Here is a 115343-nt window from a genome sequence, read left to right as displayed (position 1 = left end):
TGCGCGCTGCTGGGCGCAATCGGATTGACCACCGCGGCTGATGCCGCCGAGCAGATCACCTTTGTCTCGCAAGGCGGCGCCTATCAGCAGGCGCAGACGGTGGCGATCCTCGATCCCTCCGCCAAGAAGCTCGGCATCACCATCAACCAGGATTCGATCCCCGACGCCTGGCCCGCGATCAAGACGCAAGTCGGCAGCGGCAAGCCGATCTGGGACGTCGTCGATACCCCCACCGGCTATTGCCTGCGCGGCGGCGAGCAGGGGCTGATCGAAAAACTCGACTTCTCGAAGATTCCGAACGCGGCGGCAATGCCGGAGGCCTATCGCAGTCCCTATTCGGTGTCCTACGAATTCTATTCCAGCGTGCTGGCCTTTAGCCAAAAAACCTTCCCGAAGGATGCGCCGAACAGCTGGGCCGATTTCTGGGACGTAAAGAAATTCCCCGGCCGGCGCGCGCTGCGCAACCATCCGATCGCGACGCTGGAGGCCGCGCTGATGGCCGACGGTGTCGCGCCGGATAAGCTCTACCCGCTCGACGTCGATCGCGCCTTCAAGAAGCTGGAGGAGATCAAGCCGAACATTACGGTGTGGTGGACCTCCGGCGCGCAGTCGGCGCAGCTTCTCAATGACGGCGAGGTCGACATGGAGATGGCCTGGAACGGCCGCGTCAGCGCGGTCGCCAAGGAAGGCGCCAAGGTCACCTTCACCTACAACCAGGGCATCCTGCAGAGCACCTCGCTCTGCATTCTCAAGGGCGCGCCGAACCTCGACACCGCCGTGAAATTCCTCAACGAGGCCGTCGATCCCGTGCACCAGGCCAACCTGCCGCTCAACATCGATTACGGCCCGGGCAATCCCAAGGCGTTCGAGACCAGCGTGATCAAGCCGGAGCGCGCGGCGCAATTGCCGAGCGAGCCGGCCAATGCGGCCAAGCAGGCGCTGATGTCCTATGCCTGGTGGTCCTCGCCCGCGGGCGAAGCCGCCGAGAAGCGCTGGGCTTCGTTCATGCAGAAGTGAGGCAGCCTTGGTGACATCCGTGCCAGATCCATCGCAAAAGCATCAGCGCCGCGAGCACGGCCTGATGCTGGCACTGGTGTCGCCGGCGCTGCTCGTGATTCTGCTGCTGATCGTGCTGCCGGTCGGCTGGCTGGCCTGGCAGTCGATCTACCATGACGGCTTTACGCTGGAGAACTATCGCCGCGTCTTCACCGAGGACATCTACTGGCGCAGCTTTGCGCTGACCTTCGAGATCAGCCTCGCGGTCACCCTTATTGCGCTGCTGCTCGGCTATCCCGTGGCCTATCTCGCCAATTCCGTGCCGAAGGGATGGAGCATCCTGATCCTGTCGCTGGTGGTGCTGCCGTTCTGGACCAGCGTGCTAGTGCGTGCCTATGCTTGGCTGGCACTGCTCCAGCGCACCGGCGTGATCAATCAGTTTTTGCGTTATCTCGATGTGATCTCCGAGCCGCTCGCGCTGGTGCACAACACCTTCGGCACGGTGGTCGCCACCGTGCACATCCTGCTCCCCTTCATGGTGTTGCCGCTCTACGCCACCATGCAAAAAATCCCCGGCGATCTCATGCAGGCCGGCGCCAGCCTCGGTGCGAGCCCGTCGCTGACGTTTGCCCGCGTGTTCCTGCCGCTGTCGCTACCGGGCGTTCTCGCCGGCTGCACCATGGTGTTCGTGCTCTGCCTCGGCTTCTACATCACGCCGGAGCTGCTCGGCGGCGGGCGCACGGTGATGGTGTCGATGCTGGTGAGCCGCAATGTCGAGCTCTACAACCAGTTCGGCGCGGCCAGCGCAGTCGCGGTGGTGCTGCTGCTGGGCGTGCTCCTGATCTTCGCAATCGTCAGCCGCTTCATTTCGCTCGATCGCATATTGGGGCAGAAATGACGCGCATTTCGCCCGCACGGATCGCCCTCTACGTCATCAGCACGCTGGTGCTGGTCTATCTGATCCTGCCGGTGCTGATCATCGCGCCGATCTCGTTCTCCAGCGCGCGCTTCCTGACCTTCCCGCCGCCCTCGTTCTCGCTGCGCTGGTATCAGCAATATTTCGCCAATCCGGCCTGGATGCAGGCGACGCGGGTGACGCTGACGGTCGCGCTGTTCACGGTGGTGATCGCAACACCGTGTGGCGTCGCCGCCGCCTATGCCATCAGCCAGTCCAAGCTGCGCATCATGCGGCTGATCCATATGATGCTGCTGCTGCCGCTGGTGGTGCCGATCATCATCACCGCGGTCGGCATCTTCTTCGTCTATGCAAAAGTCGGCCTGGTTGCGACCCTGCCGGGCCTCGTGCTGGCGAATGTGATGCTGGGCTTGCCTTACGTCGTCATCTCGGTGCTCGCCGGTATGCAAAGCTTCGACCCCGCGCAGGAGATGGTGGCCCGCAGCCTCGGCATGAACCGCCTGCGCAGCTTCTTTGAAGTGACGCTGCCGCAGATCAAATCCAGCGTGGTCGCGGGCGGTATCTTCGCCTTCATCTCGGCGATGGACGAGACCATCGTCGCGCTGTTCATCTCCGGCGGCCAGTATCAGCCGCTGACCAAGCGTATGTTCACCGCGCTCCGCGACGAGATCGACCCGACCATTGCGGCGATCTCGACGCTGATGACCGCGGCGTCGTTCATGCTGGTGCTAGCAGCGAGCGCGCGGCAGAAGAAGGCGGGGTGAGGGCGGTCGCTAGGCCCTCGCCCCAAGCCACGCCAAAATCATCTCCACAATCTGGCTCCTGCTCCTCGCCAGCACCCTGGGCTCGCTGAGGTCGAGGTCGAACAGCGCCCCAAAAGTGTGGCGATTGGCGACGCGGAAGAAGCAATAGGAGGAGATGGCCAGATGCAGGTCGATGGCGTCGACGTCGTCGCGGAAGGCGCCCTCAGCGCGGCCGCGCTTCAAAATGCCGTCGAGCGTTGCGATCACGCTGGCGTTGAGCTGGCGCAGTTGCAGATTCTGCTTCAGGTGCTTGCCGTGGTGGATGTTCTCGATTGAGACGAGGCGGATGAAGTTCGGATTGCGCTCGTCGTGGTCGAAGGTCGCCTCGATCAGCCGGCGCAGGCCCTCGCGCGCATCGCAGCTGGCGATGTCGAGCTGGTCCTCCAGCGCGCGGATGCTGCGATAGGCCTCCTCCAGCACCGCGAGGTAGAGCTGCTCCTTGCCGCCGAAATAATAATAGATCATCCGCTTCGAGGTGCGGGTCCGCGCTGCGATCGCATCGACGCGGGCGCCGGAATAGCCCTCCGAGGCGAATTCGGCCATCGCCACTTCGAGGATGTCGCGCTTTGTGCGCTCGGGGTCGTTGGTGCGCTTCGATGGGGCTGGCATGCGCTCGAGCATCACTGTTTCTCCCGCCCGTTTCTATGGATCACCTTGAAGGTGAAGGCAAATTTCGCCCAATCCGACGTCTTTCGCTGCCGACTTGCATAAACGTACTAGTTCGTACATTATGGATTGAAACCAAGGTTGCGGCAACCAAAAGCAAAAAACTCGCGCACGGCCGGACGGGCATGACGCGAGCTGCGACCGCCATCGCACACGGGGAGGAATTTTGATGAGCTCGACCTCAATCGCATCGCTGCACGCGCAATCCAGCGCGGAAGTTTCGCAAGGCAGGCTGCCGAAGCGCGCCGCGCTCGTCAGCTTCGTCGGCAGCATGCTCGAATACTACGATTTCTTCATCTACGGCACCGCGGCGGCGCTGATCTTTCCAAAAGTGTTCTTCGCCAATGTCGATCCCGCGACCGGCACATTGCTCGCGCTGTTGTCGTTCGGCATCGGCTATATCGCGCGTCCCGTCGGCGCCGTCATTCTCGGCCATTTCGGTGACCGCATCGGCCGCAAGACGGTGCTGCTGTTCACCCTGGTGGTGATGGGCGCCTCGACGCTCGCGATCGGCCTGTTGCCGGATGCCAAAACGATCGGCAGCGCCGCGCCCATCATCCTGACGCTGCTGCGCCTGTTGCAGGGCCTCTCGGCCGCCGGCGAGCAGAGCGGGGCGAATTCGTTGACGCTGGAGCATTCCGCCAATTCCAACCGCGCCTTCTTCACGAGCTGGACCCTGAGCGGCACCCAGGCCGGCGCGATCCTGGCGACGCTGGTGTTCATTCCGGTGTCCAGCATGCCGGAAGATCAGCTGTTGAGCTGGGGCTGGCGCATTCCGTTCCTGCTCTCCGCGCTGGTGCTGCTGGTCGCTTATCTGGTGCGGCGGACCATGCCGGAAACGCCCGTGTTCGAAGACATCAAGGACAAGGCGCAGGTGGCGCGTTTCCCCGTCGTTGCGCTGCTGCGCGACTACTGGCCGGACGTGCTGCGCGTCATCGTCTGCGCGCTGATCGCAACCGTCAGCACCATGACCGCGGTGTTTGCGCTCGGCTATGCCACCAGCAAGTTCGGCGTCGCGCGTCCGACCATGCTGTGGGCCGGCGTGCTCGGCAATGTCGTGGCGCTGTTCGTCCAACCGTTGTGGGCCCTGCTCGCCGACAGGATCGGCCGCAAGCCGGTGTTCATCGGCGGGGTGCTCGGCTGTGCCGTGCTGCTGTTCCCCTATTTCATGCTGGTGACCTCGGGCAGCACGCCCGCGATCTTTGCCGCCTCGGCACTCCTGTACATCATCTACTCCGCACCGAACGCGATCTGGCCGTCGTTCTATGCGGAGATGTTCGAGGCGCGCGTGCGCTATTCCGGCACCGCGATCGGCACCCAGCTCGGCTTCCTTGCCGCCGGCTTCACGCCGCTGGTGAGCGCGAGCCTGGTCGGCGAGGGACCGAACGGCTGGATCCCGGTCGCGATCTTCGTCGCCGGTTGCTGCGTCGCCTCGGCCGCGGCCGCCTCGACCGCGCGCGAAACCCACAAGGTCGATATCGCCGATCTCGGCAAGCGGCGCGCGTGAGCGACGGACAGGGACACGATCGCATGTTGACCAACGCAGTTCCGACCACGCTCGGCCCGATCATCGGGGCCGAGCAGGACGCCGTCCGCGCCTTCAAGGGCGTGCCGTTCGCGACCGCGCGCCGCTTCACGAAGGCGACGCCGCCGTTAGCGTGGACGGAGCCGCGCCAATGCACGGACTACGGCGCCTACGCGCCTCAGCCGGGGCATCTCGATCAGGCAGAAGAATCCTGTCTCAGCCTGAACATCTGGACGCCGATAGGGGTCGATCGCCCGCTGCCGGCGCTGTTCTTCATCCATGGCGGCGCCTTCGTCACCGGCGGCGGCGCCGATTACGACGGCGCATTCCTCGCTGCGCACGGCCCGGCCGTCGTCGTCGCCATCAACTATCGGCTCGGCCCGCTCGGCTTCCTGCAGCTGCATCGCCACGGATTGGGCGAGGCCAACAATCTGGCCATCTCGGATTCACTCGCCGCGCTCGACTGGGTTCATGCCAATATCGCCAATTTCGGCGGCGATCCGGACCAGGTGACGCTGTCGGGTCAATCGGCCGGCGCGTCGATGGTGATCGCGCTCGCAACGCTGCCGCAGGCGAAGGGCAAGTTCACGCGCGCGCTCGCGCTGAGCGCGCCGGGGCGCAACATCATGAGCGCCGACCATGCCGACACTGTTGCGCGTCGCGTCATCGAAGAGCTCGAACTTGCGAGCGACCCTGCTGCGATCGCATCCGTGCCCCTGCCAAAGCTCTTCGCCGCGGTCGAACGCGTCGGCCGCAGGATTGCTGATGAAACCGCTTCAGGTACCGTGTTCGGCCCGGTGCTCGACGGCAGCGTGATCCCGCGCGAGCCGCGCGATGTCTTTGCCGAGGGAAGCTTGCGCGATATTCCGCTCTGGCTCGGCTCCTGCCGCGACGAGATGGTGATGTTTTTGAAGAGCACGCCGCCGGCCGCGATGATCCGCACCACCGAGCGCAATGTGCGGGCCGCTTTCGGTGATGCCGGCTGGGAGCGCCTGCTGGCCTGCTATCGAGGCTCGGCGCGTATCGACGAGGATCCCTACGAAGCGCTGCTGTCCGATGCGTTTTGGCATCGCCCGATGGCCGATCTCGCGCGAAGTCACGCAGCCGCGGGTGGTGCGGTGTGGCTGAGCCGGTTCGACCATCGCCCGGCGCTGCAACCGTTCCTGTCGCAAGGGCCGACCCACGGTGCCGACAATGCCTGCCTCTGGGCGCATCTGCCCGACTTCATCGATCGCCCGATCCTCAAGCGCAAGGGCGGCCCGATGACCCCGGCCGATATCGACGTCGCGGCGCGGTTTCAGACGAGCCTGCTGTGCTTCGTGACAGCAGGCGCGCCCGATGTCGCGGAAGCCTGGCCGCGGTTTGAGCTGGCTGAGGAGCCGCTCGCAATCTTCGCTCAGCCGTTCCATATTGTGCCTCTCAACGAGGGTGTGCGGTTCCGCTTGTGGGCAGAGCTGAGTGCGAACCTCAACGACAAGAAAAAATGAGGGAGGCCGGATGAGCCAATCGATCACGAATGCCGGGCGCGCCCGGCCACGGTCCGCCGTTTCGGTTGCGGCGCTCCTCGGTACGATCGCGATGCTGGCTGCGTCGCCAGCGCTGGCCCAGATCGTCGCGGCGCCTGTTCCCGGAGATCCCGTCAGCATCGACACCGGCGCCGTCTCCGGCAAGGTTTTGCCGTCGGGTGTGAAGGCCTATTTCGGCATCCCCTTTGCCGCGCCGCCGCTTGGCGATCTCCGCTGGCGCGAACCGCAGAAAGCCGAGGCTTGGAATGGCGTTTATCACGCCGACCGGCTTGCACCGGAATGCATCCAGGTGCTGCGCCGGCACAATCTCAATCATTATTTCGGCGAGGAGGCGACCAGCGAGAACTGCCTTTATCTGAACATCTGGGCAAGCGCTGATGCCAAATCGGGTGCGAAGCTGCCGGTCGTGGTCTGGATCTATGGCGGCGGTTTCACGCTCGGCTCCAGCGGCATGGCGATGTATGACGGCGAGAATGTCGCGAAGAAAGGCACGCTCTTCGTCAGCTTCAACTATCGCGTCGGCATTTTGGGCAATCTCGCCCATCCCGAGTTGACCGCGGAATCGCCGCACCATGCCTCCGGCAGTTACGGCCTGATGGACCAGGTCGCGGCCTTGCAATGGATCAAGCGCAACATCGCGCAATTCGGTGGCGATCCTGATAACGTCACCATCACCGGGCAGTCGGCCGGCGCCATGTCGGTGTCCGCGATCGAAGCGAGTCCGTTGGCGAAAGGCCTGTTCAATCGCGGTTTCGCGATGAGCCTGAGCATGTTCGACAACCGCTTCAAATTCCCGGCGCTGCCGGCCGCCGAGAAGACCGGCCTCGAGGTGCAGTCCGCGCTCGGTGCAGCATCGCTCGCCGAGATGCGGCTGATCCAGGCCGACAAGATTTTGGCGATCCAGAAGGACTGCCAGCTCGGCTGTGCCGGCACGATCTCCGTCACGCCTGATATCGACGGCTACGTGCTGCCCGACACCGTGCCGAACATCTTTGCCGCCGGTAAGCAGAACGATGTCGCGACCGTGGCCGGATTCACGAGCGACGAGAGCTCGAATGATCTGCGCACCGCCGGAACGCTAGAGGCCTATGTCGCCGCCGCGCGAAAACTCTATGGCGACCAGGCCGATCGCTTCCTCGCGCTCTATCCCGCGAAGACCGACGGTGAGGCGAAAGCCATGGGCCTGCTCGCCGCGCGCGAGGGCTTGGTCGAGATCGGCACGCGCAACTGGGCCGTTGCGCAAGCGAAGACCGGCAACGCGCCGTTCTACATGTACATGTTCTCGCGCGTGCATCCGTTCGCACCCGGGGTCGAGTTCTTCGACAGCCCGCAGAAGATCGGCGCCTATCACACCTCCGACGTGCCTTACTGGTTCGGAACCCAGGACACCTTCAACAAGTTCCGCACCACGCGCGTCTGGACCGAGTTCGACCGCGCGCTGTCCGAACGCATGATGGACACGCTCATAGCCTTCGCGCGAACCGGCGATCCCGGCACGCCGGCAACGCCGTGGCCGCAATGGAAGCAGGACGCGCAGACATATGTCGAGTTCGGCGACGATAGCGGCGTGCGCGAGGAGAGCCGGGCGCGGCTCGATTTCCACACGCCTGCGAACGTGACGCCCTCGACTCCGCGTGTGTCGCGGGACTAGCGCAGGGCTGACTTAAGAAGGCGCTTTGCAGGATCACCTGTAATCTGCCTCACACGCAAATGCGCCAAACAACGCTAGATGAAGTCAGGTCGCGCGACCGCGCGGTCAGACTCGGAGCTGGCGATGATGGTTGCATTGGTAAAGGCAATATCCCGCGCGACGAGAATCAACGTTGACGTCGAAACTTTGAAAGTGCTGTTGATTTTCTCGGGAGCGGGCCTGCTGCTCTCACTTGTGGTCGCAATGATCTACGGACAGGCCTTTAACGCCGCCTTGTTCTGAAATCGTGCGGGTTTCACCGTACTTCGAATGAAGTCCATGATGCACTGCCTGAGCTTGGGCTATTTTCGAAACAGCGAGATGTTGTCACCCAGCCAATCGGTTACCGGGCGCGGAGCGTGGCCCGTCAACTCGCGAACGGTTGTTGTTGTTTCAGCGAGCGTCGATTCGTAGAAAGCACGATCGAGACCGAGCAGCAGGTCGGCGACAAATTCGGTGAGTCCCGAAGCGAGCAACTTCTCGCGCTGCTCCGCGGGACTTCGGTGCTGATATGTGACAGTGCGGCCAAGCAATCTTGATAGTTCATCTGCTATCCCAGGCATGCTCACCGCGGTTGGCCCGGTCAGGTGATAGGCGCGCTGGGATGTCACGTGCGCATCGTCGAGAAGAGCAGCGAAAGCCGAATCCGCGACATCGCGTGTGTCGATCAAGTTGACTAATCCATCGCCGGCCGCTCCGCCCCATGTGTCATTGGCAATTGGAGCGCCAGCCCGCGCCAGGATGTCGACGAAACTCGAAGGTCGCAAAACCGTAAAGCCTATGTCGCAGGTCGCAAGATGCGCTTCAATTTGCATGTGCCAGTCGAACGGATGCAGCCGAGATGGCGGTCCCAACACTGACAATTTGACGATGTGGCTGACGCCGACGGCAACGGCTGCGTCGATGAGCGCGATTTCATTGGCGACCTGCCGGGGAGACGTTCCGTGGGCGAGGAACAGACGGTTTGCGCCGCGCAGCGCGTTCTCCAGAGTTGACCGCGCATCGAAGTCCACGGTCGCAAGCGCGACCCCGGACGGCAGGCGTTCAGCGTCGGATCTGCGGGTCAACGCCACAAGCTCAATCGGTTCGGCGGCCAGTTTCGAGATCAAGGCGGAGCCCACGCGTCCGGTGGCTCCTGCGACCGCAATGCGCGCACGGGCAGCGCTGGGTTCGGAGGGATTGAACATCTGGACAACCTTTCGTATCTTGGAACGATCAGTTCATGATACTTGGAACGATCGTTCCAGGATGTCAAGCGGGAATAGGATGAGCGGAAAACCCCAATTCGATGACGATGCCGTGATCAATTCCGCGATGGATGTGTTCTGGCGTCACGGCTATGCGGCCTCGTCGATCGATCAATTGACGACGGCGATGGGTTTGTCGCGGTCCAGCATGTACAAGCGATTTCAAGACAAGGACGGGCTATTCCAGGAAGTTCTCTCGACTTACGTAGAGCGCGTCGTGCGGCGGATGAGCGCCGTTCGCGGCGACACGAAGCGCCAACAGCTCGAAGCGCTGATGCACGAATTCTTGCCGAGAGGAGGCAAGACGGTGCGACCCGCCGGGTGCATGCTGGCCCGATCTTGCGCCGAGATGGTCGATCTCCCCCCGGCAGGCCAGTCGGTCGCGCGGCAGGGACTTGCGCGGCAGCGCGCGATCATCGGCGAGATTTTGCGCGAGGCGGTCGAAAGCGGAGAATTGGTGGCGGCAACCGACATCGAGGGATTGGCGTGGCACTATCTCGGTGTGTTGCAGGCCATAATGAATTTGCCGCAAGCTGGCGCGACCGTTGGCGAGCTTCGCCGCGTTGTAGAACTTGCAATGACGGCGTGGCCGTTGCTCCCAGCGGCCGCCGCCCCCCGACGTGCAGTCTGATGTGGACGTTGGCCTATCCCCGCTGTGGCGCGCCGGGCCGCACCTGTAATCTGCTTCACAGGCAGTCGCGCCGATCTGCGCTAGATGAAGTCAGGCCCCGCTTCCGCGTGGCCGGTTTCGGAGCTGGCGATAATTGCTGCACTGGCAAGAGCAATATCCCGCGCGACGGGAACCAATGTCGACGTCGAAACTCTGAAGATCCTGGTGATCTTCTCGGGCGCGGGCCTGCTGGTCTCGCTGGTGGCCGCGATGATCTACGGACAGGCTTTCAACGCCGCTCTGTTCTGAGCGCGTTGCAATCCGTCAGGCCACCGGATCCTCCGAACGGCTCCGCTCACGTGGCGCCAGCGGCGGTGAGCGCTTGAGGGGAGCGTCCTCTCGGGGTGCTGTGTCACTGCCTGAGACTTGTTCGACCGGCGCGGCGCCGGTGTCGCGATAGGCGACGATCCAGATCAGAAAGCCCAGAACCGCCAGCCCAGCGCCGACGGGACCGGTGGAGGTCCAGCCGAGTCCCTGACGAATGGCGAGGCCGCCGAGGAACGGGCCGAGCGCATTGGCGGTGTTGAACGCCGAATGGTTGAGCGCGGCCGCGAGCGCCTGTGCGTCTCCCGCGACGTCCATCAGCCGCGTCTGCAGCACGGCCCCGAGAGCGACGCTGGCGCCGATCGCGAAAATGTCGATCGCAAGCAGCCAGGGATTGCCGGCGGCAAGCGGAAACGCCAGCAGCGCCACGGCGGCGAACACCAGGATGACGCCCGCGGTGGGCATCAGCGCGCGATCGGCGAAGCGCGGCACGAACAGATTGCCGAGCGTGGCGCCGATGCCGAAGATCGCCAGGAAGAACGGAATGACCTCGGTGCTGACCTTGGTGACCTCGATCAAGGTCGTCGCCAGGTAAGTGTAGACGGCAAACATGCCACCGAAGCCGATGGCGCCGATCGCGAGCGTCATCCAGACACGGCGACTCCTGAGCGCGCCGAGCTCGCGCAGCGGATCCGACCGGCCGGCCCGGTCGCGCGGTGCGAACAGGGCGCACAGCAGCATCGTGAGCAGCGCCAGCACCGAGACGAGGCCAAAACTCGCGCGCCAGCCGACCGCCTGGCCGATCAGATTGGCCAGAGGAACGCCGATGATGGTGGCGACGGTCAGGCCGAGCATCACCTGGCCGATCGCCTGCGAGCGGCGATGTTGGGGAACGAGCGAGGCCGCAACCAGCGCCGCGATGCCGAAATAGGCGCCGTGGGGCAGGCCTGAGAGAAAGCGGGCGGCGATCATCGCGCCAAAGCCCGGAGCAAGCGCGGTGAGGGCGTTGCCGAGCGCGAACACGGCCATCAGCACCAGAAGCTGCGTGCGCCGGGCGAACCGGGCGCCGAGCACGGCAATCAGCGGCGCGCCCAGCACCACGCCGAGGGCGTAGGCACTGATAGCGTGCCCGGCCGTCGGCTCGTCGATATGAAGGTCGGCCGCGAAGAACGGCAGCAGGCTCATTGACGCGAATTCGGTGGTCCCGATCGCAAAGCCGCCCATCGCGAGCGAGAACAGGACGATGGCGAGATGCGGGGGCGTTGAAGCCGAATTCGATTTTGGGCTTGGCGAGGTCGCGTGAAGCGAGGGCGTCATGTGTCCTGCATTGGTGGCGGCAACGGGAACCAGCCCAGCAAACGTCGCCATCCCTGCAGCTTTTGTCTGCTCTACTTAAACCAGCTTGAGTCCGCGTCAACACCGGAAGCACCACGTAAGGCAGAGCGCATATCAGCGTCCCGGTTTGCTCGGGGCATCCGCGTCAATGTGTCTCGTGAAACCGGCTCAAGAACGCCTTCAGCCGCTCGCTGCGCGGCTGGCGACGTCCCTGACATACATGATCGATCAGAACTGCACTTCGCCCGGAATGTCGTCGGCGCTGAGGCCGACGGTCTCATAGGCCTTCAGCAGCCATTCGCGCGTCTGACCCAGCGAACGGTTGTAGTCGGCCCAGGCGCTGAGGAAATCCTTGTAGCGGCGATCGGTTTCGGAGCGGATGCCGAGATTGGTCGGCAGTGTCAGGATCGGCCGCGGGATCGCGAGCTCGCCGAGCGTCGGATTCTTCTTCAGCGTGAAGATCGACAGCACCGCCAGCGAGACGTTGCAATCGGCGCGGCCGGTCGACACCGCAAGGATCGCCTCGTCGCGCGTCTTGAAGCCGAGGATGGTCGCCTTCGGGCAGTAACGGCGCGCGATCGTCTCGTGGGTCGAGCCGATGTCGACGGCGATCTTGACCTCGGGCTTGTTCAGCTCGGACCAGGTCTGGGGCTTGGCAAAGCCCTTCTTGGTGATGACGGTGAAGGAGTGCACCAGGATCGGGCTCGAGAAATCGATGACGAGCGAACGCTCGGGCGTCGGGTTCACGGCGAAAGCGAGGTCGACCTTGTCGGCCTGGAGATCGAGGATCTGGTTGCCCCAGGTTGATTCCAGTGTCTCGACCTTGGCGCCGAGCTTGCTCGCGATGTCGTTCGCCATGTCGATGCAGGCGCCCGACCACTGATTGGTCGCGAGGTCCTTGTGGAAATAGGGGTCCTGGCCGGCGATGACCGCGATGCGCAGCACGCCGCTCTTCTTGATGCGATCGAGCGTGGACGTCGGCGCGGTGTCGGCCTTGGCCGAGGCGGTCGCGGCCATTGCGGCGCCCGCCAGCGCGACGGTGGTGAGTGCGTCCCTGCGGTTCATGGACAGTGCTCCTGGGGAATGGGGATCATCAACTCCGGCCCGTAGACTATTTCTGTATTCAGGGCATAATGCAATATGGTATTGCAGCTCTGCCGACGATTTGAGCGATGAGGCAGATTTGAGCCTAGTCCGTTGGCAAAGCGAGAGAAAACTCCGTGGTGCCGGGCTGGATGAGCGCCGGTCCGCGGGTGCCGGGATTGAGAGGAGAAAGTCTGTGCGTGCTGTTTTCGTCGATGCGAACGACACCCTGGCGGCGGTGACCGACAAGCTGCTGGCCTCGCAGAAGCTGCCGGTCAGCATCAACCGCAATCCCTCGATCAAGCCGGACGATTTGCCTGGTCTGCTCGGCGATGCCGAGATCATGATCGTCGATCACACCGCGGTGCCGAGTGCGATCGCCGAGACGTGCAAGGCGCTGAAGCATGTCGTCTTCCTTGGCACCGGCGCGCGCAGCTACATGAATCCGGAGGAGCTCGCTGAGCGCGACATCTCCGTGCACACGATCAAGGGTTATGGCGACACCGCCGTGGCCGAATGCGCGATCGCGCTGATGTGGGCATCTGCCAAGAGCTTTGGCGAGATGGATCGCGGCATGCGCGAAGGCAACTGGCTGCGTCGCGACGCGGTGCAGCTCACCGGCAAGACGCTCGGCCTGATCGGCTTCGGCGGCATCGCGGCGGAAGCCGCGCGCATGGCGGCGGGCTGCGGCATGAAGGTGATCGCCTGGAACAGGACGCCGAAGACGCATCCCGGTGTCGAGTTCGTGTCGCTGGAGAAGCTGCTGGCCGAGAGCCACGTGATCTCGCTGCATCTGTTGCTGAACGATGAGACCAAGGGTTTCCTGTCGCGCGAGCGCATCGCGCAGATGCGGCCCGGCAGCATTCTGATCAACACCGCGCGCGGCGCTGTCGTCGACGAGGACGCGATGTTTGAGGCGCTGCGCTCGGGCCACATTGCGCATGCCGGCCTCGACGTCTTCACTGTCGAGCCGCTACCGGCCGGTCATGCCCTGACAAAACTGCCGAACGTGACGCTGTCGGCGCATTCGGCGTTCCGTACGCCCGAGGCGAGCGACAATCTCATCGGCGCGGCGCTCGATCACTGCCGCCGCATCATCGCCACCGGCAAGTAAAGACAGAAAGACATCCCATGTCGGATATCACCCGCATCGACCAGAACGCCCGCCGCAGCCGCGCCTCCGTGTTCGGCGATCTCGTTTTCCTCGCTGGGCAAGTGGCTGATACCAAGACCGCCGACATCACCCAGCAGACCAAAGAGGCGCTGGCCAAGGTTGACGACATGCTGGCGCGCGCAGGCACCGACAAGTCGCGGCTCCTCAGCGTGCAGGTCTGGCTCAAGACCATGGACGATTTCGACGCGATGAACGCGGTCTATGATGCCTGGGTCGTGCCGGGCAATACGCCGAGCCGCGCCTGCGGCAAGGTCGAGCTCGCTGATCCTGCCTTCCGCATCGAAGTGATCGCGATCGCCGCGCGCGGCTGACATGCACATCGATGCCCCTTGCACGGGCTGTTTCGGCCTTGCACCTTATTTCCGCCTGTCCTACGCCACCTCGGAACAAAATCTGCGAGAAGCCTTAAAGCGCATCGCCAAAGCCTGCAGGGAGCTGTCATGACCATTCGCAACACCCGCACCGGGGGCCAGATCCTGATCGATCAGCTGGTCGCCCAGGGCGTCGATCGCGTCACCTGCGTGCCGGGCGAGAGCTACCTCGCGGCACTCGACGCGCTGCATGACAGCCCGATCGACGTCGTGATCTGCCGCGCCGAAGGTGGTGCTGCGATGATGGCGGAAGCCTATGGCAAGCTCACGGGACGCCCGGGCATCTGCTTCGTCACCCGCGGCCCCGGCGCGACCAATGCCAGCCACGGCGTCCACATCGCGATGCAGGATTCGACGCCGATGATCCTGTTCGTCGGCCAGGTCGACACAGGCATGCGCGAGCGCGAGGCGTTCCAGGAGCTCGATTACAAGGCGGTGTTCGGCACCATGGCGAAATGGGCGGTCGAGATCGACCGCCCCGATCGTATTCCGGAACTGGTCGCGCGTGCCTTCCGCATCGCGATGCAGGGCCGTCCGGGTCCCGTCGTGATCGCGCTGCCGGAGAACATGCTGACCGAGACCGCAGCCGTTGCGGACGCCATGCGCATTGAGCCTGCGGTGAGCTGGCCCGCGCCCGCTGACATCGAGCAGGTCAGTGCGATGCTCGCGAGCGCCAAGGCGCCGCTCGTCATCCTCGGCGGCTCGCGCTGGAGCGATGAAGCCACCAAGAGCATCGCGCGCTTTGCCGAGCGGTTCGACCTGCCGGTCGCGACCTCGTTCCGCCGCGCATCGCTGATCGATGCCGATCATTCGCATTATGCCGGCGATCTCGGCATCGGGCCGAGCCCGCGCCTGAAGGCGCGCATCGACAACGCCGATGTCATTCTGCTGATCGGCGGCCGCATGTCGGAGATGCCGTCCTCGTCCTACACGCTGTTCGACATTCCAACGCCGAAGCAGAAGCTGATCCACGTGCATCCGGGCTCCGAAGAGCTCGGCCGCATCTATCAGCCGGAGCTTGCGATCCAGGCGACACCCGCCGCGTTCGCCGCTGCCGTCGAGACGTTGAAGCCCGCAGGCCCAGTTGCCTGGAAGGGCGAAGCCGCCAAGGCGCATGCCGATTACCTCGCCTGGACCGACAAGGCGCGCGAGCTGCCGGGCACGTTCCAGTACGGCCAGGTCATGACCTGGCTGCGCGACCGCCTGCCGAAGGACGCGATCGTCTGCAACGGCGCCGGAAATTATGCCGGCTGGATCCATCGCCATCACCGCTTCCACAGCTTCGCCTCGCAGCTCGCGCCGACCTCGGGCTCGATGGGCTATGGTGTGCCGGCGGCGGTTCTCGCCAAACGCCAATTTCCGGATCGCGTCGTCGTCGCCTTCGCCGGCGACGGCTGCTTCCTGATGAACGGGCAGGAATTCGCGACCGCCGTGCAATACGACGCGCCGCTGGTCGTCATCGTCGTCGACAATTCGCAATACGGCACCATCCGCATGCACCAGGAGCGCGACTATCCCGGTCGCGTCGTCGGCACCCAGCTCAAGAACCCGGATTTCGCGATGTACGCGAAGGCCTTCGGCGGCCATGGCGAACGCGTCGAGCGCACCGAAGAATTCGCGCCGGCGTTCGAGCGTGCGCTCGCCTCGGGCAAGCCGTCGATCCTCCACTGCATCATCGATCCCCGCGCGATCTCGGTCGGCAAGGATTTTGCGCCCGCGGTGAAGGCGTAAGCGATGTCGGAAGGCCGCCACGTCGCCATCATCGGAGCCGGCGCGGTCGGCGTGATCAGCGCGATCGAGGCGCTGCGCGAGGGGCATCGCGTCACGCTGATCGATCCGGGCGAGCCCGGTGGCGAACAGGCGGCGAGCTACGGCAATGCCGGCTGGCTCTCATCGCATTCGGTGATCCCACCGGCGGAGCCGGGCGTGTGGAAGAAGGTGCCGGGCTATTTGATGGACCCGCTCGGCCCGCTCGCGATCCGCTGGTCTTACTTGCCGAAGGCGCTGCCCTGGCTGATCAAGTACCTGCTGTCGGGCTGGACCGAGGCGCGCGTCGAGAAGACCGCGTTTGCGTTGCGCGACCTCCTGAAGGACGCGCCGCTGCTGCACAGGGCGCTCGCGGAAGAAGCTGGCGTGCCCGAACTGGTCGAGCGCAACGGCGTGATGCACGTCTTCCCGTCGCGCGGCAATTTTGACAACGATCTCGGCTGGCGCCTGCGCAAAAAGGTCGGCGTCGAATGGCTGGAGCTGAACGCCGACGAGATGCGTCAGCGCGAGCCGGACCTGCATCCGCGCTACACTTTTGGCGTGGTGGTGGAAGAGGCCGGCCGCTGCCGCGATCCCGGCGCGTACGTTGCAGCCCTTGCTCAGCATGCACTGGCGAGCGGTGCAAAACTCGTGCGCGCCAGGGCGACGGGTCTCAAGCTGAATGGCAACAAGCTTGTCGCCGTCCTCACAGAGACCGGCGAGGTCGCTTGCGATGCCGCAGTGGTCGCTGCGGGCGCGCATTCGAAACGGCTGACCGCTTCCGTTGGCGATCCCTTGCCGCTCGAGACCGAGCGCGGCTATCACGTCATGATCGAGCATCCGGAATCAGGTCCGCGCAGCTCGATGATGGCGTCCGACGCAAAAATGGTGGTGAACTGGATCGACAAGGGCCTGCGCGCCGCCGGCACTGTCGAGATCGCAGGTCTTGAAGCCGCGCCGAACTGGAAGCGCGCCGAGATTTTGCGCAACCACCTTCTCAGCATGTTCCCGAAACTGCCGCGGGATATTCCGTCGTCGCGCATCAAAACCTGGTTTGGGCATCGGCCGAGCATGCCGGACGGGATTCCCTGCATCGGCTATTCACGCGCCTCGCGCGACATCGTCTATGCCTTCGGCCACGGCCATATCGGTCTGGTCAGCTCGGCCCGCACCGGCCGCCTCGTCGCGCAGCTTCTGAGCGGCAAGCAGCCGGAAATTCCGCTCGCACCGTTTTCGCCCATTCGCTTCCTCTGAGATCGCACCATGACCATCGCAGCCAGCTCGTCTTCCCGTGTTGCCCGCGGCGGCAAGGCCATCTACGGCGCGCCGCTCGGCATCCTGATGCTGGAGGCGCGCTTCCCCCGCATTCCCGGCGACATGGGCAACGGCACGACCTGGCCATTCCCCGTGCTGTATCGCGTGGTGAGCGGCGCCTCGCCGGAGAAGGTGGTGCTGAAGGGTGCGGCGGGGCTGCTGCCTGACTTCATCGATGCGGCCAAGGATCTGGTGCGGCTCGGAGCCGAGGCCATCACCACCAATTGCGGCTTTCTCTCGCTGTTCCAGAAGGAGATCGCGGCCGCCGTCGGCGTTCCCGTCGCGACCTCGTCGCTGATGCAGGTGCCGTGGGTGCAGGCGACCTTGCCGCCGGGCAGGCGCGTCGGCCTCGTCACGGTGTCGGGCTCGACCCTGACGCCGGCCCATCTCGAAGGCGCCGGCGTGCCGCTCGATACGCCGCTGGTCGGCACCGAGCACGGCAAGGAATTCTTCCGTGTTCTGATCAAGGCCGAGAAGGACGACATGGACGTCGGTTTGGCCGAGCGCGACGTGGTCGAGGCGGGCAAGGAGCTTGTCGCCAAGAATCCGGACGTCGGCGCCATCGTGCTCGAATGCACCAACATGCCACCTTATGCCGCCGCGCTGCAGGCCGAGGTCGGGTTGCCGGTCTATGACATCTATTCCATGATCACCTGGTTTCATGCTGGACTGCGCCCGCGCGCGTTCGCCTGATTCCGTCTGTCACAACCTCTGCTGTTGTTTACATTGCAATCGCCTCCGCAGCCCCGGTATATTGGGCTGTGTGCGGGCATGAATGCAGCTGATGATGAGCAACGTGGAACTGGCTTCCGATAGTATCGTCGATCGCGTCTATGAACAGCTCAAGGCGATGGCCGTGAGCTATGAGTTCAAGCCGGGCGAACGTCTCAACGAAGGCGAGCTGGCCAAGCGGCTTGGCGTCAGCCGTACGCCGCTGCGCGAAGCGCTCAACCGTCTCAACACCGAGGGCTTCCTGCGTTTCACGCCGGGCAAAGGCTTCTTCTGCCGCGAGCTCGATGCGCACGAAATCTTCGATCTCTACGAGTTGCGCAAGTCGATCGAGGTCGCCTCGGTCCGCCTCGCCATCAAGCGCGCCAAGGACGATGACATCGACGCGCTGCTGAGATTCCTCGAAGCCACCGGCCCCGATCCCGGCGAGCGTACATCGGTCGAGCTCGTCGAATTGGACGAGACCTTTCACGAACGGCTCATGGCGATGTCGAACAACGCCGAGATGCTGCGCGTTCTGCGCAACGTCAACGCCCGCATCCGCTTCGTGCGCTGGATCGACATGGACAGCATCAACCGCTCCAACACCCAGGCCGAGCACCGCTCGGTCGTCGAAGGGTTGAAGGCGCGTAACGAAGAAGCCTGCGTCTCGGTGCTGGAGAAGCACATCGATCGCCGCCTCGATCGCATCACTTCCGCGATCAAAGAAGGCTACGCGCAGATCTATATGCCGGCGGCGGCGAGGTCCGCGGGGAATTGAGGTCTTTGACTGCTCGGCAGGACCTGAGCGAGCGCCTCGTCCTTCGAGATGACCGCTTCGCGGTCTCCTCAGGATGAGGCTCAGCTGCATCGGTGCCCGTTGAAGCTGCTACCGCGTACTCCGCCCTCATCCTGAGGGCCCGCCAAAGGCGGGCGTCTCGAAGGTTGGGCCGCGCGGAAAACGCTTCCGGCCATGCGATCGGCCTGTCTCAGGCGGCAGAGAAAGACCCAGCTATACAATCCTTCAATACCAGCTCATGCCAGACGGTCAGAGCCTTCGCACGCAAACATCGCTAGCGTGCCGCCCGAAATTCACGGAGACACGCGGTGCATAGCCCAAAGCCCAATCCCGAAACGCGGAGCAGTGACGACTGGCCGTCCGAGCTCTATCGCATCCTCAAGGCCGCCGACGTCCAGCAGATGTCCTATGTGCCGGATGCCGGCCACAGCCAGCTGATCCGCATGTTCTCGGCCGACCGCGACGTCGCCACCAATGTGCTGACCACGGAAGAGGAGGGCATCGCCATTGCCGCGGGCGCCTGGCTCGGCGGCCAGCGCAGCGTGCTGCTGATGCAGTCGAGCGGCGTCGGCAATTGCATCAACATGCTGTCGCTGTCGGCGATCGGCCGCTTTCCGCTGCTGATCCTGGTGACGATGCGCGGCGAATGGGCCGAGTTCAACCCCTGGCAGGTGCCGATGAGCCGGGCGACGCAGCCTTCGCTGGAAGCGATCGGGCTGAAGGTGATGCGGGCGGAGACGGCGGAGGATCTGGTCGAGACGGTCGAGTCGGCCGCTTCGCTCGCCTATGAGTCCGACCAGCAGATCGCCGTCCTGATCGGGCAACGCCTGATCGGCAAGAAGAAGTGGTGATGTCGATGTCCGTTCCCTCTCAGCTCGATCGCCGTGCTGCCGTCGCGGCACTCCTGAAGAACCGCAAGGACACGCTGGTCGTTTCCGGCCTCGGCTCTCCCACCTACGACCTTCATTCCGTCGGCGACCACGACGGCAATTTCTATCTCTGGGGCGCCATGGGCGGCGCCGCGCTCATCGGGCTTGGATTGGCGCAGGCCCAGCCGGGCAAGCGCGTCCTCGCCTTGACCGGCGACGGTGAGCAATTGATGGGGATCGGCGGTCTCGCCACCATCGGCGTCGCGTGCCCGCGCAATCTCGACATCGTCGTGATCGACAACCAGCATTTTGGCGAGACCGGGATGCAGGCGAGCCATACCGGTCGCGGTGTCGATCTCACCGCGATCGCCGCAGCCTGCGGCTTTGCCGCAACCGCCACGTTGCGGACGCTCGAGGAGGTGCAAAGCCTCGCCGCGCAAATCGCCGAGCCGGCCGATGGTCCGCGGCTTTTTGTCATCAAGGTTGTGGCCGAAAATCCGCCGCGCTCGCTGCCCTCGCGCGATGCCGTCTTTATCAAGAACCGGTTCCGTGCTCATCTCGGCTTCGCGGCGGCTTGAACGGGTGCCCTCTCCGGGATAGCTCGCTGCAAAAGCAGCTATCCTGGAGTGAGACCCATGAAACTATCCGGCAAGGTTGCCGTCATCACCGGCGCAGCGCGCGGCATCGGCAAGGCCTGCGCAAAGCGGTTCCTCGATGACGGCGTCAAGGTGGTCATCTCTGACGTCGACACCGATGAGCTCAAGAAGACCGTCAACGAGCTAGGCAAGCCCAAGGAGCTCTACGCCGTGCCCTGCCACGTCGCGCGGCGCGCGGACGTCGATCGTGCGGTCGCGACTGCGGTCCGTGAGTTCGGCCGGCTCGACATCATGGTCAACAATGCCGGCGTCGCCCGCAACCGGGACATCCTGGAGATTACCGAGGAAGAATTCGACGAAATCATCGGCATCAATCTGAAGGGCGCGTTCTTCGGCGTGCAGGCCGCGGCGAAGCAGATGATCGCGCAAGGCAGCGGCGGCGTCATCATCAACATGTCCTCGGTGAACGCGCTGCTGGCGATCCCCGCGCTTGCGACCTACGCCATGTCCAAGGGTGGCATGAAGCAGCTGACCTCGGTCGCCGCTGTTGCGCTTGCCCCGCACAATATCCGCGTCGTCGCGGTCGGGCCGGGCACGATTTTGACCGACATGGTCGCGTCCTCCATCTACACCTCCGAGGATGCCCGCAAGACCGTGATGTCACGCACGCCGGCCGGCCGGGGCGGCGAGCCGAGCGAGGTCGCCTCGGTCGTCGCGTTCCTCGCCAGCGACGATGCGTCCTACATCACAGGACAGACCATCTATCCGGATGGCGGCCGGCTGATCCTGAACTACACGGTGCCGGTGAAGGACAAGTAGCGCTTACGACTTCACCGCGCCCGAGGTCATGCCGTCGATGAACTGGCGCTGCAGCAGCACGAAGATCGCGACGACCGGCAGCACGATCGTCACGGCAGCGGCGAGCATCTCGCCCCAGTCGGTCGAATACTGGCCGGTGAGGTTGTAGAAGCGCACGATCGCCGTGACATTGCTGTCGTTCTGCAGGAACGTCACGGCGATGACGAACTCGTTCCAGGCGTTCAGCCCGACGATGATGGCGACCGTGAGCAGCCCCGGCCGCATCATCGGCAGGATCACGTACCAGAAGGTCTGCCACGGCCTGGCGCCGTCGACCTGGGCCGCTTCTTCGAGCGCGACGGGGATCGCGAGCGCATAGGTGCGCAACAGGAAGATCGCGAACGGCGAGAACATCGCGGTGTAGATCAGCGCGACGGCCGGGATCGAATTCACAAGCCCAAGCTTCGCGAAGATGAAATAGAGCGGATAGAGGTAGAGCTGCACGGGCACGGTGATCGTGGCCATGAAGTAGAAGGTGATGAAGCGCCAGAATTTGCCCTTCTGCCGCGCCAGCACATAGGCGCAGGGCGTCGCGGTGATGCAGACCATCAGGATGGTGAGCGCCGCCACCTCGGCGCTGTGCAGCAGGCTGGGGCCGAGCTGGGCGTTGCGCCAGGCGGACGAGAAATTCTCCCAGTGCAACTGGGTCGGCAGCGCGAGCGGATTGCTGCCGATCTCGACCGTCGTCTTCAGCGCGTTCATCACGGCGAGCACGATCGGCAGCAGCGAGCTGAACGATGCGACGCCGATCAGCCCGAGGCTGAATGTCCTGCTCCAGCGATCTCCGATCATGTCGATTGCGCGTCGTCGGTGATCTGGAGCCAGAGATAGACCGCCGTGGCGCACAGACCGAACAGGCTCATGACGCAAGCCGCAGCCGCAGCCTGCCCGACATCGCCCTCGAAGAAGGCGTGGCGATAGGCAAACGTCGCCAGCACTTCGCTGCCATAGGCAGGCCCGCCGCGGGTGACGATGAAGATGAACTCGAACACCTGGAACGACCAGATCACAGTGAGGATCAGCATGAGCGTCAGCGTCGGGCGGATGCCCGGGATCAGCACGTAGCGGAACAGCTGGAGGAAGCCGGCACCATCGAGCCGTGCTGCCTCGATCTGCTCGACGCTGATCTGCCGCATCGCCGACAGGAAGACGACTGCAAGAAAGCCCCACCAGTGCCAGATGTCGACGGCCGCGACCGCATAGAGCGAGCGGTCGGGATCGGCGAGGGGATCGGAGATCGAAAAGCCGTGCTCGTTCAGCCAGGCTACGATGCCGGTCGCCGGGCTGAAGATCATGCCCTGGAAGATGCGCCCGGTGACCGCGACCGCGATGATGCGCGGCAGGAAGATGATGGACTGCACCACGATGCGCGCCTTCGGCGCCATCAGCAGCGCTGCAGCCATCACCAGCGCAAGGCAGACCGGCACGGTGAGGAAGATCGCGGTCCAGATGAAATTGTTGGTCAGCGCCGACCAGAACACGGGGTCGGCGACCATATTCTGGAAATTGGCGAGGCCCGCCCATACCGGCGTGCCGACACCGTCCCACATGAAGAACGCCGCCGTGAATGTCAGCACGGCGGGCACCAGGATGATGCAGATATTGATCAGCAGCGCCGGTAGCGCGAACAGCCACATCTTGAGATCAGGCCGTCCGCGGCGGCAGCGGCGGTACCTTGCCTTCCTTCGCTTCCTGGCTGAACAGCGTCTGCATCCGCGTCAGGTAAGCATCCGCTGTGATCTTGTTGAGCCAGACCTGCTCGATGCCCTCGATCAGATAGGAATTGGTGGCACCCGGCCAGAATGTCCAGGTGGTGAAGCCGTACTGGCCCTTGCTGAAGGCCTCGTGCAGATTCGCGACGGTCTTCTCGAACAGGGGATAGCCGATGCCGCTCAGCATGTCCGGCGGCAGGTCCTTGACCGGCAGCGCCCATTTTCCGGGCCAGTCGCGGTTCATGGTCTCGTAGAATTTGCGTGTCAGCATGAACTCGAACACGGCGGCCGCGCCCTCGGCGTTCTGCGAGGTCTTGGCGATCGACAGCGTTGCGCCGCAGGCAAGATGCACCAGCGGTCCCGTGAAGGCCGAGCCGAGGCTCGGCGTCGGCATCACGTCCATCACGGTGTCGGGCTTCGACATGCCGTAGGACTTGGTGCCGAACGACCAGGTGCCGCCCAGCGCCATCGCGGACTTGCCGTTCACGACCTGCAAGAAACTCTGCTCAATCGTGAGCGAGAAGTAGTTCTTGCCGAAATAACCCTTGTTGTACCAGGCCTTTGATAGCTCGACGGCCTCGACAAAGGGCGGCGCGGTCCAGGGCAGCTCACCCGCGAGTGCCTTGCGGACGATGTCGGGGCCGGCGACGTTGTTGAAGAACACCGTCATCAGCCACTCGTTGACGCCCTTCCAGTCGGCATTGCCGGCGCCGAAGGGGATGATGCCCTTGGCGAGCGCGGCGTCGGCGACTTCTTCCATCTCCTGCCGGTTGGTCGGCAGTTTCCAACCGTTCTGCTTGAACAGCTCCTTGTTGTAGAACAGGTGCATCGATTCATAGTCGCGCGGCAGCGCGTAGAGTTTTCCGCCATAAACGCTGGTGTTGAGCAGCGGCGCAAGGAAGCGGTCCTTCCACTTGTACCTCTCGGCGAAATCGTCGAGCGGCAGCACCTGGCCGGCATTGGCGATCGCGGTGAGATAGGCGGGTCCTGCGGTCTGCACGATGTCAGGGCCATTGCCGGCGACGAGGGCGACCTTCAGCAGGTTGTTGACCGCCGCGCCCTTCACTTCCATCTGCAGCAGATATTTGTCCTGCGAGGCATTGAAGGCCTCGACCAGATCGTTGCGCAGCGCGGCTTGGCCGTCTGAGTTCGCCTGACCGAACCAGAAGGTCACGACCTTGCGCGCGTCCTCGGCGCGGGCGCTACGCGGCAGATTGGCTGCAAGCGCGGCGGCAGGAATGGCGGCGACAAGCTGGCGTCGGGTCATGGTCATGGCGATGAACCTCGGTTTCCTCGGGCGCAAATAGCGATTGTTGATTTTGCTTTAGTAATACGTATAACTAAGCGGAATGACGACGTCAACAACGAGGACGACGCGGGGGAAGGGGCGCGACAAAGCGGCGCCGGCCCGCCCCACGCAGAAGGATATTGCACTCGCGGCCGGCGTTTCGCAGGCCGCGGTGTCGCTCGTCCTGAACAAGGCGGAGACGCCGTCCGTTCCGCCGGCGACGCGGACGCGCATCCTCGAAGTCGCCGAAGGGCTCGGCTATCGGCCGAACCATCTGGCGCGGATGCTGCGCAGCGCGCGCACCATGACGTTTGCCTGCGTCATCCCTGACATCACCAACCCGTTCTATCCGGGTCTCGTTCGCGGCTTGCAGACGGTCGCGGCGCCTGCCGGTTACGACGTGCTGATCTTCGACACCGACGGACGGCCGGAGCGCGAGGCCCGCGCGATCGACTGGCTGCTGCAGGGGCGCGCCGACGGCGTGGTCGCCACGTTCTTTCATCTGCGCGTGCCGCAACTCGCGGTGCTCGCGCGAAAAGGCATTCCGCTGGTGCGGCTGGAAAGCCAGCACAAGCCGGACGGCCCGCTCGCGATCGACAGCGTCTATATCGACAATGCGGAAGCCGCCGCCGCGATGACGCGGCTGCTGATCGCGCGCGGGCATCGCCGCATCGCCATGATCCAGGCCGAGTTCGGTCCGAGCCAGCGTCGGGCGCAGGGTTACAGCGCGGTGATGCGGGAGGCGGGGCTCGCGCCCGACTTCGTCACGGACAGCGCCTATTCGGAGGAATCCGGCGCGCGCGCGATGACGCGGCTGCTCCAACGCAAGGGCGAGCGGCCGACCGCGGTGTTCGGCGCCAGCGACGTGCTGGCGCTCGGCGCGATGGAGGCGGCGCGCAATGCCGGGCTCTCGATTCCCGGCGATATCGCGATCGCAGGCTTCGACGACATTCCGGTCGCCAAGCTGCTCGGCCTCACAACGGTGCGGCAGCCGGAGTTCGACCTTGGCGCGCTTGCGGCGGAGACGCTGGTGAGACGATTGCAGCCGGGCGGGTTCGGATCGCCCGGCAAGAGCCATGAGCTGAAATTCGAGATCATGAAACGCTCGTCGGTCTGACCGGGCTAGACGATTGAACGTGGGAGTGAACAAGTGACGGCAATTCCTCATGACTACGCGGAGCGCGTCTATGCCGGCGTGCTCGGCAAGCTCATCGGCGTCTATCTCGGCCGGCCCTTCGAGGGATGGACCTATGAGCGCATCATGAAGGAGCTCGGGCCGATCAATTATTACGTTAACGAGCGCCGCGACGTCGCGCTGCGCTCGCATCATCTCGTCGTCACCGACGACGACGTTTCCGGCACCTTTGCGTTTCCGCGTGCGCTCGCGGACAACGGCTATCCAAAACGCCTGACCGCGAAGCAGGTCGGCCAGGCCTGGCTCAACTACATCGTCGAGGAACGCGCCGTGCTGTGGTGGGGCGGCATCGGCAATTCCACCGAGCACACCGCCTATCTCCGCCTGAAGTCCGGCATCCCGGCGCCGCAGAGCGGTTCGATCGAGCTGAACGGCGCGACCGTGGCCGAACAGATCGGCGCGCAGATCTTCATCGACGGCTGGGCGATGGTGAGCCCCGGCAATCCCGAGCAGGCCGCCTATCTCGCCGACCAGGCCGGACGCGTCAGTCATGACGGTGAATCCGTGCACGCTGCAAAGCTGCTCGCCGCCATGGAGGCGCAGGCCTTCGTCGAGCGCGACGTGCAGAAGCTGATCGACACAGGCCTTGCCTTCGTGCCGAAGGACGCGCTGATCCGTCGCGTGGTCAACGACGTGCGTGAGTGGCACGCCGGCGACAACAGCAACGATTGGGAGCGCACCCGCGCGCTGATCGCCGGGCGTTACGGCTACGACAAATTCTACGGCAATTGCCACGTCGTGCCCAACCACGCGCTGATCATCCTGGCGACGCTTTACGGCGAGAACAGTTTTCAGGACGCGATGCGCATCGCCAACACGGCCGGCTGGGACACCGACTGCAATTCCGGCAATGTCGGCTGCCTGTTCGGCATCCGCACTGGATTGGCCGGCCTCGACGCCGGGCCGGACTTCCGCACGCCGATCGCCGACCGCATGTATATCTCGACCGCCGACGGCGGCGCCGCGATCACCGATGCTGTGATCGAAACGCAATCGCTGGTCGCGGCGGGGCTTGCGCTGGCGGGGGCGCCGGCACTTGCGGTGGCCAAGGATGGCGCGCGCTTCAACTTCAATTTTCCGGGCAGCTTGCAAGGCTTCCACAACAAGGGCGGCTCGCCGGCGCGGCTGCACGGGGTCGAGCTCAGCAACGTCGCAGGCCATAGCCGCAATGGCGAGCGCAGCCTCGCGATCGACTTCCGCCGCCTCGCGCCCGGGCGTGTGGCGCGCATCGCCAGCCCCACCTTCTTCGACAAGGAGGTGTTTACGATGCCGACCTATCAGCTGGTGTCGTGTCCGACGCTGTATTCGGGCCAGCGCGTCGAGTGCCGGCTGGAGTCGGAAACAGACAGCGGCACGGTCGCGGTGCGCTTGTTCGCCAGCGTCTACGACGAGCACGACGAGTTGGTGCAGATCCATGGCGATGCGCAGGAGCTCACCGGTGGCTGCGAGGCCCTGCTGAGCTGGCAGGTGCCGGAGACGCACGCCTATCCGATCTTCGAGATCGGTGTCGAGATCGAGACGCGCGACTCGCTCGGTGTCGACGGCACGCTTTATCTGGACTACCTGACCTGGGGCGGCGCGGCCAATACCGTGCTGAAGCGGCCGGACAACAATGTCAGCACGATGTGGAAGCACGCCTGGGTCAACAATGTCACCCAGTTCCAGACCCGCTGGGAAGGCCTGCGCGTCACCAATGGCGATGGCGTCGGCTTCATCGCGCAGGGCTCGCGCGACTGGAAGGACTATCGCGTGACCTCGGAGATCACGCCGCTGTTGGCAAATGCCTGGGGGCTTGCCGCGCGCGTGCAGGGACGCGAGCGCTATTATGCGCTGATGTTCGATCGCACTGAGGGTGGCCGTGTGCGCCTGGTCAAGCGCGTGCATGACGAGGTCGTGCTGGCGAGCGAACGTTTCGCCTGGGAGCTCGATCGCAAATACAAGGTCGAGCTGCGCGTGGTCGGCGGCGAGATCGAAGCCCATGTCGACGGCAGGACGCTGTTCAGCGTGCAGGACACCGGCGACCTGCCGTTGACCGGCGGCGCGGTCGCGTTGGTGGTCGACAGCGGATCGATCTCGGCAGAAGAGGTGAGCGTGGCGGCGCTCTAGCGGCGGTGGGTTTTCTTACCTCTCCCGCTTGCGGGAGAGGTCGCGCCGAAGGCGCGGGTGAGGGTTTTCTCCTCTAGGGGATTGCCCCGTTGCGGATATACCCTCTCTCCAACCCTCTCCCGCAAGCGGGAGAGGGGGCGCACCGCGGAGTTGGCTCTAGCGGTGGTCACCCCGCGGCGATCGTCATGCCGTAGCCGAGCCGCTTCGAGATGTGGCCGGCGCAGTCGCGCAAGGCATGGGCGATGGGGCTGTCCCAGCGCGCATCAAAAGTGCCTTCCGGTCCCATCGCGGTGATCACCAGCGCGACATGGCCGGCATGGTCGAACACCGGCGCGGAGAACGCGTTGACGCCGGGGAGGGGATCGCCAAGCGCGCGGGCGAGGCCGTGCTTGCGGACTTCAGCGAGCATCTCGGCGACCTTGGCGCCTTTCACTGCGCGCTTCGGATTGTAGCCGACGCCGTGACGATCAAGCCCGCTTTCGAGCGCAGCGTTGATCGTCTTCTCCGGCAGGAAGGCTGCGAAGGCGCGGCCGGTCGCGGTTTCCAGCAGCGCCATCACCGAGCCGGCGCGCATCACGATGTGCACGGGCTGGCCGGGCTCCTCCAGCTGCACCACGGTCGGGCCATGTGTGCCCCAGACCGCGAGCGAGACCGCGTGCCCGATCTGGCTTGCGAGGCCTGCGATTTTCGGCTGCGCGATCCTCACACCGGACAGACGTCGCAGGCTGATGAGGCCGAGCTCGAGCGCCAGCGCGCCGATCTCGTAGCGGCCGGTGGTCTCGTCCTGCTCGATCAAGCCAATGCGCGAGAAGCTGGCGAGATAAGGATGCGCCTTGGCAGGCGTCATGCCGGCCTCGCGCGCGAGATCGCGCAGCATCATCGGCTCACCGCTTTTGGCGAGCGCACGGAGCAATTCTCCGCCGACCTCGATCGACTGGATGCCGCGGCTTTCTCTCTTCATGCGCCTCCTGGCGTATGGTTACGCCGCGTCGCGCTTGGCGGCGCTGTCGGCGAGATGACGGCCGGCAATGTAGCCGAAGGTCAGCGCCGGCCCAAGCGTGATGCCGGCGCCGGGATAATTGCCGCCCATGATGCTCGCCATGTCGTTGCCGGCGGCATAGAGCCCGGGAATCACCCGACCCTCGGCGTCGAGCGCGCGTGCGTTCTCGTCGGTGACGATGCCGGCATAGGTGCCGAGATCGCCGATCACCATCTTGATGGCGTAGAACGGGCCGTTCTCGATCGGTGCGATGCAGGGATTGGGGCCGTGCATGGCGTCGCCCTGGTAGCGGTTATAGGCTTTTGAACCCTTGCCGAAGGCGGCATCGTGCCCTTGCGGCGCGGTCACATTGAACTGCTTGACGGTGTCGGTGAACGTCTTCGCGTCGATCCCGGCCTTCGCTGCGAGCGCTTCGAGCGTCTCGCCGCGCATGAGATAGCCGGTGTTGAGATGATGACCGAGCGGCATCGGGAACGGCGGCACGCAGCCGAGTCCGTATTTGCGTAGCGTCGGGTGATCGCAGACGAGATAGGCCGCAATCTCCTCCCCGGGCTTGGCCGCCTTGATCATGGCCTGGACGAAGTCGTGATAGGAATTGCCTTCATTGGCAAAACGCCTTCCGTCGCGCATCACCGCGATCACGCCGGGCTTGGCGCGGTCGATGAAATGCGGCATCACGCCCTTCGAGCCGTCCTTGCGTGTGGTCAGCGATACCGGCACCCAGGCTGCCGCATTCGGCAGGCGATCCTCGACATGCCCGCCGGCGCTTTCCGCGAGACGCAGGCCGTCGCCGGTGTTGCCGGTGGGGCCGGGCGAATAATGCTCGTTGCCGGTCGGCGCGTGCGGAAACATCTTCTTGCGCCGTTCGACATCGTGCGGAAAGCCGCCGCAGGCGAGCACGACGCCCTGGCGCGCGCGAACGCGCACGTCGCGTCCCTCGCGCGAAACGATCGCGCCGGTGACGGTGCCGTTCTCGACCGTCAGCTCGCGCACCGGCGATGACAGCCACATCGGAATCTTCAAATCCTGCGCGGATTTTGCCAGGCGCCCGGCCAGCGCATTGCCGTTGGTCAAGGTCATGCCGCGGCCGTAGCGCAGCACGTCCATCAAATGCCGCGACAGGCGTTTTGCGACGTAGACCGCCGACGTCAGCGACTGCGTCACCCGCATGAAATGGATGATCTCCTTGCCGGATCCGAGCATCATGCCGAACACCGTGAGCTCAGGCAGCGGCATGCCGAGCGTCTCGATCTGCTCGCCAAGCTCGCGGCCGTCGAATGGCCGCGTCACCATCGAGCGGCCGCCCTGCGTGCCGCCGGGCGCTTCGGCATGATAGTCCGGAAACACCAGCGGCATGTCGAAGCGCAAGGACGTCTTGGTGGTGAAGAAATCGACTGCTTCAGGGCCGGCGCTGAGGAATGCATCAACCCGCGCGGCGTCAAAATTGTTGCCGGCCTCGTACCGCAGATAGGTGCGTGCCTGCTCCGGCGTCTCCTCGATGCCGTAGGCCTTCGCCAGCGACGTGCCGGGAATCCAGAGCCAGCCGCCGGAGCGGGCGGTGGTGCCGCCGAAGCGCGGCTCCTTCTCCACGATCAGCACGTCGAGACCGCGATAGCGCGCGGTGATCGCGGCCGACATGCCGGAGCAGCCCGATCCGGCCACGAGCACATCGCACTCGTAAGTCTCAATTGCGTTGCGCTCGTTGCCAGTCATCTGGGCCTCACTTCTTCAACAGCGGACATTTGGATTCGGAGACCGGGCGATAGGCGTCCTCGCCCTTCACGGTCTTCACGATCTCCAGATAGTCCCAGGGCTCCTTGGACTGCTCGGGCGTCTTCACCCGGGCCAGATACATGTCGCGGATGACGCGGCCGTCCTCGCGCAACTTGCCGCCGTGAACGAACGTGTCCTCGATCGGCAGCTCGCGCATCTTGGCCATCACCTTGGCCGGATCGTCGGTACCGGCGGCCTTGATGCCTTTGAGATAATGCAGCACCGAGCCGTAGACGCCGGTCTGGATCATGGTCGGCATCACATTGGTGCGGGCGAAGAACTTCTTCGACCAGGCGCGGGTCGCCTCGTCCATGTTCCAGTACGACGCCGTCGTCATGTAGGTGCCCTGCGCGGATTTAAGCCCGATCGCGTGCACGTCGGTGTCGAACATCAACAGGCCAACCAGTTTCTGACCGCCCTGGACCAGGCCGAACTCGCCGGACTGCTTGATGGCGTTATCGGTGTCCTGGCCGGCATTGGCGAAGGCGACCACATCAGCCTTGGAGCTTTGCGCCTGCAGCGCGAACGAGGAGAAGTCTGCCGTGTTGGTCGGATGCTTGACGCCGCCCAGCACCTTGCCGCCCATCTCGTTGATGAAACGAGTGGCGTCCTTCTCGAGCTGCTGGCCGAAGGCATAGTCCGCGGTGATGAAGTACCAGGACTTGCCGCCTTCCTTGATCACGGCCGAGGCCGTCACCTTGGACAGCGCGTAGGTGTCGTAGGTGAAGTGTACGGTGTTCGGGCTGCACAGCTCGTCGGTGAGCGAGCTCGCGCCGGGGCCGGAGAGCAGCGCGATCTTGTTGCGCTCGCGCACCATGTTGTGCACGGCGATCGCGATGCCGGAATTGGGGATGTCGACGACGGCGTCGACCTTGCCGTTGTCGAACCAGCCGCGCACGATCTGCACGCCGACGTCGGTCTTCATCTGGTGGTCGGCGCTGATGATCTCGATCGGCTTGCCGAGCACGGTCGGCCCGAACTCTTCCACCGCCATCTTGGCGGCCTCGACCGAGCCCGGCCCGCTGTTGTCGCGGCCCCAGCTCGACAGATCCGTCAGCACGCCGATCCGCACCACGTCGTCGGAGACTTGCGCGCTCGCAGCAGACGTCATGATCGTCGAAGTCATGGCCGCGAGCATGGCGCAGGCCAAAAGCCCTCTCATCGTCGTTCCCTCTCTTTTATGGGCCACTTGGCGCGGCCGGTTGTTCTGGCGGCAAATTAGATATTAGCGAATAAGTTTGTCAATGGCGAATAAGAGCGCGGACGTGTTGAGGCCGCCGCGTGAAAATCCCGCATTGTGATCTTGGGCAGAGACCGCACGCGGGTAAGTTGCAACGGTCTTTCCGATTGGCCATGATGCCGTCTGGAATTCTTGGGGCGCATGGCAATGACGGCAGCAACGGGGGTCTCCGCTGCGGCGGAGCGATCGACGACGGCGCATGTGGTGTGGGCAAGTGCGCTCGGCACCGCGATCGAGTGGTACGACTTTCTCATCTACGGCACGGCCGCAGCCCTCGTGCTCAACAAGCTGTTCTTCCCGAGTTTTGACCCGTTCGTCGGCACGCTGGCGGCGTTCTCGACCTATGCGGTCGGCTTCGTGGCGCGGCCGATTGGCGGCGCCATCATCGGGCATTACGGCGATCGGCTCGGTCGCAAGACAATGCTGGTCGCGACCATGATCGCGATGGGGCTCGGCACCTTCCTGATCGGCTGCCTGCCGACCTATAGCCAGATCGGCCTCTGGGCGCCGGTCCTGCTCGTCATCCTCCGTTTCATCCAGGGCATCGGCCTCGGCGGCGAATGGAGCGGCGCGGTAGTCATGGTGGCCGAGCACGCGGGCAATCGGCGCGGCTTCTATGGCAGCCTGGTGCAGATCGGTTTTCCCGTCGGTGTCGCCGCCTCCACCGGCATCTTCGGGCTGATGACGCAATTGCCCGAAGCGGACTTTTTGAGCTGGGGCTGGCGCGTGCCGTTCCTGATCAGCATTCTGCTGGTCGGCATCGGCTTCGTCGTGCGGCTCAAGCTCGCGGAGACGCCGCACTTCAAGGAGGTGGTCGAGCGCAAGGAGGTGCTGGCGCAGCCGGTGTGGGAGGTGATCCGCCGTGACTGGCGCAGCTTCCTGCTGGCGATCGGCATCACGGTGTCGGAAGTCGGGCTCGCTTATCTCCTCACCGTCTTCACCGTGGTCTATGCCACGACCAAGCTCGGCCTGCCGCGTCAGGTGATCCTGAATGCGGTGGTCTATGCCGCGATCGTCGAATTCGCGACGCTGCCGCTGGCGGGCTGGCTGTCCGATATCTTCGGCCGCAAGGCGCTCTATCTCGCCGGCGGCGTGTTCTCGGTGGCGCTGGCGTTTCCGCTGTTCTGGTTCCTCGACACCAGAGAGCCGGTGCTGATCACGCTCGCGCTCGTGGTCACGATGACGCTGACGCATGCGCTGCTGTTCGGACCCAAGGCGGCGTTCATGCCGGAGCTGTTCCGCACCCAGGTGCGCTACAGCGGCGCCTCGCTCGGCGCAAATGTCGCAGCCGCGTTGAGCGGCGGCTTCTCGCCGCTGATCGCGACCGCGCTGCTCGCCTGGGCCGGCTCGTACTGGCCGGTGTCGCTCTACATCATCGCGCTGTCGATCATCACGATTGTTGCGACGCTGATGGCGCCGGAGACCGCGCGCGACACGCTAAAATCCTGAGAGCGGCTAACGGCAGGCAGGATTCGCGGCTGCTGGAAATACCAGAAAGGTGATGCTCGCCGGCGCCAGCCGGATCGGGCCCGCGGCTGCGGCGCTTGGCACAAGCGGGGGCAGCTCGTCATCGGCACTCTGAGCGAGCGTCCTGCCGTTCAGCTGCAAGGTCGCGCTCCGCAGCCGCGTCGCATGCAACGTGTAACGCTCGCCGGGGTATGACAGCGTCAGGGTAGATGATGCGTGCCGTGACGCGTTGATTGCGAGCACGGTCACGACGCCCCGCATGCCCGGATGGCAATGCGCGTAGATATGGAGATCCGGCGTGGCGACCGAGTTCGCATCGAGCACGGTCTTTCCCATCAGCCGATGCCAGAGCAGCGCGCCCCAATAGCTGGGACGCGGATGGAAAGTTGTCTCTTCGAGCAAGCCGTAATCGCTGGCGGCCAGCGTGTTATGCATCACCACCTGAACGCCGGCTCGCGCCAGCCGACCGTGCTGGTCGAGATAGCGGAAGGTGTCGAGAAACGTCTTGTCCCAGCGGTTGCCGCCGCAGGCCGCGTCCGCTGTCTCCGTCAGCCAGATCGGTTTGCCCGGCTCGAATGCGTCGCGCAGGGCCCGGTAGATCGCGAGAGTCGCCTCGGTGCGCGCCAGCCATTGCCCGGAAAGCGCCTGCGCCGGATCGTCGCGACCGCCGCAGCGCGGCGAGAGCGTGTTGTAGTGATGATAGGAGAAACGGTCGATACCGTGGCCGGATGCGGCGAGCAGATCGCGCGTGGTGATGCCCGACTCGGATGGCGAGGGCGCGTCGCCGATTGAACCCGGCCCGACGATCAACGTGTCAGGTGCCGCGCGTTGCATCCATTCGCGAAAAATCCTGAAGTCGCGGCCATAGGCCTTCGCATCATATCCAGGCGGTGCACCGTTCGCCGCGGCGAGTGTCGGCTCGTTCATGAATTCCACCGCCGCGATGTGGCCATCCAGCGAACGCGTCGCGTCGATTAGGCGCTGCGCCTGATCGGTCTTCCAAATGCCATCGGCATCGCGGCTGCCCGGACTGATCGCGAAGGAGGTGACGATCTCCGCGTCGACCGCGCGCGCGAAATCGATCACGCCACGCCACTGTTGGTGGCTCAGCACGGAGTCGAATCCCGATGGCGGCTTGCCCGGCGCATCGTCCGTGTCGGCAAAGAATGTCGCATTGGCCCAGGTGCCGCTCACGCGCAGATAGGCGGGCGCCAGCGCGGCGGCGAGCTTGCGCAGCCGTGCATTGGCAAGATCGATTGGTGATCTCGCGCTGTAACGATCTCGCTCATCGAACGCGCGCATCGTTCGCGGATAGGGCTTCCAGAACCGCCCGCCGGTCACCTCCACCATCTCGATATTGTAGGATTGAAAGCGCGCATCGATCGTGCCGATCGCCTTGAGCTTTTCCGGCGCAATAGACACATCGTCGGCGTGTGCCGCGCACAACCTTGCGGCAGCGAGCAGCGCAATTGTTGTCGCACCTGCTGCGCGAACGAGCCAGTGCGATCGAAGTCCGCGCCTTGCATACACGCCCTGATGCCTTCTTATGCGCCACTGCCGAAACCAAATGCAACGGCCTGATCCATTAGCCGCGTTTATACGGCGAATTTTTACTTCCAATTTTACTTCGCGAAATCCCGCCCCTAGCCTCAGGCGCAATGATCACATAAGCAGCCGATCAATGGCGATCGGTGCGAGCGTTCATCGTAACCAATGAGGGTTGCCATGTCTGATGAGACCAAGGGGACGTTCACTTCCGATCCGGCGGGAACGGAGGCCAAAACAGGCGTCAAGTCGACGAAAAAGCTGAGCCGGCGCACGCTGTTGAAGGGTGCGGCCGCCGTTGCGGGCGCAGCCGTTGGATCGGATGCAATCCGCGGATTCCCGACCATCTGGGCGCAGGAGATCAAGGACATCGAGCTGCGCCATGTCGGCGTGTCCTATTCGGTGGTGAAGGCGATCGGCGACCAGGCCGCCAAGGATCTCGGCTTCAAGGTGACGATGCAGAACCTCGACACCTCCGCCGCCATCAACCGCTTCATAAGCCAGCCTAATACGGTCGATATCGCCGATCTCGAGGGCTGGCAGGCCAAGCTCGCCGCCAAGCGCAGCGTGATTCAGGGCATCGAGGTCAAGAAGATCAAGGAGTTCGACAACATCCTGCCGATCTTCACCAAGGGTGAGATCGACGGCCACAAGATCCCGCGCCAGGGCATCTCGCCCTATGAAGCCATGTACATCTCCAAGCCGGACTCGACCGACCTCCACGACGGCGTCACCGAATGGGCGACCTTCCTGCCGCAGGTCTACAACGCCGACTCCATCGGCTATCGCCCCGACCTCGTCGGCCACGAGGTGACCGAGTGGAAGGACCTGATCGATCCGAAGTTCAAGGGCAAGGCCGCGATCCTCGATGTGCCCGCGATCGGCATCATGGATGCCGCGCTCTGCTTCGAAAGTGCCGGGCTGATCAAGTACGGCAACAAGGGCAACATGACCAAGGAGGAGATCGACTTCACCTGCAACAAGCTGATCGAGCTGAAGAAGCAGGGCCAGTTCCGCGCGACCTGGACCACTTTCGACCAGTCGGTGCAGCTGATGGCCGCAGGCGAAGTGGTGATCCAGTCGATGTGGTCGCCGGCGGTTGCCGCGGTGCGCGTGAAGGAAATCCCCTGCGTCTACGCGCCCGTGAACGTCAAGAACGGCAAGGAAGGCTATCGCGGCTGGTGCAACGGCATGGGCCTGATGAAGCATCTCTCCGGCAAGAAGCTCGACGCCGCCTACGAATATCTCAACTGGTATCTCTCGGGCTGGCAGGGCGGCTTCGTCGGCCGCTACGGCTACTACAGTCCTGTGCCGTCGACGGCGAAGAAGTTCCTGACCGCTGCCGAATGGGATTTTTGGTACGACGGCAAGCCGGCGCCGGAAGTCATCAACGATCCCTACGGCGTTGCGATGGAGAAAGCCGGCACCAAGCGCGACGGCGGCTCGTTCCTCGACCGCGTCAAGAACATCTCGTGCTGGAACACGCTGATGGATGAAGCGGCCTACATGAACAAGCGCTGGAACGACTTCAAAGTGGCCTGAAACCTGCTTTCCCTGACCCAAGCGATGCACCGGCGCCGTCACGCGCCGGTGCGGCAAGATCGACTTCGAGGCATTTGCTGATATGCAGCCAAGTTCGAGCTCAGCTCAAGCTCCATCGCGTTCCAATCTCGCCGGCTGGCTTTATGTGTCGCCGCTGGTTCTGGTGCTCGTGCCGTTCTTCGTGGCGCCGATCCTGGTCGTGCTCGCAGCGAGCTTCTTCGCCACCGACGGCTTTGGCGGGCTGACGCCGGGCTTCACGCTGGCAAGCTATGTCGAGGTGCTGCATTCGGCGCTGACGCTGAAACTGTATCTGGCGACCATCAAGTTCACCGTGTTGACCTGGGTCTTCACGCTGATCATCGGCTTCTTCGTCGCCTATTTCCTGGTGTTCCACGTGCGCAACCAGTTGCTGGCGATCGGCCTGTTCCTGCTGTGCACGGTGCCGTTCTGGACCTCGAACATCATCCGGATGATTTCCTGGATCCCGCTGCTCGGCAAGGAAGGCCTGATTAATCAGGCGCTGCTGGCGATGGGCGTCATCCATCAACCGCTGGAAGTATTGCTGTTTTCCGACCTCGCCGTCGTCATTGCCTATGTCCACCAGCTCACGATCTTCATGATCGTGCCGATCTTCAATTCCATGGCGCGGATCGACAAGAAGCTGATCGAGGCCGCGATCGACGCCGGCGCCAGCCGCTTCGACATCATGCGCCTGATCGTGGTGCCGATGTCCAAGAGCGGCATCGCGCTCGGCACCATCTTTGTCGTCTCGATCGTGATGGGCGATTTCTTCGTGGTCAAGGTGATGTCCGGCGGCGGCTCGGCCTCCGTGGTCAGCGCCTTCTACGAAGACGTCGGCGTGCTGCAATATCCGACCGCGGCGGCAAGCGCCGTGCTGCTGACGCTGGTGCTGGTCGCGATCGTCTCGCTGATCCTGCGCACGGTCGATATCCGGCAGGAGATCACGCGATGAGCGCGGTTCTCGCCGACATGCCCGAAACGGTTGCGCCCGCGACGTCCAAGGCGATCGCGCCGAGCAAAGGCGGGCGTCCCTGGACGTTCTACGTGCTGGCCACACTCTTTGGCCTCTACGTGATCGCGCTCTACGGCCCGATGTTCTGCATCTACATCCTGTCGTTCCAGGATATCCGCGGCGGCCTGGTGTTTCCGATGAAGGGCCACTCGCTGCACTGGTTCGTCGATCTCTTCACCCAGGTACGGACCGGCGACGTCAAAGGTTCGTTCGACCGCTCGATCAAGCTTGCGGTCATCGTCACTGTCATCACGGTGGTGGTGTCGTTCCTCGCCGGCCTCGGATTCCGCAAGCGGTTTCGCGGCGACACTTTTGTTTTCTACATGATGATCGGCAGCCTGGTCGCGCCCGGCCTCGTGCTCGGCCTCGGCACGGGTCTCCTGTTCCAGGCGCTCGGCCTGAATGCGAGCTGGTACAGCTCGGCGCTTGGCGCGCAGCTGTCCTGGACGCTGCCGTTCGGCGTGCTCGTGATGTTCGCGGTGATGTCGCGCTTCGACCATGTCTGGGAGGAGGCGGCCTACGACCTCGGCGCCAGCCGCTGGCAGTCGATCCGGCTGGTGATGATCCCGGTGCTCGCACCCGGCCTCGTCGCGGTCGCGCTGTTCGGGTTCACGCTGTCCTACGACGAGTTCGCCCGCAGCCTCCAGACGGCCGGCTCGCTGAATACACTGCCGCTGGAGATCTGGAGCATGACGCTGAACGTCACCTCGCCCTCGCTTTATGCGCTCGGCACGGTCACCACCATCGTTTCCTTCATCGTCATCGGCGCGAGTCTCGGCAGCATCGTGCTGATCCAGAAGAAGCGCGGCAGCCAGGCCAAGGGTTGAGCAAGGGTTGATTTGGGAATGAAGAACGATCGCGGCGATATCGAACTGGCAGGCGTCTGCAAGAGCTTTGACGGCGCGACCTATGTGGTCGACGGCGTCAATCTCAGGATCGCAGACGGTGCCTATTGCTGCTTCATCGGTCCCTCCGGCTGCGGCAAGACCACGATTTTGCGCATGATCGCGGGCCATGAAGACCCGACCGCGGGTGAGATCGTGATCGGCGGCCAGAACGTCGTTGGCCTCGCCCCGGTGCAGCGGCGCACCGCGATGATGTTCCAGTCCTACGCGCTGTTCCCGCATCTGACGGTCCGTGAGAACATCGCCTTTGCGCTGCGCGTGCGCGGCATGTCCAAGACCGACCGCCTGCGCGCTGCGGATGCCATGATCGAGAAGGTGCGGCTGACGCAATTCGCCGACCGCCTGCCGGCGCAGCTCTCCGGCGGCCAGCAGCAGCGGGTCGCGCTGGCGCGCGCCGCGATCACCGAGCCGCGCGTGTTGCTGCTCGACGAGCCGCTGTCCGCGCTCGACGAGCAGCTCCGGGTGCAGATGCGCCAGGAGCTGCGACGGATGCAGCAGGAGCTCGGCATCACCTTCATTCACGTCACCCACACCCAGCTCGAGGCGATCGCGCTGGCGGATCTCGTGGTGGTGATGGAGCAGGGCAAGATCAAGCAGGCGGGCGCGGCGCGCGATGTCTACGCCCATCCACACGATCGCTATGTCGCCGAGTTCATGGGCGGCCAGAACGTGCTCTCCGGTCGGGTCGAGAAGGTCAACGGCGCCAGCTTCACGCTCGCGCAGGTCGCGCCGGATGGCATAGAAGTGCCGCTTCAGGCGCGCCCGACCGTCAGCGTGGGCGACAAGGTCGATATCGCCGTGCGCCGCGACGACGTTGCGCTGGTCAGGCCGGGCCGGGACTTGCCGCCCGGCTATACCACGTCGCTGCCGAGCCGCGTGCTGGCGATCGAATACCAGGGCTATTTCGTCAAGGTCATGCTCGACACCGTGCCGGACGACGAGTTCGTGGCCTACGTGCCGGAAAAGACCTTCTTCGCAGATCCCTTCACCGTCGGCGATGTCGTCATGGCCACATGGGCCACCGGCAGCGCGCTTCCACTCGCCTAAAGCCCCGTCGCGCAGGAGTATGACCTTGCAGATATCCTTCACACTCAACGGCCGGCCCACCACCGTGGATGTCGAACCCGCGACGCTCGTCACCGAGCTGCTGCGCGAGCAGCTCAATCTCACGGGCACCCATATCGGCTGCGACACCAGCCAGTGCGGCGCCTGCGTGGTGCATCTCAACGGTCTGCCGGTGAAGAGCTGCACGCTGCTGGCGCCCGCGCTCGATGGCGCGACCTTGCTCACCATCGAAGGTCTGCAAGGAGCGCCCGGCTCGAACCAGATGCATCCGATGCAGGAGGCGTTTCGCGAGCATCACGGCCTGCAATGCGGCTTCTGCACGCCCGGCATGCTGATGACCGCGGTCGCGCTCGCCACGGGGAAACCAGATCTGACCGAGGCCGAGGTTCGTCATGGCCTCGAAGGCAATATCTGCCGCTGCACCGGCTACCAGAACATCGTGGTTTCCGTGATGGCCGGCGCCGCCGCCATGAACGCCGCCAAGGGAGAGTGACCATGGGCAATGTGATCGGCATCGGCGCCTCACCGAAGCGGAAGGAAGACCAGCGCTTCCTCACCGGCCGCGGCAACTACGTCTCCGACATCAAGCGCCCGGGCATGACCGCGGGCGTGTTCGTGCGCTCGCCGCACGGACATGCGATCCTGCGCGGCATCGACAAGGCTGCGGCGCTGGCATCGCCCGGAATCATCGCGGTCCTGACCGGCGAGGATGTCGCGGCCGACAAGCTGGGCTCGTTGCCCTGTGGCTGGGGCATCTCGGACGCCAAGGGCGTGCCGATGAAGGAGCCGCCATTCCCGATGCTGGCGCAGGGTAAAGTGCGCTTCGTCGGCGACATGGTCGCCTTCGTCATCGCCGAGACGCCGGAGCAGGCCGATGCTGCGGCCGAGCTGTTGACCATCGACTACGAGGTGCTGCCCTCCGTGGTCGGCGTGCTGGAAGCCGTCAGGCCCGGCGCGCCGCAACTCTTCGACGACGTCCCGAACAACATCTGCTGCGACTGGGAGCTCGGTGACAAGGCCGCGGTGGAGACCGCGTTCCGCAAGGCCGCGCATGTCGCAAAGCTCAGCCTGGTCAACAACCGCCTGATCGGCAATCCGATGGAGCCGCGCGCGGCGATCGCCGAATACGAGCCGGGCACGGACCGCTTCACGCTGTGGACCACCAGCCAGTTCCCGCATGTCGTGCGCTTCCTGATGGGCGCGCTGGTGCTGAACATCCCGCAGCACAAGCTCCGCGTGGTTGCGCCCGACGTCGGCGGCGGCTTCGGCGTCAAGCAGTTTCACTACGGCGAAGAAGCCGTGATCACCTGGGCCGCCAAGCGGGTGAAGCGGCCGATCAAATGGGTCGCGAGCCGCTCGGAAGGCTACGTCTCCGATCGCCACGGCCGCGATCACGTCACCGAAGCCGAGCTTGCGCTGGATGAACACGGAAAGTTCCTGGCGTTTCGCGTCAATACGCTCGCCAATATGGGCGGCTATCTCTCGACCTTCGGGCCGAACATCCCGACCAATCTCTACGGTCCCTTGCTCGGCGGCGTCTACACCACGCCCGCGATCTACTGCAATGTGAAGGTCGTCTTCACCAACACCGTGCCGGTCGACGCCTATCGCGGCGCTGGCCGTCCCGAAGCGACCTTCGTGCTGGAGCGCATCGTCGATGTCGCCGCCAGCGAGATGGGCATCGACCGCGTCGAGATCCGCCGCCGCAACATGATCCCGAAGGAGGCCTATCCCTACCAGACGCCGGTGCTGGTGCAGTACGATTCCGGCGATCCGATGGGATGCCTCGACGGCGCGCTGGTTGCTGCCGACGTGAAGGGTTTTGGCATCCGCAAGGCGGCCTCCGCGAGCAAAGGCAAATTCCGCGGGCTCGGCTATTCCACCTATGTCGAGGCCTGCGGTCTTGCACCGTCGCGCTTCGCAGGAAGGCTGGGCGCGCGCGGCGGTCTCTACGAGAGCGCCACGGTGCGCGTGCATCCGACCGGCCAGGTCACGGTCATGATCGGTACCCACAACCATGGCCAGGGCCACGAGACGACCTTTGCGCAGATCGTGTCGGAGAAGCTTGGTGTCTCCTTTGAGAATGTCGACATCGTGTTCGGCGATACCGACCGCGTGCAGTTCGGCATGGGCACCTATGGCTCCCGCTCGCTGGTGGTGGGCGGTGCTGCGCTGTCGAAGGCGACCGACAAAGTGATCGCCAAGGGCAAGAAGATCGCGGCGCATCTGCTCGAGGCCGCCGAAGTCGATATCCAGTTCGAGGCCGGAAACTTCTCGGTCGCGGGTACGGACCGCATCAAGTCGTTCGAGGATATCGCGGGCGCCGCTTACGTGCCTCACAACTATCCGCTCGAGGTGCTGGAGCCGGGACTGGAAGAGCAGGCCTATTATGATCCCGTCAACTTCACCTATCCCGGCGGCTGCCACATCGCCGAGGTCGAGGTCGATCCCGAGACGGGCACGGTGACGCTGGTCAATTACACAGCAGTGGACGACGTCGGCACGGTCATCAACCCGATGATCGTGGAGGGCCAGCTGCACGGCGGCATCGTCCAGGGCGTCGGCCAGGCGCTGTTCGAGAACGCGGTTTACGACGAAGGCTCGGGCCAGCTGCTCTCGGGTTCGCTGATGGACTACTGCATGCCGCGCGCCGACCACATGCCGATGATGAAGATCTCGACCCACTCCACGCTCTGCACGCATACGCCGATGGGCGTGAAGGGCTGTGGCGAGGTCGGCACCATCGGCTCGCCGGCCGCCGTCATCAACGCCGTGGTCGATGCGCTGTCGCATCTCGGCGTCACCCATGTCGACATGCCGGCGACGCCGAACCGGATCTGGCGCCTGTTGCAGAACGCGTCGCTGCCGGTCGCCGCGGAATAGGAGCACAACAATGAAACCATTTGCCTATCACCAGCCCGACCAGATTCCGGATGCGGCCAAGCTTTTGACCTCGATCGAGGACAGCAAGCTCGTCGCCGGCGGCATGACGCTGATCCCGACGCTGAAGCAACGACTGGCGAGCCCGGTCGCATTGGTCGACCTTTCAAAGCTTGGATCTCTCAAGGGCATCACCGACGACGGCGCCACCATCACCATCGGGGCGATGACGCCGCATGCCGTGGTGGCTGCCTCCGAGCTTGTGCAGACCAAAATCCCCGGGCTCGCGGCATTGGCTTCGATGATCGGCGATCCCGCGGTGCGCAGCCGCGGCACCATTGGCGGCTCGGTCGCCAACAACGATCCCGCGGCGGATTATCCGGCCGGCGTGCTCGGTCTCGGCGCGATCATCGTCACCAGCACGCGCGAGATCGCGGCTGACAAGTTCTTCCTCGGCCTGTTCGAGACCGCGCTTGAACCGGGCGAGATCATCACCGCGATCCGTTTTCCCGTGCCGCTCAAGGCAGGCTACTCAAAGTTCAAGGCGCCTGCGTCGCGTTATGCGCTGGTCGGCGTGTTCGTCGCGAAATTCGCTGATGGCGTCCGCGTCGCCGTAACAGGCGCGGGTCCCGGCGTATTCCGCGTGCCGCCGATGGAGGTGGCGCTGTCGGAGAATTTTGATCCGTCCGCAATCGCGGCGATCAAGATCGACAACGACGGTCTCACCTCCGATATCCACGCTGAAGCCGATTACCGTGCGCATCTCGTCACGGTGATGGCCAAGCGCGCCGTCGACGCGGCGCTCAGCTAGCTCTTAGGGTTGATGATGACTGATGGTTCCGGCCGAGCGGCCTTCCCGCCGGCGCCGACTGGCCTTGGCGCGCTTTCTGCTAACGAGATCATGGCCGGCTACCGCCGCAAGGCGTTCACGCCACGTGACGTCGTCGATGACACCATTGCCGCGCTCGAAGCCACGAATGAAGCCTGCAATGCGGTGGTGACACCGATGTACGAGCAGGCGAGGGCGGAGGCCGACCGCGTCACCAGGGAGATGCGTGCGGGCGAAGCCAAGGGGCCGCTCGCAGGCGTGCCCGTCACGATCAAGGATCTCGTCTTCGTCGCGGGTGTGCCGGCTTACGCCGGCTCGCCGATGAACAAGAGCTTTGTGCCCGAGGCCGATGCCGCCGTGGTGTCGGCGCTGAAGGCGTCCGGTGCGATCATCACCTGCAAGACCACGACCTGCGAGTCCGGCTACAAGCTGACGGCCGATAGCCCGCTCACCGGCACAACGCGAAATCCCTGGAATCCCGGCCGCACCAGCGGCGGGTCGAGCGGCGGTGCGGCGGCGGGCGTCGCCGCCGGTTGCGGCCCTATCGCGATCGGCACTGACGGCGTCGGCTCGATCCGCGTGCCGTCGTCCTTCTGTGGCGTGTTCGGGCTGAAGCCGACCTTTGGCCTCGTGCCGCGCTCGCCCGGCTTCTCGCCGCCGTCCTGGGCCTCGCTCGCGCACACCGGACCGATCACGCGCACGGTCGCGGATGCCGCGCTGACGCTGGAGATCATTGCGGGCTACGACATGCGCGATGCCGCGAGTCTGCCGGTACCGTCCCGCCGCTTCGACACCAACGCAGGGCGCCTCGATGGCATTCGTATCGGCGCCAGCGCCGATCTCGGCTACGCCGCCGTCAGCCCCGACGTCTGCGCGGCATTTGGCAAGGCGCTCGCCGTTCTTGATTCCTGCGGCGCGCAGGTCACCATGGATGGTCCGGGCCTCGATCCCGGCATTCTCGAGCACACGCTGAAGCCGATCGCCTTCACCGAGCAGGCGGCTGCGGTGGCGAGCAAGACCACGGCTGATCTCGCCGGTTCTGAGGCCGACTATCGCGATGTCGTCAGTGCCGGCCGACACTACAGCGGCACGGATTATATCGAAGCCAGCTACCGGCGCGGCCAGGCCCGCAATGCGTTCCTGAAATTGTTCGAGCGCGTCGATGCGCTGGTGACACCCACCGTCGCGGTGACCGCATTCGAGGCCGGCCGGATCGGCGTCGACAAGATCGACGGCAGCCAGGTCGATCCGCATCTCGGCTGGTCGCCCTTCACCTGGCCGATCAATCTCGCGGGCCTGCCGGCTGCGACGCTGCCCTGTGGCTTTGATCGCGATGGCATGCCGATCGGACTTCAGATCATCGCGCCCTGGCTCGATGAGCCCACGATCTTCCGCATCGCAGCCGCCTTCGAGCAGGCGCAGCCCTGGGCCAAGTTCTGGCCGCAGGTGGCATTACGTTAGTCGGAGGGGAGAGCGAAAAACCCCTTTGCAAACAAGGGCCATTCTACTGTGCATGGGGTTGTTTTCGCGTTCTTGCGGGCCTAGCCCAGCTCGATCGGCGCGCCGCGGCCGCTGAGCTCTTCGTCGAGCCGCAGATAGTGTGCGAGATAGTCGTGCAGCGCGGTCGCCGCCTTCGAGGTGGCGCCGCTCGATTTGTAGAGCAGCAGCTCGATCTTCGGCAGCGGCGGCAGTCCCTCGTTCGGGCCGATCTCGCGCATCGCCGGCACCAGCGCGCTGCGGCCGAGCACGGTGACGGCCATGCCGGCAAAGGCCGCGGCTTGCAGTCCGCCGACGCTCTCGCTGACGCAGGCGATGCGCCAGCGCAAATTCGCGCGCTCCAGCGTATCGATGGCGTAGTCGCGATAGATGTTGCCGGGCGGCAAGAGCGCGAGCGGGATCGGGCGTTCCTGGTGGGCGGCGGATTGCTCGCCGGTCATCCACACCAGCTGCTCACGCCGCACCACCTGGCCGCCGGTGAAATCATTCATGCGGGTGACGAGCGCGATGTCGACATCGCCGCGCTTGACGAGACCGACCAGCGGGGTCGACAGCGCGCAGTTGAGCTCGACCTGCACGCGCGGAAAGGATTTTCGGAACACGCTGAGAATCTGCGGCAGCATGAATGCCGCATAGAGATCGGGCGTGCCGAGCACGACCTGGCCCTCGATCTCCTGCGACGCCAGCTGCGAGATCAGCTCGTCATGCAACCTCAGGATGGATTTGGCGTAGGTGAGGACCGTGGTGCCGTCGTCGGTCAGGATCAGCCTGCGGCCGCCATGCTCGAACAGCTGCTTGCCGGTCAGCTCCTCCAGCCGCTGCAATTGCAGCGTGATCGCCGGCTGGGTGCGGCCCAGCCGTCGCGCGGTCTCGGTGATGCTGCCGGTCTCGACCACCGAGATCAGCGACCTGAGCATGCGGATGTCGAGACTGATGAGGTTCATGCGGCGTCCATGTCGCCCAGAATTTATGCAAGTTCCATGCTAGGGCTCACTTGCTAAGGTTCACCTGGCCCGAGACGCAGATGCGGCCGATTTCACGCCCGGCCGGCCCTTGCGCACTGAATTCCAGAAAGTCTCGGCCGCCCGGGTCATGCGGGCGCGGGTGCGGAACAGCGAGACATTGATCGGAATGTCCCATTCCCCGCCGCCCGCACGCAGCAGGCGGCCAGTGTCGAGATCGGCGCGGACGAGGCTCATCGGCGCCCATGTCACGCCGCGCCCCTCGCGGGCCATGTCGATCAGCAGCATGACCGGCGCGGCAAAGCCCGGAACGAGCCACGCCGTCGGATCCTTTGCCGCCAGGAACGATGTGACAAGCCGTCCCACGCCCGAGCCTGGGTGATAGGCGAGATAGGGCAGTGGCGCGCCGGATGCGCCGGGGAGGGCGTAGCGCGGTTGCGCGCTCTTGCTGCGCCGTCCGCCGCGGCCGGGCTTAGCCGCCGGCGCGCTGATCGGGATCAGCACGTCGGTGGCGAGATCGATGCGCTGGAAGCGGTCCATGTCGAGCCGGCTCACCAGCGACGGATGGTAGTGCGCCAGCATGAAATGCGCCTGCGCGTCGAGCAGCAGCTTCTCGCAGCCGGCGAAATTCGAGGCGACGAGCTGCACGGCCGAGCCGTCGCGCGCGCCGTCGGAGTTGCGGATCCATTCCGGGAAGAAGGTCTGCGACAGCGAATGCGTGGCGACGAAGGTGATGGTCTCGGCCTTCAGCCGCGCGACTTCGAGCGCTTCCTCGCGTCCGACCAGCACCCGGCGCAGCACGTCCTCGGCGACGGGGCGAAAGCTCTCGCCGGCGGACGTGAGCGTGATGGTGTGGGTCGAGCGCTCGAACAGCTGCGTCCCCAGCCACTCCTCGAGCGATTTGATACGGCGGCTCAGCGCCGGCTGGGTCACATGCCGTCGCTCGGCGGCGCGGGAGAACCCGCCCTCCTCGGCGATGGCAAGGAAGTCCTCCAGCCAGACCAGGTCCATGATGACGTTTTGTCCTCAAATCATACCGATACGGCATTAGCGCCGGAAGGGCCGCTGGTCCAATGTAAACCGCATCGAGAGATAAGAACAAAGCGCCATCGACGCATGGCGCGCCGATGTCGTTGGAGGAACGTAAATTGCAGATCGCCGCAGCGCCGCTGTCTGAGCCTATTCCAAGCGCCACGTCCGAACGCCGCCGCAAGCCGCTGTGGCGCGAGCAATATGTTCTGGTGGTCGCAGGTGCGGCGCTTGGCGCACTGTTGGGCGCCCTGTTTCCGAACTTTGCGGTGGAGCTCAAGCCGCTCGGCGATGTCTTCATTTCCTTGATCAAGATGACGATCGCGCCGCTGATCTTCCTGGTCGTGGTCACCGGCATCGCGCAGGTCGGCGACATGAAGGCGGTCGGACGTATCGGGCTCAAGGCTTTTGCTTACTTCGAGGTGGTGACGACGATCTGCCTCTTGATCAGCTTCGTCGTGGTACGCTGGGTCCAGCCCGGTGCGGGCGTCGCACACGCAACAGCGCAGCAGGCCGAGACGGTCGCGCGCTTTCAGCAAGCCCATGTCGGTTCGCTGTCGGCCTACATCCAGCACATGGTGCCGGAGAGCTTCGTCGGCGCGTTCGCGGCCGGCGACGTGCTTCAGGTTCTCGTGCTGGCGCTGCTCTGTGGCATCGGCCTGTTGCTGCTCGGCGAGAAGGCCGCCCCGCTGCGGACGGGCCTGGAGCGTATCACCGAGCTCGTCTTCAGCGTCGTCCATGTCGTGGTGGCGCTGGCGCCGATCGGCGCGTTCGGGGCCATGGCGTTCACGGTCGCGAAGTTCGGCGCCGCGACGCTCTATGCGCTGGCGATGTTGGTCGGCACCGCCTGGGCGATGATGGCGTTCTTCATCTTCGTCATCCTCGGCACCATCTGCCGCCTGGTGGGCATTCGTCTGATGGACCTCCTGCGCCTGCTGCGCACCGAGCTGCTCGTGGTGCTCGGCACGTCGTCGTCTGAAACCGCCATCCCCGGCATGATGGAAAAGCTGCCGAAGGCGGGCGTGGGGCGTGCTGTCGCTGGTCTCGTCATTCCCTCCGGCTATTCCTTCAATCTCGACGGCGTTGCACTGACGCTGCCGCTCTCGACCATCTTCGTCGCCCAGGTCTATGGCGTCGAGCTGTCGGCCGGGCAGCAGCTCAGCTTGTTCGTGGTGATGCTGTTCACCAGCAAGGGCGCAGCCGGGGTTACCGGCGGCGCGTTCGCAGCCCTCGCCGCGACCGTCGTCGCCGCTGGGCTGCCGGCGGAAGGACTGGCGCTGCTGCTCGGCATCGACCGTTTCATGTCGCTGGGGCGCGCCGTCACCAACACCATCGGCAATGCGGTCGCCTCGATCGTTGTCGCGAAGTGGGACGGCGAATTCAATCGCGAGGACTGGGCTCAGTCCGCCGCACAAATCCAGCAAGCGAAGTAAGGATCCAGGGTCTCCAATATGGCTACCAGCACCAATGAACTGCCCGTCATCGCGCTGACCCCCGGTGACTGCACCGGCATCGGGCCCGAACAGATCGCGCGCATCCTCTCCGACGACCGCCTCGCCGACGTCGCGCGCCTCGTCGTGGTCGGCGATGCCCGCGTGCTCGACATGGGCATGGAACATGCCGGCGTGAAGCTGAAGGTCGAGCGAATTGCCTCGCCCAAGGCCGCCAATTGGAGCCGTGGCACGGTGCAGCTCGTCGATCTCGGCAATACCGATCCCGGCAAAATCCCGCTGGGCAAGGCCAGTGCCGAATCCGGCCGTCTGACCGGCGAAACGCTGTCGCGCGCGATCGACTTCTCAAAGGCTGGCGAGGTTGATGCCATCACCTTCGCGCCCCTCAACAAGCGCGCGATGTTCGACGGCGGCTGGAAGTTTCCCGACGAGCACAAGATGTTCGCGAGCCTGCTCGGCCACAAGACCTATTTCTCCGAGATGAACGTGCTCGACGGGCAGTGGATGTCGCGCGTCACCGGGCACCAGTCGCTGCGCGAGGCGCTCGACGGCATCAATCCGGATAGCATCACCGATGCGATCGATCTGGTGGACCGCATGATGCGGCGAGCCGGCGTCGCCAAGCCGCGCATCGCGGTCGCGGCGCTCAATCCGCATGCCGGCGAGAACGGCCTGTTCGGCCGCGACGAGATCGAGATGATCCGCCCGACCGTCGAAGCCGCCGCCAAGACCGGCATCGCCTGCACTGGGCCTTATCCCGCCGACACCGTCTATATCCGCGCCTTCGCCGGCGAGTTCGACAGCGTGGTCGCGATGTATCACGACCAGGGCCAGATCGCGACCAAGCTGCGCGGCTTCAACCGCGGCGTCACCGTCACCGCCGGGCTCGAGACCGTCTTCACCACGCCGTCGCACGGCACGGCGTTCGACATCGTCGGAACCGGTGTTGCCAATACCGGTGCGCTGGAGAGCGCGGTGCGTCTCGCCGCAAAGCTGGTGTCGATCAAGGTCAAGGAGGCCGCTTATGCGCACTGATCGCAGGACCCTGCTCCAGGCGGCGGCCGCGCTGCCGCTCGTTACTGTCGGCCCCGGCGCTACCTTTGCGCAAACGCCGGCCGTGGCGCCGCCGAAAGACGTCACGCGCGCATTGGCGCACTACCTCGTCACCGCGAGCTATGATGACCTGCCGGCCAATGTCCGGAAAGAAGGCGTCCGCACGCTGCTGAACTGGGTCGGCGTCGCCATCGGCGGCTCGCATCACGAGACGGTCGATATCGCGGTGTCCGCGCTCGGTCCGTTCTCCGGGCCGCAGCAGGCCTCGCTGTTCGGGCGGCGCGAGCGGTTCGACATCATGAACGCCGCCTTCATCAATGGCGTGTCGAGCCACATCTTCGACTACGACGACACGCATCTGAAGACAATCATCCATCCGGTCGGTCCCGTCGCCTCGGCGATCCTCGCGCTGTCGGAAATGCAGCCGGTCTCGGGCAAGGAATTCCTCAACGCGCTGGTGCTCGGCGTCGAGACCGAGTGCCGGATTGGCAACTCGGTCTACCCAAACCATTACGATGTCGGCTGGCACATCACCGGCACGGCCGGCGTGTTCGGCTCGGCCGCGGCCGTCGGCAAGCTATTGAAGCTGAACGAGCAGCAGATGACCTGGGCGCTCGGCCTCGCCGCGTCGCAGCCGGTCGGCTTGCGTGAATCCTTCGGCTCGATGAACAAGAGCTTTAATCCGGGCCGTGCCGCCTCCAGCGGCATCTTCGCGGCCATCCTGGCCTCGAAGAACTTCACCTCGTCCGATGCGATGATCGAGGCCAAGCGCGGCTGGGCCAACGCGATCAGCACCAAGCAGGACTACAACGAGATCCTCGGCGACCTCGGCAAACGCTATGAGGCGGCGCTCAACACCTACAAGCCGTTTGCCTGCGGCATCGTCATTCATCCCGCGATCGATGCGGCGATCCAGCTCCGCAACGAGAACAAGCTGACCGCCGACCAGATCGAGCGGGTCGATCTCAAGGTCCACCCGCTGGTGCTGGAGCTGACCGGCAAGAAGACGCCGAGCCAGGGCCTCGAAGGCAAGTTCAGCATCTACCATGCGGTGGCGGTGGCCATCGTCGAGGGCGCCGGCGGAGAGAAGCAGTTCAGCGACCGCGCGGTGACCGATCCGACCATCGTCGCGCTGCGCGGCAAGGTCAATCCGATCATCACCCCCGGCATCAAGCCGGAGCAGGTCGATCTCACCATCGTGCTCAAGGACGGCCGCAAGCTCAACCGCTACATCGAGCACGCGATCGGCAGCGTCGAGGTGCCGATGACCGACAAGCAGCTCGAAACCAAGTTCTCCGATCTTGCCGACGGCATCATTCCCGCCGCGACCATCCGGCGCGTGATGGACGCCTGCTGGAATGTCGAGAACCTGCCGAGCGCGGCAGAGATCGCAAAGATGTCGGTCGCGGTCTGATCGCGAGGGAGAGAAGCATGCCGTCACGCCGACATTTCCTGCAATCCGCCGGCTCGGTTGCCGCTCTGGCCGCCACCGGTGGCCGTTCGGCTGTCGCGGCCGGCCCGGGCGTGACGGAGCGGCTCGCCCGCTACATGGTCGCTGCGCGGGATCAGGAGCTGCCCGAGCAGGTGCTGCGCGAATGCAAGCACCGCATCCTCGATACGCTCGGCGCGATGATCTCGGGTTCGCGTATGAAGCCGGGCGAGATGGCGCTGAAATATGTGCGTACGCTCGGCGGTGACGCCCAGGCCTCCGTGGTCGGCTCCGACTTCCGCACCACGGCGGTCAACGCGGCCCTGGCGAACGCAATGTGCGCCCATGCCGACGAGACCGATGATTTCGAACCCGTCACCAAGGCACATCCGGGATGCTCGGTGGTGCCGGCCGCGCTTGCTCTCGGCGAGCGGGAGCATCGTAGCGGACAGGATGTCATTCGTGCCGTCGCGCTCGGCTACGATTTGACCTGCCGCTTACTGATGGCGCTGGGCCCGGATCTCGTGCGCGGCACGCACCGCAGCGCCGAGGGAACGTCATCGACCTTCGGCGCGCTCGGCGCTGCCGCCTCGCTGGCGCGACTTGATGAGAAGGGGATGCGCTACGCGATTTCCTACTCCTCGCAGCAGGTCTCCGGCCTGTGGAGCTGGGTGAAGGACCACGATCACATCGAGAAGGCTTTCGACTTCGCCGGCATGGGCGCCCGCAACGGCGTCATGGCGGTCGACATGGTTCTCAACGGCCTGACCGGCGTCGACGACGTGCTCGACGGCACCCATAATCTCTTCATCGCGCTCTCGACCGATCCGAAGCCGGAGGAGATGGTGAAGGATCTCGGCAAGCTCTTCTATGTCACGGAAACCGCGATCAAGACCTTTTCGGTCGGCTATCCTATCCAGTCGCCGCTGGATGCGATGCTGACGCTGCGAAAACAGCACAGCCTCACGCCAGATAACGTTCGTAGCATCCTGGTCAAGTTGCCGACCGATGCGATGGGGATTGTAGGCGAAAGCGCGATGCCTGATGTCAATTGCCAGCACCTCGTGGCGGTCGCGCTGGTCAAGGGCGCTGTGTCGTTCAACGACAGCCACGATGTCGCGCTGATGCACGATCCAAAGATTTTGGAGCAGCGCGCCAAGGTGACACTCGCCGGCGACAAGGCGTTGATGGATCCGGCCGCGCCGCGCGGCGCCGTCGTCGAGGTGACATTGACCGATGGCAAGAAGGTCGAGCACTTCACGAAATATCCGCCGGGCACCAAGGAGAATCCGCTGAGCACCGACGCCGTCGCGGCGAAGACGCGGGATCTGATTGCGCCGGTGCTGGGCAGCGACAGGGCCGAGAAGCTGATCGAGCAGATCGGCAATCTCGAGCGGCTGGACGACGTAGGCAAGCTGAGGCCCTTGCTGACGGCGTGACAAGTCTATCAACAACAAGACAAACATCAAGGAAGTGCCCATGCGCGGGGTTATGCGACGCACCTTTCTGGCCGCTTGTGCGGCCGTTCTGTTCTCCGGCGCTGCGGGTGCGCAGGATTATCCCTCCCGGCCCGTCAAGATTATCGTGCCGTTCCCGGCCGGCGGCTCCAACGACATCATCGCCCGTATCGTCGCGCAGAAGCTGACCGAGCGGAACGGCCAGAATTTCCTGGTCGAGAACCGTGGCGGGGCCGGCGGCAATATCGGCGCCGAGGCGGTCGCGAGCGCAGAGGCCGACGGTTATACCCTGCTGCTGACCGCGCCGCCGCCGCTGACCATCAACGGCTCCCTCTACAAGAAGCTGCCGTTCGATCCCGCTAAAGCCTTTGCTCCGGTGGCGCTGATTGCCTCGGTGCCGATCGTGCTGGTCGTCAATCCGTCGGTGCAGGCGAAGAATGTCGGCGAGCTGATCGCGCTTGCCAAGGCCAAGCCGGGGACGTTGAATTTTGGCTCGTCCGGTATCGGATCGACCAACCACCTTGCGGGCGAGTTGCTCAAGAGCATGGCCGGCATCGACATCGTCCATGTGCCCTATCGTGGCGCGGCGCCGGCGATGAACGATCTGCTCGCGGGTCAGATCCCGTTCATGTTCGACAACATGCCGGCGGTGCTGCCGCAAGTGCAGGGCAAAGCCATCAACGCGATTGCGGTCGCCGGTGCCAAGCGCGCGGAAGCGCTGCCGGACGCGCCGACGGTTGCCGAGACTGTTCCTGGCTTCGAGGCTTCGTCCTGGTTCGGTTTGGTGGCTCCGGCGAAAACGCCTGCACCGGCGCTCACCAAGCTGAGCGGCGAGCTCGAAACCATCTTGAAGATGCCTGACGTCAAGAAGCGGCTTGCCGAGCTCGGGGCCGAGCCCGGCACGGTGTTCGCCGATGCGTTCGGGCAATTCATGACGGATGAGACTGCAAAGTGGGGCAAGCTTGTCAAAGCCTCCGGCGCCACTGTGGACTGAGGGGCGCGTCATGGATCTGAATCTGGGCGGCAAGGTTGCCGTCGTCACCGGCGGCAGCATCGGCATCGGCCGTGCCATCGCCGCCGAGCTTGCGCGCGAGCAGACGCATGTCGTCATCGTCGCGCGCGACGCCGAACGTCTTGCCGCGTCCGCGCAGGACATGTCGCGCGATACCGGCCGGCGTGTAATCGCGTGCGCCGGCGACATGACCAAGCCGGACGACATCGTCCGCGCGATGGATACTGCGCGCGAGGCTTTCGGCCGCGTCGACATCCTTGTCAACAATGCCGGCGCCTCGCCGATGGGCCGGATCGCGGAAACGCCGGATGCGATTTGGGCCAAGTCGATTGAGCTAAAACTGCTCGGCTACATGCGCTGCGCGCGCAACGTGCTGCCGGAGATGCGCGACCGCCGCTGGGGCCGTGTCATCAACATCATCGGCCGCAGCGGGCATCAGCCGCGTGCCGCCTATATGGCGGGCGGGGCGGTCAACGCAGCGCTCCTCAACTTCACGCTGGCGCTCGCCGAGGAATGCGCGCCGGACAATGTGCTGGTCACCGGCGTCAATCCCGGTCCGGTGCAGACCGATCGCTGGGACAGCCTCATTTCGCAGGGCGCCGCGATCTCGGGGCAGGATCAGGGCACGACGAATGCCGCTGCCATTGCTTCAGTTCCGCTCGGTCGCGTTGGGCAGCCGCATGAAGTGTCCGGGCTTGTTGCATTCCTCTGTTCGGATCGCGCATCCTTCATTACGGGTACCTGCATCAATATCGATGGCGGTGGAACGAGGTGTATCTGATGGCTAGCGAACTGCGGAAGATCGGTGTCAGCGACGATTGCGAGCTTGCAGTTCGCATCGCCGATTATCTCCTGCCATGGGACACCAAGCCGCCGGTCGTGATGCTGCATGGGCTTGCCGAGAGCGGGGAGGCGTTCCGGCGCTGGGTGCCGTATTTCGCCACGCATCATCTCGTGGTGCGGCCTGATCTGCGCGGCTACGGCGATTCGACGCCGATGCAGGGTGACTATGTCTATCGCTTCGCCGGCCTTGGCGACGACATCATCCGGATGCTGGACGCGCTGAATCTCGACCGCGTGTTCTTGGTCGGCGGCAAGATCGGCGGCACGCTGGCGATGCATCTCACGGCCAAACACCCGGATCGTGTGGTCGCGACGGCCGCGGTCGGGGCACCGGCGTCGCTCACCTCGTTCAACGAGCGAGCGCCGACCTGGCGCAAACAGATCCGCGAGCAGGGCGTCGAGGCCTGGGTTCGCGAGACCACCGCTGGACGGCTCGGCTCGTCGCTGCCGCCGGCCGCGCTCGACTGGTGGATCAGCCTGATGTCGAAGACCAAGGCGTCGACGCTGGAGGCGTTCCTGCAGATGGTGCCGACCGTCGACGTCACCGGCGAGCTTCCGTCCATCGAGCGGCCGACGCTCGTGATCACGACGACCGGGTCGGGTCTCGGCGACGTCGCTTCGGTGAAGGCGTGGCAGGAAACGATCCCGGGCTCGAAGCTGGACGTGCTGCCCGGCGATTCCTATCACGTGGCGGCAACCGACCCTGACGTCTGCGCGCAGAAGGTTCGCGCCTTCTTCGATCGCGTCGCGACTTAAGACGTACAGGGCGGGGCATTGGCCCGCCCATTGTTTGCCTCTATGACTGGCGGTCCGAGAAGAAAAGAGATCAGGGAGTGAAGCCATGACAGAAACCACCCGACGCAACGTGCTCACGGCCGCAGCAGCGATGACCGCTGCGGGCCTCGCTGACACGGCGTCGGCCGCAGCGCAGGCCACACCCAAGCCGATCTTTCCGGTGCCGATGGTTGCGATCCCGATCGTCGGCGAGACCCAGGTGTTCCAGGTCCGGCGTATCTACTGCATCGGCCGCAACTACGCCGCGCACGCGATCGAGCGCGGCTCGGATCCGAACCGCGAGCCGCCGTTTTTCTTCCAGAAGCCGACCGACGCGATCCAGAACGTCGCGGTCGGCGAGGTCGCCGACCATCCCTATCCGTCGCTGACCAAGAACTATCATCACGAGGTCGAGCTGGTCGCCGCGTTGAAATCCGGCGGCGCCAACATCCCGGCCGAGAAGGCGCTCGACCACGTCTATGGCTACGCGCTCGGCCTCGACATGACCCGGCGCGATCTCCAGAACGGCATGGCCGCGGAGAAAAAGCCGTGGGAGATCGGCAAGAGCTTTGACCACGCCGCGGTGATCGGCCCGATCCATCCTGCAAGCAAGACCGGCCATTTCGAGAAGGGCGCGATATCGCTCGCGATCAATGGCACCGTGAAGCAGAGCTCGGATCTCAGCAAGATGATCTGGAGCGTCGCCGAGCAGATCGCAAAGCTCTCGGAAGCGTTCGAGCTCAAGGCCGGCGACATCATCTATTCCGGCACACCGGAGAATGTCGGGCCGGTGGTGAAGGGCGACGTGCTGTTGTGCAAGCTCGAGGGCCTGCCCGACATGTCGATCAAGATCGTCTGACGATCCCGCGAATGGGCGGGTGGAGGTGTACATGTTGCGGCATGCAGTGATCGCCACTTTGAGCCTTGCCTTTGCCGTCACCGCAGCAAAGGCCGATGGGCCAAGCGACGTCGCGCCGAGCGAGACGTTGCGGGTGGCGGTGGCCGTCGGTCCGGCGGCCTCAGCGTTCTGGACGACGCGCGATCCCGCAACCGGAAAGCCGCGCGGCGTCACCGTCGAGCTCGCGAAGGCGGCCGCCGACAAGCTGCATGTGCCGCTACAGCTGGTCGAGTACCAGAGCTCGGACGAAATCGCCGCCGTCAGCGGTAAGGACGCCTGGGATCTGTCCTTCATGCCGGCCGACGTCAAGCGCGAGGCGTTCGTCGACCAGGGCCCCGCTTACGTCGCCTATATGAGCGGCTATCTCGTGCGCGCCGGTTCGGACATCCGTTCACTTGCAGATGTCGATCGCGCGGGCATCCGGGTCGGCTGCATCGAGGGAACGTCGACGTCGCGCACGGTCGAAAAGTCGCTGAAGCAGGCGAAGCTCACGAAATTTGTGAGGCCGGAAGAGGCGGCCGCGCTGATCGGCAAGGGCGAGCTCGATGCGCTCGCGATGGGCATGGGCGCGTTGGACGACCTTTCGCGAAAACTGCCGGGAACGAAGGTGCTGGACGAGGTGATCCAGTCGACCGGTGTGGTCGTGGTCGTTCCCAAGGGCAAGGCTGCAGCGAAGGCCTGGGCTGCGCATTTCCTGGATGACGCCAAGGCCGACGGCACGGTCCGTCGCGCGCTCGACGGTAATGGATTTACCAGTGACAAGGTCGCGCCGTAGCGCGGAAGCCGCGGCGCAAGCCTTTGAATTGCCGGAGTTCCATCCGCGATTGCCCCGTGTTGGGCCACGAACAAACCCGCTGCGGCCATATTTGAGTAAGAGTGATCTCCCGAGAGGGAGGCGCTCCGATGAACAAAGCTCTGATCACGGCCATCGTGCTGCTGGCTGGCGTGCCGGCAAGCGCCGCTGCGCAGGAGCGCGCTGGCTCTGCGGCGTTAGGCGCAGTGTCGGGTGCCGTCGTGCTCGGTCCGGTCGGTGCCGTCGCGGGTGCAGTGATCGGCTATACCGCCGGACCTTCGATCGCCAGGTCATGGGGCGTGAGAGGTTCGCATTCGGCGAGACATCGGCAGCCGTCACGTCGTGAGGCGCCCCCTGTCGCTGCGACCACCGCTCCGTCGCGCACGCGCCAGGCGATGGAGGCCAACGGCCAGATGAGAGCTGCGAGCAATCCGCCGGTCCAGGCCGCCCCCGTGGTGCCACCGGCCCAAGCTGCGCCTGCGGCGCCGGCGGAGACCACGACGCCACCCGTTCAGGGATTTGACTGAAGCGATCCTAAGCCGCCGTTTTCGGCCGCAGACGGTCGACCGTCCGCGCGATCAGCGCGGCAACTTCCGCCACCTTTGGCCCGATGCGAAACTCCGGCCCTGCGACGACGACGGAGAGCCTGCGGTCACCAATCGGCAGCGGGATCGCCGCTCCCGCGAGGTCGCGGCTGTAGTCGGCAAAGCTCTGGCAATAGCCACGCGAGATCGAATTGCGCAGCTCGGCCTCGACTGCCTCGATGCTGATCGGGGTCGATGGGCCGTATTGCTTGAACTCGATCTTGCGATAGACGGAGTCGCGCTCCTCGGGTGAATATTGCAGCAGCAGCGCCCGGCCACTGGCCGTGGCATGGATCGGCACGCGGTGGCCGATGGTGGCGAAATAGCGGATCGCCGCCTGCGACTCGACGACGTCGATAAACACCGCGCTGACGCCGGCCGGTGCTACGATGGACGCGGTCTCGCCGGTCTCGGCGGAGAGATCGGCAATCAGCGTGTGCGTCCATGGCGGCAGCGGCTCGACCTCGGAGATCATCCGCGCCATCGCCAGCCACCGCGGCGTTGGATAGAACCCGGCGCGGGGCCGCGGTTCGTAGAGATAGCCCTTCTCCGACAGCGTCGCGAGCAGGTTGAAGGTCGACGAGCGCGGCCAGCCGAAATGATCGGCGATTTCGGCAAGCGTCGCCGGCTTCCTCGTTTGTGCGAAGAATTCCATGATCTCCAGGACGTTTGCGGCTTGGCGAACGATCATGGTGTCGGCGTTCCGATCTAGATCTGGCCGAGGATATTCTTCGCGGCGCGAAGATGCGGCTTGTCGATCATCTGGCCGTCGAGCCGCAGCGTGCCGGAGTTCGGATTGCTGGCGAAGGCCGCGATCACCTTCTCCGCCCAGATGCGCTCAGCCTCCGTCGGCGCGAACGCCGCGTTGACGACATCGACATGTTTTGGATGGATCAGCGCCTTCGCCGAAAACCCGTCGCGACGCGCTGCGCGCGTCTCCTGCTCGAGGCCGTTGAGATTGTCGATGTCGGTATAGACCGTATCGATCGGTGCCACTTCCGCTGCGGCCGCCGCCATCAGGCAGAGGTCGCGCGCGAGGCGATACGGACTGTGGAACACACCGCCCGACGCCTTCTCGGTCGCGCCGAGCGAAGCCGAGAGATCTTCCGCGCCCCACATCAAGCCGGCGAGGCGAGGGGAGCAGCCCTTGTAGCTGCCGAGGCCGAAGATCGAACTGGCGGTCTCCGTCGCGACGCAAACGATGCGCGTCGTGCCGACCGCGATGCCGGCGGCCGCCTCCAGGGCTTCGAGCCAGGTGGCGACCTGCCGCACGTCGTCGCCGCCTTGTGATTTGGGCAGCACGATGCCGTCGGGCTTGCCCGGCATCACCGCGGCGAGATCGGCAAGCGTCATGCCGGTGTCGAGCGCATTGACGCGGACATAGAGCTGATGCGGGCCACTCCGGCCCTTCAACATGGCGAGCGTCAGCCCGCGTGCCTCCGGCTTCTTGTCGGTGACGACGGAATCCTCGAGATCGATGATCAGCGCGTCGGCCTTGCCTTCGCTCGCCTTCCCGAATTTGCGCGGGGAATCGCCCGGCACGAACAGCATCGAACGCATCAGACCGGCCTCTTGTGCATCATCGCCATGCGTCGGCATTTGCCGACGATCTCGTCGTTCTGGTTCAAGGCGTGGTGCTCGAATTCGACGATGCCCGCCTTGGGGCGCGATTTGGATTCCCGCAACGAAAGCACCTTCGTCGTCGCCCGCAAGGTGTCGCCATGGAAGACCGGTTTTGGAAAAGTCACGTCGGTCATGCCGAGATTGGCGACGGTGGTGCCCATGGTCGTATCATAGACCGTCATGCCGATCATGATGCCAAGGGTGTAAAGGCTGTTGAAAATGCGCTGGCCGAACTCGGTCTTTGCGGAGAAGTGCGCGTCGATGTGCAGCGGCTGCGGGTTGAGCGTCAGCAGGCTGAACATGGTGTTGTCCATTTCCGTGACAGTCCGGGTCAGCGGATGCCTGAACTCCTGGCCCACGGAAAAGTCCTCGAAATAAAGTCCGGCCATCGCGGTTTCCTCCCTATTGTCCTGCGATTTGGCCAGCGCCTGCCTCTAGGGCGGCGCCGCCAGATGAACTGCTTTCTGCTCCATGAGCCGTTCGATCTCGTCCGCGGAGAAGCCGGCCTCGCGCAAAATGTCGCGGCCGTGCTGGCCAAGTGTCGGCGCCGGGCCGGCGGGCTCCGGCTGGGTCACGCTCCAGGTGGAGGGCACGCGCATCTGGCGGATGCGGCCCTCCACGGGGTGATCCACCGTTTTGAAGAAGTCGATCGCCTGGAGATGCGGATCCTCAAGGATCGTCTCCAGCGTGTGCATCGGCATCACCGGAATATCGGCACGCTCCAAGAGTTCACGCCACTCCACGGTCGTCCGCGTCAGGAAGATGTGGCCGATCTCCTCGTAGATATCGTCGATGTGTTTGGTGCGCGCGGCGTGGTTGGCAAAGCGCGGCTGCTCGAGGAAATGCGGCTGCCCGATCGCCTCGAAAAAGCTCCGCCAGTGCTTGTCGTTGTAGATGAGCACGCAGAGATAGCCGTCGCTGGTCTTGTAGGGCCGGCGATAGCGCGAGAGCAGACGGGCGTAGCCGCCATGGTCGAGCGGCGGATCGTAGGTCAGGCCGCCGAGATGATCGACCAGCACGAATTCGGTCATGGACTCGAACATCGGCACGTCGATACGCTGGCCCACGCCGGTGCGTTGCTGGTGCATCAGGCCTCCCATGATCGCATTCACCATCATGAGCCCGACGATGCGGTCGGCGATGGTGACAGGAACGTAGCGCGGCGTGCCGTCGCCGGCCGCCGCGAGCAGTGTGGGAATAGTGGCGGCGCCCTGGATCAGATCGTCATAGGCGGGCTTGGCGGCATAGGGGCCTGACTGGCCGTAGCCAAACGCGCCGACATAGACCAGCGATGGATTGACCGCGGCCAGCGTCTCGTAGTCGAGGCCGAGCCGCGCCATCGCCTGCGGGCGCACATTATAGACCAGCGCGTTGGCGCTCTTCGCCAGCCGCAACAGCGTCTCGCGGCCTTCCTTCTTCTTGAGGTCGAGCACGATGCTGCGCTTGCCGCGATTGGCATTGAGAAACATCCCGCCCATGCCGGGCGTGCGGCCGGGGCCGATCTGGCGAACGATGTCGCCCTCGGGGCTTTCGACCTTGATGATGTCAGCGCCCATGTCCGCCAGCACCTGGGTGCCATAGGGGCCCATCAGCACCGAAGTCAGGTCGAGAATGGTGAAGCCGGCGAGCGGTCCCATAGGGCCTCGAGTGAATTCATATACGTGGAGTAAGAATTCAGAAAGTGGGGATGTCAATTCGATCGCTCTGCCGATAGGCGCATAGCCCCATGCATAGTTCATATACTTGACAGATAAATTCACATATATGTACATTTTCCTCAAGAAAGAAATGGAGCGAGGGGCCGAACGGCTTGGCAGCAAGCAGCTGCCGCCTTCGGCTTGGGACGCGTCAGGGAGAATGAAATGAAGAGGAATCTGGTCCGGGCTGCAGCCGTGCTCGCTTTGTCGCTGCCGGTCTCGACACTGTCGGCGCAGGCGCTCGAGCTGAAGGTCGCCGACAGCTTCCCCGCCGGCCACTATCTCGTCCGCCTGATGCTCAAGCCCTGGATGGACGACGTCACCAAGCGCACCAACGGCGCGGTGACCTTCACCTATTATCCAAACCAGCAGATCGGCAAAGCCGCCGACATGCTGCGGCTGACGCAGTCGGGCGTGGTCGACATCGGCTACATCGGACCGTCCTATGTTTCCGACAAGATGCCGCTGTCGGAAGTCGCGCAATTGCCGGGTGCGTTTGCGACCAGCTGCCAGGGCACGCTCGCCTATTGGAAGACCGCGCGCGAAGGCGTGCTGGCCAGCCGCGAATACGCGCCCAACAAGATCAAGCTGCTGATGGCCGTGGTGCTGCCGCCCTACCAGGTGTGGACGGTCAAGTCGAAGGTCGAAACGACGAAGGACATGCAGGGCCTGAAGCTGCGTACCACCGGCGGCGCGCAGGATCTCACGCTGCGCGCGCTCAACGCCGTGCCGGTGCGCATGGCCGCGCCCGATGCTTATGAGTCGCTGTCGCGCGGCACGATGGACGGGCTGCTGTTCCCGCTGGACAGCGTCGTGGCCTATGGCCTCGACAAGCTGGTCAAGCACGCCACCGAAGGCGTCAGCTTCGGCAGCTTCATCGTCGCCTATTCCATCAACCAGTCGGTCTGGGACAAGCTGCCTGACGACGTGAAGACCGCGATGAACGAGGCTTCCGAAGCGATCACGCCGAAGGCTTGCGCCGACGTCGACAAGGAAGGCGAAGTGACCAAGAAGCACATGCAGGACGAAGGCGTCACCTTCGATCCGCTGCCGGAGGCGACGCGCGCCGAGATGAAGGACAAGCTCAGGGGTGTCGGTCATGAATGGGCGGCTGGCCTCGACAGCCGTGGCAAGCAGGCCTCTGCTGCGCTGAAGGAATTCGAAGATCTGCTGGCTGCCGCCAGCAAGTAATCCGAAAATCGAAGAGGGAGGCGCGAAGTGATCGAACGGGCAGGGCATGTGCTCGGCGCGCTGGAGCGCGCGCTGACGATGATCGCGGTAGCGTTCATGTTCGTGATCATGGTGCTGGTCGTGACCGACGTGTTCATGCGCTATGCGCTGAACAGCCCATTCTCCTTCACCTATGACCTGATCGGGCTCTATCTGCTCGCAGGCGTGTTCTTCTTCACGCTGTCGGATGCCTTGCGCGAGCACGTCCATGTCGGCGTCGACATCCTGTTGTCGCGCTTCTCGCCGGCGGGGCGGCGGCTGTCCGAGATCGTCACCGCGCTCGCAGGCCTGTTCGTATTCGTCCTGATCTGCAAGGTCGGGTTCGAGCGCGCGCTGGAGAATTACGAGCAGCATGACGTCCTCTCAGGCGCCATTCCGTGGCCGACCTGGATTTCGGCGGCGCTGGTGCCGTTCGGCTGCGGCGTGCTGGTGCTGCGGCTGGCGCTCCAGCTGGTCGGCAATGTGCTGAGCCTCGTCAGCGGCCGCGACCTCTATCCGCTGCCGCCGGTGACCGGCGTCGGCGAAGCGCGCGGCTTCGAGTAACGGCGGATATCCATGACACCTCTCATCGTTCTCGCTTTGCTGTTCGGCCTGCTTGCGCTCGGCACGCCCGTCGGTTTTGCCATGGCCTTTTCCGGCTCGGTCGGTCTTGTCATGGTCGGCGGCTTCCCGACCCTGTTCGGCATCCTGGAGACCGCGCCGCTCTCGACCGTCTCGTCCTACGAGCTGATCACCATTCCGATGTTCCTGCTGATGGCGGACCTCGTGCTGCTCTCGGGCGTTGCGGATGATCTGTTCAAGACAGCCTCGGCCTGGGTCGGGCGCGTTCCCGGTGGGCTCGGCATGGCCACCGCGTTGGCCGGCGCCGGCTTCGGCGCGATCTGCGGCACCTCGACGGCGTCGGCCGCGACGCTGTCCTCGACCAGCCTGCCGGCGATGATCCGTCAGGGGTACGAGCCGAAGATGGCCGCGGGCGTCGTCGCGATCTCCGGCACGCTGGCGATGCTGCTGCCGACCAGTGTCGCGCTCGTCATCTTCGGCCTGCTGGCTGAAGTGAACATAGGCAAGCTGCTGATCAGCGGCATCGTCCCGGCGATCCTGGTGACGTTCACCATCATGGCCACGATCTATTTCCTGGTCTGGCAGGATCCCTCGCGCGCGCCGACCGCGAAATCGGTGCCGTGGCGGGAAAAATTCGCGCTGCTATGGCAGGTCTCGCCGATGGTGGTGCTGTTCTCGATCGTCACAGGCACGATCTATCTCGGCGTTGCCACGCCGACGGAAGCTTCCGCCTTCGGCGCGTTCGGCGCCTTCCTGCTTGCGATCGTCAAGGGCAAGATCACGCCGACCTCGCTCTACAAGACGCTGTTGCGCGCCAGCCACGGCACTTGCATGATCATCATGATCCTGGTCGGTGCCTCGATCTTCGGCTATTTCTTCACGCTCACGCACGTCACGCAGGACCTCGTCGCCTGGGTCGGCTCGCTTCCGGCCTCGCGCTGGGTCATCATCACGCTAATCCTGTGCGGCTACATCGTGCTCGGCTCGTTCATGGACCAGATCGCGATCCTGGTGCTGACCGTTCCGATCGTGCTGCCACTGATCAAGACGCTCGGCTTCGATCCGATCTGGTTCGGCGTCATCAAGATTGTCACCGCCGAGGTCGGCATGATCACGCCGCCGGTCGGGCTGAACTGCTTTATCGTCGCCCGCTACGCCAAACGGCCGGTCGCGGAGGTGTTCCACGGCACCTTCCCGCACTTCATCGCCCATCTGATTGCCATCGCGATTCTGGTGGCGTTTCCGTCTATCATCCTCTGGCTGCCCTCGCAGATGGGGCGCTAGGCACAACGAGCCTCCACAAAGGAGACCATCATGGATTTCGCGCTCACCGATCAGCAGGAAGCCATTCGCGATGCCATCGCAAAGGTCTGCGAAGGCTTTCCCGATGCCTATTGGCTGAAGAAGGATCACGACGGCGGCTTCCCGCACGACTTCCACAAGGCAATGGCCGATGCCGGCTGGCTCGGCATCTGCGTGCCGGAGGAATATGGCGGTTCGGGGCTCGGCATCACCGAAGCCGCGATCATGATGCGCGCGATCTCGGAATCCGGCGCCGGCATGTCCGGCGCCTCCGCGGTGCATATCAACGTGTTCGGGCTCAATCCCGTGGTCGTGTTCGGCACCGAGGAGCAGCGCAAGCGTATGCTGCCGCCGATGGTCGAGGGCCGCGAGAAGGCGTGCTTCGCTGTCACCGAGCCCAACACCGGCCTCAACACCACGCAGCTCAAGACCCGCGCGTTGGCCAAGAACGACCGCTACATCGTCAACGGCCAGAAGGTGTGGATCTCCACCGCGCAGGTCGCTCACAAGATCCTGCTGCTGGCGCGCACCACGCCGCTGGAGGAAGTGCGTTCGCCGACGCATGGGCTCAGCCTGTTCTATACGGACTTCGACCGCAAGAAGATCAAGGTCCACGAGATCGAGAAGATGGGCCGCAAGGTCGTCGATTCCAATGAATTGTTCTTCGAGGACTTTGAAATCCCGATGGAGGATCGCATCGGCGAAGAGGGCAAGGGATTTCAGTACATTCTCGAAGGCATGAACCCCGAGCGGATCCTGATCGCGGCGGAAGCGGTGGGCCTCGGCAAGGTCGCGCTGGCGCGCGCCAGCGAATATGCCAAGACGCGGGTCGTGTTCAATCGCCCGATCGGCAAGAACCAGGGCATCCAGCACCCGCTCGCGGTGAACTGGGTGGAGCTCGAGGCAGCCTGGCTGATGGTGATGTCGGCGGCCTGGCAGTACGATAAGGGCATGCCCTGTGGCGCTGCTGCGAATGCGGCAAAATATCTCGCGGGCGAAGCCGGATACCACGCCTGCGAGCAGTCGGTGATGACCCATGGCGGCTTCGGCTATGCCAAGGAGTTCCACGTCGAGCGTTACATGCGCGAGAGCCTGATCCCGCGCATCGCCCCGGTCAGTCCGCAACTTGCGCTCAGTTTTATTGCGGAAAAGGTGCTCGGACTGGCGAAGTCGTATTGAGGCGGCAGTGCCGGGAGACACTGCGCCAATCGACTTCTCCGGCCTGATCCGCGAGGGCGATCTCGTGGTGTGCGGCCAGGCGACGGCGGAGCCGGTCACCCTGACTGAAGCGTTGATGGCCCAGTCTGAGCATCTGCCGGCATTCCGCATGATGGTCGGCCCGATCTTCTCGGAGACGTTCTCGGCGGCCTGCGCGCCCCACGTCTCGTTCCAGAGCTATGGCGTGATCGGCAATGCGCGGCGGCTCGCCAAGGCTGGACGGCTCGACATGATCCCGAGCAACTACAGCGCCTTCTGTGCCGACTTCGCCTCGCGCTGCCATCAGGCCGATGTCGTCCTGGTGCAGCTCGCGGAGTCCGGGGGGCGGCTCAGCGCCAGTCTCTCAAACGATTACGTCATCGATGCCGCGCGCGGCGCGCGTCTCGTCATCGCCGAAATCAATCCTGATGCGCCCTTCACGTTTGGTGCGGAATGGCCGGGCGACGTGCCGATCCACATCCGGGTAGCGGCCCGACGTCCGCCGGTTGAATTGCCTTCACCCCCGCTAGATGACGTATCGCAGCGCATTGCCGCACATGCCGCGGGCCTGATCGCCGACGGCAGCACGCTTCAGTTTGGCGTCGGCCGTGTTCCTGACGCGATCCTTTCCTCACTCTCGCATGCCCGCAATCTCGGCATCCATTCCGGCCTGATCAACGATGCCGTGGTCGACCTGATTGAGCGCGGCGCGGTCACGAATGCGGAGAAGGGGATCGATGCGGGGATCACGGTCACCAACCAGGTGATCGGCACGAAGCGGCTCTATCGTTTCGTGCACGAGAACAAGGCGGTCGCAGTGCGGCCGACGTCCTACACGCACGGTCAGGGCGTGCTGGCGCGGATCAACCGGCTGGTCGCGATCAATTCGGCGCTTCAGGTCGGGCTCGACGGCAGCGTGAATTCCGAGACGCTGAACGGCGTTGCGATCGGGGCGATCGGCGGCCAGCTTGATTTCGTGCGTGGGGCCAATGCGTCTCCCGGCGGACGGGCGATCATCGCACTGCCGGCGACGGCATCGGATGGCACCGGCCGGATCGTGGCCCATGTCGAGACGGTGACGACGCCCCGCGCCGATGTCGATGCGATCGTCACCGAATGGGGCATCGCCGCGTTACGCGGCTGCGGTCTGGCCGAGCGCGCGCGGCGGATGATCGCAATCGCGGCACCGGAGCACCGCGATGTATTGGCGGAGCAGCTCCGCGGCCGTCCGCGCTAGCTCAGTTCATCATGGTCAGCGTCGGCCGCTGGCTCTCGACAGATCCGATGATCCCGGGAAGATCCGTCACCTCGCCCGCGATCATGATCGACATCCGCCAGAACAAATGGGCCAGGCGGGTGAACACCAGCCGCTCGCGTTCGGCGGCGGCGGTTCCGTCCGGGACTGTCACGGTTTCCAGGCCCACCACCTTCTTGAAATCCGGCCAGATCATCATCGACTGTGCGATCACGGAGTAGCAGCTCGGATTCTCGTCGGTCTCGTCGGGCGCCGGCGGCAACCCAGGATATTGCGTCGCCGCGGCGTAGAATTTGTAGGCGCCGTACCCGAGCTGCAGCAGAAATTTTTCGGGGACCGCGACGTCAGCGGCAAAGGACACCAGACGTGCCTCGCTCAAAATCTCTGGATCGATGGCGCTGAGATCCTGGGCGCGCAGCGCGGAGACGAACGCGAGCTCGCGATTGTGTTCGCGCAGCAGGTTGGCCAGCGGCTGTTGCTGTTGCACGGTGTCGGTGAGGAGGATGATGGTCTTGAGCATCGCGTGATGTCCCTCAGGGGAAGAGATGGCGGGCGGTCATGACGGCGTCGTCGGCTGCGCAGTGCGCAAAGAAATCGTTGGCGATGCGCTGTCCCGGCGCGATCTCCAGGATGCGGTAACGCGCCAGCGCCGCCGCATCGCGCGCCGCGCCGACATCGTCCTGCCAGGCGCAAAGCGACAGTTCGAGGCGGCCATAACCACCGCAATCGGCGGCATAGGCGCCAGTCACGGCTTCGACGGTGGCAGCAACCGCGGCGGCGTCGCTGGCCGAGATATCGCGCAGGATCACGGCGATGCCCTTGCCGGCTTCGGCCTTCGACGTCATGACCATGAAGGCATCGCGCGCACCGGTGCGGCCGGCGCGGCGGGCGGTGCGCACGAGGCCTGCGAAGGCGGAATCGGGCCCGAGCTCCAGCGTCGTCGTCTGCTGGTTATGCAGAACAGTGGCGCGCATCGCGCCGAGATCGCCCGCGAGCGCGTGATAAGATCGCGGCAGCCACACCGTGTCGAGCGGCATCTGCGACGAGGTCAGGCTCCAGGCCTGGTCGAGCAGATAGCCCTCCCAGATCGCAGGGTACGACGCGGCGAGATGCTGCCAGGTGCGCAGCAGCATCTCCGCAGCCCTGGTGCGGCCGAGATAGAGCGTGCGGGCCGACATCTCCCAGCGATTCCATTTGTGGAGTGCGACGTCGCAGCCGAGGAAGGACGGCAGTAGCGGCGCCTCACGGAGCACGGCGCCGGCTTCGACGAACAGCAGCGGCTCGCGATATTTGTTCCACATCCGCAGCATGAACTCGGCCTTCTCGAAGCAGAGCAGGCGGTCGCTGAACTGGGTGTCGATCGGCTCGATATGACAGGCGAGATCGAATCGTTCGAGCGAGTGCCGGAGCGCGAAGGCGGAGGTCGCGTCGCCGCCGCGCGGGTAACAGGAGACGATCCGCGGGCGGGCGGTGGCTGCATCGGCGGCGCTGAGGAATTTCGACCATCCGATGCCGCCCCACCACATCTCGTGCGGGCCGTCCGCGCCGCGGGGGCCGACGGTGCCGAACTCGGTCAGCTTGGACTTCAGGAAGTCGAAGCCGGGATTCTCGCTGGTCGGAATGACGACGGCGCAGCCGGGATTGAGCGAGCGGTAGAACAGCTCCGCGGCAGCGCCGCTCGGCGGCTCCTTGAGGATGAGAACGCCGCTGCGCCGGCCCCCGGCAAGGTCGTCCAGCGTCGGCGCGCCATATTGGCCGGTCAACCAGTCCAGGCGATCGCGCTGAGCCCGGCCGAGGCGAATGCCGCCGGATTGCAGGAGATCATCAAGGTTTGCGTGCGTCCCGTCCGTCAATTTCGTGCCCCTCGCATCGCCACTCAGCCCTTGGACTTGAACGGCCGGGGCGGCACGATCAGGCGAACTATTTGGAGCTGGAGCCGAGCGGGGTGATCGCAATCGAATAGATCGCGATGTTGTGCGTCATCGGGGCGACCGGGATCAGCAGGCAGGCATCGTCGGTCTCGGTGCGATAATGGGCACCGCTGTGCTGCACACCGGCTGAAATGAGGCTTTCGGCGGCGATACCGGCCACATCCTGGCTCTCGGCGGCGTCGCGAATGTCGTCGACTGATTGGACGGTCACGCCATGAAGGACACCTTCTGCGGCGAATTTCGGCAGCGGCAGCGCGATCATGGTGATGGCCATGGTGCGCGAAAGGGGAATGCGCAGGCGCAACTCGCCGAGACCAGTGCGGTAGAGGGTCACTGTGTCCAGCGTGGCTGCGGCATTGGCGCCGAACAGGCCGATCTGGACCTGTCCGCAAGGCCTCTCTTCGAAGACGTCGGCCGGCAGACGGTTGGCCCCGAACAGCGCGTAGAGATAGGCGTTCGACGGCGACAGTCGGGCAAAGCTGCCAGCGAGCCACATCGGCGGGGCGGCCGACGCGCAGGCGGCAGAAAAGCCGCGGGCGGTGATCTGCCGGCGGACGAAGTCGCTGTCGATCATCGGTGCCAGCGCGTGCGTGCCGAGGTTGACGTCGTGCTTCAATCCGCCGAGCAGCGCCAGCTCGTCCTCGTCCGGCAACAGCAGGAACCGCGCCAGTGTCGCCGTGCACCAGCGCGCAGCGACATCAGGCGCGGCATAAGGGTCGAGACAGAAGTCGAGCGCGACGTCCTCGGCGCTCTCCGCAAAGGCGACGCTGCCTGCCTGGATCTCCGCGGCGCGCGCGATCTGGCTGGCGGGGCGCGGATTGATCTCGCGCAGCACCTGCTCGCCGTCATAGTCCCGGACCGAGCCATCGGCGGAGCAGCAGATCTGCTCCAGCAGTGCGATGTTGCGGATCAGCATGCGCTTGATATGCGGCGTTACCACAAGGTCCGAAATGAAGCCTGCCGCGCTGTCCTCGTCGGCGATATCGTCGAAGGCATCGTCGAGCGAGATCAGATAGGCGCCGTGAAGACGTATCTTGATGCCCTCCATGTCGAACACGCGGCGCAGCGCCTTCTGCACGCTCCCAGAATAACCGAGATCGGCGAGCACCAGATGGGTACATTCGTCGAAGCCGGGGATCGTGTGGCGCAGATAGGCAAGCAATCGCGCGCGCAGGGCTGCGGCGAGATCGACGATCTCACTGGCGTCCATCAATTCCGGCAGAGCTTCGGCGAGATCTTCGCCGGGAGCAATTCCGTCAGGATAAACCGCGAAGAACGCGGCGACCGCTGGCGGCTGGATCTTGATCATGTCGCGGAAGGTCGGTGCGTCGATCTTCAACACCTTGCTGAGAAGGTCGATCAGCGGCTGCATGGTATCGGCCGAGGCGATCAGGCTGACGCGCCGGTTGATCTCGAGATAGGCCGATGTGGCGCCGTGCAACTCCTGCCAGATCCGGTGCGGCAAAAAACCGTCGCGGCCGAGGAAGGCGAGGGCGACTTTTCGGCCGGGGCCGGCAACCTCCTGGCAGCGCCGGGCGATGAAGGCATCGAAGGCCGTCATCACCGGGCCGAGTACGGTCATGCCGAGATGAAAGGCGGGAGATTTCTCGGCGTTGCGCGCGGCGACCATGCGCCGCAGGGTCCGCGCGCCATGATCGAGCCGCGCCGGCGCGCCGGCGCACAACAGCTCGAGCAGCGCGGTCTCGCGCTGGAATTTCGAGGCCAATTGCGGCGTCGCCTGCGGATAATAGCGCGGGCGAATGCCGTGGCGCTTCGCACCCCTGATATCGGCCTTGTCGTTGTCACCGACGTGAAAGGAGGCGTTCGCGTCGATACCCTGCTCGGACAGGTATTTTGCGAAAAGCGCCTCGCTCTTGCCGCTGCCGTGGTCGCAGGAGGCGTAGAGGAAGTCCCATGTCAGCCCGGGGCGGCATGCGCGCAGCAATCGCGCCAGCCGGTCGGAATCCCAGTAGGTATCGGAGATGAACCCGACGCGATGATCGGCACGCTTCATGTCGAGATATTGCCGAAGCATGTCCGGGTTGGCGCGACAGAGCTCGAGTTCGGCCGCGAACTCTGATTCGACGAGATCGTTCAAGTGGTGGCGCGTGAGGCCGAACAGCTTGAATGGAAAACAGGAATAGATTTCATCGATGCGAACTTCGCTGCCGCCGCGCCTCTCTTTCGCGGTCCTCCGCGCACGTGCTTCGGCCTGGATGCGATGCTGAACGAAACTCGCGGAAACATTCGGACAAGTCTGTGAAATACCGGAAAGCTCGTAACTCCTTTCAAATACGCCATCCGGCGTCGTGCAGGCGCGCAACAGAAATGTATCGAAAACATCGAATGACCAAGCAGAAACAATTTGAGCGCGGCGCTTCGCACCGGCCGTTGCGATCGTCATGTGCAGATTCCCCGCCAATCAGATCAATTAACGCGCACGTTCACCATGTCAGGCGCCACAAGCGCGAAAAAAATTCACGCGCGATTCAAAAACGCATTCGTCACGACTGACAGATTCAAAAAAATCGCTAGGTTCGAAAAAGGTGATTCGGAAAAAATTGCCGAGTGCGGAAGTCGTCTCGCGTTCATTCATACTCGGAAACAATCGCTTCTTGATGCGCAAGGCGCGTGTCGCGTTTGATCACCTAGTGCTGCGTAATGTCAGCGTTTTCTCTCAACGACATCTGTTCAGGATGGATGATCCGCCATGGCGCGAGACGATGTGATGATTGCGGGATTGACGCGCGAGAGCAGCGCGCGCTCGGCAATTCTTGCCCGATACTCGGCAAAAGATACCGGCTAACATCTTGAAAAATAACAAAAATTCTCCGCCTGGATTGTTTTGGCCCTGCGTTCAACGCCTGGAAGCCGTGTGGCATGTGCGTCGCCGGCATTGCGGGTTGGAGATTGCGGGATGAGTTACGCTGCTGATGTCTGGGCTCCCGCCGAGGCCGAGATCACGACGACGCTGCCGGCTGAAGAGATCGTGCCCATGATGCCGTCGGTGCCGCTGGCGCCCGACAGCACGCCGGTCGCCACCGACTTCGTCTTCGACGAGGACAGCGAACTTCTCGACAAGCTTGCCGCCGGCGACGAGGTCGCGTTCCGCATGCTGGTCGAGCGTCACATCGATCGCGCCTATGCGATCGCGCTGCGCATCGTCGGCAACGCCGCGGACGCCGAGGACGTGGTGCAGGACACCATGCTCAAGATCTGGAGCCATCGCGGGCGCTGGCAGCACGGCCGCGCCAAGTTCTCGACCTGGCTCTACCGCGTCATCTCCAATCGCTGCATCGATCTGCGCCGCAAGCCGCGCAACGAGAATGTCGAGACCGTGCCGGAGGTCGCCGACGGCCAGCCTGGCGCCGTCGAGATCATCGAGCGCAACGAGCTGAACGGCATGCTGGAGCTCGCGATGCAGCGCCTGCCCGAGCAGCAGCGCATTGCGGTGATCTTCTCGTACCACGAGAACATGAGCAACGGCGAGATCGCCCAGGTGATGGACACCACGGTGGCGGCAGTGGAGTCCCTGCTCAAGCGTGGACGCCAGCAGCTGCGTCAGTTGCTGCGCAAGCACGAATGCGACATCCGCACCGCGTTTACCGATTGCTAATCATAAAATTTCCTCTGCGAAAATTTTCGCGCCTGATCTCCGTGCGCTCCACCGTTTGAGCGAACGGACGGGGCTGCGGTCTGCGCCGTCAATCGTCTTCAACGATGCGGCACGCCATGCCCATCAGCACAGGAGTTTCCAATGCCCGCAATTTCCACCAATACCGCGGCGAACTCTGCGGTCCGCTACCTCAACATCAATTCCGCGCAGGAGAGCAGTGCGCTCGCGAAGCTGTCGAGCGGGTCGCGCATCACCTCGGCCTCCGACGATGCCGCTGGCCTCGCGATCTCGACCCGCATCTCGTCGGACGTCACCACGCTGCAGCAGGCCGCGACCAACGCCTCGCAGGCGACCGCGATCCTGCAGACCGCTGATGGTGGCGCCTCCAACATCTCGGACATCCTGGCGCGCATGAAGTCGCTGGCCTCCGAGTCGGCTTCGGGCACCACGACCGACTCCAGCCGCGCCTACATCAACTCGGAATTCACGCAGCTCACGAGCGAAATTGATTCGATCGCGAGCGGCACGCGCTATTCCAGCCAAAGCCTTCTGGATGGCTCGAGTGTGTTCTCCTCGGGCGTCTCCGTGCTGGTCGGCTCGTCTGGTTCCGACACCATCACCATCACGCTCACGAGCCTGACGTCGTCCTCGCTCGGCGTGACGTCGCTCGACGTCAGCAGCCTGTCGGATGCGGCCTCGGCGCTCGACACGCTCGATACCGCAATCGACACGGTCTCGGCCGCCCGCGCCAGCATCGGTGCGCAGGAATCGCGGTTCAACTTCTCGTCGGACTCGATCTCGACCCAGACCCAGAACCTGCAGTCGGCGAACTCGGCGATCAAGGACGTCGATATCGCGGCCGAGCAGGCCACGCTGTCCTCGGCCGAGGTGAAGACCCAGGCCGCGGTCTCGGCGGAATCCGCGGCCAACCAGATGCCGCAGTACCTGCTCAAGCTGCTCGGCTAAGCGCTTGCCTTGACGACCTCCGGGCCGGCTTGATGCCGGCCCGGTTCACCCTGGGATGGATCGGGCAGCACAGTGACGTCAGTCAGTTCGAGCACCAGCAGCACTGCAAGCACCAGCACGTCGAGCGCTTCCACAGTGACCACGACCGGCACCACCACGTCGACCAGCGTGGACTGGAGTGCGCTCATCACCGCGGCGGTGAACGCCAAGCTGACGGCAGCGACCACGATCTCGACCTCGATCACCAACAACGAAGCCAAGATCTCCGCCTACCAGACGCTCCAGACCGATCTTTCGACGCTCTCCAGCGGCCTTTCCTCGCTCGCGACGGCCGTCGTCAATTCGCTCGCGACCAACGCCTTCGCCACCCGGGCGGCGACCATCAGCTCGTCCGGCGACGTCAGCGCGTCCTCCGCGCTCTCGATGTCCGTCAGCAATGGTGCTGCGACCGGCGACCATACGCTGACCATCAGCCAGGTCGCGACCGCGCAGAAGGTGGTCGGCACCTCGCAGTCGAGCCAGACCTCGGCGCTCGGCTATTCCGGCACGTTCTCCCTTGGTCTCGGCAGCGGCAGCACGGCCGATATCACCGTCACCAGCACGATGTCGATGCAGGATGTCGTCGACGCCATCAACGCCCAGACCTCGACCACCAACGTGCAGGCCTCGATCGTCCAGGTGTCGAGCGGGTCGTACGAGATGGTGCTGTCGGGCACCGAGGATGCCACCGACATCAGCTATTCCAGCACGTCCGGCGACGACATCCTGAACAAGCTCGGCGTCACCGACAGCACCGGCGCCTTTGCCGACGTGCTGCAGACGTCGCAGGCGGCTGAATTTTCGCTCGATGGCATCTCGATGACGCGGGATACCAACGACATCACCGACGTGCTGACGGGCGTGACCTTCAACCTGCTCCAGGCGACGCCCAGCGGAACATCGCTCAGCATCAGCATCGAGCCCGACACCAGCCAGATCACGACGGCGATCGAAAGCCTCGTCACCAACTACAACACGTTCCGCGATGCGGTGATCGCGCAGCAGGCGACCGCCTCGGACGGTACGGCGGATTCGAGCGCGGTGCTGTTCGGCGACGGCACCATGCGCGACATCATGGATTCGCTCCAGAACGCGCTCAACAGCACGGTGGGTGGCCTCACCATGGCCGACCTCGGCCTGTCCTTCAACGAGAAGAACGAGCTCGAACTCGACACCTCGACGCTGTCAAATGTTCTCAGCACGAACCTGAGCGGTGTCACCACGCTGCTGTCGGCACAGACCAAGACCTCGTCGAGCCAGCTCAGCGTCGTCAACACCGGAACGTCGCCGCAATCCTTCACGCTCGACCTGACGGTGGATTCGTCCGGAAATCTCAGCTCTGCGTCGGTCGGCGGCGATTCCTCGCTGTTCACGATAAGCGGCACGACGATCCTTGGCGCTGCCGGAACGGCCTATGCGGGCATGGCCTTCACCTATTCGGGATCGACGTCGCAATCGATCACGGTGACCTCGACCTCCGGCATTGCCACGCAGCTCTATCAGCTGTCCAAGACCTATTCGTCGAGCTCGGGGTCGCTGCAGACGCTGATCACCAACCTGACCGATCGCGACACCGACCTCCAGCAGAAGGTCGACGACATCGAGAGCAACGCTTCCGCCTACCAGACCCAGCTCCAGACCCAATACGCGAATTACCAGGCCGCGATCACGAGCGCGAACAACACGCTCACCTATCTCAAGGCCTTGCTTAACTCCAGCTCGAGTAGTTGATGATGCATAATCCGATGGCGTACATGGCCAATCAGGCCTATCGGGGCGCGGCCACCAGCGTGCCGCCGCTGAAGGCGATCTCGATGCTGCTTGGCGGCGCGATCACCTTCTTCCAGAAGTCGCTGGCCGCGCAGGAAGCGCGGCGCTTCGAGGAAGGCCACGAATATCTGCTGAAGGCGACCGCGATCCTGCGCGGGCTCAGCCACAATCTCGATTTCACCAAGGGTGGGGCGGTGGCCGAGCGCCTGTTCCAGACCTACAACAGCCTGATCGTGGCGAGCCATAAGGCGTTCGGCCGGCCGCATGCGCCGCAGAGCTTTCGGCGGATCATCGCGGCGGTGACCGAGCTGCGGGAGGCCTGGGAGCATGTCGACGCGAGGGCGCGAGGCGGCAAGATCGCGCCGGCCGATTCGGCCCGCACGGGCTGAACCAAGCCAGGCCGATCTCTCGCGAGAGGGGACGGCAGCACCCGGAGCGCCGTTTCTGCCGCTTTCCGTCGTGTCTTGGGCAGTTTCCTGGGCAGTTTTGGTGCTGAACACCGCGGAAATCCGGTTTTCGACGCGCTTGCAATGCTTTATGACGGGCTCGACCGAGGCGGGATCGGCGGGCGATGGACGTCACCGAGTTTGAGGAACTGATCGACCGGCTGGGCGAGGATCTCTCCCTCTGGCCCGCCGACCGGCGCTTGCCCGCCGAAGAGCTGCTGAAGCATTCCTCCTCTGCCCAGGCCCTGCTGGAAGAGATGCGCGCCCTGCGCCAGGCGCTCGCGGCGCCTCCAGTGCGGGCGCCTGCAGGCCTCGCCGACCGTATCGCCGCCGCCGGTGCGAAGATGAAGAGCGACACCGCCGAGCCGCGCACTGAAGGCGAGACGGCGGGGAGCTGAACGGCTCTTTCCCTGACATTCCGATCCACATGACTTTTGCGCTCGCGCCGACACGCGCGAGCGGCTGCGCTGTTTCGTAAGCGCACTGTCAGCATTCCCGGACACTGCGCACGCGGCAGATTTTGCCGTGGCGAAAGCGATTTTTGCGCGGGTGAATCCGCGCCTGAATCCGCGTGCCCACGCGTTTCATCAGCACACAGATTTCAAGCGCGCTGGCCGACCTTCCTGTCGCCGGCTGCGCGAGAAAGCCGGAGTTTCTGATGACAGTTTCCGCAACGAGTTCTGCAACGACTGCGACCACGACGACGTCGTCATCGTCGAGCACCTCGTCCAGTTCGACGCTGACCTCGAGCGATTTCCTGAGCCTGCTGGTCAGCGAGCTTCAGAACCAGGACCCGCTGAATGCGACCTCGACCACCGACTTCATCAATCAGCTCACATCTTACGCCAATTTCAGTCAGCAGCAGTCGATCAACTCCAACCTGACTTCGCTCTCCAGCTCCTTCTCGAGCCTCGTGACGCTCAACTCGGTCAACTATATCGGCCACACCGTCGAGGCGAAGACAGACACGTCGACTTTGAGCAACGGCTCGGCGACGTTTGGTTATTCACTGTCCTCGGCCGCTTCCGACGTCGCGGTCACCATCAAGGACTCCTCGGGTAACACGGTCTACACCGGCACCGGGACCGGGAACGCCGGCTCCAACACTTTCACCTGGGACGGCAAGAACTCCAGCGGCACCCAGCTCACCGACGGCGGTCAGTACACCATCTCGGTGACCGCAACGGATTCCGCCGGCAACTCGGTGCTCAACTACACCACCATCTCCGGCACGGTGACGGGCATCGACACCTCCACTTCCACGCCCTCGCTGACCGTGAACGGCGTCTCCGTCAGCGCCGCCGACATCATCGGCGTCACGTCCTGATCCTACGTCCTGATCCCTCTGGAGTTTCTTCATGAGTCTCACCGGTGCACTCTCCTCGGCGATCTCCGCGCTCAGCGCGCAGAGCCAGTCCCTGTCGATGATCAGCGACAACATCGCCAATACCAGCACGACGGGGTACAAGACGACGTCGGCGATGTTCGACGATCTCGTGACCGCATCGAGCAACGCGACCTCCTATGCCTCGGGCGGCGTCACCGTCTCGGGCCGCGCCAACATCACCCAGCAGGGCCTGCTCGCCGCGACCTCCAACGCCACCGACGTCGCGATCCAGGGCTCGGGCTTCTTCGTGGTGAGCAGCGCCACGTCGGGCGGCACCACGTCCTACACGCGCAATGGAGCCTTTTCGACCGACAACGCCGGCTATCTCGAGAACAACGGCAGCTACCTGGAGGGATGGCGCACCGATTCGGACGGCAATGTCGTCGGCAATGAATCGGCAAGCAATCTCGCAGCCATCAACACCCAGGTCGCCTCGACCAGCGGCAGCGCCACCACCAAGACCACGATCGCGGCGAACCTGCCGTCGGATGCCGCGACCGGCGATACCTATACCAGCTCGATGACCGTCTACGATTCGCTCGGTGCTGCGAACTCGATGCAGATCACCTGGACCAAGACCGGGACCAACGAATGGAGCGCGAGCGTCGCCAAACCGACTTCGACGTCGGACACGACGACTGCGACTGCGACCAGCGCGACGGCCGGCACTAGCGGCACGATCGACATCGTCTTCAACACCGACGGTTCGCTGAAGAGCACCAGCCCGAGCCCTGCGACCGTCACGGTGAGCGGCTGGACCGACGGTGCCGCCGACAGTACGATTACGATGAACCTCGGCACCGCCGGAGGCACGGACGGTCTGACACAATACGCCTCGGGCGAGACGACGCCGACCGTCAACGTCACCAGCATCGACTCGGACGGCCTGTCCTACGGCAAACTGTCCAGCATCGCGATCGGCAAGAACGGGATCGTCGACGCCACCTATTCCAATGGCCAGACCATCGCGATCTACAAGATCGCGGTTGCGACCTTCGCCGATCCAACCGGGCTTTCCGCCGCCAGCGACGGCCTCTATTCCGCGACGGTGACGTCGGGGAATGCGGCATTGCAAGCGTCCGGCGAGAACGGTGCGGGCACGATCTACGGCAGCGAGCTGGAATCCTCGACCACCGATACCTCCAGCCAGTTCTCGAGCATGATCTCCGCGCAGCAGGCCTATTCGGCCGCCTCCCAGGTCATCTCCACCGTCAGCAAGATGTACGACACCCTGATCTCGGCGATGAGGTGAGCGATGCGCAGCGAGGAGGCCAAGGCCGCCGGAGAGGCGCTGTTGCGCCGGCTGCGACGCCTGGTGGCACGGGCCGCAACCGTGAAGGACAGTGACCACAAGCAGCTGCTTGCCTTGCTCGACGATCTCGAGACGACCCGCCGCGGCCTGTTGAAGGAATGCGCGGAGGTCGAGGGCGAGATGAGACAGGCGACCGTCAGGACGACCGCGATCGGCGTTTACTTGCGCAACTCGCAAGTCCATCGCGGCAAACGGCATAGTTAGAAGAAGGCGATGACCATGAGTGTCCCCCAAGCCAATAGCCAAGCCACGCGGACCAACGCCGCAAGTGGCGACGCCCGGATTAAGTCGCTGATCGGACTGATCGACGTCCTGACCGCGCTGGTGGCGGAAGAGAATGTCGAGCTCGCCAAAGGCCTGCCGGCCTCGCGCCTGAAGCAGGTCGACGAGAAAAATCGCCTCGCTGAGATCTTCGAACGATCCGTCGCGGAATGTGCGGCGGGCGGGACCACCTTGAACGTGCGGGACCGGATCCTGCGCGAGCAGCTGTTGGATCGGATCCTGAAGCTGCGCGCGGCGATGGACGAAAATCTGGTGCGCCTGCGTGCCGCGATCGAGGCCAGCAACCGCCGGATCGAGGCGGTCATGCAGGCGATCCGCGAGCAGATCGCCGCGGTGTCGCCCTATGGCGCCTCCGGCCGGGTCGCCGCGCGCGCCGTCTCCAGCGGCACCAGCCGCAGCGCCTGACGACAAGGAGAGCCCGCCGTGTCGCTCGATATCGCACGATCGATCGCCTTCAGCGGCCTGTCGTCCACGTCGGTGCAGATCAGCGTGACGTCGTCGAACATTTCGAACGCCGACACGACGGGCTATACCAAGAAGACCGCGAACCAGTCGAGCAGCGTCACCAACGGCGTCGGTACCGGCGTCACGGTGACGGGCATCACCTCGACGGTCGACAAGCTGCTGCTGAAGTCGCTGGTCAGTGCGGATTCCGATCTCGGTTCGGCCGACACGACCAATACCTATCTGACCTCGCTGGAGAAGCTCTACGGCTCGACCAGCAGCACCGACAGCTCGTCGACCGGGACCTCGCTCGCCAACAGCATCGCCTCGCTGGAATCGGCGCTGTCGTCGCTGGCAAGCACGCCCAGCAGCGCCTCGTTGCAATCCAACGTCGTCAGCGCGCTCGACGACGTCACGAGCCAGTTGCGGGAGACCTCGAGCGGAATCCAGAAGCTGCGCTCCAACGCCGACCAGGACATCTCGTCCTCGATCGACGACGTCAATACGGACCTGCAGAACATCGCGGATCTGAACGCGGAGATCAAGCAGACGGCGGCAACCGGCCAGTCGACCGCCGACCTGGAGGACCAGCGCAACACCGCGCTGCAGGACGTCGCCTCCAAGATGAACGTCAGCTACTACACGGCGTCGAATGGCGATCTCCAGATCTATACGACGACAGGGCAAGCGCTGGTCGACAGCTCCGCGCACAAGATCAGCTATACCGCCGCCGCCAATGTGTCGTCGTCGACGACCTACACCGCCGGCTCCTCGTCGAGCGGGTTCAGCGCGATCACGGTGAATGGCGTCGACATCACCTCGCAGATCACCGGCGGTGACATCGGCGCGCTCATCACGCTCCGCGACAAGACCTTGCCGGCGGCACAGTCGCAGCTCGACCAGCTCGCGACCCAGCTTGCCTCTGCGGTCAATACCGTCTCAAACAGCGCCTCCTCGGTGCCCGCACCGACCAGTCTGACAGGAACGACCAGCGTCACCAGCAGCACGGCGCCGTCCGCCACCGGCACGGTGCGTCTTGCCGTGACCGACCAGAGCGGCAATCTGGTTTCCTACAGCGATCTCGACCTGTCGTCCTACTCGACGGTCGGCGATCTCGTCACCGCCATCAATGGCATTTCCGGGATGTCGGCGTCGGTCGATGCGAACGGGCATCTCTCGATCACGGCCACCGGCTCGGGCAACGGCGTCGCCATCAATGAGATGACGAGTTCGGTCGGTAGCTCGAGCGAGGGATTTTCGGACTATTTCGGCCTCAACGACCTCGTAACCGGAACGAGCGCGTCGGATATCGCGGTCAACAGCAGCATCCTGTCCGGCACCAACGAGCTGCAGCTCGCCACGCTGGACTCCTCGGCGACCCTCACGGTCGGCAGCAGTGTGCTGACGTCGGGATCCGCGACCGTGGTTAATGCGTTCTACAGCGCATTGACGGCTTCACGGACGTTTTCATCCACCGGCGGGCTCGCCGCCACCACGGGTTCCTTTGCCGACTATGCCTCGACCATTGTGGCTGATGTCGCGAGCAAGGCCTCTCAGGCGTCCACCAATTACACCGCCAAGGAGACCGCGCAGTCGACCTATGCGAGCTCGCTGTCGTCGCAGTCGGGCGTCAACCTCGACGAGGAATCGGCCAATCTGAGCACGCTGCAAAACCAATACTCGGCAGCTTCCGCGCTGATCTCGGCTATCAACAGCATGTACTCGGCGCTTATCACCGCCGTGCAGTCGTCGTAAAGCGCGCAGGAGCAGCTCCATGGTCGCGATGCGGATTGCCACCTTCGCCCAGTCGGGCAAGATGATCGCCGACGCGATGCGCGTGGAGTCGGTCATGGCCAACGAGCAGGTCCAGGAATCTTCGGGCGTCGTCTCGACCGATTTCGGCGGTTACGGCTCGAACGCGCAGCATGTCGTCAATCTCCAGGTCTCTGTGACGCGCGCGCAGTCCTATATCGATGCGGCCACGCTGGCCGACAGCAAGGTCCAGGTGATGTATTCGGCCGTCGGCTCGATGACGGACATCGTCACGCAGCTCCGCTCCCAGCTCAGCGCGGCCTCGACCGGCAGCACGACCGAGACGAACTCGGTGATCTCCTCTGCCCAGCAGATGCTGGAACAGATGGGCTCGCTGATGAACACGCAGTATGACGGCCAGTATGTCTTTGCCGGCGGCAAGACGGACACGGCGCCGGTCGACCTCACCAGCTTTTCCTCAGGCACGGGCTCCACAACCACGGCGGATACCAGCTACTACAAGGGTGATGACGAGATTGCCTCGGTGCGCGTCGCCGCCGACAACACGGTGTCCTATGGCGTGACCGCTGACAATTCGGCGTTCGAGGAGGTGATGCGCGTGCTGAAGTTCGTGGCCAACAGCACCTCGTTGTCGTCCTCTGACATTACCAGCGCGCTCGACCTCGCCAGCACGGCGCTCGACGACACCGCGGCGGTGCAGGCAAAACTCTCCAGTTCGGCGTCCTCGATCGAGTCTGCGAGCACGCAACAGACCGACTACAAGAGCTACGCCGAAAGCCTGTCGAACGACCTCACCGGCGTCGATGTCGCCGCCATCACCGCGCAGCTCTCGACCTACCAGGCGCAGCTCACCGCCTCTTATTCGGCGATGTCCAAGATCCTCAGCATGAATCTTGCGAGCTATCTGAAATAGGCGAGGCCTATTCGGCAGCGATCCGCTCCATCGCCATGGTGCGAAGTTTTGCGCGCTGGATCTTGACGCCGTTGGCGCTGTCGGTCACAGGGAAGGCGTCCACGACATAGATCCGTGCCGGGACCTTGTAGCTGGCGAGCCGCTCGCGCAGGCGTGCCGTCAGCACCTCCTGTTGCGGCGAAGTGCCGGCCGGGATGACAAAGGCGACGCAGCGGGCGTGGCCCTTCAGATCGACCGCGACGACCTGGGCATCAGCGACGTCGGCGCAGGACTTGATCTCGTCCTCGATCTCGCCGGGCGCGACCAGGAAGCCGCCGAGCCGCATCGCATCCCCCGCGCGGGTCTCATAGACGAAAGCGCCGTCGCGCAGCCGGCCGATGTCGCCGGTGCGGAAGAAGCCATCCGCGGTGATCGCATCGCGTGTCGCCTCGGGGTTGTTGAAGTAGCCGAGGAAGCATGATGGCGCGCTGATCTCGATCTCGCCGGAGACGTCTTGCGCTGCAAGCTCGCCGGTCTCGGTGTCGCGCACGCGGACCTTCGCCTCGGGGGACATTGGCCAGCCACCGCCCTCGATGCGATCGGCGAAGGCGTCGCTGGGACGGGCGATCGAGAATAACGCCTGCACCTCGCTCGAGCCGTAGAGGCCGAATAGCGGCAGGCCGCGCGCCTCGGCCTCTGCGGCCAGCTCGCGCCAGCCGGGCTGGAACGCGGCGAAGCCGCAGACTCGGAGATGCGGGAACGGACGTTGCTCATCGGTTAGTGCAAGGATGCGGCGGAACATCTCGTCGGAGCCGAAGGCGTGCGTGATCTTGTGCTCGCTGAGGATTTGCAGCGCCGGGGCCGCCTCGAAGGCGTCGAGCACGTGAACGGTCGCGCCGGCCGCGATGAAGCCAAGCAGGCTCGTCATGCCAAAGGTGCCGCAGAACGGCAGCATCGCCAGCAGCGAGTGACGCCGCGGCGAGAGCTGGAGCGCCTTGGCAACGGAGTTGGCGTGGGTCGCGAGCGTTCGCTGCGAGTGCGCGACGAGTTTTGGTCCTTTGGTCGTGCCCGAAGTCGTGTAGAGCAGCACCGGTAGATCGACGTTATCTTGCGGCATCGGGGCGGGCGGGTATGGCTTGTCGAACGCATCAAAGCGAATGCAGGGCCATTGCGCGGGGATCGCATCCGCGCCGATGACCGCAAGCTCTTGCAGCGCGGGCACCTCGTCCTTGGCAATGTCAGCGAGAACGGAAGCGAAATCGATCGAGCGGAACGCCGCCTCGACCACCAGCAGCTTGGCGCCCGACAATTTCAGGAGATGCGCAACTTCGGCGCTGCGGTAGCGCGTATTGACGGCGGCAACCACCGCACCCAGCCGGGCGGCGGCGAACAGCAGCGCGACCCATTCGACCCGGTTGACCAGCCAGACAGCGACCACGTCGCCCTTGCCGATGCCTTGCGCCGCGAGCCAGGCCGTGGTCTGTTCGACCATCCCTGAAAATTCCGCGCGCGAGACGGGCGTGCCATCGAACACGAAGGCGGGATCGGCGGCGGTCTCCGATCCGATCAGCGATTGCAGTGAGACATCGTCGGCGTGCATGGCAACCGAAGTAGCCCGATCGCGCAAACCTGTCTACTTGGTGCCGAACATCCGGTCGCCGGCATCGCCCAGGCCCGGCACGATGTAGCCGTGATCGTTGAGACGCTCATCGATCGCGGCGGTCCAGATCGGCACGTCGGGATGCTCGCTCTGGAACTGCGCGATGCCCTCGGGCGCTGCCAGCAGGCAAACGAAGCGGATGTCGCGGGCGCCGCGGTCCTTGAGCAGGGAGGCGCCGGCACAGGCCGAATTTCCCGTCGCCAGCATCGGGTCCATCAGGATCACGGTGCGGTCGGACAGGTCCTGCGGCGCCTTGAAGTAATATTCCACGGCCTGCAATGTCTCCGGGTCGCGGTAGAGCCCGATATGGGCGATGCGGGCCGAGGGCATCAGCGCCAGCATGCCGTCGAGGAAGCCGACGCCGGCGCGCAGGATCGGCGCCAGCGTGAGCTTCTTGCCGGCGATCTTCGGCGCCAGCATCGGTGAGATCGGCGTCTCGATCTCGACCAGCTCCAGCGGCAGGTCGCGCGTCACCTCGTAGCCCAGCAGCATCCCGATCTCGTTCAGGATCTCGCGAAAGCTCTTGGTCGAGCGGTCCTTCTCCCGCATCAGGGATAGCTTGTGCTGGACCAGGGGGTGGGTGACGACGTTGACGCTGCTTGTGCTCATGAAACCGATCTACACGGTTCCACGAAACTGCGCCAGATCGGCCGGGCGTTTTCCGCAAGGAGGGGCGGCCTATCCGGGCTGCGCGACCGCCGTTCGTAGCCGGTTGCTTGCCTCGTAGGCAGCCATGATCAATTCGCGGTCGATCGCCGTAAAGTCTAGACGCCGAGCCCGCGCGCTGCGAGCGTGATCACGATGGTCAGGATTGCACCCCAGACCAGGCTCAGCGTCATGGTCAGGATGGTCGTGGTGACCGCGTGTTCGAGATGTCCCTTGAGAAGATGCACGCTAGTCTCTCAGCAAACGCGCAACCAGCACGATCAGCGGATTGCCGCGGTTCTCGATGTCGAGCTCGAAGGTGTCGGTGGGAAACACCAGCGCACACCGCGCAGGCTTGCTCTGCCGGTTGGCGAAATCGACCGCCGAGCTCTTGAACAGGAACAGGCCGCCGATGCGTCCGTGCGCCTCGCGGGCGACCCAGAGGCCGGCCTGGTTGCGGCCGATAAAAAAGGCGGGAATGGCGTCGCTGATCACATCGGGATCGAGCGGCTTGAGTTCTACCGCCGGCACCTGACGCGGCTGGCGATGAGTGGCTTGAAGGGCGATCGCGGCCATGGCGGCCTCCTCACACATCTGCAACGTCATGATGGTCACCGCTGTCTTCAGGCGTGGAGATGCCAGACGAAGATCGCTGTCTTCAGCGCGATGAGCGCAGTGAACACGCCGCCCATGGTGAGCACCGCAAGTGCGCGCAGAGCGACGCGCTTGAGTTGGGCCTTGCGCGACGTCGACATCCGCGGCCGGCGCTCCAGCCAGTCAAGAGGCCGTTCAAGGCCCTGTGTCAGCATCGACATGTCCGATAGTCCTTCTCTGCAGCGGCTGCCTTGGCCGGTATGATCTGCCGGATATGATGAGCGTGGCAGCATAGGAATGCGAGACGGGAGGCTGTGCCGTCATATAGGAGCGCTATAAAGGCGCGTCCTACGCGCCGACGCTATCGATCAGCTCCTCATCGGCGATCGCGGCGAATGCTCGCACAACCTCTCTCTGCGCGGCCGCGTCCAGCAGCACGATAGGCAGCCGTGTAGCCGCCGACATCAGGCCAAGCACACTCAGGGCGTATTTGAGCGCGGCTGGACTTTCCCGGGAGAGGCAGGCAATCAGCGGGACGAGGCGCTTGTGTAGATAGCGCGCCGATTGCAGGCGGCCCTGCCTGACCTGCGAGAAGATCGTCCGGCAGAGATCCGGTGCGATGTTGGAAACCTCCGAAATCGAGCCGTCGCCGCCGCCGGCGATGTAGCCGAAGGCGGTGGTGTCGTCGCCAGAGAGCAGGCGAAAGCCGGCCGGCAGCAGCCGGCCCAAGCGCATCGGGCGGGTGACGTCGCCGCTACCATCGCGCAGGCCGACGAATTGGCGGGATTCGACCAGACGCAGCAGCGTCTCGTCGGCGAGTGGGCGCAGCGTGCGGGAGGGAACGTCGTGCAGGATCACCGGCAGTCCGGTTGAGCCGGCAATGGTGCGGAAATGCGTAAGCATCCCCTCCTGCATCGGCTTGTTGTAGGCGGGCACCACCGCGATGATGGCATCGGCGCCGGCCGCCTCCGCCTGCTGCGCAAGCTCGATGGCGCGGCCGGTCGCATTCGACATCACACCGGCGATAACCCGCACGCGACCGCGGACGACATCGACCGCCGTGCGAATGACAAGCTCTTGCTCGGCGGGCGAGAGCGTCGGCGCCTCGCCCGCCGTCTCGCAGACGACGAGCGCGGGAACACCGGCTGCGATTTGGCGTTCGCACAACGCGGCGAACACATTGAGGTCGATCGCGTCAGCCGCATCGAACGGCGTCGGCAGATCCGGAATAAAGCCTGTGAACCAGGCAGAGGGAGGGATGAACATGGCGTTTCGCCGAATGCGGCCTGCTCAGGCGGCGCGCTGCGAGAGGTCGGGGTGTTTACCCATGTCGAGCTCGATCTCGCGCGGCAGTTCGACGATGGTCTCGGGGTGCTGTCCGTTCTCGAACAGCGCATATTTGATGGCCTGGGCGCGGCTGACGAACAGGCCGCCATAGAGGCCGTTCTGCTGCTGGGCAATCCACTGTCCCCTGTGGTTGCGGCCGATGAAGACGATGCTTGAGAGGGAGCTGCACGAGGGAGGTTCGACGAGTTTCACGGACGTATTCCTTCCGATTGAACGAGGTCGCGGGCGCATGTCCCCGCAACCGTCCGATCAATATCGAAGCAAGCAGATATGATTTCGAGTGAGGCTGCGCGGCGATCTCATAGGCGCATCATAAAGGCGGGCGTTCAGGTCAGTTCATTGACGACATGAACCAGGGCGAAAAGCGCGCCAAAAGCGGCGCATTCGTCCCAATGATTGAGGGCGGCACCGAACGGTGTTTCGCGTTTGAGAAGGGCAACAGCAGCACACAGGATGATCGACATCCAAAGCAGGGCTTTGAGGCTTCGTCCGAATCCGATGCTGCCGAACGCTGCGAAGGCAGCGAGAAGCGCTACGCGCACGGCAAAGCGCGCTATGATCCGCGCCGGGCTCAGGGCCCGCGATATGTCCGAAGATTGCGGCAAGGCATGAACCGGACCGGTTGGCTTAGCTGAAATTCTCGCAGCCGACCGGTTCGTAGAACGGGTCAGGGGCGGGGCGCACGGTGGGCACGCTCGGTCGCGACGCTTCCGCGGCCAAGGCCTGGACTTCGACGAAAGCCGACAGCAGCGCGATCGCGAGGTCGCCGTGGCATCCCTCGACAGCCGCGTCGAGCCAATCCGGCAGCTCGCGTTCACGCGAGAGTGCGCAATGCCATTCACCTTCATCATAGGCGATCCGGCGGACCTGCCACAGCGGCAGTTCGAGCTCCATCAACGCGAGCGCGGCGTCGGCCCAGGCCTCCGCATCGATCAAGCGCATCACGCGAGCGGTGCGCTCGGTCTGTCCGAGCGAGGGAAATCGGCGGCAGGCCTTGTCGATGATCTCGAGCATCAGCGGCCGCGTCATGTCTTGCGCATTGCGCAGGCGGTCGCCAAGCGAGGGCAAATCGTAAAGTCGTAGAGCGGTCATCTCAGGCCTCCTGGAATTGGCGTCGGTCAGTCGGCCGGCCTCTTCAGGATGGCGAGAAGGGCATTTGAAAACGAGAGGGGCACAGGGCGGGAGATATAAAGATTCCATAAGTGCGGGCGCTCACGCATGAGTAACGCGATGCGCCACCGGCCGCCCCGCCCTTTATGAGATTCCTATAACTTCGCCATAGCCCTCGTCTCGAAAACCTATGCCCGTGGTGGCACTTCAATACGGTCAAAAGTCCCGTTTTGGGGCCGTGGAAATGCGTTGCGCTTCTCTCCACGAGCTCCGCCGGGTCCCCGAGAAAGTGTTGCTCCCGATATAGGGACGCAACGAGGAGCAATCCCATGATGGACATTCTGATGCTGGCGCTGGGCTTGGGCTTCTTTGCCCTTGCGATCGGCTACACCTACGCCTGCGAACGGTTGTGAGGGAGCGGACCATGATCTTCGATTATGCACTCGCCGGCGCCGTCTCGTTCGGCCTCCTGTTCTACCTCACTTACGCGCTGCTGCGGCCCGAGCGGTTTTGACCGGTGCTGCTGCTTGTCGAATTGCTGCTGGCGGACATTGCGCTCGTCGGCTGCCTGCTTGTGGTGCTCCTGCCGCTGTTGCGCCGGACGCCGAGCCTGAAGGGTTAATGCCATGACTGTGATCGGTTGGCTCCAGATCATTCTTTTCTGCGTTATCATTGTCGCGCTCACAAAGCCGCTCGGCTGGTACATGACGCGCGTGTTCACCGGTGAGAAGACGTTTCTCTCGCCGGTGCTGCGTCCGATCGAGGCCGGCATCTACTGGATCTCCGGCGTCGACGAGAAGCGCGAGCAGCATTGGCTGACCTACACGGTCGCGATGCTGCTGTTCCATGTCGGCGGTTTCCTCATCATCTACGGCTTGATGCGCTTGCAGGCCGTTCTGCCCTTCAATCCGGCGGGGCAGGGTGCGGTCGCTGAAGACCTCTCCTTCAACACCGCGATCTCCTTCATCACCAACACCAACTGGCAGAACTACGGCGGCGAGAGCACGATCTCCTATCTCGTGCAGATGGTCGGCCTGACGCATCAGAATTTCCTGTCGGCGGCCACCGGCATCGCGCTCGCGGTTGCGTTGATCCGCGGCTTCTCGCGGGCGTCGATGCGGACCGTCGGCAGTTTCTGGGTCGACGTTACCCGCACCACGCTTTATGTACTGCTGCCGATCTGCGTGGTCTACACGCTGTTCCTGATCTCGCAGGGCATGCCGCAGACGCTCGGCGACTATGTCGAGGCCACCACGCTCGAAGGTGCCAAGCAGACCATCGCGGTCGGCCCGGTCGCCTCACAGGTCGCGATCAAGATGCTCGGCACCAATGGCGGCGGCTTCTTCAATGCCAACGCCGCGCACCCCTTCGAAAACCCGACCGCGCTGTCGAACTTCGTGCAGATGCTGTCGATCTTCGCGCTGGGCGCCGCGCTGACCAATGTGTTCGGCCGCATGGTCGGCAACCAGCGCCAGGGCTGGGCGATCCTCGCCGTGATGGGCGTGCTGTTCATCGCCGGCGTCGCCGTTACTTATTGGGCGGAGGCCAACGGCACTTCGACGCTCCATGCGCTCGGCCTGACTGGTGGCAATATGGAAGGCAAGGAGGTCCGCTTTGGCATCGTCGCGTCCTCGCTGTTTGCCGTGATTACCACCGCCGCCTCCTGCGGTGCGGTCAACGCCATGCATGACAGCTTCACCGCGCTCGGCGGCATGATCCCGTTGATCAACATGCAGCTCGGTGAAATCATCATCGGCGGCGTCGGCGCCGGCCTTTACGGCATGCTGCTGTTCGTCGTGCTCGCGATCTTCGTCGCAGGCCTCATGGTCGGCCGCACACCGGAATATGTCGGCAAGAAGATCGAGGCGCGCGAGGTCAAGATGGCCATGCTCGCGATCCTGGTGCTGCCGCTGATGTATCTGGGCTGGACCGCGGTCGGCGTGGTCTATCCGTCGGCGGTCGCCTCCATGGCGAATGCCGGTCCGCACGGCTTCACCGAAGTGCTCTATGCCTATACGTCGTCGACCGGCAACAACGGCTCGGCCTTCGCAGGTCTCACCGGCAACACCTTGTTCTACAACCTCACGCTCGCCAGCGCGATGTTCGTCGGTCGCTTCTTCATGATCATCCCGGCGATGGCGATCGCGGGTTCACTGGCCGCGAAAAAATCCATTCCGCCGTCGGCGGGCACGTTCCCGACCACCGGCGGGCTGTTCGTCGGTCTCGTCGTCGGCGTGATCCTGATCATCGGCGGCCTCACCTTCTTCCCGGCCCTCGCACTCGGCCCGATCGTCGAGCATCTCGCGATGAATGCCGGTAACGTCTTCTGATTGCTGGAGTGACCTCCATGGACACCATGAAACTGCAAAAACGCGCTTCTGTCTCGGCAATGCTCGATCCCAAGATCGTCGTGCCCGCGATCCGCGCATCCTTCGCCAAGCTCGATCCACGGCTGATGATCAAGAACCCCGTGATGTTCGTGGTCGAGATCGTGGCCGCGCTCACCACCGTGATCTTCCTGCGCGATCTCCTCACAGGCGGCGCCAATCTCGGCTTCACCTTCCAGATCATCCTCTGGCTCTGGTTCACGGTGCTGTTCGCGAATTTCGCCGAAGCCGTGGCCGAAGGCCGCGGCAAGGCGCAGGCCGATTCGCTGCGCAAGACCCGCACCGAAAGCCAGGCCAAGCTCCTAGCCGGCGCAGGCCGGGATTTCAGGCTCGTGCCAGGCACGAGCCTGAAGGTCGGCGACATCGTGCTGGTCGAGGCGGGTGATACCATTCCCTCCGACGGCGAGGTGATTGAGGGCGTCGCGTCCGTCAACGAAGCTGCCATCACCGGCGAATCCGCGCCCGTGATCCGCGAGTCCGGTGGTGACCGTTCTGCGGTGACCGGCGGCACGCAAGTGCTGTCCGACTGGATCCGCGTCCGCATCACGGCGGCGCAAGGCTCGACCTTCATCGATCGCATGATCAAGCTGGTCGAGGGCGCCGAGCGGGCCAAGACGCCGAACGAGATCGCGCTCAATATCCTGCTGGCCGGTCTGACCATCATCTTCGTATTCGCCACCGTCACCATTCCGAGCTATGCCGCCTATGCCGGCGGCTCGATCTCGGTGGTCGTGCTGGTCGCGCTGTTCGTGACGCTGATCCCGACCACCATCGGTGCGCTGCTGTCGGCGATCGGCATCGCCGGCATGGACCGCCTGGTGCGCTTCAACGTGCTGGCGATGTCTGGCCGTGCGGTCGAGGCCGCCGGTGACGTCGACACGCTGCTGCTCGACAAGACCGGCACCATCACGCTCGGCAACCGCCAGGCGACGGCGTTCCGACCCGTGCGGGGCGTCAGCGAGCAGGAGCTGGCGGACGCCGCCCAGCTCGCCTCGCTCGCCGATGAAACGCCGGAAGGCCGTTCCATCGTGGTGCTGGCCAAGGAGAAGTATGGCATCCGCGGCCGCGATATGGCCGAGCTTGGCGCGACCTTCATCCCGTTCACGGCGCAGACCCGCATGAGCGGCGTCGATGCCGGCGGGTCGTCGGTGCGCAAGGGCGCGGTCGACGCGATGCTCAACTATGTCGGCGGCGGCACGCCGCTGGCCGTTGCCTCCGGCAATACGGCGCGCGCCATTCAGCCTGCGGGGCTGTCGGATATCGGCCGTGAGGTCCAGACCATCGCGGACGAGATCTCGAAGGCCGGCGGTACGCCGCTCGCGGTGGCCAAGGACGGCAGGCTGCTCGGCGTCATCCAGCTCAAGGACATCGTCAAGGGCGGTATCCGCGAGCGCTTTGCCGAGCTGCGCCGCATGGGCATCCGCACCGTCATGATCACCGGCGACAATCCGATGACGGCGGCCGCGATCGCGGCGGAAGCCGGCGTCGACGATTTCCTGGCGCAGGCAACGCCCGAGGACAAGCTCAAGCTGATCCGCGACGAGCAGGCCAAGAGTAAGCTGGTCGCCATGTGCGGCGACGGCACCAACGACGCGCCGGCGCTGGCGCAGGCCGATGTCGGTGTTGCCATGAACACCGGCACGCAGGCCGCGCGCGAGGCCGGCAACATGGTCGATCTCGACTCCAACCCGACCAAGCTGATCGAGGTGGTCGAGATCGGCAAGCAGCTGCTGATGACGCGCGGTGCGCTGACGACCTTCTCGATCGCCAACGACGTCGCAAAGTATTTTGCGATCATCCCGGCGATGTTCCTGGCGTTCTACCCGCAGCTCAACGTGCTCAACGTCATGAACCTGTCGAGCCCGCAGAGCGCCATCCTGTCGGCGATTATCTTCAATGCGCTGATCATCATCGGGTTGATCCCGCTCGCATTGAAGGGCGTCGCCTATCGCGCGGTCGGGGCCGGCGCGCTGCTCCGCCGCAACCTGCTGATCTACGGCCTCGGCGGCATCATCATTCCCTTCATCGGCATCAAGGCGATCGACCTCGTCGTTGTTGCCTTGCACCTGGCCTAACCGGCGTCCCAGGGCGCGCCCCGGCCGCGACGAAGATATTGGAGACCCAACATGCTCAGAGAAATCCGCCCCGCCATCGTCCTGTTGCTGGTGCTCACCGCCATCACGGGCCTGGCCTATCCCCTCGCCATGACCGGCATTGCCGGCGCGATCTTTCCGGCACAGGCGAAAGGCAGCCTGATCGAGAAGGACGGCAAGGTGGTCGGCTCCGCCCTGATCGGCCAGGAGTTCAAGGACGACAAATACTTCCACGGCCGTCCTTCGGCGACGCTGGCGCCGGACCCGAATGATTCGACCAAGACGGTCTCGGCGCCCTACAACGCCGCCAATTCGGGCGGCTCCAATCTCGGCCCGACCAGCAAGGCGTTGGCCGACCGGCTGAAGGAGGACGTGGACAAGCTGAAGGCCGAGAATCCCAACGCCGCTGTTCCGGTTGATCTCGTCACGACTTCGGCCAGCGGGCTCGATCCCGACATTTCCCCGGAAGCCGCGCAATTCCAGGTGCCGCGTGTGGCCAAGGCGCGGAATGTATCGGAGGATCAGCTTAGGCAGATCGTCACCTCCAACACCCAGGGCCGTCTGCTCGGCCTGCTCGGCGAACCCCGGGTTAACGTTCTAGCCCTGAACCTCGCACTGGATCGTGCATCCGCGAAGTAGTGGTCTAGGCTCGCGGCACACGGATGATTATATTCGCAACATGGTCCGAGAGCGCCGCGATCCCGAACAACGTCCGTCTCCCGAGGCGCTGCTGGAAGCCGCGCGCCGGGAGGAGGGCGCGAGCGGCAAGCTGAAGATCTTCGTCGGCGCCGCCCCCGGCGTCGGCAAGACCTACGAGATGCTGCAGAGCGCTCATGCCAGGCGCAAGGCCGGCATCGATGTCGTGGTCGGCTTTGTCGAAACCCACGGCCGCGCCGAGACCGAAGCGCTGGTGCGCGGGCTTGAAGTGGTCCCGCGCAAGCGGCTCGATTACCGCGGCCAGATCGTCGAGGAGCTGGACCTCGACGCCGTGATCGCGCGGCACCCGAAGATCGCCTTGGTCGACGAGCTTGCCCACACCAACGCAGCCGGGAGCCGCCACCCCAAGCGCTATCTCGACGTCGAGGAGCTGCTCTCCCACGGCATCGACGTCTACACCGCCGTCAACATCCAGCACATCGAGAGCCTGAACGATGTCGTCGCGCAGATCACCCATGTGCGGGTGCGCGAGACCGTGCCGGATTCGATCTTCGATCGTGCCGATGCGATCGAGCTGATCGACCTCACGCCCGACGATCTGATCCAGCGCCTGCGTGAGGGCAAGGTCTACGTCCCCAAGCAGGCCGAGCGGGCGCTGGAGCATTATTTCTCGCCGGGCAATCTGACCGCGCTGCGCGAACTCGCGCTGCGGCGTACGGCGGAGCGGGTCGACGAGCAGCTGCTCACGCACATGCAGGCGAACGCCATCGCCGGTCCCTGGGCCGCGGGCGAGCGCATCCTCGTCTGTGTCAGCGAGGATCCGCGCGCGGCCGGGCTGGTGCGCTACACCAAGCGGCTGGCCGACCGGCTGCATGCTCCCTTTACCGCGATCTCGATCGAGACGCGGCGCTCGCTTCAGCTCTCGGACCAGGAGCGCGACCGGCTCGCCGATACGCTGCGGCTCGCGGAGTCGCTCGGCGGCGAGGCGCTGACCATTCCGGCCGTCGGCCGGCGCATCGCCGACGACGTCATCAATTTCGCGCAAGGCAACAACGTCACCCAGATCGTGATCGGCAAGTCGACGCGCTCGCGCTGGTTCGAGATGGCGCGCGGCTCGGTCGTGCATGATCTGGTGCGCCGTGCCGGCAATATCAGCGTTCACGTCATCCCCGGCGACGAGCTGCCGGACGAGGCGGTGCCCAAGACGACGGTGCAGACTGCGGCGCGATCCGAGCCGTTCAATCCGCTGCCCTATCTGAAGGCGCTCGGCATCGTGCTGGTCGGCCTCGGTGCTGCAGTGCTGCTGCAACCGCGATTCGGCATCGAGAACGTCGACCTCGTATTGCTCACCGCCGTGGTGGCTGTCGCAGTACGCTACGGCTTGTGGCCGTCGTTGCTCGCGAGCCTTGCAGCCTCGCTCGCCTATAATTTCTTTTTCCTGCCGCCGGTCTACACTTTCACCATCACGGATCCGACCAACGTCGCGGCGTTCTTTTTCTTCATGCTGATCGCGATCCTTGTCTCGAATGTCGCCGCGCGCGTGCGCACACAGGCCGACACCGCGATCGGCCGCATCAGGACCACCGAGCAGCTCTATGCCTTCAGCCGCAAGCTCGCCGGCACCGCCACGCTCGACGACGTGCTGTGGGCCTCGGCCTATCAGATCGCACTGATGCTGAAGGTCCGCGTGGTGCTGCTGCTGCCGGAGGACGGGCTTCTGACGGTGAAATCCGGCTATCCGCCGGAGGACCAGCTCGACCAGGCTGACCTTGCGGCCGCCAACTGGGCCTGGAGCAACGATCGCTCCGCCGGCCGCGGTGCGGATACGCTGCCTGGCGCCAAGCGGCTGTTCCTGCCGATGCGCACCGGGCGCGGCCCGATCGGCGTGATCGGCATCGACAATGATCGCACTGGCCCGCTGCTGACGCCGGACCAGCGTCGGCTGCTGGATGCGCTGGTGGATCAGGGCGCGCTCGCGATCGAGCGCGTGCTGCTGGTCGAGGACATGGATAGGGTCAAGCGCACGGTTGAGTCCGAACGGTTGCGCTCGGCGCTGCTGACATCGATCTCGCACGACCTTAAGACGCCGCTCGCTTCCGTGCTGGGTGCCGCCTCGACCATGCGCGATCTGGCCGGGGCGTTGTCGGACACCGAGAAACGCGATCTGCTCGCCACCGTGATCGACGAATCCGAGCGGCTCAACCGCTTCATCGCCAATCTGCTCGACATGACCAAGCTCGAATCCGGCGCCATCGTGCCCAACACGGCACTGCACGATCTCGGCGAGATTGTCGGCAGCGCGCTGCGGCGGGCCGCCAAGATACTGACCGGGCACAAGGTGGAGCTGGTGCTGGCCACCGATCTGCCGATGCTCCAGCTCGATGCCGTGCTGTTCGAGCAGGTGCTGTTCAATCTGCTGGACAACGCCGCGAAATATTCGCCGGCCGACACCACGGTTTCAATCAAGAGCCAGCGCGAGCGGGATCAAGTGATGCTGCAAATCGCTGACGAAGGCGCCGGCATTCCGCCCGATGAGCTCGAAAGCATCTTCGACAAGTTCTATCGCGTGCAGAAGGGCGATCACGTCCGTCCCGGCACCGGGCTTGGGCTTGCCATCTCGCGCGGCTTCGTCGAGGCGATGCGCGGCACGATCTCGGCCGCCAACCGGGGCGACCGCAGCGGCGCGATCCTCACCATCCGTCTGCCCGTTCCGGCGCAGACCAAAGCATTGGATACCGCCGCATGAGTGCTGCCCCGATCAAGGTTTTGGTGATCGACGACGAGCCGCCGATCCGCAAATTGCTGCGGATGGGGCTCTCGACGCAGGGCTACGAGATTTTGGAGGCGTCGAACGGCAAGATCGCGCTGGAGAAGCTCATCGAGGATCCCGCGCTGATCATTCTCGATCTCGGCCTGCCCGACATCCAGGGCCATGAGCTGTTGCGCACCATCCGCGCCCGCAATGAAGCCGTGCCGATCGTGGTGCTGTCGAGCCGCGGCGACGAGGCCGGCAAGGTACAGGCGCTCGATCTCGGTGCCGATGATTATCTGACAAAGCCGTTCGGCATGGACGAGCTATTGGCGCGCCTGCGCGCCGCGCTGCGGCACCAGCTGCAGGTCCAGGGCGAACGCCCGGTGTTTCGCACCGGCGATCTCTCGGTCGATCTCGTGCGTCGCATCGTCAAGATCGGCGAGCGCGACATCAAGCTGTCGCCGAAGGAGTATGACCTGCTGCGCGTGCTGGTCCAGCACGCCGGCAAGGTGCTGACCCATCGCTTCCTGCTGAAGGAGCTCTGGGACGAGCTGACCGACGCGCAATATCTGCGCGTCTACGTCCGCCAGCTCCGCCAGAAGATCGAAGCTGATCCGGAGCGGCCGCAATATGTGCTGACGGAGACGGGGATCGGGTACCGGCTGAAGGCGGGGGATTGAGGGGAGAGAGTTACCCCGCTTTCCTCTGCCGCCCCGTCGACCGCTGCGTCTTCCTGACAGTTTGCTGCCGCCCGGTCCCGCGCCGCGCATGCGACTTCGACGCCGTCTTTTTCCCACCACGTCCCTTCAGGCTCTGCTTCAGTGCATCCATCAGGCTGACGACGTTGCTCGGGCGCTCCTCGGGTTCGGGCAGCTCGATCTTCTTGCCGCTGGCCTTGCGCTTCACCAGCGCTTTCAGCGCGTTTTCATATTCGTCCTTGAACTTGCTCGGATCGAAATGCGCAGCCTTGGTGTGGAGGATATGCCCGGCGAGCTCGACCATGTCCTTGGTGATCTTCGGGCTCTTGATGTCGTCGAAGAACTGGTCTTCGTCGCGCAGCTCGTAAGGGAAGCGCAGCGTGGTGCCGAGCAGGCCCTTGCCGAGCGGCTCGATCGCGATGATGTGCTCGCGATTGGTGAGCACGATTTTTGCGAGCGCGACACGGTCCTGATCCTTCATGGCATCGCGGATCACGGCAAAGGCGTCAACCGCGGCCTTGCCTTCGGGCGCGATGTAATAGGGGTGGCTGAGATAGCGCTGGTCGATCTCTTCGCTCGGCACGAAGCTTTCGATGTCGATGGTGTGGTTGCTCTCGATCTGCACCGCCTCGAGCTCTTCCGGCTCGATCTCGACATATTTGCCCTTGCGCAGCTCGTAGCCGCGGCCCTTCTGGTCGCTCTCGACGACATCGCCGGTCTCGGCATCGACCATCTGCTGCTTGAGCCGGTTGCCGGTCTCGCGGTTGATCATGTGAAAGCGGGTCTTCTCCGCCGCCGTGGTCGCGGGGTAGAGCACGACCGGGCAGCTGACCAGCGACAGCTTCAGCGTTCCCTTCCAATAGGCGCGGGGAGCCATTCCATTCTCCAGTGATTTCAAGGCTTTTCAGGAACTCCAACCGGGCTCCGGGGTTTTGGTTCCGGCTGGGACTTTTGCCGTGATAGGCTCCCACGCCGAAAGAAATGCGGGACCGGTCGTGCTGCGAAAACTCTCCACCTACCGCGAGAAACGTGATTTCGAGAAGACACCGGAGCCGTCCGGCAAGACGGCAGTGGCGCCGTCAAAACAGCGGCGCTTCGTGATCCAGAAGCATGATGCGACCCGGCTGCATTACGATTTTCGGCTCGAATTCGACGGCGTCTTCAAGTCCTGGGCGGTGACAAAGGGCCCTTCGCTCAATCCGCACGACAAGCGGCTGGCGGTGGAGGTCGAGGACCATCCGCTCGACTATGGCGATTTCGAAGGGACTATCCCCGAAGGCCAGTATGGCGGCGGCACGGTGATGCTATGGGACCGCGGCACCTGGGACTCCGATGACCCGGAAGCCGGTTTCAAAAAGGGGGATCTCAAGTTCATCCTCCACGGCGAGAAGCTGCATGGAAGCTGGGTGCTAGTGCGGATGCGGAACGACCGCACCGGCGGCAAGCGCACCAACTGGCTGCTGATCAAGCACCGCGATGAATACGCCAGCAAGGGTGAGGATATTTTGGCAGAGGACAAGTCGGTCGCCTCCGGCCGCGCGATGGCGCAGATCGCCGGAGGCAAGGGCCGCGCACCAAAGCCCTTCATGCTGGCAAAGGGCAAGGGCAAGGCGGATGCGGTCTGGCAGTCTAACCGCGCCGAGGAGAAGAGGGGGCGGACCGTCAAGCCGGCGCCTCGCGTGGCCTTGAAGAGCATCAAGACCACGAAAGAGAAGGCGACGACCGCGACCACGGCCAAGCAGGTCTCGGAGATGCCGGACTTCGTCGCGCCGCAGCTCTGCACGCCGGTCGAGCGTCCTCCGTCAGGCGATCGCTGGTGCCACGAGATCAAGTTCGACGGTTATCGCGTGCAGCTCCGGGTCGATGGCGGCAAGGCGACGCTGAAGACGCGGACGGGGCTCGACTGGACTGACAAGTTTGCCGCGATTGCGAAAGAGGCCAGCACACTGCCGGACGCCATGATCGATGGTGAGATCGTCGCGCTGGATCAAAGCGGCGCACCAAATTTTTCGTCACTGCAGGCCGCATTGTCCGACGGCAAGACCGAGGATTTGATCTTCTTTGCTTTCGATCTCCTGTTCGGCGAGGGCCTCGACTATCGCCGCCTGCCGCTCGGCGAGCGCAAGGCGCGGCTCAAGGAGATTCTGGCGGCACGCAAGCGGAAATCGAGCCTGATCCGCTATGTCGCACATTTCGAGAGCGACGGCGACACGGTGCTGCAATCGGCCCTGAAGCTCGAGCTTGAAGGCATCGTCTCGAAGAAGCTCGATGCGCCTTACCGCTCGGGGCGAACGGAAGCCTGGACCAAGACAAAATCCCGCGCCGGCCAGGAGGTCGTGATCGGCGGCTGGAAGACGACGGCGGGGAAATTTCGCTCGCTGATGGCGGGCGTCTATCGCGGCGATCATCTTGCTTATGTCGGCATCGTCGGCACCGGTTTTGGCGCCGACAAGGTCAAGCGCATCATGCCGTTCCTGAAGGAGGCGGCAGCGAGCGAAAGCCCCTTCGGCGGCAAGAACGCGCCGAGGAAGACGCGCGACGTGCACTGGGTCAAACCGGAGCTGGTCGCCGAGATTGAGTTCGCCGGCTTCACCGCCGACGGCAACATCCGCCAGGCCGCCTTCAAAGGCCTGCGGCAGGACAAGCCGGCCGAGGAGGTCGAGGCGGAAACGCCTGCGGATACCGAGCTCGCCAAGCCCTCCGCCAGAAAGCGCGTTGTAGCAAAGCCTGCCAAAGCGAAGGGGACCGCCGAGGTGATGGGCGTCGTCATCTCGAAGCCGGAGAAGGAGCTATGGCCGGACGGCGGCGACGGCGAGGGTGTGACAAAGCTCGATCTCGCGCGCTATTTCGAGGCCGTCGGCCCCTGGACGATCGAACACATTAAGGGCCGCCCTTGTTCGATCCTGCGCGCGCCCGACGGCATCAATGGCGAAAAATTCTTCCAGCGGCATGCCATGCAGGGCACGTCGAACCTGCTCGAGCTCGCAAAGGTGTCCGGCGATCGCAAGCCGTATTTGCAGATTGATCGCGTCGAGGGGCTTGCCGCGGTCGCGCAGATCGGTGGCGTCGAGCTGCATCCCTGGAATTGCGCGCCGGATGCCTATGACACCCCGGGCCGGTTGGTATTCGACCTCGACCCGGCGCCGGACGTCAAATTTGCCGATGTCGTCGACGCCGCCAAGGAGATGCGCCAGAGGCTCGCCGATGTCGGCATGGAGAGCTTTTGCAAGACCACTGGCGGCAAGGGGCTCCACGTGGTGGTGCCACTGCTTTACGGCGCGCGCGACAGAGTGAGCTGGAAGGAAGCCAAGGCGTTCGCGCAAGGCGTCTGCCAGTGGATGGCCGATGACGATCCCGATCGCTATCTGCTCAACATGTCGAAGAAGCTGCGCAACGGAAAAATCTTTCTCGACTATCTGCGCAACGATCGCCTGTCGACCGCCGTGGCGCCGCTATCGCCGCGTGCACGCGATGGCGCGACCGTATCGATGCCGGTGACCTGGGCGCAGGTGAAGGGTGATCTCGATCCAAAGAAATTCACGGTGCGGACGGTGCCGGGTTTGCTGGCGCGCTCGAAGGCGTGGGAAGGTTATAACGATGCGGCCGCGCCGATCAAGGCGGCGATGAAGAAGCTAGCAGGGAAAAGAAGTAGGGTGGGTTAGCGAAGCGTAACCCACCTCTTCTGTTGACGCGGAAAGAAAGGAGGTGGGTTAACGCCTTGCGGCTAACCCACCCTACGAGATCTCGTGGCTAGATTCGTCCCAGCAACAGCAATATCAGCAGGATGACGATGACGAGCCCGAGGCCGCCGCCGCCGTAATAGCCGGTGCCGTAAAACGGACCGCCGCCGACGCCGCTGAAGCCGCCGAGCAAGGCGATGACCAAGATGATCAGAATGATCGTACCGATAGACATGCTAGTCTCCTCCAGCCCTTTGTTGAAAGGGTCGTTTGCACCTGTCCCGTTGTGCGGAGGCAACTTGCCGCAGGTTTTAAAGTTCCGGATTTGAAACGGGTCGACAGGTCCCAACTTGCATGGAACCTTTGCCGCTCCCGCCGGCATGACTATGTGAGGATCAGTCAGCACAGGGCAGGGCCATGTCAGCACCGCTTGTCGTTTCCATTCCGCATCGTCTCGGCCGCGAGGAAGCCGTGCGCCGGCTCAAGACCGGGCTGGGCCGCGCCGCGACGAGCATTGCCGTGATGCAGGTCGAGGAGGAGCGCTGGAGCGGCGACACCATGGCCTTTCGCATCCGCGCGCTCGGGCAGGTCGCGACCGGGCAGGTCGACGTCGCCGACGACCACGTCAAGGTTCAGGTGGTACTGCCGTGGTTATTGCAGCGCTTTGCCGAGATGGCGCAGGCGACCATCCGCAAGCGCGGACAATTGCTGCTGACCAAGGACGAGGGAAAATAGGGGTCAGGCGCGCGCGGGTTTCCGCGCATGTCTGATGGCGCTTGCTGCGCGGGCCTCGATGACGGCCGCAGGAAAATCACGGAAAGCTTGCGCGAGCGGCAATTCGTTGCCTGCAAGACCCGGCGCGGTGTAGCCGCTGATGTCGACGGTTGCGTCAAGGCCTTCGAGCGTGGGCCATTCCCGCCCCGCTTGCGTGAATGGCGCGAACTGGCGTCCGACCACGACGATCGCGGTTGCACGCCCATGCCGGCGCGAAAAGGCGATGACATGGTCCGCGTGTACGCCACGGACGTCGAGCGGCTGATAATCTCCCTGCGCGAAGACGTCGGCGAGTTCGTTGCGCAGCCTCAGGAGATGTCGCGTCCAGGCCAGCTTGAGCTGGCCGTCCGGCCAGCTCTTGGTCAGTCCACTCCAGTCCGGCGCTTCCAGCGAACCGAGCGCCGCCTGCCGGGCGGCAAAATCCACCGGACGGCGGTTGTCGGGATCGACCAGTGACAGATCCCAGTGTTCGGTGCCCTGGTAGAAGTCGGGAACGCCCGGCAGCGTCGCCTTGAGCGTGAGCTGGCTCAGGGAGTTCAGCGCGCCGAGCAGCGCGACGCGGCGGGCGAGGGTTTGCAGCGCCTGCAGGAATTCGCCTGACAGCGCACGATCCAGGATCTTCTCGATGAAGCTCTTTACGCCGTTCTCGTACGCCTCGTGCGGATTGAGCCAGCTCGTCTCTTCCTTGCCCTCGCGCGCAGCCTTGAGCGCATAGGCCTGGATGCGCTCGACGAAGCCGGCATCGGCCGCCTCCTGAAGCGGCCAGGCGCCGAGCAGGGTCTGGTAGAGCATGTATTCGAACGTCGCCGATGGCGCGCGCAGATTGCCGTGGAGCGCGAGGTGCGGCGCGTTCAGAACCTTCCAGCGCGAAACCGCGCTGGTCCATTCGCCGGGAATTTCGCTGAGCGCCGCGATCCGCGCCCGCGCATCCTCGCCGCGCTTGGTGTCGTGGGTGGCGGTCGCCGTCATCCCCTGCGGCCATTCCCTGGCGCGAGCCCGCATCGCCTCGTGGAAGGCGGCAATGGTGAGGCCTTTGCTCGCGGGATCGCCGCCGACCTCGTTGAGCGCGAGCAGCCGGTGAAATTGGTAGAACGCCGTGTCCTCCAGCGACTTCGCCATCATCGGCCCGGTGAATTGCTGCACTTTCAGCGCAAAACGGCGCACGCGCGGGGCGCTGTGCGGCGGGCGGCCGGGCTTGAGCAGGTCCATGGTCAGCGCATCGCGCAGGAAGTCGAAAATGCCTTCGTCGGCAGCGAACCATTCGGCGCGGGCCCGCGCGATGGTGTCGTCGATCAGTTTTCGGTCGAGCGCGGTCGGGCCGCTATGCGTCAAATAGGTGCGATAGACCGGGAAATGCAGCACGTACAATTCCAGCGCCTGCCGCAGGCTGTCGGCGGAGAAATCGCGGGTCGAGTAATGCCCGTTGGCGATACGCGCGAGCAGGCGCGTCAGCACGGTGAATTCGCTGGTCAGCAGCGTCTCCAGCACGCGCCGCTTGGCGTCCTTGACGTAAGGGGCGAGCCGCGGCGGCCGGTTGCTGATCTGCCGCCAGGTCTCGTCCAGCGCCTCCAGCCCCTTGGCGTCGACCAGGACCTGGGTGATGACGTTCATCCACTCGTAACCGGTGGTGCCCCGGACGCCGGCGAAATGCGGCAGTTTCTCGTGCTCGCACAGGATCTTTTCGATCACCGTGTAGAACGGTTTTGTGTTGCCTTGCGCGTCGCGCACAAGGCGGCGCAGCCGCTGGCAATATTGCGCGGGATCGCGCAGGCCGTCGATATGGTCGAGGCGGATGCCCTGCAGCCTGCCGTCTGCGACGAGCTGCTTCACCAGCCGGTGCGTGGCGGCAAATGTGCTCGCGTCCTCGACGCGCAGGCCGGCGAGCCCGTTGACGTCGAAGAAGCGGCGATAGTTGATGTCGCTGGAGGCAAGTCGCCAGTGGCCGAGCTTGTAGTTCTGCCGCTCCAGCAGATGATGCAGCGCCAGCGTCTGCGCCGGGCGATCTTTTCCCGAGCGATAGGCATCAAGGCCGCGCGCGATGATATCTGCGCTGCCTGCGATCTCTTTGAGCTCGGCCTTGAAGCCGGGCGCTTCCTTGCGGTTAGGACGCCGCAATCCCGTGTAGCGCGCGGCGAGCGAGAGCAGGCGTTTGCCGGCCTCCGTCTCGGCAGCGTCCGCTTCCTTCACGCTCATTCGCAGCAGCTCGCCATAGCGCTCCGGCGCGATCGGCAGGCGATGCTCGAAATACCAGGCGGAAAAGCTGCCCTCGTCGGGATCATAGCGCAGCCCGATCTCGCCGCGCTCCAGCGCCTCGCCATAGGATGAGCCGAGAATCGGCAGCAGCACGCCGCCGCGGGCGCGGTGGGGCAGCAAATCCCAGTCGATATCGAAGGCGACCGCGTGCGGTGAGGTCTGGCCCCATTCCAGCACGTCCAGCCACCAGGGATTGTCGGCAAAATGCACGCCGACATGGTTCGGCACGAAGTCGATGATAAGGCCGAGATCGTTCTGCCTAAGCGCGTCGCTCAGCCGCGCAAAGCCGGCCTCGCCGCCGAGCTCGGGATTGAACTGGCTGTGATCGACGGTATCGTAGCCGTGGGTCGAGCCCTTGCGCGCCTTCATCACGGGCGAGGCGTAGAGATGCGTGATCCCGAGCGCCTTGAGATAAGGCACCACTGCGGCTGCCTTGTCGAAGTCGAAATCCGCAGTGAGCTGAAGCCGGTAAGTCGCGAGCGGAATCGCGGAAGGCATATCAACCTCCGAGATGCCAGACCACCGACCAGGGCGTGAGCCGATTGCCACTTGTGGTGCCCCAGAGCAGCGCGCCCGTATTTTCGCTGGAATACGTGATGTCCTTGTCCGACAGATTGGCAGTCAGGCGCAGCGTCGCGCCGTCACCCATGCGCCAATGCGCGGTGAGCAGGCCGCTGTCGGCCGCCTCGGCATCGCCGAAGCTCGCGCCTTTCAGGCGTGGCATGATCTCCTTGCCCCGAAGCGTGAGCAGCTCGCGCACCAGCGCGAGCCGCGCATCCTGCTCCGGCGCGCGGTCGGTCCAGTCGAGCAAGGCCGATTGTGGCGTGGCCGGATCGAGTGGGTCCGGTACATCATCGCCATACTTCTCGTAGGCCCAGGCATATTCCTGCCTGCGCCCCTTGCGCACGGCATCGGCAAGTCCGCCCTGGAAATCGCAGAAGAACGGGAAGGGGATTTTTGAGCCCCATTCCTCACCCTGAAACAGCATCGGCACCATCGGCGCGAGCAGCGTCACCGCAAGTGCAGCCTCGATCTGTTGCGGCGGTGCCAGGCTCTCGAGCCGGTCGCCGAGCGGACGGTTGCCGATCTGATCGTGGTTTTGCAGGAAGTTGACGAAGGTGGCCGGCGGCAACTCGCCGCTCGCCTCGCCGCGCGGCTGCTTGCCCCAGAATTCCGAGATCTCGCCCTGGTAGACGAAGCCTGATGCAAGTGCGCGCGCCAGGTCCATGCGTGGCGTCTGATAGTCCGCGTAATAGCCGGCGAGCTCGCCGGTCAGCATCACGTGCCAGGCGTGGTGATAGTCATCGTTCCACTGCGCGCGATATTTGCCGTTTGGCGGCTCCTGGGCGGCGTCGAGCAGGCTGGCGCGGTTGTCGCCGTTCTCCAGCACGAGATGGATGTGCCGGCCGGTGGCCTTGGCGAGCTCACCAGTGGCGGCACTGAGATCTTGCAGCATCGACTGCTCGCCGGGAATTGCCATGATGTGGTTGGCGGCATCGAGCCGCAAGCCGTCGAAGCGATAGTCGGTGAGCCAGGACAACGCATTCTCGACCGCGAACGCCCGCACCTGCGGCACGCGATAGTCGATCGCGCTGCCCCAGGGGGTGTGCGCATCGGTGAAGAAGGTCGGCGCGTAGCGGCCGAGATAGTTTCCTTCAGGCCCGAAGTGATTGTAGACGACGTCCAAAAACACCATCAGCCCGCGGAGATGGGCCTCGTCGATCAGCGTCTTCAACTCTTCCGGGCGGCCATAGGCGCTGTCCGGCGCATACCAGAGCACGCCGTCATAGCCCCAGCCGCGGCGCCCGGCAAAATCGGCCAGTGGCATCAGCTCCAGCGCGGTGATGCCGGTCGCGACGAGATGATCGAGCTTGTCGATCATGGCGCGGTAGGTGCCATCGCGCGTGAAGGTGCCGACATGGGTCTCGATCAGCACCGTCTCTTCCCAGCGGCGGCCGCGCCATTGCTTCGCGCGCCATGCGAAGGAATCGTGGTCGATCACCTCGCTCGGGCCGAACACGTCCTCGGGCTGAAACGCCGACGCGGGATCAGGCACGTCGATCTCATCGTCGATCCGAAACTTGTAGGTGCTGCCAACGGGCAGGCCGGCGATCTCGGCGACATACCAGCCATCCTGTCGGCGCTGCATCGCGTGTCGCCGGTCGAGCAGGAGATCGACGCGACGCGCACCGGGCGCCCACAAACGGAACGAGACGCCGTCCTTGACCGGCTTCGCCCCGAACGATGGCCTCATAGCGCCCCCGCGAAGGCGAGCACGGAACGCGGCGGCGCCTTGCTGTCGCTTCCGGGCAGGAAATCAACGCTGTTCAGCTTGGCATCCGTCGTGTTCAGGATCTGCTGCCAGCTCTTGTATTCGGGCATTTTTGGCAATTTGAATGCGATCTCTTCGGGGGCGGCGTTCAATACGATAAAGATTGCGGCGCTGCCCGGTTCCATCGGACCCATCACATAAGAGAGGAACCGCCCATCGGGAAATGTCCAGTCGCTCTCCGTCATCTCGTCGCCCGCGGGGGTCAGCCACAGCGCGCCGTAGGAGATGCCGTCCTTCGGCCGGCCGTCGAGCCAACGATGGCTGCGAAGCTGCGAGAAGCGGCGGCGGATATCGGCGAGACCTGAGACGAAATCGACCATGTCGTCGCCGTCCTTGCCGAGATTGTCCCAGCCGACCCAGCCCACCTCGTTGTCCTGGCAATAGGCGTTGTTGTTGCCGGATTGCGTATTGCCGACCTCATCGCCGGCGAGGATCAGCGGAATGCCCTGTGCCAGCATCAGGCAGGCCAGCACGTTCTTGCGAAGCTGCCGGCGCAGCGCGAGGATATTGGGATCGTCGGTCGGGCCTTCGACACCGCAATTGTTGCTGTGGTTGTCGCTGGAGCCGTCGCGATTGTCCTCACCATTGGCCTCGTTGTGCTTCTCGTTGTAGCTGAAGAGATCGGCCAGCGTAAAACCGTCATGCACCGTGATGTGGTTGATGCTCGCGCGCGGCCGCCGTCCGTCATGGTTGAACAGATCGGAGGACGCCGTCATGCGGCTGGAGATGTCGCCGATCAGGCTGCCTTCGCCGCTCCAGTAGCGGCGCATGGCGCTGCGATAGCGGTCGTTCCACTCCGACCATTGCGAGGGGAATGCGCCGACCTGATAGCCGCCGAGGCCGAGGTCCCACGGCTCGGCGACGAGCTTGACGGTCGCGAGCACCGGGTCCTGCCGGATCGCCGTGAGAAACGAGATGCCGCGGTCATAGCCGTTGGGTCCGCGTGCGAGCGTGGTGGCGAGATCGAAGCGGAAGCCGTCGACATGGCAAACCTCGACCCAGTAGCGCAGTGAATCCATCACCATCTGCAGCACGCGGGGATGGGTGAGGTTCACCGACGAGCCGCAGCCGGTGAAGTCGTCGTAGTAGCGCGGGTTCTCGCGGTTGAGCCAATAGTAGGAGGCGTTGTCGATGCCGCGATAGCACAGCGTCGGTCCGAGATGGTTGCCCTCGGCAGTATGGTTGTAGACGACGTCGAGCATCACCTCGATGCCGGCATCGTGCAGGCGTGCCACCGCGGTGCGAAAAGAGTCGAGGGCGTTGTCCTGGGCGTAGCGCTGCTCCGGCGCGAAGAAGGACAGCGTGTTGTAGCCCCAGTAATTGGCGAGCTTCTTCTCCACCAGCATGCGGTCGTCGACGAAGCTGTGGACCGGCAACAGCTCGACCGTGGTGACGCCGAGCTTCTTCAAATGCTCGATCATCGCCGGCGACGATAGCCCGCCATAGGTGCCGCGCAAATTCGGCGGCACGTCATCGCGCTTCTGCGTCAGGCCCTTGACGTGGGCCTCGTAGATGATGGTGTCTTCCCAGGGGATGTTGGGGCGGATCTCGCGGCGGCCCCAATTAAAAGTCTCGTCGACGACGACGCCCTTGGGCATGCCGCGGGCGTTGTCGCGGCGATCAAAGGACAGATCCTCGCGCGCGCTGCCGGTGCGATAGGCGAAATGTGCATCGCTCCAGACCAGCCGCCCCGAGAGCCGCTTGGCGTAGGGGTCGAGCAGCAGCTTGTTGGCGTTGAAGCGATGGCCGTGCTCCGGCTCATAGGGGCCGTGCACGCGGTAGCCGTAGAGCTGGCCCGGCGAGACGTCGTTGAGATAGCCGTGCCAGACGTCCTCGGTGCGCTCCGGTAATTCGATGCGCTCCAGCTCGCGGCGGCCCTGGGGGTCGAACAGGCAGAGCTCGACCTTCTGCGCGTTGGCGGAGAACAGCGCGAAATTGGTGCCGCGTCCGTCCCAGCTTGCGCCGAGGCGTGCGTGCGATCCAGCAGTCAGGCGCATCGGTCAGCTTTCCGGAACGAGGAAGATCGCGGCGAGCGGCGGGATGGTGAGGCGAAGCTCCGGCGCCTTGCCGTCAACGGTCTGAACCTCGCCGATGTTCCCGACATTGGTGCCGCCATAATGGGCGGAGTCCGAATTGAACACCTCTTTCCACTTGCCGGCAAAGGGCACGGGGACGCGATAGTTGCGATAGACGTTGGGTGAGAAGTTCACGATCACCAGGCATCGCGCGTGCTCGTCAAAACCCTTGCGTAGCCAGGCGAACACGTTGCGGTTGGCATCATTGGTGATCAGCCATTCGAAGCCGGCCTGGTCGCAATCCATCTGGTGCAGCGCCGGCACTGCGCGATAGAGTCGGTTGAGATCGCGGATCAGCGCCTGGATGCCTGAATGATATTTGTACTCGAGCAGGTGCCAGTCGAGCGACTGATCGTGATTCCATTCGCGGCTCTGCGCGATCTCCGCGCCCATGAACAACAGCTTCTTGCCGGGATGACCGAACATGAAGCTGTAATAGGCGCGCAAATTGGCAAAGCGCTGCCACTCGTCGCCGGGCATGCGGCCGAGCAGCGAGCGCTTTCCGTGCACCACTTCGTCATGCGACAGCGGCAGGATGAAGTTTTCAGAGAACGCGTAGTGCAGGCCGAACAGGATGTCGCCGTGATGATGCTTGCGGTGGATCGGATCCTTGCTGATGTAATTCAGCGTGTCGTGCATCCAGCCCATATTCCACTTGTAGCCGAAGCCGAGCCCGCCGAACTCGACCGGGCGCGAGACCTGCGGCCAGGCGGTGGATTCTTCCGCCGCCGTGGTCGCCTGCGGGAAGCGCGCGAACAATTCGGTGTTGAAGCGACGCAGGAAGGCGATGGCCTCGATGTTCTCGCGGCCGCCATACTGGTTCGGAATCCAGGCGCCGGGCGGGCGGCTGTAGTCGAGATAGAGCATGGACGCCACCGCATCGACGCGCAGGCCGTCGATCGCATAGCGCTCGAGCCAGAACAGCGCGTTCGACACCAGGAAGTTCGTCACTTCGGTGCGGCCGTAATTGTAGATCAGCGTGCCCCAGTCGAGATGGCGGCCCTGCAGCGGATTGGCGTGCTCGTAGAACGAGGTGCCGTCAAAACTGCCGAGCCCGTGCGGGTCGTCCGGGAAGTGACCGGGCACCCAGTCGAGCAGCACGCCGACGCCTTCGCGATGGCAGGCATCGACCAGCGCCGCAAAATCTTCCGGCGTGCCGAAGCGGCTGGTCGGCGCATAGAGGCCGGTCGGCTGATAGCCCCAGGAGCCGTCGAACGGATGCTCGCTCACGGGCAGGAATTCGAGATGGGTAAAACCCATGTCGCGGGCATAGGCCGGCAATTGCTCGGCGAGCTCACGATAGGTCAACCATTCGTCGCCGTTCTTGCGCCGCCACGAGCCGAGATGGACCTCGTAGATCGACATTGGCGCCGACAGCGCGTTGATGCCGTCGGGCGCGGGGCGCGGCCGCGGCAGATGAGCTTCATCGAACACGATGGAGGCCGTCTTCGGCCGCACCTCGCTGGCAAACGCCATGGGATCGGATTTCAGCGGCAGCAGATGGCCGTGTGGCCCGATGATCTCGAATTTGTAATGGTCGCCAGCCTTGGCGTTCGGGATGAACAATTCCCAATAGCCGGCGCCGCGCACCCGCATCGGGTGACGCCGACCATCCCAGAAATTGAAATCGCCGACCACGGACACACGTCGCGCATTCGGTGCGAGCACGACGAAGCCGATGCCGTCGATGCCTTCGAGCCGCATCGGATGCGCGCCGAGCTTGTCGTAGATGCGCTGATGGGTACCTTCACCGAGCAGATAGAGGTCGAAATCGCTCAGGATCGGCGGGAAGCGGTAGGCATCCTCGAACTCGACGACGTGGTCGCCAAATTTGGCGCGGAGCTGGTAGTGCTTGGAGCCGTTGGGCAGGGCGCCGATGAACAGGCCTGAATCGTGGACGCGATCGAGTTTTGCCACCTCGCCATGCTCGCCGACGGCCTCGACATTGGAGGCCTCGGGCAGGAAGGCGCGCACCACGCTCTTGTCCCCCTCGGGGTGCAGCCCGAGATAGTGGAAGGGGTCGGAGTGGCGGCCCTCGATGATTGCGTAGGCTTCAGCTGGCAGTTTAGGCATGGGCTTCGCTCTCGGCACTGGACAGAATGCGAAGCAGGCCGGTCAGCGGCGCATTGAGCCCCTCCGGCCGGTGGGACAGCTCGTACTCTACCTCGTCGAACGCTTGATCAAGCAGGAAAAATCTTAACATGCCTTCCGCGGAATGGTTCTCTTGCGGCCAAAGCCGGCGATCGGTCATGGCCTCGCGATAGGCGGAAAGGAAGGTCGCGGTGGCGTGTTCGCGCCATTCGCCGAGTGCGGCCGTGAGTCGGCCCTGCTCGTCGCTGCCCCCGGAGAACGCCCGGTTAAGTGCGGCGTTAACCGAAAGATCAATCGAGCGGACCAGGCCCGCAACGTCGCGTGCGGCAGGCAGCTTGCGCCGTTTGTCGGCCAGCGGCAGGCGGGGATCGCCGTCGAAATCGATGATGAAGATGTCGTCCTTCACGATCAGAGTTTGCCCCAGGCGGAAGTCGCCATGATGACGGATGTTCAACCCGCCGATGTCGGATGGCAAGAGCGCATTGAGGTGGTCGGGCAGGGTCGCACGCACCGCAGCTAGTTGGTCGATCAGCGGACGGTCGCCCTCGCGCAGGACATCGCGGCTGTCAGCCAGCCGTTCGAAAACGCGCTCCGCGCGCGCCTTGAGGTCCGAGGTCCAGCGCTTGATGTGCGCAGGATTGATCGGCTCCGGCGCGAGAGCGGTGGGCTTTGCAGCGGCCAGAGCCACGTGCAGCTCGGCGAGCCGCCGGCCGGTCTGCGCCATGAAGTGCAGATAGGGCGCCTGCTCCTGGGTGACCCGGGGCATCTCGTCCACCGGCCCCAATCGCTGCTCATCGATGTAGCGGTCGAGATAGCCCGTGGTCACGGCCCAGCCGTCGCCCTGGTTTTCGACATAGGCGTGCAAAACGCCGACCGCGCTGCGACTATTGCCCTCGATCAGCTCGACGCTGCCAAGCAGCGCCGGCGCATTGGCAAAGCGGGCGACCTCGGTCAGGTAACAGCCGATCTCGATCTCGGGATTGATGCCGCTTTCGAGCTGGCGATGGATCTTGGCGACATATTGGTTGTCGACCAGCGCCGTGCTGTTCGATTGCTCGACGGCGCGGATGCGCTGCGGCTCCTTGATGGTGTAATCGGCGAACCGGCTGGTCGCCTTGAACTCCAGCCGAAGATTGTTCTCGTCCACCACCAGGTTCTGCGACAAGCCCCGCAGGAAAAGCCCGATGAAGATCTGGTCGGTCGCGACGTCGAGCAGCGTGCCCTCACGCGCACCCTGGCGCACGGCGGCGAGCGCCTTCGGGTTGAAGCGCTCGCGGTCGAAGCGCACCCACTCGATCTGCATCGGCAGCACGTAGCGTGTCGTGACGTCGTCCTGTGACGTTTCGAAGAACGCGATCCAGGGCCGGTTGTCGCCGATGTCGCTGAACGGCACGGCCGAGGTCAGCGTGGCATGGATGTGCTTGGGATTGTGCTCGGGATACCAGCGTGTCCGCGACAGGAAACCCGGCAGCACGTCGCGCTCGAACACGCCGCGCTCGCGCGCCAGCGACACCCAATTCGAATTGACCGGCACCACCAGCGTCTCGAATTCCGGCACGGCGCTCGGCGTCACCGGCTCGGACTTGTCGCGCTCGTTGAGCTGGAACCAGTAGAAGCCGTAAGGCCCCAGCGTGATCATGTAGGGCAGCTCGCTGACCGGTGGGAAGCGCGTGCGGCCGAGCATCTCCTGCGGGATGCGGTCTTTCCACGGCGACAGATCCAGCTCGGTCGCCTGTGCGGCGCGCGACAGATTGGCGACGCAGAGGATGACCTCGTCGCGATATTGCCGCACATAGGCGAGCACGGCGCGGTTGGTCGGGCGGATGAAGGTCATGGTGCCGCGGCCGAAGGCCAGCGTCGACTTGCGCACCGAGATCAGCCGCTTGGTTGCGTTGAGCTGCGAGGACAGGCTGCGCGACTGCGCCTCGACGTTGACCGAATCGTAGCCGTAAACGGGGTCCATGATCGGCGGGGCGTAGAGGCGGGCGGGATCGGCGCGAGAGAAGCCGCCGTTGCGGTCCGGGCTCCACTGCATCGGCGTGCGCACGCCGTTGCGGTCGCCGAGATAGATGTTGTCGCCCATCCCGATCTCGTCGCCGTAATAGATGATCGGCGTGCCGGGGAAGGACAGCAGCAGCGAGTTCATCAGCTCGATCTTGCGCCGGTCATTGTCCATCAGCGGCGCGAGACGCCTGCGGATGCCGACATTGATGCGGGCGCGGGGATCGTTGGCGTAGGTGGTCCAGAGATAGTCGCGCTCGACGTCGGTAACCATCTCCAGCGTCAGCTCGTCATGGTTGCGCAGGAACAGCGCCCATTGACAGCTCGCGGGAATGTCCGGCGTCTGCCGCAGAATGTCGGTGATCGGGAAGCGGTCCTCCTGCGCGATCGCCATGTAGATGCGCGGCATCAGCGGGAAGTGGTAGGCCATCTGGCACTCGTCGCCGCGGCCGAAATATTCCTGTACGTCCTCCGGCCATTGATTGGCCTCGGCCAGCAGCAGCTTGCCCTTGGAGTAGGAATCCAGCTCCTGGCGCAGGCGCTTGATGATCGCATGCGTTTCGGGGAGGTTCTCGTTCGAGGTGCCCTCGCGCTCACAGAGATAGGGAATGGCGTCCAGCCGGAAGCCGTCGACGCCGGCGTCGAGCCAGCGCTTCATCACCTGGATGATGGCGCTGACGACGCGGGGATTGTCGAAATTGAGGTCGGGCTGGTGCGAGAAGAAACGATGCCAGTAGAACGCGCCGGCCTCGGGATCCCAGGTCCAGTTGGATTTCTCGGTATCCGTGAAGATGATTCGCGTGCCCTGGTATTTCTGGTCGGTGTCGCTCCAGACATACCAGTCGCGCGCGCTCGAACCGGCAGGGCTGCGGCGCGCGCGCTTGAACCAATTGTGCTGGTCCGAGGTGTGGTTGACCACTAGCTCGGTGATGACGCGCAGGCCGCGCTTCTGCGCTTCCTGGATGAAGCGCTTGAAGTCCTTCATCGTCCCGAAATCGGGATTGATCGAACCGTAGTCGCCGATGTCGTAGCCGTCGTCGCGACCGGGCGAGGGGTAAAACGGCAGCAGCCACAGCGCGGTGACGCCGAGATCCTGCAGATAGGACAGTTTCTCGGTCAGGCCCGCGAAATCGCCGATGCCGTCATTGTTGCTGTCGGCAAACGCCTTGACGTGGAGCTGGTAGATGATGGCGTCCTTGTACCACAGGTCATCCACGGTCTCGGCAGCCTCGGCCTTCTGGGTGTCTACGGAAGACAATACATTCATGGCGTGATCCTTACGCCAGGCAGCGGAACATGAGTGCCGGATCGCGGTCGGGATCGATACGCAACCTGATCCCGCCCCATTCGATGCGGGACTGCTCGCCTGTCATGAGATTTTCGATTGTCGTGACGTGGCGGCGTTCGCCGCCGACGTCGATGGCGAGGTCGCCGAGCGGCAACCAGAATTCGCGCGCATGGCGCGAGAGGGCGATGGCCGCGACGACAGTGTTGGCCGGATCGGCCGCCTCTTTCACAAAGGCGATGGTCTCGCCGTCCTCGATGCCGAGGAAGCGCAGATGTGTCGTCTGCTGAAGCGCCGCGTTGTCGTTGCGGATTCGATTGAGTTCAGTGATGTAGGGCTTGATGTTGCCGGCCTTGTCCCAGTCGCGCTGTCTGATCTGATACTTCTCGGAATCCTGATATTCTTCATGGCCGGGGACGGCTTCGTGCTCGAGCAGCTCGAACCCGCTATAGAGGCCGTAATTGCCCGACAGCGTTGCCGCCAGTGCCGCGCGCGACTTGAACATCCAGGCCTCGCCGCTCTGGAGATGATAGGGCAGCAGGTCCGGCGTGTTGACGAACAGATTTGGGCGATAGAAGTCGCGCTCGGGATATCGCGTCAGTTCGCCGAGATATTGCTCCAGTTCTCCCTTCGCCGTGCGCCAGGGGAAATAGCTGAAGGACTGCGCGAAGCCGAGCTTGGCGAGACCCTTCATCAGCTTTGGTCGCGCAAACGTCTTGGAGAACAGGATCACCTCGGGATGCCGCAGGCGAATGTCGCGGATCAGCCACTCCCAGAACGGAAGCGGCGCGGTGTCGTGATTGTCGATGGCGAAGATCGTCACGCCATGGTCGATCCAGAATAGCATGGCATCGCGGAATGCGTTCCACAGTCCGATCCGGTCGACGGAGGCGAAGTCGGGGATGACGATATCCGAATAGGGGCCGTCCGCCGTGCGCACCGAACGGTCCGGCCGCCATTTGAACCATTCCGGGTGTTGCGTCAGCCAGGGATGATCCGGCGAGCATTGCACGGCGAAATCGAGCGCGAGCTCGAGGCCGTATTCGAGGCAGGTCGCGACCAGCGCGCGAAAGTCCTCGATGGTGCCTAGCTCCGGATGCAGCGCGTCGTGCCCGCCCTCGGTCGTGCCGATCGCATACGGTGAGCCGGGCTCGGCCTCGGTTGCCACGGCAGCATTGTTGCGGCCCTTGCGGCGGGTGTGGCCGATCGGGTGGATCGGCGTGAAATACAGCACGTCAAAGCCCATGGCGGCGATATCGGGCACGCGCGCGATGCAGTCGCGGAGTGTGCCGTGATGGCCGGAGACCTGGCTCTGGCTGCGCGGCATCATCTGATACCAGGCGCCAAAGCGCGCCCTGTCGCGGTCGATGATCAGCGGGAAGTTCGGCGAGCGGGTCAGGTCGGGGCGCGCCTGGCTCTCGGCCATGGCCTCGCCCAATTCGGTCGCAAGCAGCGGTGCGACATCGCCGCTGCCGAGATAGTTTTCGCATTGCCTGACGATCACGGCCGCGGCGTCCTGTCGCGCGCCATGAGCCTTGGTCAGCAGGCCAGCACCCTCTATCGCATCGAGCGTGACGTCGCCGCCGGACAGCTGCTTGCGCTCGAGCCCATGGCGCCAGGTGGCGAATTCGTCGGTCCAGGCTTCGATGGCATAGGCATATTGGCCGGGCTCGGTCGGCACGAAGGCGCCGGACCAGCGGTCATCGCCGTGATGGATCATGATTTCGCGCCGCCATTCACGCTCCTGCTCGCCGCGCCAGATCAGCGCGGCGCTGATTGTGGCGTCGCCGTCGCGGTAGATGTCGGCCCACACCTCGACCCGATCGCCCGCGATCCGCTTCACGGCGAAGCGGCCGCCATCGATCAACGGATAGATATCCTCGATGAGGAAAGCGCTGCCCGAAGCGGCACTCTCGACAGTTTGAATTGTCTTGTTCACGGTGATGCCATTGACAAGAGTGCAGGGGCCCGTTTCCCTTGTCGGGAACCTACGCTTGGTACCTATATAGAAAGCCGCTTGTGTGTCATTGGTTCCCCTGGGAACGGGAGGCGCGGTTTGTGAGTTAAGTCCGACTAACCTCTTCCGCGATCACGTTAAAATCGTTTCCCCCGGCCAGTTGATGGCTTGCAAGCTGCGTGCCGAATGGACCTTTTAGCTCAAGCCCGGATCAAGGGCGTTCAATCCGAATTCGTCGATGCCCTCGGAAAGCTGCGGACCACCGCGCCCGAGGCGCTCAAATCCATCCTGGATGCCCTGCCGGAGAAACGGGTCTATCGCTTCGTCAGCGGACCGGTCGTGGTTCGCGCGCTGGGTCATCCGCGCACTGAGCTTACGGCCATCGGCGCACCGCCGCTGCAATGGAAAGTCACCGGCAACGGCAATGTGATCGCGCAAGGCGAGACGCGCGAGCCGGTGATCGCCTGGCCCGACGGCCTGCCGCTTGGCTATCACCGGCTGACGCTGACCGATGTCAAAGGTGTGACGGAAGAGGTGCCGATGATCGTGGCGCCCGAGCGCGCCTTCGGCGGTGATTTCGACCGCGGCTGGCTGCTCGCCGTGCAGCTTTACAGCGTCCGCTCTGACCGCAATTGGGGGATCGGCGATTTCACCGATCTCGCGGGCCTGGTCAGGCTCGCCAAGCAATTGGGCGCCGACGGCGTCGGGCTCAATCCGCTGCATGTTCTGTTTGATAATCATCCGGCCGATTGCAGCCCCTATTCGCCGAACAGCCGGCTGTTTCTCAATCCGCTTTACATCGACGTCGAGGCCATCCCGGAATTTTCCGCAGACCTGATCCCGGACGCGACCGCAACCGCTGCGCGGCTGCGCGAAGGTGATCGTGTGCCCTATGCCGATATGGCGGCGCTGAAATGGCTGGGCCTGCGCGCCGCCTTTGACAGTTTCGTGAAAACCGCGAGCGGTGTCCGCCGCAATCAGTTCGATGCCTTCCGCGCCGACCGGGGGCCGCTGCTGTCGCGTTTTGCCTGCTTCGAGGTGCTGCGGCATCGTTTCACGACGCCGTGGTGGGAATGGCCGGTGGAATGGCAGCAACCGGACGATGCCAAATGCGCCAAGCTTCGCAAGGGTCCGGACAAGCATGAGGTCGAGTTCGTCGAATTCGTGCAATGGACCGCTGACGCACAACTGCGTGCCGCCAAGGAGCTGTCGGCCGATCTCGGCATGCGCGTCGGGCTCTATCTCGACGTCGCCGTCGGCGTACAGTCCAACGGCTTCGATGCCTGGAACGAGCAGACGGCGATTTCCCGCCACCTTGCGGTCGGCGCGCCGCCGGACGTGCTCAACACCGTCGGGCAGGATTGGGGGCTGGCCGGCTTCAACGCGGGCGGCCTCGAGGCGCAATCGTTCGTGCCGTTCGCCAACATGGTGGCCGCCTCGATGCGGCATGCCGGCGCGATCCGGCTCGATCACGTGCTCGGACTGAAGCGGCTCTATCTGGTGCCGCGCGGCTTCAAGCCCGACAACGGCGCCTATGTGCAGATGCCGCTCGAGGCGCTGCTGGCCGCGGTCGTGCGCGAGAGCGTCACCCATAAATGCATCGTGATCGGCGAAGACCTCGGCACCGTGCCGGAGGGTTTTCGCGAGACCATGCAGGATTTCGGCATCTGGTCCTATCTCGTCATGATGTTCGAGCGCGACGATGCCGGCCAGTTCCGCAACATCGACCACTACCGGCCGAACGCGCTGGTCACGCTGAACACGCATGATCTGTGCACCTACGCGGGCTGGCGCTCCTTCAGCGATCTCAGGATGAAGCGCTCGCTCGGGCTCGATCCCGGCGAGGACGACCAGGCGCGCTGGAATGCGCTCGGCGGGCTCGACCAGATCCTGCGCCAGAACGGCATCGCCGCCAACGATCTCTATTCGGTGCTCAATTTCCTGTCGCGCACGCCGTCGCGGCTGCTCGCGGTGTCGATGGAGGACCTGCTCGGCGTGATCGACCAGCCCAATATTCCCGGCACGATCGACGAGCATCCAAACTGGCGCCAGCGCCTGCCGGTTACGCTCGACAAGATCGCCTCGAGGGTCGATCTCGCGGCTTTGAAGGCCGCGACGCGGGAACGTTCGCTGCCCGGCGGGAGTTGAACAGCCGAGGTTTTTCCAAGGCTCGCAAAACATTGTCAGAGAAGATCGAGGACTATGCGTTGATCGGCGACTGCGAAACCGCAGCGCTGGTCGGACGCAACGGCTCGATCGACTGGCTGTGCTGGCCGGCCTTCGATTCCGACGCCTGCTTTACCGCGATCCTTGGCACGCACAAGAATGGCCGCTGGCTGGTCGCGCCGAGCGACGAGGCGACCGCGATTTCGCGCCGCTATCTCGGCGATACCCTCATCCTCGAAACGCGCTTCGAGACCAAGAGCGGCACCGTCGCGCTGATCGATTTCATGCCGCCGCGCGGCAAGGCCTCCGACATCGTGCGGCTGGTGCGCGGCCTCACGGGCACCGTGAAGATGCGGATGGAGCTCGTGATCCGCTTCGGCTTCGGCGTCGACATTCCCTGGGTGCGCCGGATCGACCATTCGCTGCTGGCGGTTGCCGGCCAGGACATGACGGTGCTGCGTACGCCGGTCGAAACACGCGGTGAGGATCTAACCACCGTTTCGGATTTCGAGGTCAAGGCCGGCGAGACCGTGCCGTTCGTGCTG

Annotated in this window: 103 protein-coding genes (2 of these 103 only partly in view); 65 read left to right on the top strand and 38 right to left on the bottom strand. The window is 64.3% G+C overall.

Annotated features, from left to right (window positions below; genetic code table 11):
• The 3 genes from FXB40_RS14780 to FXB40_RS14770 all read left to right on the top strand — a co-directional run.
• On the top strand, positions 1-1017 hold the 3' portion of the coding sequence (locus tag FXB40_RS14780) for an ABC transporter substrate-binding protein (protein WP_187436886.1). Its footprint begins 30 nt before the window's first position; 1017 of the gene's 1047 nt are visible here — the last part of the coding sequence; its start codon lies off the left edge, out of view; the stop codon is at positions 1015-1017.
• A gap of 64 nt (positions 1018-1081) precedes the next feature.
• Complete coding sequence (locus FXB40_RS14775) at positions 1082-1894, top strand: ABC transporter permease (protein WP_148773031.1); 813 nt, start codon at positions 1082-1084, stop codon at positions 1892-1894.
• Positions 1891-2676 carry an ABC transporter permease gene (locus FXB40_RS14770; RefSeq protein WP_148772913.1) on the top strand — a complete coding sequence of 262 codons (786 nt, stop codon included), beginning with the start codon at positions 1891-1893 and terminating at the stop codon, positions 2674-2676. Before FXB40_RS14775 ends, FXB40_RS14770 begins: the two co-directional genes overlap by 4 nt.
• A 9-nt stretch (positions 2677-2685) precedes the next feature.
• Here FXB40_RS14770 and FXB40_RS14765 read toward each other — a convergent pair whose 3' ends face one another.
• A complete protein-coding gene (locus FXB40_RS14765; protein ID WP_148772912.1) occupies positions 2686-3336 on the bottom strand; it encodes a TetR/AcrR family transcriptional regulator in 651 nt (216 codons plus the stop codon).
• Positions 3337-3550: 214 nt separating this feature from the next.
• Here FXB40_RS14765 and FXB40_RS14760 point away from each other — a divergent pair, with 214 nt between their 5' ends.
• The 4 genes from FXB40_RS14760 to FXB40_RS47920 all read left to right on the top strand — a co-directional run bounded on the left by FXB40_RS14760 (position 3551) and on the right by FXB40_RS47920 (position 8365).
• Positions 3551-4888 (top strand): MFS transporter, encoded by a 1338-nt coding sequence (locus tag FXB40_RS14760; RefSeq protein ID WP_148772911.1) that lies wholly within the window; start codon positions 3551-3553, stop codon positions 4886-4888.
• 23 nt (positions 4889-4911) lie between these two features.
• The gene (locus tag FXB40_RS14755) at positions 4912-6393 is read left to right on the top strand and encodes a carboxylesterase/lipase family protein (protein ID WP_148772910.1); all 1482 of its coding nucleotides are present in this window, start codon (positions 4912-4914) and stop codon (positions 6391-6393) included.
• Positions 6394-6403: 10 nt separating this feature from the next.
• The gene (locus tag FXB40_RS14750; RefSeq protein ID WP_148772909.1) at positions 6404-8083 is read left to right on the top strand and encodes a carboxylesterase/lipase family protein; all 1680 of its coding nucleotides are present in this window, start codon (positions 6404-6406) and stop codon (positions 8081-8083) included.
• A 123-nt stretch (positions 8084-8206) separates the two neighbouring features.
• Positions 8207-8365, top strand: coding sequence for a hypothetical protein (locus FXB40_RS47920; RefSeq protein ID WP_187436885.1), 159 nt, complete (start codon positions 8207-8209; stop codon positions 8363-8365).
• 59 nt (positions 8366-8424) lie between these two features.
• Here the strand turns inward: FXB40_RS47920 and FXB40_RS14745 are convergent, their stop codons facing one another.
• Positions 8425-9309 carry an SDR family oxidoreductase gene (locus FXB40_RS14745; RefSeq protein WP_148772908.1) on the bottom strand — a complete coding sequence of 295 codons (885 nt, stop codon included), beginning with the start codon at positions 9307-9309 and terminating at the stop codon, positions 8425-8427.
• Here FXB40_RS14745 and FXB40_RS14740 point away from each other — a divergent pair.
• Positions 9302-10000, top strand: a complete 699-nt coding sequence (locus tag FXB40_RS14740; RefSeq protein WP_246207614.1) for a TetR/AcrR family transcriptional regulator — start codon at positions 9302-9304, stop codon at positions 9998-10000. The genes FXB40_RS14745 and FXB40_RS14740 overlap by 8 nt on opposite strands.
• 84 nt (positions 10001-10084) lie before the next feature.
• Positions 10085-10288, top strand: a complete 204-nt coding sequence (locus tag FXB40_RS14735; RefSeq protein WP_148772907.1) for a hypothetical protein — start codon at positions 10085-10087, stop codon at positions 10286-10288.
• Positions 10289-10303: 15 nt separating this feature from the next.
• On the opposite strand, the gene FXB40_RS14730 is transcribed toward FXB40_RS14735, so the two are convergent.
• The gene (locus FXB40_RS14730) at positions 10304-11620 is read right to left on the bottom strand and encodes an MFS transporter (RefSeq protein WP_430647359.1); all 1317 of its coding nucleotides are present in this window, start codon (positions 11618-11620) and stop codon (positions 10304-10306) included.
• A gap of 246 nt (positions 11621-11866) precedes the next feature.
• Positions 11867-12703 carry a transporter substrate-binding domain-containing protein gene (locus FXB40_RS14725; RefSeq protein ID WP_148772905.1) on the bottom strand — a complete coding sequence of 279 codons (837 nt, stop codon included), beginning with the start codon at positions 12701-12703 and terminating at the stop codon, positions 11867-11869.
• Between the two features lie 214 nt (positions 12704-12917).
• Between FXB40_RS14725 and FXB40_RS14720 the strand changes: the two genes are divergently transcribed.
• The 9 genes from FXB40_RS14720 (at position 12918) to FXB40_RS14680 (ending at position 21117) form a co-directional block, all read left to right on the top strand.
• Complete coding sequence (locus FXB40_RS14720; protein WP_148772904.1) at positions 12918-13835, top strand: NAD(P)-dependent oxidoreductase; 918 nt, start codon at positions 12918-12920, stop codon at positions 13833-13835.
• A gap of 17 nt (positions 13836-13852) precedes the next feature.
• Positions 13853-14206 (top strand): RidA family protein, encoded by a 354-nt coding sequence (locus FXB40_RS14715; protein WP_148772903.1) that lies wholly within the window; start codon positions 13853-13855, stop codon positions 14204-14206.
• Positions 14207-14335: 129 nt separating this feature from the next.
• Positions 14336-15997 carry a thiamine pyrophosphate-binding protein gene (locus FXB40_RS14710; protein WP_148772902.1) on the top strand — a complete coding sequence of 554 codons (1662 nt, stop codon included), beginning with the start codon at positions 14336-14338 and terminating at the stop codon, positions 15995-15997.
• A gap of 3 nt (positions 15998-16000) precedes the next feature.
• Positions 16001-17266, top strand: coding sequence for an NAD(P)/FAD-dependent oxidoreductase (locus FXB40_RS14705; protein WP_148772901.1), 1266 nt, complete (start codon positions 16001-16003; stop codon positions 17264-17266).
• 9 nt (positions 17267-17275) lie between these two features.
• A complete protein-coding gene (locus tag FXB40_RS14700) occupies positions 17276-18019 on the top strand; it encodes an aspartate/glutamate racemase family protein (RefSeq protein ID WP_148772900.1) in 744 nt (247 codons plus the stop codon).
• A gap of 91 nt (positions 18020-18110) precedes the next feature.
• The gene (locus FXB40_RS14695) at positions 18111-18815 is read left to right on the top strand and encodes a GntR family transcriptional regulator (RefSeq protein WP_246207612.1); all 705 of its coding nucleotides are present in this window, start codon (positions 18111-18113) and stop codon (positions 18813-18815) included.
• Positions 18816-19141: 326 nt separating this feature from the next.
• The gene (locus tag FXB40_RS14690) at positions 19142-19684 is read left to right on the top strand and encodes a thiamine pyrophosphate-binding protein (protein WP_148772898.1); all 543 of its coding nucleotides are present in this window, start codon (positions 19142-19144) and stop codon (positions 19682-19684) included.
• Between the two features lie 5 nt (positions 19685-19689).
• On the top strand, positions 19690-20280 hold the full coding sequence (locus tag FXB40_RS14685; protein WP_148772897.1) for a thiamine pyrophosphate-dependent enzyme: 591 nt from the start codon (positions 19690-19692) through the stop codon (positions 20278-20280).
• Between the two features lie 57 nt (positions 20281-20337).
• The gene (locus FXB40_RS14680) at positions 20338-21117 is read left to right on the top strand and encodes an SDR family NAD(P)-dependent oxidoreductase (RefSeq protein ID WP_148772896.1); all 780 of its coding nucleotides are present in this window, start codon (positions 20338-20340) and stop codon (positions 21115-21117) included.
• Between the two features lie 3 nt (positions 21118-21120).
• On the opposite strand, the gene FXB40_RS14675 is transcribed toward FXB40_RS14680, so the two are convergent.
• The 3 genes from FXB40_RS14675 to FXB40_RS14665 are packed head-to-tail and all read right to left on the bottom strand — an operon-like array spanning position 21121 to position 24141.
• Positions 21121-21948, bottom strand: a complete 828-nt coding sequence (locus FXB40_RS14675) for a carbohydrate ABC transporter permease (protein WP_148772895.1) — start codon at positions 21946-21948, stop codon at positions 21121-21123.
• Positions 21945-22793 carry a carbohydrate ABC transporter permease gene (locus FXB40_RS14670; protein WP_148772894.1) on the bottom strand — a complete coding sequence of 283 codons (849 nt, stop codon included), beginning with the start codon at positions 22791-22793 and terminating at the stop codon, positions 21945-21947. The genes FXB40_RS14675 and FXB40_RS14670 overlap by 4 nt, the downstream gene beginning before the upstream one ends.
• Before the next feature lie 7 nt (positions 22794-22800).
• Positions 22801-24141, bottom strand: coding sequence for an ABC transporter substrate-binding protein (locus tag FXB40_RS14665; protein WP_148772893.1), 1341 nt, complete (start codon positions 24139-24141; stop codon positions 22801-22803).
• A gap of 76 nt (positions 24142-24217) precedes the next feature.
• On the opposite strand from FXB40_RS14665, the gene FXB40_RS14660 reads away from it, so the two are divergent.
• Positions 24218-25273, top strand: a complete 1056-nt coding sequence (locus FXB40_RS14660; RefSeq protein ID WP_148772892.1) for a LacI family DNA-binding transcriptional regulator — start codon at positions 24218-24220, stop codon at positions 25271-25273.
• Positions 25274-25306: 33 nt separating this feature from the next.
• Positions 25307-27457: an ADP-ribosylglycohydrolase family protein gene (locus tag FXB40_RS14655; RefSeq protein WP_148772891.1), complete on the top strand. Its 2151-nt coding sequence runs from the start codon at positions 25307-25309 to the stop codon at positions 27455-27457.
• Between the two features lie 166 nt (positions 27458-27623).
• Here the strand turns inward: FXB40_RS14655 and FXB40_RS14650 are convergent, their stop codons facing one another.
• From FXB40_RS14650 to FXB40_RS14640, 3 genes are read right to left on the bottom strand one after another with little or no spacing between them, the layout of a single operon-like run.
• Entirely contained in the window at positions 27624-28418 is a 795-nt protein-coding gene (locus FXB40_RS14650) for an IclR family transcriptional regulator (protein ID WP_148772890.1), read from the bottom strand.
• Positions 28419-28436: 18 nt separating this feature from the next.
• Positions 28437-30170: an FAD-dependent oxidoreductase gene (locus tag FXB40_RS14645; protein WP_148772889.1), complete on the bottom strand. Its 1734-nt coding sequence runs from the start codon at positions 30168-30170 to the stop codon at positions 28437-28439.
• Positions 30171-30177: 7 nt separating this feature from the next.
• The gene (locus tag FXB40_RS14640; RefSeq protein WP_148772888.1) at positions 30178-31392 is read right to left on the bottom strand and encodes an ABC transporter substrate-binding protein; all 1215 of its coding nucleotides are present in this window, start codon (positions 31390-31392) and stop codon (positions 30178-30180) included.
• Between the two features lie 225 nt (positions 31393-31617).
• Between FXB40_RS14640 and FXB40_RS14635 the strand changes: the two genes are divergently transcribed.
• Positions 31618-32919 (top strand): MFS transporter, encoded by a 1302-nt coding sequence (locus FXB40_RS14635; RefSeq protein ID WP_148772887.1) that lies wholly within the window; start codon positions 31618-31620, stop codon positions 32917-32919.
• A gap of 6 nt (positions 32920-32925) precedes the next feature.
• Here the strand turns inward: FXB40_RS14635 and FXB40_RS14630 are convergent, their stop codons facing one another.
• The gene (locus tag FXB40_RS14630; protein ID WP_246207610.1) at positions 32926-34359 is read right to left on the bottom strand and encodes a glycosyl hydrolase family 79 N-terminal domain-containing protein; all 1434 of its coding nucleotides are present in this window, start codon (positions 34357-34359) and stop codon (positions 32926-32928) included.
• A 303-nt stretch (positions 34360-34662) separates the two neighbouring features.
• On the opposite strand from FXB40_RS14630, the gene FXB40_RS14625 reads away from it, so the two are divergent.
• The 8 genes from FXB40_RS14625 to FXB40_RS14590 all read left to right on the top strand — a co-directional run bounded on the left by FXB40_RS14625 (position 34663) and on the right by FXB40_RS14590 (position 44197).
• On the top strand, positions 34663-36024 hold the full coding sequence (locus tag FXB40_RS14625) for an ABC transporter substrate-binding protein (protein ID WP_148772886.1): 1362 nt from the start codon (positions 34663-34665) through the stop codon (positions 36022-36024).
• A gap of 82 nt (positions 36025-36106) precedes the next feature.
• Positions 36107-36997 carry an ABC transporter permease gene (locus tag FXB40_RS14620; RefSeq protein WP_148772885.1) on the top strand — a complete coding sequence of 297 codons (891 nt, stop codon included), beginning with the start codon at positions 36107-36109 and terminating at the stop codon, positions 36995-36997.
• On the top strand, positions 36994-37884 hold the full coding sequence (locus FXB40_RS14615; RefSeq protein WP_148772884.1) for an ABC transporter permease: 891 nt from the start codon (positions 36994-36996) through the stop codon (positions 37882-37884). Before FXB40_RS14620 ends, FXB40_RS14615 begins: the two co-directional genes overlap by 4 nt.
• Before the next feature lie 18 nt (positions 37885-37902).
• Positions 37903-39009: an ABC transporter ATP-binding protein gene (locus tag FXB40_RS14610; RefSeq protein ID WP_148772883.1), complete on the top strand. Its 1107-nt coding sequence runs from the start codon at positions 37903-37905 to the stop codon at positions 39007-39009.
• Positions 39010-39028: 19 nt separating this feature from the next.
• Positions 39029-39520: a (2Fe-2S)-binding protein gene (locus FXB40_RS14605; RefSeq protein WP_187436883.1), complete on the top strand. Its 492-nt coding sequence runs from the start codon at positions 39029-39031 to the stop codon at positions 39518-39520.
• A 2-nt stretch (positions 39521-39522) separates the two neighbouring features.
• Positions 39523-41910 carry a xanthine dehydrogenase family protein molybdopterin-binding subunit gene (locus FXB40_RS14600; protein ID WP_148772881.1) on the top strand — a complete coding sequence of 796 codons (2388 nt, stop codon included), beginning with the start codon at positions 39523-39525 and terminating at the stop codon, positions 41908-41910.
• A gap of 10 nt (positions 41911-41920) precedes the next feature.
• A complete protein-coding gene (locus FXB40_RS14595; protein ID WP_148772880.1) occupies positions 41921-42718 on the top strand; it encodes an FAD binding domain-containing protein in 798 nt (265 codons plus the stop codon).
• Between the two features lie 15 nt (positions 42719-42733).
• Entirely contained in the window at positions 42734-44197 is a 1464-nt protein-coding gene (locus tag FXB40_RS14590) for an amidase (RefSeq protein WP_148772879.1), read from the top strand.
• Positions 44198-44277: 80 nt separating this feature from the next.
• Here FXB40_RS14590 and FXB40_RS14585 read toward each other — a convergent pair whose 3' ends face one another.
• Positions 44278-45177 (bottom strand): LysR substrate-binding domain-containing protein, encoded by a 900-nt coding sequence (locus FXB40_RS14585; protein WP_148772878.1) that lies wholly within the window; start codon positions 45175-45177, stop codon positions 44278-44280.
• Positions 45178-45237: 60 nt separating this feature from the next.
• On the bottom strand, positions 45238-46206 hold the full coding sequence (locus FXB40_RS14580; RefSeq protein WP_148772877.1) for a LysR family transcriptional regulator: 969 nt from the start codon (positions 46204-46206) through the stop codon (positions 45238-45240).
• Between the two features lie 137 nt (positions 46207-46343).
• Here FXB40_RS14580 and FXB40_RS14575 point away from each other — a divergent pair, with 137 nt between their 5' ends.
• From FXB40_RS14575 to FXB40_RS14530, 10 genes are all read left to right on the top strand, one after another.
• Positions 46344-47657: a cation:dicarboxylate symporter family transporter gene (locus FXB40_RS14575; RefSeq protein WP_246207608.1), complete on the top strand. Its 1314-nt coding sequence runs from the start codon at positions 46344-46346 to the stop codon at positions 47655-47657.
• 18 nt (positions 47658-47675) lie between these two features.
• Positions 47676-48710 (top strand): PdxA family dehydrogenase, encoded by a 1035-nt coding sequence (locus FXB40_RS14570; RefSeq protein WP_148772875.1) that lies wholly within the window; start codon positions 47676-47678, stop codon positions 48708-48710.
• Positions 48700-50142, top strand: a complete 1443-nt coding sequence (locus FXB40_RS14565; RefSeq protein WP_148772874.1) for an MmgE/PrpD family protein — start codon at positions 48700-48702, stop codon at positions 50140-50142. Before FXB40_RS14570 ends, FXB40_RS14565 begins: the two co-directional genes overlap by 11 nt.
• 17 nt (positions 50143-50159) lie before the next feature.
• Positions 50160-51596: an MmgE/PrpD family protein gene (locus FXB40_RS14560; RefSeq protein ID WP_148772873.1), complete on the top strand. Its 1437-nt coding sequence runs from the start codon at positions 50160-50162 to the stop codon at positions 51594-51596.
• 40 nt (positions 51597-51636) lie between these two features.
• Positions 51637-52608 carry a Bug family tripartite tricarboxylate transporter substrate binding protein gene (locus tag FXB40_RS14555; RefSeq protein ID WP_148772872.1) on the top strand — a complete coding sequence of 324 codons (972 nt, stop codon included), beginning with the start codon at positions 51637-51639 and terminating at the stop codon, positions 52606-52608.
• Positions 52609-52618: 10 nt separating this feature from the next.
• Positions 52619-53407, top strand: a complete 789-nt coding sequence (locus FXB40_RS14550; protein WP_148772871.1) for an SDR family NAD(P)-dependent oxidoreductase — start codon at positions 52619-52621, stop codon at positions 53405-53407.
• Positions 53407-54225 (top strand): alpha/beta fold hydrolase, encoded by an 819-nt coding sequence (locus tag FXB40_RS14545; protein WP_148772870.1) that lies wholly within the window; start codon positions 53407-53409, stop codon positions 54223-54225. Before FXB40_RS14550 ends, FXB40_RS14545 begins: the two co-directional genes overlap by 1 nt.
• Positions 54226-54310: 85 nt before the next feature.
• Positions 54311-55102, top strand: coding sequence for a fumarylacetoacetate hydrolase family protein (locus tag FXB40_RS14540; protein WP_148772869.1), 792 nt, complete (start codon positions 54311-54313; stop codon positions 55100-55102).
• Positions 55103-55133: 31 nt separating this feature from the next.
• On the top strand, positions 55134-55916 hold the full coding sequence (locus FXB40_RS14535) for a transporter substrate-binding domain-containing protein (RefSeq protein ID WP_148772868.1): 783 nt from the start codon (positions 55134-55136) through the stop codon (positions 55914-55916).
• A 128-nt stretch (positions 55917-56044) separates the two neighbouring features.
• Positions 56045-56461, top strand: coding sequence for a hypothetical protein (locus FXB40_RS14530; RefSeq protein WP_187436882.1), 417 nt, complete (start codon positions 56045-56047; stop codon positions 56459-56461).
• A 7-nt stretch (positions 56462-56468) separates the two neighbouring features.
• On the opposite strand, the gene FXB40_RS14525 is transcribed toward FXB40_RS14530, so the two are convergent.
• From FXB40_RS14525 to FXB40_RS14510, 4 genes are read right to left on the bottom strand one after another with little or no spacing between them, the layout of a single operon-like run.
• Positions 56469-57209: an IclR family transcriptional regulator gene (locus tag FXB40_RS14525; protein WP_148772866.1), complete on the bottom strand. Its 741-nt coding sequence runs from the start codon at positions 57207-57209 to the stop codon at positions 56469-56471.
• A gap of 17 nt (positions 57210-57226) precedes the next feature.
• Positions 57227-58078 (bottom strand): HpcH/HpaI aldolase/citrate lyase family protein, encoded by an 852-nt coding sequence (locus FXB40_RS14520; protein ID WP_187436881.1) that lies wholly within the window; start codon positions 58076-58078, stop codon positions 57227-57229.
• The gene (locus FXB40_RS14515) at positions 58078-58566 is read right to left on the bottom strand and encodes a MaoC family dehydratase (protein WP_347339764.1); all 489 of its coding nucleotides are present in this window, start codon (positions 58564-58566) and stop codon (positions 58078-58080) included. Before FXB40_RS14515 ends, FXB40_RS14520 begins: the two co-directional genes overlap by 1 nt.
• A 9-nt stretch (positions 58567-58575) precedes the next feature.
• The gene (locus FXB40_RS14510) at positions 58576-59778 is read right to left on the bottom strand and encodes a CaiB/BaiF CoA transferase family protein (protein WP_148772863.1); all 1203 of its coding nucleotides are present in this window, start codon (positions 59776-59778) and stop codon (positions 58576-58578) included.
• Between the two features lie 225 nt (positions 59779-60003).
• On the opposite strand from FXB40_RS14510, the gene FXB40_RS14505 reads away from it, so the two are divergent.
• The 5 genes from FXB40_RS14505 to FXB40_RS14485 are packed head-to-tail and all read left to right on the top strand — an operon-like array spanning position 60004 to position 65365.
• Entirely contained in the window at positions 60004-61029 is a 1026-nt protein-coding gene (locus FXB40_RS14505) for a TRAP transporter substrate-binding protein (protein WP_187436880.1), read from the top strand.
• 27 nt (positions 61030-61056) lie between these two features.
• Positions 61057-61611: a TRAP transporter small permease gene (locus tag FXB40_RS14500; RefSeq protein WP_148772861.1), complete on the top strand. Its 555-nt coding sequence runs from the start codon at positions 61057-61059 to the stop codon at positions 61609-61611.
• 12 nt (positions 61612-61623) lie between these two features.
• The gene (locus tag FXB40_RS14495; protein ID WP_148772860.1) at positions 61624-62913 is read left to right on the top strand and encodes a TRAP transporter large permease; all 1290 of its coding nucleotides are present in this window, start codon (positions 61624-61626) and stop codon (positions 62911-62913) included.
• A 30-nt stretch (positions 62914-62943) separates the two neighbouring features.
• Positions 62944-64110: an acyl-CoA dehydrogenase family protein gene (locus FXB40_RS14490; protein ID WP_148772859.1), complete on the top strand. Its 1167-nt coding sequence runs from the start codon at positions 62944-62946 to the stop codon at positions 64108-64110.
• 7 nt (positions 64111-64117) lie between these two features.
• Positions 64118-65365 carry an acetyl-CoA hydrolase/transferase family protein gene (locus tag FXB40_RS14485; RefSeq protein ID WP_148772858.1) on the top strand — a complete coding sequence of 416 codons (1248 nt, stop codon included), beginning with the start codon at positions 64118-64120 and terminating at the stop codon, positions 65363-65365.
• 1 nt (position 65366) lies between these two features.
• Here the strand turns inward: FXB40_RS14485 and FXB40_RS14480 are convergent, their stop codons facing one another.
• The 3 genes from FXB40_RS14480 to FXB40_RS14470 form a co-directional block, all read right to left on the bottom strand.
• Positions 65367-65903 (bottom strand): hypothetical protein, encoded by a 537-nt coding sequence (locus FXB40_RS14480; RefSeq protein WP_148772857.1) that lies wholly within the window; start codon positions 65901-65903, stop codon positions 65367-65369.
• Between the two features lie 13 nt (positions 65904-65916).
• Positions 65917-67236: a hypothetical protein gene (locus tag FXB40_RS14475; RefSeq protein ID WP_148772856.1), complete on the bottom strand. Its 1320-nt coding sequence runs from the start codon at positions 67234-67236 to the stop codon at positions 65917-65919.
• 67 nt (positions 67237-67303) lie between these two features.
• Complete coding sequence (locus tag FXB40_RS14470; RefSeq protein WP_347339763.1) at positions 67304-69412, bottom strand: hypothetical protein; 2109 nt, start codon at positions 69410-69412, stop codon at positions 67304-67306.
• A gap of 819 nt (positions 69413-70231) precedes the next feature.
• Here FXB40_RS14470 and FXB40_RS14460 point away from each other — a divergent pair.
• Positions 70232-70930 carry an RNA polymerase sigma factor gene (locus FXB40_RS14460; protein WP_148772854.1) on the top strand — a complete coding sequence of 233 codons (699 nt, stop codon included), beginning with the start codon at positions 70232-70234 and terminating at the stop codon, positions 70928-70930.
• A 141-nt stretch (positions 70931-71071) separates the two neighbouring features.
• Positions 71072-71896: a flagellin gene (locus FXB40_RS14455; protein ID WP_148772853.1), complete on the top strand. Its 825-nt coding sequence runs from the start codon at positions 71072-71074 to the stop codon at positions 71894-71896.
• Here the strand turns inward: FXB40_RS14455 and FXB40_RS49155 are convergent.
• The gene (locus FXB40_RS49155) at positions 71893-72084 is read right to left on the bottom strand and encodes a hypothetical protein (protein WP_246207606.1); all 192 of its coding nucleotides are present in this window, start codon (positions 72082-72084) and stop codon (positions 71893-71895) included. The two genes, FXB40_RS14455 and FXB40_RS49155, sit on opposite strands and share 4 nt — an antisense overlap.
• Here FXB40_RS49155 and fliD point away from each other — a divergent pair.
• The 9 genes from fliD to FXB40_RS14410 all read left to right on the top strand — a co-directional run bounded on the left by fliD (position 72032) and on the right by FXB40_RS14410 (position 80262).
• Positions 72032-73666 (top strand): flagellar filament capping protein FliD, encoded by a 1635-nt coding sequence (fliD, locus tag FXB40_RS14450; RefSeq protein ID WP_430647293.1) that lies wholly within the window; start codon positions 72032-72034, stop codon positions 73664-73666. The two genes, FXB40_RS49155 and fliD, sit on opposite strands and share 53 nt — an antisense overlap.
• Positions 73666-74094, top strand: coding sequence for a flagellar export chaperone FliS (locus tag FXB40_RS14445; RefSeq protein ID WP_187436879.1), 429 nt, complete (start codon positions 73666-73668; stop codon positions 74092-74094). The genes fliD and FXB40_RS14445 overlap by 1 nt, the downstream gene beginning before the upstream one ends.
• A gap of 182 nt (positions 74095-74276) precedes the next feature.
• Positions 74277-74549: a hypothetical protein gene (locus FXB40_RS14440; protein ID WP_148772850.1), complete on the top strand. Its 273-nt coding sequence runs from the start codon at positions 74277-74279 to the stop codon at positions 74547-74549.
• Between the two features lie 260 nt (positions 74550-74809).
• A complete protein-coding gene (locus FXB40_RS14435) occupies positions 74810-75478 on the top strand; it encodes a flagellar hook assembly protein FlgD (protein WP_148772849.1) in 669 nt (222 codons plus the stop codon).
• A gap of 31 nt (positions 75479-75509) precedes the next feature.
• Positions 75510-76790 (top strand): flagellar hook protein FlgE, encoded by a 1281-nt coding sequence (flgE, locus tag FXB40_RS14430; RefSeq protein ID WP_148772848.1) that lies wholly within the window; start codon positions 75510-75512, stop codon positions 76788-76790.
• Between the two features lie 3 nt (positions 76791-76793).
• A complete protein-coding gene (locus FXB40_RS14425; RefSeq protein ID WP_148772847.1) occupies positions 76794-77054 on the top strand; it encodes a hypothetical protein in 261 nt (86 codons plus the stop codon).
• 9 nt (positions 77055-77063) lie between these two features.
• Positions 77064-77537: a flagellar protein FlgN gene (locus FXB40_RS14420; protein ID WP_187436878.1), complete on the top strand. Its 474-nt coding sequence runs from the start codon at positions 77064-77066 to the stop codon at positions 77535-77537.
• An 18-nt stretch (positions 77538-77555) separates the two neighbouring features.
• A complete protein-coding gene (gene flgK, locus FXB40_RS14415) occupies positions 77556-79331 on the top strand; it encodes a flagellar hook-associated protein FlgK (protein WP_148772845.1) in 1776 nt (591 codons plus the stop codon).
• Positions 79332-79350: 19 nt separating this feature from the next.
• Positions 79351-80262, top strand: a complete 912-nt coding sequence (locus FXB40_RS14410; protein ID WP_148772844.1) for a flagellin — start codon at positions 79351-79353, stop codon at positions 80260-80262.
• Between the two features lie 7 nt (positions 80263-80269).
• Here the strand turns inward: FXB40_RS14410 and FXB40_RS14405 are convergent, their stop codons facing one another.
• From FXB40_RS14405 to FXB40_RS14365, 9 genes are all read right to left on the bottom strand, one after another.
• Entirely contained in the window at positions 80270-81841 is a 1572-nt protein-coding gene (locus FXB40_RS14405; RefSeq protein WP_148772843.1) for an AMP-binding protein, read from the bottom strand.
• A 33-nt stretch (positions 81842-81874) separates the two neighbouring features.
• A complete protein-coding gene (gene upp / locus FXB40_RS14400; RefSeq protein ID WP_148772842.1) occupies positions 81875-82510 on the bottom strand; it encodes a uracil phosphoribosyltransferase in 636 nt (211 codons plus the stop codon).
• 155 nt (positions 82511-82665) lie between these two features.
• Positions 82666-82794: a hypothetical protein gene (locus tag FXB40_RS49885; protein ID WP_283812908.1), complete on the bottom strand. Its 129-nt coding sequence runs from the start codon at positions 82792-82794 to the stop codon at positions 82666-82668.
• Position 82795: 1 nt separating this feature from the next.
• A complete protein-coding gene (locus FXB40_RS14390; protein ID WP_148773028.1) occupies positions 82796-83152 on the bottom strand; it encodes a hypothetical protein in 357 nt (118 codons plus the stop codon).
• 17 nt (positions 83153-83169) lie between these two features.
• Positions 83170-83361 carry a hypothetical protein gene (locus FXB40_RS14385; protein WP_148772841.1) on the bottom strand — a complete coding sequence of 64 codons (192 nt, stop codon included), beginning with the start codon at positions 83359-83361 and terminating at the stop codon, positions 83170-83172.
• A 127-nt stretch (positions 83362-83488) separates the two neighbouring features.
• The gene (dapA, locus tag FXB40_RS14380; protein ID WP_148772840.1) at positions 83489-84406 is read right to left on the bottom strand and encodes a 4-hydroxy-tetrahydrodipicolinate synthase; all 918 of its coding nucleotides are present in this window, start codon (positions 84404-84406) and stop codon (positions 83489-83491) included.
• A 24-nt stretch (positions 84407-84430) separates the two neighbouring features.
• A complete protein-coding gene (locus tag FXB40_RS14375) occupies positions 84431-84679 on the bottom strand; it encodes a hypothetical protein (protein ID WP_187436877.1) in 249 nt (82 codons plus the stop codon).
• Positions 84680-84813: 134 nt separating this feature from the next.
• Positions 84814-85092: a hypothetical protein gene (locus FXB40_RS14370; RefSeq protein WP_187436876.1), complete on the bottom strand. Its 279-nt coding sequence runs from the start codon at positions 85090-85092 to the stop codon at positions 84814-84816.
• 22 nt (positions 85093-85114) lie between these two features.
• Positions 85115-85579 carry a hypothetical protein gene (locus FXB40_RS14365; protein ID WP_187436875.1) on the bottom strand — a complete coding sequence of 155 codons (465 nt, stop codon included), beginning with the start codon at positions 85577-85579 and terminating at the stop codon, positions 85115-85117.
• Between the two features lie 442 nt (positions 85580-86021).
• Here FXB40_RS14365 and FXB40_RS14355 point away from each other — a divergent pair, with 442 nt between their 5' ends.
• The 6 genes from FXB40_RS14355 to FXB40_RS14330 all read left to right on the top strand — a co-directional run bounded on the left by FXB40_RS14355 (position 86022) and on the right by FXB40_RS14330 (position 94166).
• Positions 86022-86111, top strand: a complete 90-nt coding sequence (locus tag FXB40_RS14355) for a K(+)-transporting ATPase subunit F (RefSeq protein WP_038965694.1) — start codon at positions 86022-86024, stop codon at positions 86109-86111.
• A gap of 112 nt (positions 86112-86223) precedes the next feature.
• Positions 86224-87927: a potassium-transporting ATPase subunit KdpA gene (gene kdpA / locus FXB40_RS14350; RefSeq protein ID WP_148772836.1), complete on the top strand. Its 1704-nt coding sequence runs from the start codon at positions 86224-86226 to the stop codon at positions 87925-87927.
• Positions 87928-87944: 17 nt separating this feature from the next.
• Positions 87945-90059 (top strand): potassium-transporting ATPase subunit KdpB, encoded by a 2115-nt coding sequence (gene kdpB / locus FXB40_RS14345; RefSeq protein ID WP_148772835.1) that lies wholly within the window; start codon positions 87945-87947, stop codon positions 90057-90059.
• A gap of 51 nt (positions 90060-90110) precedes the next feature.
• Positions 90111-90716, top strand: a complete 606-nt coding sequence (locus tag FXB40_RS14340; protein WP_148772834.1) for a K(+)-transporting ATPase subunit C — start codon at positions 90111-90113, stop codon at positions 90714-90716.
• Positions 90717-90756: 40 nt separating this feature from the next.
• A complete protein-coding gene (locus tag FXB40_RS14335) occupies positions 90757-93480 on the top strand; it encodes a sensor histidine kinase (RefSeq protein WP_148772833.1) in 2724 nt (907 codons plus the stop codon).
• On the top strand, positions 93477-94166 hold the full coding sequence (locus FXB40_RS14330; protein ID WP_148772832.1) for a response regulator: 690 nt from the start codon (positions 93477-93479) through the stop codon (positions 94164-94166). The genes FXB40_RS14335 and FXB40_RS14330 overlap by 4 nt, the downstream gene beginning before the upstream one ends.
• Before the next feature lie 10 nt (positions 94167-94176).
• Here FXB40_RS14330 and ku read toward each other — a convergent pair whose 3' ends face one another.
• Positions 94177-95061: a non-homologous end joining protein Ku gene (gene ku / locus FXB40_RS14325; protein WP_148772831.1), complete on the bottom strand. Its 885-nt coding sequence runs from the start codon at positions 95059-95061 to the stop codon at positions 94177-94179.
• A 118-nt stretch (positions 95062-95179) separates the two neighbouring features.
• Here ku and ligD point away from each other — a divergent pair, with 118 nt between their 5' ends.
• Entirely contained in the window at positions 95180-97846 is a 2667-nt protein-coding gene (ligD, locus tag FXB40_RS14320; RefSeq protein WP_148773026.1) for a DNA ligase D, read from the top strand.
• An 88-nt stretch (positions 97847-97934) separates the two neighbouring features.
• Here the strand turns inward: ligD and FXB40_RS14315 are convergent, their stop codons facing one another.
• Positions 97935-98099: a DUF3309 family protein gene (locus FXB40_RS14315; protein WP_092021464.1), complete on the bottom strand. Its 165-nt coding sequence runs from the start codon at positions 98097-98099 to the stop codon at positions 97935-97937.
• Positions 98100-98281: 182 nt separating this feature from the next.
• On the opposite strand from FXB40_RS14315, the gene FXB40_RS14310 reads away from it, so the two are divergent.
• Positions 98282-98599, top strand: a complete 318-nt coding sequence (locus FXB40_RS14310; RefSeq protein WP_148772830.1) for a polyhydroxyalkanoic acid system family protein — start codon at positions 98282-98284, stop codon at positions 98597-98599.
• 3 nt (positions 98600-98602) lie between these two features.
• Here the strand turns inward: FXB40_RS14310 and treY are convergent, their stop codons facing one another.
• Genes treY through FXB40_RS14280 form a run of 6 tightly spaced genes read right to left on the bottom strand, consistent with a single transcriptional unit; the run spans position 98603 to position 112614 of the window.
• The gene (treY, locus tag FXB40_RS14305) at positions 98603-101389 is read right to left on the bottom strand and encodes a malto-oligosyltrehalose synthase (RefSeq protein ID WP_148772829.1); all 2787 of its coding nucleotides are present in this window, start codon (positions 101387-101389) and stop codon (positions 98603-98605) included.
• A 1-nt stretch (position 101390) separates the two neighbouring features.
• Positions 101391-103145 carry a malto-oligosyltrehalose trehalohydrolase gene (gene treZ / locus FXB40_RS14300; protein ID WP_148772828.1) on the bottom strand — a complete coding sequence of 585 codons (1755 nt, stop codon included), beginning with the start codon at positions 103143-103145 and terminating at the stop codon, positions 101391-101393.
• The gene (gene glgX / locus FXB40_RS14295; RefSeq protein WP_148772827.1) at positions 103142-105220 is read right to left on the bottom strand and encodes a glycogen debranching protein GlgX; all 2079 of its coding nucleotides are present in this window, start codon (positions 105218-105220) and stop codon (positions 103142-103144) included. The genes treZ and glgX overlap by 4 nt, the downstream gene beginning before the upstream one ends.
• A 3-nt stretch (positions 105221-105223) precedes the next feature.
• Positions 105224-107371 carry a 1,4-alpha-glucan branching protein GlgB gene (gene glgB / locus FXB40_RS14290; protein ID WP_187436874.1) on the bottom strand — a complete coding sequence of 716 codons (2148 nt, stop codon included), beginning with the start codon at positions 107369-107371 and terminating at the stop codon, positions 105224-105226.
• Entirely contained in the window at positions 107364-110657 is a 3294-nt protein-coding gene (treS, locus tag FXB40_RS14285) for a maltose alpha-D-glucosyltransferase (protein WP_148772825.1), read from the bottom strand. The genes glgB and treS overlap by 8 nt, the downstream gene beginning before the upstream one ends.
• Positions 110658-110667: 10 nt before the next feature.
• On the bottom strand, positions 110668-112614 hold the full coding sequence (locus FXB40_RS14280) for a maltotransferase domain-containing protein (protein ID WP_148772824.1): 1947 nt from the start codon (positions 112612-112614) through the stop codon (positions 110668-110670).
• Positions 112615-112818: 204 nt separating this feature from the next.
• On the opposite strand from FXB40_RS14280, the gene malQ reads away from it, so the two are divergent.
• Both malQ and FXB40_RS14270 read left to right on the top strand, forming a co-directional pair.
• Positions 112819-114780: a 4-alpha-glucanotransferase gene (gene malQ, locus FXB40_RS14275; RefSeq protein ID WP_148772823.1), complete on the top strand. Its 1962-nt coding sequence runs from the start codon at positions 112819-112821 to the stop codon at positions 114778-114780.
• A gap of 32 nt (positions 114781-114812) precedes the next feature.
• Positions 114813-115343: the 5' end (the start) of a glycoside hydrolase family 15 protein gene (locus FXB40_RS14270; protein WP_148772822.1), read on the top strand. 1275 nt of this gene lie beyond the right edge of the window; the window shows 531 of its 1806 coding nt (coding positions 1-531); the start codon lies at positions 114813-114815; the stop codon falls past the right edge of the window.

The sequence above is a fragment of the Bradyrhizobium rifense genome, from assembly GCF_008123425.1.
Classification (GTDB): domain Bacteria; phylum Pseudomonadota; class Alphaproteobacteria; order Rhizobiales; family Xanthobacteraceae; genus Bradyrhizobium; species Bradyrhizobium rifense.
Note: the sequence above shows the minus strand (reverse complement) of the source record. Positions and strands in the feature narration are given on the sequence as shown.

What these genes read in the sequence shown, in the direction of transcription:
- FXB40_RS49155 (WP_246207606.1), bottom strand. Translation starts at nt 72,084, where the DNA reads ATGAGCGCACTCCAGTCCACGCTGGTCGACGTGGTGGTGCCGGTCGTG.
- FXB40_RS14530 (WP_187436882.1), top strand. Translation starts at nt 56,045, where the DNA reads ATGAACAAAGCTCTGATCACGGCCATCGTGCTGCTGGCTGGCGTGCCG.
- glgX (WP_148772827.1), bottom strand. Translation starts at nt 105,220, where the DNA reads ATGCGCCTGACTGCTGGATCGCACGCACGCCTCGGCGCAAGCTGGGAC.
- FXB40_RS14600 (WP_148772881.1), top strand. Translation starts at nt 39,523, where the DNA reads ATGGGCAATGTGATCGGCATCGGCGCCTCACCGAAGCGGAAGGAAGAC.
- FXB40_RS14335 (WP_148772833.1), top strand. Translation starts at nt 90,757, where the DNA reads ATGGTCCGAGAGCGCCGCGATCCCGAACAACGTCCGTCTCCCGAGGCG.
- FXB40_RS14680 (WP_148772896.1), top strand. Translation starts at nt 20,338, where the DNA reads ATGAAACTATCCGGCAAGGTTGCCGTCATCACCGGCGCAGCGCGCGGC.
- FXB40_RS14715 (WP_148772903.1), top strand. Translation starts at nt 13,853, where the DNA reads ATGTCGGATATCACCCGCATCGACCAGAACGCCCGCCGCAGCCGCGCC.
- FXB40_RS14745 (WP_148772908.1), bottom strand. Translation starts at nt 9,309, where the DNA reads ATGTTCAATCCCTCCGAACCCAGCGCTGCCCGTGCGCGCATTGCGGTC.
- FXB40_RS14570 (WP_148772875.1), top strand. Translation starts at nt 47,676, where the DNA reads ATGGCTACCAGCACCAATGAACTGCCCGTCATCGCGCTGACCCCCGGT.
- FXB40_RS14410 (WP_148772844.1), top strand. Translation starts at nt 79,351, where the DNA reads ATGGTCGCGATGCGGATTGCCACCTTCGCCCAGTCGGGCAAGATGATC.
- dapA (WP_148772840.1), bottom strand. Translation starts at nt 84,406, where the DNA reads ATGTTCATCCCTCCCTCTGCCTGGTTCACAGGCTTTATTCCGGATCTG.
- FXB40_RS14340 (WP_148772834.1), top strand. Translation starts at nt 90,111, where the DNA reads ATGCTCAGAGAAATCCGCCCCGCCATCGTCCTGTTGCTGGTGCTCACC.
- FXB40_RS14755 (WP_148772910.1), top strand. Translation starts at nt 4,912, where the DNA reads ATGTTGACCAACGCAGTTCCGACCACGCTCGGCCCGATCATCGGGGCC.
- ku (WP_148772831.1), bottom strand. Translation starts at nt 95,061, where the DNA reads ATGGCTCCCCGCGCCTATTGGAAGGGAACGCTGAAGCTGTCGCTGGTC.
- FXB40_RS14425 (WP_148772847.1), top strand. Translation starts at nt 76,794, where the DNA reads ATGCGCAGCGAGGAGGCCAAGGCCGCCGGAGAGGCGCTGTTGCGCCGG.
- FXB40_RS14775 (WP_148773031.1), top strand. Translation starts at nt 1,082, where the DNA reads ATGCTGGCACTGGTGTCGCCGGCGCTGCTCGTGATTCTGCTGCTGATC.
- FXB40_RS14710 (WP_148772902.1), top strand. Translation starts at nt 14,336, where the DNA reads ATGACCATTCGCAACACCCGCACCGGGGGCCAGATCCTGATCGATCAG.
- upp (WP_148772842.1), bottom strand. Translation starts at nt 82,510, where the DNA reads ATGAGCACAAGCAGCGTCAACGTCGTCACCCACCCCCTGGTCCAGCAC.
- FXB40_RS14405 (WP_148772843.1), bottom strand. Translation starts at nt 81,841, where the DNA reads ATGCACGCCGACGATGTCTCACTGCAATCGCTGATCGGATCGGAGACC.
- FXB40_RS14705 (WP_148772901.1), top strand. Translation starts at nt 16,001, where the DNA reads ATGTCGGAAGGCCGCCACGTCGCCATCATCGGAGCCGGCGCGGTCGGC.
- FXB40_RS14510 (WP_148772863.1), bottom strand. Translation starts at nt 59,778, where the DNA reads ATGGGACCGCTCGCCGGCTTCACCATTCTCGACCTGACTTCGGTGCTG.
- treZ (WP_148772828.1), bottom strand. Translation starts at nt 103,145, where the DNA reads ATGAGGCCATCGTTCGGGGCGAAGCCGGTCAAGGACGGCGTCTCGTTC.
- FXB40_RS14615 (WP_148772884.1), top strand. Translation starts at nt 36,994, where the DNA reads ATGAGCGCGGTTCTCGCCGACATGCCCGAAACGGTTGCGCCCGCGACG.
- flgE (WP_148772848.1), top strand. Translation starts at nt 75,510, where the DNA reads ATGAGTCTCACCGGTGCACTCTCCTCGGCGATCTCCGCGCTCAGCGCG.
- FXB40_RS14760 (WP_148772911.1), top strand. Translation starts at nt 3,551, where the DNA reads ATGAGCTCGACCTCAATCGCATCGCTGCACGCGCAATCCAGCGCGGAA.
- FXB40_RS14440 (WP_148772850.1), top strand. Translation starts at nt 74,277, where the DNA reads ATGGACGTCACCGAGTTTGAGGAACTGATCGACCGGCTGGGCGAGGAT.
- FXB40_RS14590 (WP_148772879.1), top strand. Translation starts at nt 42,734, where the DNA reads ATGACTGATGGTTCCGGCCGAGCGGCCTTCCCGCCGGCGCCGACTGGC.
- FXB40_RS14700 (WP_148772900.1), top strand. Translation starts at nt 17,276, where the DNA reads ATGACCATCGCAGCCAGCTCGTCTTCCCGTGTTGCCCGCGGCGGCAAG.
- FXB40_RS14770 (WP_148772913.1), top strand. Translation starts at nt 1,891, where the DNA reads ATGACGCGCATTTCGCCCGCACGGATCGCCCTCTACGTCATCAGCACG.
- FXB40_RS14730 (WP_430647359.1), bottom strand. Translation starts at nt 11,620, where the DNA reads ATGACGCCCTCGCTTCACGCGACCTCGCCAAGCCCAAAATCGAATTCG.
- FXB40_RS14670 (WP_148772894.1), bottom strand. Translation starts at nt 22,793, where the DNA reads ATGTGGCTGTTCGCGCTACCGGCGCTGCTGATCAATATCTGCATCATC.
- FXB40_RS14495 (WP_148772860.1), top strand. Translation starts at nt 61,624, where the DNA reads ATGACACCTCTCATCGTTCTCGCTTTGCTGTTCGGCCTGCTTGCGCTC.
- FXB40_RS14330 (WP_148772832.1), top strand. Translation starts at nt 93,477, where the DNA reads ATGAGTGCTGCCCCGATCAAGGTTTTGGTGATCGACGACGAGCCGCCG.
- kdpA (WP_148772836.1), top strand. Translation starts at nt 86,224, where the DNA reads ATGACTGTGATCGGTTGGCTCCAGATCATTCTTTTCTGCGTTATCATT.
- treS (WP_148772825.1), bottom strand. Translation starts at nt 110,657, where the DNA reads ATGAATGTATTGTCTTCCGTAGACACCCAGAAGGCCGAGGCTGCCGAG.
- FXB40_RS14565 (WP_148772874.1), top strand. Translation starts at nt 48,700, where the DNA reads ATGCGCACTGATCGCAGGACCCTGCTCCAGGCGGCGGCCGCGCTGCCG.
- FXB40_RS14455 (WP_148772853.1), top strand. Translation starts at nt 71,072, where the DNA reads ATGCCCGCAATTTCCACCAATACCGCGGCGAACTCTGCGGTCCGCTAC.
- FXB40_RS14390 (WP_148773028.1), bottom strand. Translation starts at nt 83,152, where the DNA reads ATGACGTTGCAGATGTGTGAGGAGGCCGCCATGGCCGCGATCGCCCTT.
- FXB40_RS14505 (WP_187436880.1), top strand. Translation starts at nt 60,004, where the DNA reads ATGAAGAGGAATCTGGTCCGGGCTGCAGCCGTGCTCGCTTTGTCGCTG.
- FXB40_RS14435 (WP_148772849.1), top strand. Translation starts at nt 74,810, where the DNA reads ATGACAGTTTCCGCAACGAGTTCTGCAACGACTGCGACCACGACGACG.
- FXB40_RS14595 (WP_148772880.1), top strand. Translation starts at nt 41,921, where the DNA reads ATGAAACCATTTGCCTATCACCAGCCCGACCAGATTCCGGATGCGGCC.
- FXB40_RS14535 (WP_148772868.1), top strand. Translation starts at nt 55,134, where the DNA reads ATGTTGCGGCATGCAGTGATCGCCACTTTGAGCCTTGCCTTTGCCGTC.
- FXB40_RS14385 (WP_148772841.1), bottom strand. Translation starts at nt 83,361, where the DNA reads ATGTCGATGCTGACACAGGGCCTTGAACGGCCTCTTGACTGGCTGGAG.
- FXB40_RS14665 (WP_148772893.1), bottom strand. Translation starts at nt 24,141, where the DNA reads ATGACCATGACCCGACGCCAGCTTGTCGCCGCCATTCCTGCCGCCGCG.
- kdpB (WP_148772835.1), top strand. Translation starts at nt 87,945, where the DNA reads ATGGACACCATGAAACTGCAAAAACGCGCTTCTGTCTCGGCAATGCTC.
- FXB40_RS14660 (WP_148772892.1), top strand. Translation starts at nt 24,218, where the DNA reads ATGACGACGTCAACAACGAGGACGACGCGGGGGAAGGGGCGCGACAAA.
- FXB40_RS14640 (WP_148772888.1), bottom strand. Translation starts at nt 31,392, where the DNA reads ATGAGAGGGCTTTTGGCCTGCGCCATGCTCGCGGCCATGACTTCGACG.
- FXB40_RS14675 (WP_148772895.1), bottom strand. Translation starts at nt 21,948, where the DNA reads ATGATCGGAGATCGCTGGAGCAGGACATTCAGCCTCGGGCTGATCGGC.
- FXB40_RS14765 (WP_148772912.1), bottom strand. Translation starts at nt 3,336, where the DNA reads ATGCTCGAGCGCATGCCAGCCCCATCGAAGCGCACCAACGACCCCGAG.
- FXB40_RS14560 (WP_148772873.1), top strand. Translation starts at nt 50,160, where the DNA reads ATGCCGTCACGCCGACATTTCCTGCAATCCGCCGGCTCGGTTGCCGCT.
- FXB40_RS14550 (WP_148772871.1), top strand. Translation starts at nt 52,619, where the DNA reads ATGGATCTGAATCTGGGCGGCAAGGTTGCCGTCGTCACCGGCGGCAGC.
- FXB40_RS14310 (WP_148772830.1), top strand. Translation starts at nt 98,282, where the DNA reads ATGTCAGCACCGCTTGTCGTTTCCATTCCGCATCGTCTCGGCCGCGAG.
- FXB40_RS14480 (WP_148772857.1), bottom strand. Translation starts at nt 65,903, where the DNA reads ATGCTCAAGACCATCATCCTCCTCACCGACACCGTGCAACAGCAACAG.
- FXB40_RS14445 (WP_187436879.1), top strand. Translation starts at nt 73,666, where the DNA reads ATGATGCATAATCCGATGGCGTACATGGCCAATCAGGCCTATCGGGGC.
- FXB40_RS14645 (WP_148772889.1), bottom strand. Translation starts at nt 30,170, where the DNA reads ATGACTGGCAACGAGCGCAACGCAATTGAGACTTACGAGTGCGATGTG.
- FXB40_RS14685 (WP_148772897.1), top strand. Translation starts at nt 19,690, where the DNA reads ATGTCCGTTCCCTCTCAGCTCGATCGCCGTGCTGCCGTCGCGGCACTC.
- FXB40_RS47920 (WP_187436885.1), top strand. Translation starts at nt 8,207, where the DNA reads ATGATGGTTGCATTGGTAAAGGCAATATCCCGCGCGACGAGAATCAAC.
- FXB40_RS14735 (WP_148772907.1), top strand. Translation starts at nt 10,085, where the DNA reads ATGAAGTCAGGCCCCGCTTCCGCGTGGCCGGTTTCGGAGCTGGCGATA.
- FXB40_RS14525 (WP_148772866.1), bottom strand. Translation starts at nt 57,209, where the DNA reads ATGATCGTTCGCCAAGCCGCAAACGTCCTGGAGATCATGGAATTCTTC.
- FXB40_RS14520 (WP_187436881.1), bottom strand. Translation starts at nt 58,078, where the DNA reads ATGCGTTCGATGCTGTTCGTGCCGGGCGATTCCCCGCGCAAATTCGGG.
- FXB40_RS14605 (WP_187436883.1), top strand. Translation starts at nt 39,029, where the DNA reads ATGACCTTGCAGATATCCTTCACACTCAACGGCCGGCCCACCACCGTG.
- FXB40_RS14625 (WP_148772886.1), top strand. Translation starts at nt 34,663, where the DNA reads ATGTCTGATGAGACCAAGGGGACGTTCACTTCCGATCCGGCGGGAACG.
- FXB40_RS14635 (WP_148772887.1), top strand. Translation starts at nt 31,618, where the DNA reads ATGACGGCAGCAACGGGGGTCTCCGCTGCGGCGGAGCGATCGACGACG.
- FXB40_RS14315 (WP_092021464.1), bottom strand. Translation starts at nt 98,099, where the DNA reads ATGTCTATCGGTACGATCATTCTGATCATCTTGGTCATCGCCTTGCTC.
- FXB40_RS14545 (WP_148772870.1), top strand. Translation starts at nt 53,407, where the DNA reads ATGGCTAGCGAACTGCGGAAGATCGGTGTCAGCGACGATTGCGAGCTT.
- FXB40_RS14540 (WP_148772869.1), top strand. Translation starts at nt 54,311, where the DNA reads ATGACAGAAACCACCCGACGCAACGTGCTCACGGCCGCAGCAGCGATG.
- FXB40_RS14580 (WP_148772877.1), bottom strand. Translation starts at nt 46,206, where the DNA reads ATGGACCTGGTCTGGCTGGAGGACTTCCTTGCCATCGCCGAGGAGGGC.
- FXB40_RS14365 (WP_187436875.1), bottom strand. Translation starts at nt 85,579, where the DNA reads ATGACCGCTCTACGACTTTACGATTTGCCCTCGCTTGGCGACCGCCTG.
- FXB40_RS14725 (WP_148772905.1), bottom strand. Translation starts at nt 12,703, where the DNA reads ATGAACCGCAGGGACGCACTCACCACCGTCGCGCTGGCGGGCGCCGCA.
- FXB40_RS14695 (WP_246207612.1), top strand. Translation starts at nt 18,111, where the DNA reads ATGATGAGCAACGTGGAACTGGCTTCCGATAGTATCGTCGATCGCGTC.
- FXB40_RS14750 (WP_148772909.1), top strand. Translation starts at nt 6,404, where the DNA reads ATGAGCCAATCGATCACGAATGCCGGGCGCGCCCGGCCACGGTCCGCC.
- FXB40_RS14620 (WP_148772885.1), top strand. Translation starts at nt 36,107, where the DNA reads ATGCAGCCAAGTTCGAGCTCAGCTCAAGCTCCATCGCGTTCCAATCTC.
- FXB40_RS14585 (WP_148772878.1), bottom strand. Translation starts at nt 45,177, where the DNA reads ATGAACCTCATCAGTCTCGACATCCGCATGCTCAGGTCGCTGATCTCG.
- FXB40_RS14555 (WP_148772872.1), top strand. Translation starts at nt 51,637, where the DNA reads ATGCGCGGGGTTATGCGACGCACCTTTCTGGCCGCTTGTGCGGCCGTT.
- treY (WP_148772829.1), bottom strand. Translation starts at nt 101,389, where the DNA reads ATGCCTTCCGCGATTCCGCTCGCGACTTACCGGCTTCAGCTCACTGCG.
- FXB40_RS14355 (WP_038965694.1), top strand. Translation starts at nt 86,022, where the DNA reads ATGATCTTCGATTATGCACTCGCCGGCGCCGTCTCGTTCGGCCTCCTG.
- FXB40_RS14610 (WP_148772883.1), top strand. Translation starts at nt 37,903, where the DNA reads ATGAAGAACGATCGCGGCGATATCGAACTGGCAGGCGTCTGCAAGAGC.
- FXB40_RS14420 (WP_187436878.1), top strand. Translation starts at nt 77,064, where the DNA reads ATGACCATGAGTGTCCCCCAAGCCAATAGCCAAGCCACGCGGACCAAC.
- FXB40_RS14490 (WP_148772859.1), top strand. Translation starts at nt 62,944, where the DNA reads ATGGATTTCGCGCTCACCGATCAGCAGGAAGCCATTCGCGATGCCATC.
- glgB (WP_187436874.1), bottom strand. Translation starts at nt 107,371, where the DNA reads ATGCCTAAACTGCCAGCTGAAGCCTACGCAATCATCGAGGGCCGCCAC.
- FXB40_RS14650 (WP_148772890.1), bottom strand. Translation starts at nt 28,418, where the DNA reads ATGAAGAGAGAAAGCCGCGGCATCCAGTCGATCGAGGTCGGCGGAGAA.
- FXB40_RS14460 (WP_148772854.1), top strand. Translation starts at nt 70,232, where the DNA reads ATGAGTTACGCTGCTGATGTCTGGGCTCCCGCCGAGGCCGAGATCACG.
- malQ (WP_148772823.1), top strand. Translation starts at nt 112,819, where the DNA reads ATGGACCTTTTAGCTCAAGCCCGGATCAAGGGCGTTCAATCCGAATTC.